Genomic DNA, 82,661 nt, shown 5'->3' with positions numbered 1-82,661 from the left:
TTTTGGCAGGGGTGGAAGGATTCGAACCTGCGAATGCCGGAATCAAAATCCGGTGCCTTAACCAACTTGGCGACACCCCTACACAGGTAGATTGTCAGATCTGAAAACTGTCAAAGACAGGCGTCAGGGGACCGGCAACCAACCCTTTAATCGTTGTTTCTGGAAACACATTCCATGGCCTTGATCTTACCAATCGGCCAGAGGATGTGCATCCAGGTTGCTGCATTTGCGGACCTGCCAGTCGCCCGGGGCGACTGCGAGTTCCATCTCGTGCGGCATGTGCGCAAACACAGCACTTCCCGAGCCAGTCATGCGGCCTTGCAAATGCTGCATGGAGAGCCAGTCGAGTGACTGACCAACCTGCGGACACAAGGCCTGCGCGACTGGCTGCAAGTCGTTATGGCCGAATTCGTAAACTGAGCCAGTTGCGTTTGCAGCAAAGCCTCGGATTGTAGCAGTTTCTGTATCGCGTTTGAGCCCTGGCGAGCGGAAAATGGCGTCGGTCGGCAGCCCGGCGGGCGGTTTGACCACGACAAAACGGGCGGCAGGCAAGGTCAGTGGCGTGATTTTTTCACCAACACCCTCCACCCAGGCGTGCCCGCCGCTGAGGAAAAACGGCACGTCGGCACCGAGACCGAGGGCGATGGCCTGCAGTTGCTCCGCTGGCAGCCTGACGCCCCACAGGCGCTGCAGCGCCAGCAGGCAGCTGGCCGCGTCTGAGGAGCCACCGCCCATGCCGGCCTGCGACGGAATACGTTTTTCAAGGCCGATGTGCACGCCCAGCGTGGTGCCGGACGCGTGTTGCAGTGCCCGCGCGGCACGCACCACCAGATCCTCGGCCGGCAGCGCCTCGCTGGGGTCGCTGCCAAGGTCGGTGCGCGTGATCTGGCCATCTTGGCGCAGCTCGAAATGCAGGGTGTCACACCAGTCGATCAGCATGAATGCTGACTGCAGCAGGTGGTAACCGTCGGGACGCCGTCCGGTGATGTGCAGAAACAGGTTGAGTTTGGCCGGCGCCGCGACATCGTAGATCGCCCTCAGCGGGGGGGCCGAGGCAGGGCCCGCCAGTGCGGCCTGCATCAGGGCGCCGCCAGCACGATGCGCAGGTCGGAGCGCGGTTGCGGCATGGTCCGGCTGGCCGAAATCCGGCCTTCGGCTTGTTGTGACAGATCGGCATTCCAGCCGTCCGCGGCGGTATTTTTGCCATCCAGCCAGTCAAACAGGGCCGGCAACGGCACGGCTGCGCCGGTGGCCTTTTCCAACAGTTCATCGACGCTGGCAAAGCGCTGGATCTGATTGCCGGAATCGAGCACGGCTTCCTGAGGCGACCAGCGCAGCACAGCCAGGCTGTTGCCCAGCGGGCTGTTCAGCGTCAGTTCGCCCTGCCTGGGGTTGCCCTTGAGTTCGAAGCCGGCAAAAAAAGCCTGGGGCGGCTCGCTTTGCACCTGCAGGCTGATGCGGCCTGTCCAGAATGATATTTTTTCATCATTTTGGCCTGCAACCCTTGGTGGACTTGCGCAACCAGCTATGAAAAATGTAGCAATCAACAGGCTCGCCAGCAGGGCGGTCGAGCGGCGCAGCGGGGCGTCAAGGAGGGGCATGGCGGTTTACAGCCTGACACGGAGGCGCTTGAGGGTCTCCAGCAGCGTCTCGTTGTCGGCGTTGAGCAGCATGCCTTCCTTCCAGATGGCCAGGGCCCTGTCGCGCTGACCCAGGCTCCACAGCACCTCGCCGAAATGCGCGGCGATCTCGGCGTCGGGCTTGGCCTTGTAGGCGGCTTCAAAAATGGCCAGGGCTTCGGCCTTGTTGCCCAGGCGGAACTCCACCCAGCCCAGACTGTCCTTGATGAAGGGGTCCTCCGGCGCGTATTCCAGTGCCTTGAGGATCAGCTGTTTGGCCTCGGGCAGGCGCACGTTGCGATCGGCCAGCGAGTAACCCAGCGCGTTGTAGGCGTGGTGGTAGTCGGGCTTGCGCTCCACCACCTGGCGCAGCAGGCGTTCCATTTCCGGCAGCGCATCAAGCTTCTCGGCCATCATGGCCTGGTCGTAGAGAAGCTCGGGTTCGTCGGGGAATTGCGTGACGGCCTGGGCGAGCAGCTCGTAAGCGCTGCGGTATTCCTTTTGCTCGCGCAGCAGGTTGACCTCGGCCATCAGCTTGATGCGTTTGTCATCGGGGTTGCGTTCGGGCAATTTCCGGATCAGCTGGCGGGCCTCGTTGAGTTTGCCTTGCCGGGCCAGCAGCGAAGCGCGGCGCACCTGCGCCTGGACCAGTTCCTGCGCGTCGGGAATCTTGTTGATCCAGTTTTCCGCTGCGGCGAAATCCTTGCGCTTCTCAGCAATCTGCGCGAGGGACAGGTAGGCCTGGGACAGGCCGCGGCTGGTCTGCGGCTGGGCTTCCCCCTGGCCGGCAAGCTGGAGATAACGCAGCAGGGAATTCTGCGCCGCCGCCAGCTGGTTGTCCTGCAGCTGCAGGGAGCCCAGCACCAGCCAGCCTTCGGGGTAGTCGGGCTTGTCGCGCGTGACCAGTTGCAGCTGCGCGCTGGCTTCGGCATAACGCTGGGCATCGACCAGGACGCGGGCATACGCCATCCGGATTTCAGGCACGGCCCGGGGGTTGCCCGCAAAGTATTTCTGGACCAGGGCTTCGGCGCGCGGCAGTTTGGGGTCCATCAGTTCCAGTGCCAGCAAGGTCGGTCCCTCAGCCGCGGGGTCGAAGGCCTGCCCGCGTTCGGCAGCCTCCAGCGCGCCGGGCGCCTCGCCGGCGGCCAGCCGCATGCGCCCGACGGCGGTCCAGGCAGCCGCGCCTGTGGCGGGCGCCTTGAGCTCGTCGGCCAGTGCCTGCTCGAGCACGCTGGCGGCGAGTTTCTTGTCGCCGACGCGGGCATAAAAGCGTGGCAGGCTGGTGATGGCCTGCGCGCGTTCGACCTCGGGGGCGAGCTTCACTTCATTTTTCAGCGGCTCCGTGGTCTCGGTGATGCGGTTCAGTGCCAGCAGGATCTGCAGCACGTAGCGGTTGGCTTCCCGGGAGGCCGGCTGCGCCTGGCGCCAGGCCTGGGCGGCCTGCAACGCTGCGTCGCCCGAGCGCGATTGCAGGGCGATGTCGGCGGCGCGCTGGTACAGCTGGGCGTCGTTGGTTTTCCGGGCAGCGTCCAGCATCAGTGAAAAACCGGTCGGGGCATCACCTTCGCGCGCCGTGAGTTCACCGAGCAGCACCTGGTAGAACAGCTCCCCGTCCAGGCTGGACGGCGCCGGGGTGAGCGCCTGAGCCGCGGCAGGCGCCTCAGGCTGGGCAGCGGGCGGCAAGGCCGGGGCAGGCGGGGTGGTCTGGGCCCACAGCGCCGGAACTGCCAGGCAAAGTGCACTGAAAACGCTGATAAGTTGTTTCATCGGGCCATGATAATTGAAGCCTGAGCCCATGTAGGCGCGATCCCTGATTGACCCGAGTTGCCCATGCCCGAACTGCCTGAAGTCGAAGTTACCCGCCTGGGTTTTGCCAGCCGCATTGCCGGCGCCGAAATACTGGCGCTGCAGATGGGCAAGCCGCTGCGCTGGCCCCTGGGCTGCGACGCCGCCCTTCTGACCGGGCATACCGTGATCGAGGTCCGCCGCCGCGGCAAATACCTGCTGCTCGACACCACCGGCGGCCTGCTGATGATCCATCTGGGCATGTCCGGCAGCCTGGGCTTTGGTGCAGACCTGCCGCCGCCCGGGAAGCATGACCATTTCGACCTGCGCACCACGGCCGGCACCTTGCGCCTGCATGATCCACGCCGCTTTGGCGCGGTGGTGTACGCGCCGGCCGAACACGACGCCGCTGCCCAGAAGCTTCTGGGCCGGCTTGGCGTGGAGCCGCTGACGGACGATTTTGACGCGCTGGCCTTTTACCGCGCGCTGCAGGGCCGCAAGACGGCCATCAAGCAGGTGCTGCTGGCCGGCGAGATCGTCGTCGGGGTCGGCAACATCTACGCCTCGGAAGCGCTGTTCATGGCAGGCATCCGTCCGACCGTGCGGGCGGGGCGGCTGAGCAAGCCCCGCGCCGCCAGGCTGCATGCGGCGATCCGAAGCGTGTTGACCCAGGCGCTTGCAAAGGGCGGCAGCACCCTGAGGGATTTTTCCAACGCCATGGGCGAGAGCGGCCACTTCCAGCTCGAAGCCATGGTTTACGACCGTGCCGGCCTTCCCTGCAAGCAGTGTGCGGCTCCGGTTCGCATGCTCCGGCAGGGGCAGCGCTCCACCTTTTACTGTGTCAACTGCCAGAAATCCTGACCACCCGTCCCGCCGGGGGATGACCATTTCCGCTGGGCGATGCTATATTGATCGTTCTATGTCCACGCCGAACCATGTCCTTTAACGAACAATTTGACCAGCATGGCGCCTGGCGGCGTGAGTTTGCCTTGCGCCTGAAGCTTTTGTCCGAATGGATGAAGGGCCACGATCTGCTCAATGCCGCCGTGGAAGAACGCCTGCTCCGCCTGGAGTCGCAAGTGCGTTCGGACAAGGTCATGGTGGCTTTTGTCGCTGAATTTTCGCGCGGCAAGTCCGAGCTGATCAATGCGATCTTTTTCGCCGGCTACGGCCGGCGCATCATGCCGGCCAGTGCCGGACGCACCACCATGTGTCCGACCGAACTGGGCTACGACCCGGACATGCCGCCCTGCCTGCGCTTGCTGCCCATCGAGACCCGGCTCAAGCCACAGGCCTTGATGGAATGGCGTATGGTTCCCGAGAAGTGGACACGTGTCGACCTTGATGTGAACGACCCGGTCAAGCTCTCGAAGGCGCTGGAAAAGGTGGCCGAAGTCCGCCACGTTTCTCAGGACGAGGCACGTGCGCTGGGTTTCTGGCATGACGACGCACCGCAGGACAATCCGCGGGTCAATGCCGACGGTCTGGTGGAGGTGCCGAAGTGGCGCCATGCACTGATCAACATCGCCCACCCGCTGCTCAAGCAGGGGCTGGTGATCCTCGATACGCCAGGGCTCAACGCGATTGGCGCCGAACCCGAACTGACGGTGAGCCTGATTCCGCAGGCCCACGCGGTGGTCTTCATTCTGGCGGCCGATACCGGCGTGACCAAATCCGACCTGGCCATCTGGCGCGAGCACCTGATCACCGAGGGTGACGACAACGATGCCCGCCTGGTGGTGCTCAACAAGATCGATACCCTGTGGGATGCCCTGAGTTCGCCCGCGCAGATCCAGGCGCAGATCGAGCGCCAGCGCGCCAGCTCGGCGGAAATTCTCGGGCTACCGGTGGCCCAGGTCCTTCCCGTTTCCGCGCAGAAAGGCCTGGTCGCCAAAGTCACGGGTGACGACAAGCTGCTGCAGGCCAGCTGCCTGCCCGGCCTGGAGCTGGCCCTGGCGCAGGGTGTGATGGGGCAGCGGCAGAAAATCCTGCGTTCTGCGGTGGCCGCCGGCATTGTCGAGCTGCGCGCCGAAGCGGGCCGCGTCATCCATATCCGCCGGCGCGACCTGGCCGAGCAGATGATCGAGCTGCGCGGTCTGCGCGGCAAGAACGACTCGGTGATCAAACACATGCGCTCGCGCATCGAGCAGGAACAGCTTGAGTTCAACGCCAGCGGTGCCAAGATACAGGCCGTTCGCTCGATCCACCTGAAGCTGCTCAGGGAAGTCTTCCACCTGCTGGGCACACCCACGCTCAAGACGGAGCTGGCCGAACTGACCGACGCACTCAAGCAGCCCGGCATCAAGCTGGGCGTGAAGAAGGCTTATGGCAAGACCTTTGCGCGGCTGCGCGAAGGGCTGCAGAAGGCCCAGACCACCAGCGCCGACATCCAGAGCATGCTGGGCGGATCGTTCAAGCAGCTCAATGCCGAATTCGGATTTTCCCTGCAGGCGCCCAAGGAACCCGAGATGGGCCGCTTCATGGTGGACCTGGAGCAGATCGAGCGCAGCCACCTGCAATACCTGGGCGTGGCCAACATTCTCAAGCTGGCGCAGCCGGATTTTTCCGAACGGCTGGTGCGGGCCCTGGCCACGCGGCTGCGCGTGGTCTACGAGACCGCGCTTGGGGAAGTCGAGCTGTGGAACAAGTCGGCCGCCTCGCAGCTCGATGCCCAGCTCAAGGAGCGACGGCGCAACTTCAGTCGCCGCATCGAGGCAATCGAACGCATCCAGCAGGCTGCCACCGGCCTGGACGAACGCATCGCTGAAATTGCCGCCCATGAACGGGCGCTGGATGAACTGGACGGCAAGCTCGACGAGCTGACGGACCGGCTCGTGCATGCGCCGGCAAGTCCGCATGACCCGGCCTTGGCGGCTCCGGCCGCCGCCATGATCCAGGCCGCCTGAGCGCGGGGATGGCCCTGAGCTCCACACCCGGCGTCGGTGTGCCCCCGCTGCTTTCCGGGTCGACGGGGACTGACTGGCAGGCACAAGAGTTGGGCAGCCGTTTTTCCGCACAGGTCGTGCACTGGCAGAAAAGCCACGGACGCCACAGCCTGCCCTGGCAGAACACGCGTGACCCTTATCGCGTCTGGCTATCCGAGATCATGCTGCAGCAAACGCAGGTGGCCACGGTCCTCGACTACTACGCACGTTTCCTGGCGCGGTTTCCGGCGGTGGCCGATCTGGCCGCAGCCTCGCTCGACGATGTGCTGGGTTTGTGGAGCGGTCTGGGGTATTACAGCCGGGCCAGAAACCTGCACCGCTGCGCGCAGGATGTCGTGCGTTTGCATGGCGGGCAGTTTCCGCAGACGGCGGAACTGTTGCAGACCCTGCCCGGCATCGGGCCCTCGACCGCTGCGGCCATCGCCTCTTTCTGTTTTTCGGAGCGGGTGGCCATCCTGGACGGCAACGTCAAGCGGGTGCTGACGCGGGTCACCGCGTTTTCCGGCGATCTCGCTTCCAGCGCGCAGGAGCGTGAACTGTGGGCCATTGCCACCGGGCTGCTTCCGCGCCGCCAGCTGACGGAAACCATGCCCCGTTACACCCAGGGCCTGATGGATCTGGGGGCCACGATCTGCACCACACGCCAGCCCTCCTGCCTGCTGTGCCCGGTACAGGACATGTGCCGGGGCCTCGCCAGCGGCACGCCGGAAAGTTTTCCGGTCAAGACCCGCAAGCTCAAGCGCAGCGCGCAGTCGCTCACCTTGCTGTGGGCAGAAAAAACCGACGGCAGCGTGTGGCTGGAGCGACGCGCTGCGCCCGGCATCTGGGGCGGCCTCTATTGTTTTCCGGTGTTTGGCAGCGAAGACGATTTGCTGGCGGCGCTGCCCGCGCCTCTGCAGACGCGGCTGACGGCGATCCAGCCCTTTGTGCATGTGCTGACCCACAAGGACCTGCGCCTGTCGCCCATGGTGCTGGCACTGTCGGCCCGTGAGGGCAGTAGCACCCGCCTGCCGGGCGCCGGTGCCTGGTTTGCGCGTGACGGCTGGGAGGCGCTGGGACTGCCTGCGCCGATCAGGAAGTTGCTCGCGCAGCGCGCGGCCTGATTTCCCCGGATTATTGGTGAAAAAGGCCTGCAGCCCTTGATGGGCGTGCGCGGACAGCTATCAAAAAAAGAGTAATCTGGTTGCGCTGGCGAGCTTACGGCGCGGCGTCGAGTTCCCGGTGGCGCTTGAGGGTGACCCAGTGCGGGCCGAAAGCCTGCGCCAGCTGCTCGACGAGGTAAACCGAGCGATGCTGGCCACCGGTGCAACCGATGGCCACCGTCACATAACTGCGGTGGTCGCGGGCCAGCGCCTGCAGCCAGTGACCGATGAACTGCTCGATGTGGCGGAACATGTCGTCCACCTCGGGATGGCCTTGCAGATAACTCACCACCGCCGCGTCCTTGCCGGTCAGGCGACGCAATTCCGGCTCGTAGTGCGGATTGGGCAACATGCGCACATCAAACACATAGTCGGCGTCCACGGGCACGCCGCGCTTGAAGGCAAACGATTCAAACACCAGGGTCAGCTGGGTGGCCGGTGAGGAAATCAGCGCCTTCACGTAACCCTGTAATTGGGACGGCCGGATCATGCTGGTGTCGATGACATGGGCATGCTCGCGCAGCTCGCCGAGCAGCTCGCGCTCCTCGTCAATCGCGTCAACCAGGGCGCGCTGCTGGTCCAGGTCGTCCCGCCGCGACAGCGGGTGCATGCGCCGGGTTTCCGAAAAGCGCCGCACCAGCGTGTCGGTGCTGGCATCGAGAAACACCGATTGCACGGCCACGCCCTCTTCCCTCATCTGCGCCAGTTGCAGCGGCACCAGCGGCAGCGAGGTGGCGCTGCGCACGTCCATCGCGATCGCCACCTTGCGGGCACCGTGCTGCTTTTCCAGCGCGACAAACGGCAACAGCAGCTCGGGCGGCAGGTTGTCCACGCAGTAGTAGCCCGCGTCTTCCAGGGCATGCAGCGCGATGGATTTGCCGGAACCGGACATGCCGGTGATCAGGACCATGTCCATGTCCGGGGTCAGTTCCGCGGCCATGGCCGGGGTGGGATCGGTGGCGGCGTTCATTGGCCCAGCATTTCCTTGGCATGGGCCAGGGTGGTGCCAGAGAGTTTTTCGCCGCCCAGCATGCGGGCCACCTCGGCCACCCGCTGCTCGCTGTGGACCAGTTCGACGGTGCTCACGGTCTGGCCCTTGTCCGGACGTTTGGCCACCATCAGGTGATGGTCGGCACAGGCTGCGACCTGGGGCAGGTGGGTGACGGCCATGACCTGCCGGTCCTTGCCGAGTTGCTTCATCAGCCGGCCCACGGTTTCGGCCACCGCGCCGCCGACACCCGAATCCACTTCGTCAAAAATCAGGGTCTGCGCCTGACCGAGCTGGCTGGTGGTCACCGCAATGGCCAGTGCAATGCGCGACAACTCGCCGCCCGAGGCGACCTTGCCGACCGGCCGCGGTGTGCTGCCGCTGTGGCCGGCCACCAGAAATTCTGCCTGCTCCAGGCCATGCTGCGCGGGCTGCTCTAGCTTGCCCAGCGCCACTTCGAATCGGCCGCCCTGCATGCCCAGGCCCTGCATCGCCTGCGTGATGGCTTTGGCCAGCAGGGGCGCGGCCTTGCTGCGGGCTTTGGACAGCTGGCGCGCTGCTTCCATGTAAGCGGTGCGGGTCATCTGCTCGGTTTTTTCCAGGCCCACGAGGTCGGCTGCCGCATCGAGTTTCTGCAGCTCGCTGCGCCAGCCGGCCAGCAGTTCCGGCAGCTCGGCCGGCGTGCGCTTGTAACGCCTCGCCAGGCTGACCCACAGCGAAAGGCGTTCGTCGAGTTCGGCGAGCCGTTGCGGTTCCAGCTCGGCATGCCGGGCGTAGCCGTGCAGCGAATGCACGGCATCTTCCACCTGTGCCAGGGCACTGCTTAAAACCTCGGTCAGCCCTTTGAATTCGGGTTCAATATGCTCCTGATTCTGTAGCGCCGTGAGAGCACGGCCCAGCAGGGCACTGGCATTGTCATCGGACTCCTGCAGCGCATCGACCGCGGTCTGCACTGCATCGCGCAGGGACTGCACATTGGACAGCCGGCTGTGCTGGGTGTTGAGTTCTTCCCATTCCTGATCGCCCGGTGCCAGCTTGTCGAGCTCGCTGATCTGCCAGGCCAGGCGTTCGCGCTCGCGCTGCAGGCTGTCCTGCGCCGCGCGCGCGTCATACAGGGCCTTGTGCGCACTGCGCCAGGCCTGCCAGGGCTGCGCCAGCGCCTGCGCCGGGACACCGGCGTAGGCGTCGAGCAGGCCGCGCACCGCATCGGGACGGGTCAGGCTTTGCCAGGCATGCTGGCCGTGGATGTCGACCAGCAGGTCGGCGATCTCGCGCAGCTGGGTGGCCGTGGCCGGGCTGCCGTTGATCCAGGCCCGGCTTTTGCCCTGGGCATCAATCGTGCGGCGCAGCAGCAAGTCGTCTTCGGTTGCAAAGCCGGCCTGGTCCAGCCAGCCGGCCAGTGCGGCCGGCGCGTCGAAGGTGGCACTGATCTCGCAGCGCTGCGCGCCCTCGCGCACCACACCCGCGTCGGCACGAGCGCCCAGGGCCAGTTGCAGGGCGTCGATGAGGATGGATTTGCCGGCGCCGGTTTCGCCGGTGAGGACGGTGAAGCCGCTGTCCAGGTCCAGCGCGAGTTCACGCACGATGACAAAGTCGCGCAGGGCGATGTTCTTAAGGCTCATACCGCACCTTCATTCCAGTGAAGTTTTTTGCGCAAGGTGTCGAAGTAGCTCCAGCCTCTGGGATGCAGAAAGCGCATCTGGTACTTCGAGCGCCGCACCGTGATGCGGTCGCCGTGCAGCAGGCTGGCCAGCGACTGCATGTCGAAATTGGCGCTGGCATCCCGGCCCGCGACAATTTCCACGGTGACCTCGCCCGTGTCGGGCAGCACGATGGGCCGGTTCGACAGCGTGTGCGGCGCGATCGGCACCATGACCCAGCCGGAAATCGAGGGATGCAGCAGCGGGCCGCCGGCCGACAGCGCATAGGCGGTGGAACCTGTCGGCGTGGAAATGATCAGGCCGTCGGCGCGCTGGTTGGCCACAAAACGGCCATCGACTTCGACCCTGAGCTCGACCATGCCGGCCGTGGCACCGCGGTTGACGACCACGTCGTTCATGGCGGTGGCGCTGAAGACGCAGCGGCCGTCGCGCATGACCTCGGCCTGCATCATCCAGCGCCGGTCTTCCTCGTATTCGCCGCGCAGCATGGGCTCGAGTGCTGTCTGGAAATCCTCGAACGCGATGTCGGTGATGAAACCCAGCCGGCCCTGGTTGATGCCGACCAGCGGCACACCGAACTGGGCCAGCTGCCGTCCTATGCCCAGCATGGTGCCGTCGCCACCGACCACCAGTGCGAGGTCGCAATGCGCGCCGACGCCGGCTACATCGAGCACCGGGTAGTGCATCAGGCCGGTGTTGCTGGCCGTGTCTTTTTCCAGCGTGACCTCGCAGCCCTGCGTGTGCAGGAAGCCGGCAATTTCCTCCAGCGCCGAGCGTGAACCCTGCGCGTGGTACTTCCCGATCAGGGCGACGTGACGAAATTGCGACTTCATCGGCAAATTACATCACAACATTCTTGCCAAGCTTCGTAGAATGGCTTCATGCTTGATGAACGTGCCCGACTGTTGTTAAAAGCGCTCGTGGAGCGTTACATCGCCGACGGTCAACCGGTCGGCTCGCGCACCCTGTCCAAAGCCTCCGGACTGGACCTCTCGCCGGCGACCATACGCAATGTCATGAGCGACCTGGAGGATCTGGGCCTGATCGTCAGCCCGCACACCTCGGCCGGTCGCATTCCGACCGCCCGCGGCTACCGCCTGTTTGTGGACACCATGCTGACGATGCAGCGCGACCAGTATTCGGCCCTCGGCGCGTTGGGCACCCCCCGTCTGGCACCGGACCAGCCGCAGAAGGTTTTCAGCAACGCTGCCAACATCCTGTCGGACCTGTCGCAGTTTGTCGGTGTCGTGATGGCACCGCGCCGCACGTCGGTGTTCCGCCACATCGAATTTTTGCGCCTGTCCGAAAAACGCATCCTGGTCATCATTGTTTCGCCCGACGGCGACGTGCAGAACCGTGTCATCTTCACCGAAACCGACTACACCCAGAGCGAGCTCATCGAAGCGGCCAACTTCCTCAATTCGCACTACGCCGGCATGGCGATTGAAGAGGTGCGCGAGCGCCTGGGCAATGAGGTGGAGGCCCTGCGCGGCGAGATCGCCAGCCTGATGCAGGCGGCCGTGCAGGTCAGCACCGAGGCGATCGAGTCGCGCGACGAGGTGGTGATCTCGGGTGAACGCAACCTGCTGGCGGTCAGCGATTTTTCCAGCGACATGGGCAACCTGCGCAAGCTGTTCGACCTGTTCGAGCAGAAAGCCCAGCTCATGCGTCTGCTTGACGTGTCCAGCCGCGCCGAGGGTGTGCGCATCTACATCGGCGGCGAAAGCCAGGTTGTGCCCTACCAGGAGCTGTCCATCGTGACCGCACCCTACGAGGTGGACGGGAAAGTCGTGGGCACCCTGGGCGTGATCGGCCCCATGCGCATGCCTTATGAAAAAATGATCCAGATCGTCGACATCACGGCCAAGATGGTCAGCAGCGCACTGAACCACAGCAAGTAGCGGCTTACAATCCCTGCTGGCGACGTGGGGCGTTAGCTCAGTTGGTTAGAGCAGAGGACTCATAATCCTTTGGTCCACAGTTCAAGTCTGTGACGCCCTACCACCCAATTAATAGGCTATAATTCGAGGCTTAGCGGCTGTAGCTCAGTTGGATAGAGTACTTGGCTACGAACCAAGGGGTCGTGGGTTCAATTCCTGCCAGCCGCACCAAACGTCAAGCCCTGGAACCGAGAGGTTCCAGGGCTTTTTCGTTACGATGTCCCGATGTGGACACGTTTTGACTGCTTCAGTCGCCCATGAGCAAAGCCTTCACCAAAGAAACCGACGCGGACGACGATGACGAGCTGTCGTTGCCGTCGTTGCCTGCGGGCGGCAAAAACTACATCACTCCCGACGGTTACGCCCGGCTCAAGGACGAGTTGCTGGACCTGATCGACAACGAGCGTCCCAAGGTGGTGGAAGTGGTTCACTGGGCTGCCAGCAACGGCGACCGCTCCGAAAACGGCGACTACCACTACGGCAAGAAGCGGTTGCGCGAGATCGACCGGCGCATCCGGTTTTTGACCAAGCGGCTGGAAATTGCCGAAATTTCCGACCCGGCGGTTCACCATGGCAGCGACCAGGTGTTTTTTGGCGCCACGGTGAGCTACATCGACAGCAGCGGTTCCGGGCAAACCGTGACCATTCTGGGCATTGACGAGGCGGACAGTGCGCGCAATCAGGTCAGCTGGATATCACCCATTGCCCGTGCCTTGCTGAAGGCGCGGGTTGGCGATGAGGTGAAGCTGGCCACCCCGGGCGGGCTCAAGGACATCGAGGTGATGCAGGTCAGTTACCCGGCACCGGATGCCCGCGGCGGGCAGCACCGCTCATGAGGTAACCCGCCAGCGGGGCGGTTCAGACGCCTGGTTTGGCGCGCTGGACGCGCAGGACCGAGGGGGTGCGCTTGACGCTGCGCATGACCGACGCCAGGTGAATGCGGTCACGCACGGCCACATCAAAGCGCAGGTCAGTGGCGTCCTGCGCCGGCTCCTGTCCCATGTCGACCCGGGTGATGTCGGCCTCGGCGGCGGCCAACGCAGAGGCCACGCGTGCAAGCACGCCTTTGCCATTGGTGACCGTGACCAGCAGGCCGGTTTCAAACGCACGGGTGGGTTCGTCCGACCAGTCGACTGCAATGAAGCGCTCGCTGTCGCGGTGCTGCAGCTTTTTGGCGACGGCACAGTCGTCCGTGTGGACCACCAGGCCTTCACCGCGGCCCAGATAACCCACGATGGCATCGCCTGGGATGGGACGACAACACGGGGCAAACTTCACCGAGGCGCCTTCGCTGCCGTCCAGCACCAGCGCACCCTGGGAAATCGACTCGTGTGCGGTGTAACGCTCGCGGCTCATCAGCAAGGGGTCCGGCTTTTCGCCGGTTTCCGCCAGCAGGGTGACGATTCGTTTGGCGATCATGCTGGCGATGCGTTTGCCCAGGCCGATGTCGGTCAGCAACTCGGCGCGCGTGCGGTTGCCGCTGAAGCGCAGGATTTTTTCCCAGGTGGCGTGATGGGCGTCGTCATCCTCGGACAGCCGCTCGCGATCAATGCCCTCGGCCCGCAAGGCTTGCGCCAGCATTTTCTCGCCCAGGTCCTGCGACTCGCTCAGGGCCATAGTTTTGAGGTGATGGCGGATTTTTGACCGGGCCTTGCCGGTGCGCACAAAACCCAGCCAGGCGGGGTTGGGGCTGGAGACAGACGCGGTGATGATCTCGATCACGTCGCCGTTGTGCAGCTCCGAGCGCAGCGGAACCTGCTCGCCGTTGACCTTGGCGGCCACGGCGCGGTGCCCCACGTCGCTGTGGATGGCGTAGGCGAAATCGACAATCGTTGCGCCGCGTGGCATGGCCATGATCTGGCTTTTCGGCGTGAACACATACACGGCGTCGGGGAACAGGTCGATCTTGACGTGGTCCCAGAACTCGGCGGCATCCCGCGTCTCATGCTGGATATCGAGCAGGGACTGCAGCCACTGGGTGCCCAGCCGCTGCGATGCGTCGCTGTCCGGATCGGTGGCTTTGTAGAGCCAGTGCGCAGCAACGCCGGATTCGGCCACGATGTGCATGGCCTCGGTACGCATCTGGAATTCGATGTTGGTGCCGAAGGGGCCGACCAGCGTGGTGTGCAGCGACTGGTAGCCGTTGACCTTGGGAATCGCGATGTAGTCCTTGAACTTGCCTGGCAGCGGCTTGTAGAGCTGGTGCAGCACGCCCATGGCGGTGTAGCAGGCCGTGACGCTGGCAACAATGACGCGAAAGCCGTAGATGTCCGTTACCTGCGCAAACGACAGGTGTTTTTCATCCATCTTGCGATAGATCGAATAGAGGGCTTTTTCGCGCCCGTAGATATGCACCTGGATGCCGGCGCCGGCAAACGCTGCTTCCACTTCGGACTGGACACGCTTGATCACGTCGCGCCGGCGGCCGCGGGCACGGGCCAGGGCCTTGGTCAGCGTGGCATACCGCCAGGGGTACAGGTGCTGGAAGGCCAGGTCCTGCAACTCGCGGTAGGTGGCGTTCAGGCCAAGGCGGTGCGCAATCGGCGCATAGATGTCGAGGGTCTCGCGGGAGATGCGTTGCCACTTGCTGCGCGGCACGTCGCCGAGTGTGCGCATGTTGTGGCTGCGGTCGGCCAGCTTGATCAGGATGACGCGGACATCACGCGCCATCGCCAGCAGCATCTTGCGAAACGATTCGGCCTGGTTTTCCTCGCGGGTGTTGAACTCCAGCTTTTCCAGCTTGGTCAGCCCGTCCACCAGTTCCGCGACCGGCGCGCCGAAACGCTCGATCAGCTCCGGTTTGGTGACGCCGCAGTCCTCGATCGCATCGTGCAGCAGGGCGGCCATCAGGGCCTGGGCGTCCAGCTTCCATTCGGCGCACTGCTGCGCTACCGCGATCGGATGGGTGATATAGGGCAGGCCGCCGTTGCGGATTTGGCCCAGATGCGCTTCATCGGCAAAGCGGTAAGCGGTCCGGACGTTGTTGACGTCCTCGGCGCTCATGTAGTCCAGCCTGGCCGTCAGCGCAGCAAAACTCGCCGCGGCTGCATTTGCGGCAGCCGGCGTGGACTGGGTGCTTGCGATGGGGAAATCCAGGGCGCTCATGGCTTAAATGTATCGCGGTGCCGATAAAACGTACAAAAAGCGGGCATTCCACGACGTTGAGCAAACAAAAAAGCACCGCGGACGGTGCTCTTTGGAGGATAGGGGAAAGAACCTCAGCCTGGAACCTTTTTCAGCATTTCGAGGCCAATTTTGCCTTCGGCAATTTCGCGCAAGGCGGTCACGCCCGGCTTGTTCTTGCTTTCGATCTTGGGTGCATGGCCCTGGCTGAGCATGCGGGCGCGGTAGGTCGCGGCCAGAACGAGCTGGAAGCGGTTGGGAATTTTTTCCAGGCAGTCTTCAACAGTGATGCGGGCCATGATGATCTCCGGGTTAAACGCAATGGGGGGGATGAAGCAGCAGGTCAGTCAATATGCAGGGCCTTGAAGGTCTCGGCGCGGGCACGTCTTTGGGCTGCAAACTTGAGCCGCTGGGCATGAACAATGGTTTTCAGGTCAAAAACCGCTCGTTCAAATAACTCGTTGATTATAACGAAATCGAATTCGCGGGCCTGAGCCATCTCGATGGCCGCATTTTTCAGGCGCAGTTCGATCACTTCCGGCGTATCCTCGCCGCGGCGCTCCAGCCGCGAGCGCAACTCTTCCCAGCTGGGCGGCAGGATGAAGATCAGGACCGCGTTGCTGAAAATGCGCTTGATGTTGATCGCTCCCTGAAAATCGATTTCCAGGATGACATCGGCACCGGTCGCCACGCGTTCCTCGATCGTCTGCCGCGACGTGCCGTAACGCTGGCCATGGACATGGGCCCATTCCAGGAAGGAGTCCCGCAGCACCATGCCGTCAAACTCCTCCGACGAAATAAAGAAATATTCGCGGCCATGTTTTTCCTGCCCGCGGGGCGGCCGGGTGGTATGTGACACCGCCGGTTGCACCCGCGCATCGAGCTCCATCAGGGCCTTGACCAGACTGGATTTGCCGGCGCCACTGGGCGCGGCGACAACGAACAGGTTTCCGGGGTAATCCATCAGTGATCCTTTGTTCTGAGCACGCGGCCGCCGCGAAGGGCCGCCCCGAGCAAGGCCGGCCCCCTCGGGGGGCAGCGACCCACACGAAGTGGGGGAGCGTGGGGGCCCTGTTTCATTCGATGTTCTGGACCTGCTCGCGGATCTGCTCGATCAGCACCTTCATGTCCACCGAGACATGGGTAAGTTCCAGTGACCCGGATTTGGAGCCCAGCGTGTTGGCTTCGCGGTGCAGCTCCTGGATCAGGAAGTCGAGTCGTTTGCCCACTTCGCCGCCGGCCGCCAGCAGCCGGTCGATTTCGTCCAGATGGGAGGACAGACGCGTGATTTCCTCCGCCACATCGATGCGTATCGCAAAGGAGGTGGCTTCCGTCAGGGCCCGGTCCTGCGCCGCTTCGGGCAGGGTACTGCCGCCGCCCAGCGCCATGGCTTCCTGCCAGCGCTCCATGAAACGGATTTTTTGCTGCTCGACCAGTTTGGGCACCATGGGCACGGCCGAGGCCGCCAGCGCCCGCAACTGGGCCGTGCGGTCCAGCAGCATCTGCGTCAGCCGGGCGCCTTCGCGCTCCCGGGCCGAGAGCAGGTCCTTCAGGGCCTTTTTGGACAGCTTGAGCAACTCATCACTGTAGTCATGAATGGTTTTGTCTTCGCCGCCTGCCAGGCGCAGCACGTCGGCCACACTCAGGGCCGCGGCATGGGGCAGCCAGGATTTCACCGTGTCTTCCAGGGAGCCCAGGCGCTGCAGCGTGCTGGCCGCCGGGGCACGCAGGTTGCTGCCGGAGTTGCTCTCCAGCGAGACACGCATTTCTATCTTGCCGCGCTTGAGCTTGCCGGTCAGCAGTTCACGCAGGGCCGGCTCGGCCTGGCGCAATTCATCGGGCAGACGGAAGGCCAAGTCCAGAAAGCGGCTGTTGACCGAGCGTATCTCCACACCCAGGCGTGCACTGACGTCCGTCCCGGCGTCCGTTTCAGGGGTATTTCGCGCGGGGGTGGATTGGACGGCTGCATAGCCTGTCATGCTGTAAACTGACATTTAGTAATACGCTTTTCGTAGAGTAAACAGGACCTGGTGATCCCGTCACCTTGCATCAATCCCGAATTATGTCAAAGGTCAAGCCCGCGCCACTCCCACCCGATACCGTCATTGGCGGCTATCGCGTCGTGCGCAAGCTGTCGGCCGGCGGGTTTGGGGTAGTTTACTTGGCCGTCGACAACGAGGGCCAGCAGGTCGCCATCAAGGAGTACCTGCCGTCTTCGCTGGCGAGCCGCCCGCCGGGTGAATTGCTGCCGCAGGTGCAGCCGGAAAAGCTCTCACTGTACCGCCTGGGGCTGAAGAGTTTTTTCGAGGAAGGTCGCTCGCTGGCGCAGATCTCGCACGCTTCCGTGGTGAGCGTGCTCAATTTCTTCCGCGAAAACGAAACCGTCTACATGGTGATGAACTACCTGGAGGGTGGCACCCTGCAGGATTTCATCATCACCGCGCGCGAACTCAAGAAGCAGAAGGTGTTTCGCGAGTCGACGATCCGCTCGCTGTTTGACGAGATCCTGCGCGGCTTGCGCATCGTGCACCAGCACAAGATGCTGCACCTGGACATCAAGCCGGCCAACATCTTCGTGACTGACGACAACAAGGCCGTGATGATCGACTTCGGCGCCGCCCGCGAGGTCTTGAGCAAGGAAGGCAACTTCATCCGGCCCATGTACACCCCCGGTTTTGCCGCGCCCGAGATGTACCGCCGTGATTCGTCGATGGGGCCCTGGACCGACATTTACGCGATAGGCGCCTGCATTTACGCGACCATGCAGGGTTATCCGCCCAATGATGCGCCGCAGCGCCTTGAAAAAGACCGTCTGTCGCTTGCACTGTCCCGTTTGCGCGGCGTGTATTCAGACAACCTCATTGAAGTGGTTGAATGGTGCATGTCACTCGATCCCCTGTCCCGACCGCAATCGGTTTTTGCCCTGCAAAAAGAGCTCAGCCGCGAGGGGGAGCGTCGCTACACCAAGCTGACGGTGGGTGAAAAAATGCGGCTTCAGTTTGACAACATGGTGTCAGACACCAAGAAAACCGCGCGCAAGGCCACCGGCTTTGCGACGAAATTCAAATGAAATTCTCGGTCTTTCAGGTCAGTCGCAAGGGCGGTCGCGAGAAAAACGAAGACCGCATGGGGTATTGCTACACGCGCGAGTCAGGCCTGTTTGTGCTGGCCGACGGCATGGGCGGCCACCCTGAAGGCGAGGTCGCGGCCCAGCTGGCGCTGCAGACCATCTCCGCGCTGTATCAGAAGGAAGCCCGGCCGCTGGTCAGGGACACCACCGAATTTCTGTCGTCGGCCCTGATGGCGGCGCACCACCAGATCATCCGTTATGCCAGCGAAAAAGGCATGCTCGACACGCCTCGTACCACGGTGGTGGCAGCCATTTTGCAAGGATCGGGCGCGACCTGGGTCCATTGCGGCGACTCGCGGCTCTACGTGGTGCGAGACGGCGAGTTGCTGACCCGCACACGCGACCACTCCTACCTGGAGCAGCAAAACGCCGGCATCATCAAACTCGAGCGGCTGAACCGCAACATCCTGTTCACCTGCCTGGGGTCGCCCTCCAAACCGGTGTTCGACATCGCCGGCCCGGTTGTCCTGCAGCAGGGCGACAAGCTGATGCTGTGCTCCGACGGGCTGTGGGGCACATTGACCGACGCGGAAATTGTCCGCCATATGGCTGGCAACAGCGTGTCCGAGGCCGTGCCCGACATGGTCGAACACGCACTGCGTAATGGCGGCGAGCACAGCGACAACGTCACCGTGCTGGCCATGGAATGGGAAACCCCGGACGCTTTTGAATCGACGCGCGGCATTTCGACCGACAGCATCATGGACGGTGTGTTTGCATCGACCATTCAGGCCGGCGTGCTCGACTCCAGCGTCGAAGACCTTGACGATGCGGCGATCGAACGCTCCATCGCTGAAATCAACGAGGCGATCCGCCGCTCGGCGGCAAAAAAGGCCTGAGTTCCCCGTCAGGCAGCTTGGCCGCCTTCGCGCAGGTTCTGCCTTTGGCCTGACTTCTCTTTTCTTTTTTCCTGTTTCCCCGGGCGTAGCGACGCCAGAAAGCCCTGACCATGAGTTCATTTTCGAGAAGCAACGCCCGTGCCGCTGACCAGTTGCGCCCGGTGCGCATCACCCGGGCCTACACCGCCTATGCGGAAGGCTCGGTCCTGATCGAGTTTGGCGCGACGCGGGTGCTCTGCACCGCCTCGGTCGAGGAAAAAGTGCCGGGCCACAAAAAGGGCAGTGGCGAGGGCTGGGTCACCGCCGAATACGGCATGCTGCCGCGCGCCACCCACACCCGCAGCGACCGCGAGGCCGCGCGCGGCAAGCAGAGCGGGCGCACGCAGGAAATCCAGCGCCTGATCGGCCGCTCTATGCGCGCCGTGTTCGACCTGAAAAAACTCGGTGAACGGACCATACATCTCGACTGCGACGTGATCCAGGCCGACGGCGGCACACGCACGGCCAGCATCACCGGCGCCTTTGTCGCTGCGCAGGACGCGGTGAACAAGTTGCTGGCTGAAGGCAAGCTCAAGGAAACACCGATCATCGGTCATGTGGCAGCCATTTCTGTCGGCATCGTGCAGGGAACGCCCTTGCTCGACCTCGAATACATTGAAGACGTCAGTTGCGATACCGACATGAACGTGGTGATGACCGGCGCCGGCCATTACGTCGAAGTGCAGGGCACAGCGGAAGGTGCGGCTTTCTCGCGCAAGGAGATGGACGCGCTGCTCCTGCTGGCTGAAAAGGGCATCAGCGAGCTGGTCGTGCAGCAGCAGCAGTCGCTCCTGAATTAATAGCTGCTTGCGCCCGCCCTGATTGGGCTGAAGCCATATTTTGTTTATGAAAATCGTACTCGCATCGAACAACCCCGGAAAACTCGCTGAACTGCAGGCCATGCTGGCACCGCTGGGCGTGACGCTGGTGAAACAGTCTGACCTGGGCATCCCTGAGGCCGAGGAACCCTTTCGGACTTTTGTCGAAAACGCCCTGGCCAAGGCGCGCCATGCATCACGGCTCAGCGGCCTGCCGGCGCTGGCCGACGACGCTGGCTTGTGTGTCGATGCCTTTGGCGGGCTGCCGGGCGTGGACACGGCTTTTTACGCCACGCAGTTTGGCTACGACAAAGGCGATGACAACAATGTGCGCGCCCTGCTCGAACAGATGGCTGGCATGGAGCAGCGCCGCGCCGCGCTGGTCAGCACCCTCGTGGCGCTGCGGTCTGCCGATGACCCCGAGCCCCTGATCGCCGTAGGCCGTGTCAGCGGCGAGATCGCGCGCGAGCCGGTGGGCAGCAACGGTTTCGGCTTCGACCCGGTGATGTTCATTCCGTCCTTCGGCAAGACCTTTGCCGAACTGCCGGTCGAGGTGAAAAACGCCCACAGCCACCGCGGCATAGCGGCGCGCCAGATGATGGACCTGATGCGCGAGCGCTGGCTGTGAACGTTCTGGTCTTCGTATCTGTATTCGTATTCCCATGACTTTTCCCATTCCTGTTGTCAGCGCGTCGCCCAGGGAGGAAGCCGGGGCGGGGCTCAAGGACATCCAGCACTACATGCGGGACGGCACGCTGCGGCTGTCTGCATTGCCACCGCTGTCGCTTTATGTGCACCTGCCCTGGTGCCTCAAGAAGTGCCCTTACTGCGATTTCAACTCGCACGAAGTGTCTGGCGAGTTGCCCGAGCGGCGTTACCTTGACGCGCTGATGGCCGACCTGGAAGCCTCGCTGCCACTGATCTGGGGCCGCACGGTGCACAGCATCTTCATTGGCGGCGGTACGCCCAGCCTGTTCTCGCCGCAGGCCATCGACCGCCTGTTGGCTGACATCCGCGCGCGGCTGCGGCTGGAGCCCGACTGCGAAATCACGCTCGAAGCCAACCCGGGTACCTTTGAGAAACACCGCTTCAAGGCCTTTCGCAGCGCTGGTGTCACACGGCTGTCGATCGGCGTACAGAGTTTTGACGACCAGCATTTGCAGGCGCTGGGCCGGGTGCACGACCGCGCGCAGGCCATCGCTGCGGTCGAGGAAGCCGCGCAGGCTTTTGACACCTTCAACCTCGACATCATGTACGCCTTGCCCGGGCAAACGCTGGCCGGGCTCGAGCACGACATGCAGCAGGCGCTGGTGTTTGCGCCCCCGCATATCTCGATCTACCAGCTGACGGTCGAACCCAACACCTTCTTCGCCAGACACCCGCCGGTGCTGCCGGAGGACGACGACGCTTACGCCATGCTGGACCGTATCACCGAACTGACCGGAGTGGCGGGTATGGACCGGTACGAGATATCGGCTTACGCCAAGCCCGGCCACTGCTGCCTGCACAACCTGAACTACTGGAAGTTCGGCGACTACCTGGGCATAGGCGCCGGCGCCCACAGCAAGCTCAGTTTTGCGCACCGAGTGGTGCGCCAGGTGCGCTTTCGGGAGCCCAGGCTCTACATGGACAAGGCGCTCGCCGGCACGCCGGTGGCGCAGGACAACGAGGTCAGCCGTGCCGATTTGCCGTTCGAGTTCATGCTCAACGCCCTGCGCCTGCGCGAGGGCTTCAAACTGCAGGATTTTTCTGAAAAAACCGGCTTGCCGTTGACGGCGATCCAGACCGGGTTGGACGAGGCCGAACGCAAGGGCCTGATCGAGCGCGACTTGGCGCGGGTCAAGCCGACCGAGCGCGGCTTTGACTTCCTGAACGATTTGCAGACGCTTTTTCTGGCGGATTGAGCACCAAGTCGTGGGACCTGGGCGCGTCTTTGCCTCAGGGCTTGCGTTTTGCCTCGTAAGCAGCAATCGCCTTCTTCAGGTCGGTGTACTCTTCGCACGGCATGAAGCACAGCTTGTCGAGCGCGGCCAGATGCTGCTTGGCCTTGGCCAGGTCCCCCACCATCAGGTAGGCCTCGCCCACATATTCATGCGCGCCGCGGTGTTTCGGGTTGAGACGCAGGGCTTCCCCGTAGTGCTTGAACACCAGCGCCATGTCCGGGTTCGCGCCCTTGCGGATCGAATAGGCGTAGAGGTTGTGGTAGTCGGAATTTTTGCGGCGAGCCCGCCAGCGCTTTCTGCAAGCCGCTCTGGGCGGCGGCCCAGTTCTTCTTCGCAAACGCGGCCTGGGTGGCCGCCAGCACAGGGTCGGCAGAAGCGCCGGCGTCCGCCGAACTGCTCACGTCGCCCGCGGCAAAGGCCGCTGAGCAGACAGACAGCAACGCGAAAACCAGATGTTTGACGAGACGGTTCATGGCTGACTCCCTGGAAGCGGATTGACATGCGCGGGGTGGCATGCAGCACAAATGGTACTGCGCCGGCCGGCTGCGGTAAACCGTCTGCTGCCGGGGATATCGCAGGGGTTGGGTGCGCCAGGAAAACGGCGCCGGATGTTCTTCCGATCCGCGGCCTTCACCACAGTCTCGCCGATCCCCTCTACGCGGCGCGTCAAGGCAGGCGGCCTGGAGTCGGTTCGCCTGTTAGCGGTTAAACTACCCCTCTGGAAGCGTGGCAGAGTGGTCGATTGCACCGGTCTTGAAAACCGGCAAAGGGAAACCTTTCGTGAGTTCGAATCTCACCGCTTCCGCCAGACGGCCCGACACCGGCCGGCAGCCCAATCTACCCCCATGATTTCCCCCTTTCGTTGTTGGTCCGCTCTCGTCAGCTTGTTGCTGGCTGTTTGCGCCGGCCCCGCAGCCGCACAGCCGCTGATTCCGCCCGGGGTGCATCTGGGCGTGACCGTTTCCGAGTTGCGCGAAGCTGTACCGGGACTTCATCCGGTTCCCCGGCCGCAGTCCGTCGCTGGTGCTGTCGGGCGCTGGAGGGTTGATGGTGTCCAGCAGGCCGGTCTGGTTTTCGACGAGACCTTCTTTTTTGCGGGGCCGGCGCTGCAGCGGGTGGAACTGCTGATGCAACCCGGCACCTTCCCACCATCCGGCGAGGCTTTCGCGCATCTGGTGGCCTCGCTGCAGGGGCTTTATGGGCCGGAACTGCCGCTGCACGGGGCTTTGTCCAGCGTGGAGGCCGGAAGCGCCTCCTGGGTGCACGATGGCGTGGACATTCTGGCCCTGCAATCCGGTTCTGCGGGCCAGACCAGCGTGCGTCTGATTTACAAGGCGCGCGTTCTCAAGGACGCGGGCGAACTCTAGAGGCGGGTACCCCGGCCCAGGCTCAAGCCGCGCCCAGCATGCCTTTGCTTTCAATAAACGCCACCACCTCCGTCAGGCCCGTGTTGGTCTTCAGGTTGGTCATGACAAAGGGTTTCAGGCCTTTGGCGGTGGTGCGCATGCGGATGGTGTCGGCTTCCATCACGGCCAGGTCAGCGCCTACGTAGGGCGCCAGGTCGGTCTTGTTGATGACGAACAGGTCGCTTTTGGTGATGCCGGGGCCGCCCTTGCGCGGTATTTTTTCGCCAGCGGCGACGTCGATCACGTAAATCGTCAGGTCGCTGAGTTCAGGGCTGAAGGTCGCGGCCAGGTTGTCGCCGCCGGACTCCACAAACACCACGTCGGCGTCGGGAAAGTCTTCCAGCATGCGGTCGATGGCCTCGAGGTTGATGGAGGCGTCTTCACGGATCGCGGTGTGCGGGCAGCCGCCGGTCTCCACACCCATGATGCGTTCGGCATCGAGCGCGCCGCTGACGGTCAGGATGCGCTGGTCTTCCTTGGTGTAGATGTCGTTGGTGATGGCCACCAGGTCGTACTTGTCCTTCATGGCCTTGCACAACATCTCGAGCAGGGTGGTTTTTCCGGAGCCGACGGGACCGCCTATGCCGACGCGCAGCGGGGGCAGTTTCTTGGTGCGGTTGGGGATGTGGTGCATGCTCATCGGAAGTTCCTCGGAATGATGACTTCGCGCTCAGGAGCGGAAAAGCCGGGAGTACTGGGTTTCGTGTTGCGATGAAAGAATCGCCAGCATGGGCGAAAAGGCCTGGCGTTCACGGTCTTCCAGCGCCATCGCCGTCGTGATGGCTGCGGGAATTTCTTCAGCCAGCCGCGCGAGGATGCGCTGGCCGGCGCTCTGGCCCAGCGGCACCGACTTGAGCGCGGCCTGCATCATGTTTTCGGCCCAGCCAAATGCGTAGGCGGTCAGGCAATCGGGCACACCGGCAGCCAGCGGTGAGGCGGCCAGTGCAAAGGTGACGGGGTAGGTCGGTGGCAACTTCGCGCAGGCATCGATAGCTGCATCGCTGACGCTGTGGTGATTGCGCAGCCATTCCAGCAGCGAGCGTCCCATCTGTTCGGCCTGCGCCCGCAGCTCGCTGGTCTCGCGGGTCTGCAGCACCCAGTCGTTGAGCGCTTTCACCCTGTCGAGCTGCTTGTTGCGCCAGGCCGGGATCGCCTGCGCGATCACCGCCAGGTCGCCGCGCGCCAGGCTTAGGTGCAACTGGTCGCTGAGCCAGTCGGCCGCTATGCTTTCCGTAGCTACTCCCGCCCGGTCCACGCCGGCTTCCAGTCCTTCGGAGTAGGAAAAACCGCCAACGGGCAGGGCCGGGGAGGCCAGCCAGATCAGTTGCAGCAGGCTGGCGGCCGGCAGGGGCGGGGCCGTGGCGCTCAATGGCTATGCGGCTTGTGTGGGTGGCCCTGGATCGCGACCGGCTGCGCCTCGTGCGCGTGGTCATGTCCGTGATCGTGGCCGTGACTGCAGTCGGGCCCGTGCACGTGGAGCGCAGGCGCCGCAGCCGGTGCATGGGCGTGGTCATGGCCACCCTCATGCGCATGGCCGTGGCCGCCCGAGCGATACGCGCCGCCTTCAGGCTCGAAAGATTCGCTGACCTCGTTGACGATCAGGTGCATGGACCGCAGCATCTCCGCCAGCACATGGTCGGGCTCTATCTTCAGGTGATCCGGCTTGAGTTCGATAGGCACATGGCGGTTGCCGAGATGATAGGCCGCGCGGGTCAGGTCGAACGGGCTGCCGTGGCTGGTGCAGGCGGTGATGCGCAGCACGGTTTGCGGCGCGGCGATGACTTTGACCAGCGAACCGTCTTCGGCCACCAGCACATCACCACCGCGCACCAGGGTGCCGCGCGGCAGAAAAATGCCGAGCTGCCGGCCCAGCGAGTCGGTGGCCTCGAAGCGGCTTTTCTGGCGGATGTCCCAGTCGAGTTCGACGGTGGCAGCGCGTTTGAGCAGCACCGGGGCGAGGCCGGCGCCCTGCGGCATGATTTTGGAAACCTGGAGCATGGAGGAAATTCAGTTCAGAAAAGAAAGTAGCGTTGTGTCATCGGCAGGCTGGTCGCCGGCTCGCAGGTGAGCAACTGGCCGTCGGCGCGCACCGAGTAGGTCTGTGCATCAACTTCCATTTTCGGCGCGTAATCATTGTGGATCATGTGGCGCTTCTGCACGCCGCGTATGTTCTTCACGGCGGCCAGGTTCTTGGCCAGACCAAAACGCTCCTTGATGCCGCCGGCCAGACCGGCCTGCGACACAAAGGTCAGCGAGCCCTTGGCAATCGCGCCGCCGAAGCCGCCGAACATGGGCCGATAGTGCACCGGCTGCGGTGTCGGGATGGAGGCGTTGGGATCACCCATCGCAGCCATCGCGATGAAGCCGCCCTTGAGAATCAGCGCCGGCTTGATGCCGAAGAAGGCCGGTTTCCAGACCACCAGATCGGCCCACTTGCCAACTTCGACGGAGCCGACCTCGTGCGAGATACCGTGGGCGATCGCCGGGTTGATGGTGTATTTGCTGATGTAACGCTTGACGCGGAAGTTGTCGTTGCGATCGGTGTCCCCGGCGCCGCCGCCGGCTTGTGGTCCTTGCAGCTTGCCGCGCTGCAGCTTCATCTTGTGCGCGGTTTGCCAGGTGCGGATGATGACCTCGCCGACCCTGCCCATGGCCTGGCTGTCGCTGCTCATCATGCTGATCGCGCCCAGGTCGTGCAGCACATCTTCAGCGGCAATAGTTTCCTTGCGGATGCGGCTTTCTGCAAAAGCCAGGTCCTCGGCAATCGCCGGGTCCAGGTGGTGGCAGACCATCAGCATGTCCACATGTTCGTCCAGCGTGTTGACGGTGTAGGGCATGGTGGGGTTGGTCGAGGACGGCAAAAAGTTCTGCTCGCCAACCACCTTGAGGATGTCGGGTGCATGGCCGCCGCCCGCGCCTTCGGTGTGGAAGGCGCACAGGGTGCGGCCCTTGGTGGCGGCAATCGTATTTTCGACAAAACCGCTTTCATTGAGCGTGTCGCTGTGGATGGCGACCTGCACATCGGTTTCTTCGGCGACGTCCAGGCAGTTGCTGATCGCGGCCGGTGTCGTGCCCCAGTCCTCATGCAGCTTCAGGCCGATCACGCCGGCATCGATTTGTTCATGCAGCGCGGCCGGCAGGCTGGCGTTGCCTTTGCCCAGAAAACCCAGGTTCATCGGGAAGGCATCGGCCGCCTGCAGCATGCGCTCGATGTTCCAGGGGCCGGGCGTGCAGGTGGTGGCAAAGGTGCCGGTGGCCGGGCCGGTGCCGCCGCCCAGCATGGTGGTCACGCCCGAGGTCAGCGCTTCCTCAATCTGCTGCGGGCAGATGAAATGGATGTGCGAGTCGATGCCGCCGGCGGTGACGATCATGCCTTCGCAGCTGATGATCTCGGTGCCGGGGCCGATGATCATCTCGACGCCGGGCTGGGTGTCGGGGTTGCCGGCCTTGCCGATGGCCGCGATGCGCCCGCCCTTGAGGCCGATGTCGGCTTTGACAATGCCCCAGTGGTCGATGATGAGCGCGTTGGTCATCACGCAGTCCATCGCGCCTTCGGCACGGGTTTTCTGCGACTGCGCCATGCCGTCACGGATGGTCTTGCCGCCGCCGAACTTCACCTCTTCGCCGTAACTGCCGGCGCGCAAGGTGTAGTCGGCCTCGACTTCGATCATCAACTCGGTGTCGGACAGGCGCAGGCGGTCGCCCACGGTGGGGCCGAACATTTCTGCGTAAGCTCGTCGTCCGATCGTGGCCATCAAAGTGCTCCCTGAACCAGGCCGCGAAAGCCGTAAATTTCCCGTTCACCGGCGAAGTCCACCAGTTCCACCGTGCGCTGCTGCCCGGGCTCGAAGCGCACTGCCGTTCCGGACGCGATGTTCAGGCGCATGCCCTGCGCCGCAGCGCGGTCGAAAGCCAGCGCGCCGTTGGTTTCGGCGAAGTGGTAATGCGAGCCGACCTGGATCGGCCGGTCGGCGCTGTTTTGCACCACCACGGTCAGGGTGCGGCGCCCGGTATTGAGTTCATGGTCGGGGCCGTCGGTCAGCAGTTCGCCGGGAATCATGGGCGCCTCACTTGTCGCCGCGCGACAGCCAGATGGCCAGCGCGAGCACACCCGCCATGGCCACAAAACCCCAGACATCGGTGGCGTGCCAGTGGGTGCCCGCCATGGCGTGACCATCATGAGCAAATGTGGATGTAGCCCATGTCGGTATTGCGCAAGCAGCTATTGTTTTGAGAGCGTTTTTTAAGTTCATGGGAGTCTCTGGCAGGGCCTGTAGGTGAGTCAGACAATCGGCTGGTGCACGGTGACCAGCTTGGTGCCGTCAGGAAAGGTGGCTTCGACCTGGATGTCGGGAATCAGCTCGGGGATGCCGTCCATCACGTCGGCGCGTGTCAGGATGGTCCGGCCTTCGCTCATGAGCTGGGCCACGGTTTTGCCGTCGCGCGCACCTTCCATCACGGCGGCGCTGATCAGCGCGACGGCTTCGGGGTAGTTGAGTTTCAGGCCCCTGGCCTGACGCCGTTCGGCCAGCAGGGCAGCCGTGAAGATCAGCAGCTTGTCTTTTTCTCGGGGGGTCAATTCCATGGGTTCTCCGGGGGCTGCTACGGCATTGTTGGTGTGCCGGGGTGCAAGAATGGTGCCACAGGAATCGGCCGCACGGCGCCGACACAGCGCTGGTTTTCCCTCTGTGGCATGGAATCTGCACTTCAGCAGCTCCGCCTGATGACGTATTGACACCCCCACCCCCATGGACACCCCAGCCGAACCGCTGACCCTGCAGACGCAGGCCGTGCCCCCGTGGGCGCCTGCGCCGCTGGCGCCGGCCGAGCCGGAAGCGCCGGTGCAGCGCATCATCAAGGTCAGGCGCGACTACAACAGCTGGGTCGCCAGCGAAACCATGGAAGACTACGCGCTGCGTTTCACGCCGCAGCGTTTTCGCAAATGGTCGGAATGGCGGGTCGCCAACACCGCCTTCGGCGCGGCCTCGTTTCTGATCCTGGAGGCGGTCGGCGCCACCTTGCTGGTTCAGTATGGTTTTACCAACGCCTTCTGGGCCATCGTCGCCACGGGGCTGATCATCTTCATGGCCGGCCTGCCGATCAGCATCTACGCGGCACGTTACGGCGTGGACATGGACCTGCTGACGCGCGGCGCCGGCTTCGGCTACATCGGCTCGACCCTGACCTCGCTGATCTACGCTTCCTTCACCTTCATCTTTTTTGCGCTGGAAGCGGCGGTCATGGCCTACGCGCTGGAACTGGCACTGGGCATTCCGCCAAGCTGGGGTTACCTGATCTGCGCGCTGGTGGTGATTCCGCTGGTGACCTACGGCGTGTCGGTCATCAGCCGTCTGCAGATCTGGACCCAGCCACTGTGGCTGATCATGCTGGTGGTGCCGTTTGTCTATGTTTTGGTGCGTGATCCGGGTGCTTTTACGGGAATAACGCACTACAAAGGTGAGAAGGGGATCAATTCGGCTTTTGATCTGCACTTGTTTGGTGCCGCCTTGACAGTGGGCATCGCGCTGATCACTCAAATGGGTGAGCAGGCCGACTATCTGCGTTTCATGCCGGCCCGCACCGCGGCCAACAGCCGGCGCTGGTGGGCCGGGGTGCTGGCCGGCGGCCCGGGCTGGGTGCTGCTGGGCGTGGTCAAGATGCTGGGCGGCGCGTTTCTGGCCTACCTCGCGATCCAGCACATGGTGCCGGTCGAGCGCGCGGTGGACCCGAACCAGATGTACCTGGCGGCGTATGAATACGTGTTCCCGCATTACGGCTGGGCGGTGGCCGCGACCGCGCTGTTTGTGGTGATCTCGCAGCTCAAGATCAACGTCACCAACGCCTATGCCGGCTCACTGGCCTGGTCCAACTTCTTCTCGCGCCTGACGCACAGCCACCCGGGGAGGGTGGTGTGGGTGGTGTTCAACACCCTGATCGCCTTCATGCTGATGGAGATGAATGTGTTTCAGGCGCTGGGCGACGTGCTGGGCCTGTACTCCAACATCGCCATTGCCTGGATGATGGCGGTGGTGGCCGATCTGGTCATCAACAAGCCGCTGGGCCTGTCGCCCAAGGGCATCGAGTTCAAGCGCGCCCATCTCTACGACATCAACCCGGTTGGTGTCGGGGCGATGGCGCTCGCCTCGCTGCTGTCGGTGAGTGCTCACCTTGGCCTGTTCGGCCCGCTGGCCCAGGCTTTTTCGGCGGTCATCGCACTGGGTACGGCCTTTGTCACCTCGCCGCTGATCGCCTGGGCCACGAAAGGGCGCTACTACATTGCGCGCCGGGGCGAGGCGCCCGAGACCGATGCCCAGGGCAATTACCAACCGTATGCGCTCAAGCGCTGCGTGATCTGCGAACGTGACTACGAAGGCCCGGACATGGCGCATTGCCCCGCCTACCAGGGCCCCATCTGCTCGCTGTGCTGCACGCTGGACGCGCGCTGCGGCGATCTGTGCAAGCCGCAGGCCAGCCTGTCCGCGCAGTGGTCGGCCACCTTGCGCTGGCTGCTGCCACGCCGCATCTGGCCTTACCTGGACACCGGCCTGGGCCACTTTCTGCTGCTGATGCTGGTCATCGTGCCTTTGCTCGCCAGCGTCTTCGGCCTGCTGTACCACCAGGAAATGCGAGCCCTGCTGGACCTGCAGGCTGCGTCGGAGTCGGCGCTGCGCTCGGGCTTTCTGAAGGCCTACATGGCACTGCTGGTGATTGCCGGATTGGTGGCTTGGTGGCTGGTGCTGGCGCACAAGAGCCGGCAGGTTGCGCAGGAAGAGTCGAACCGCCAGACGCATTTGCTGATGAAGGAAATCGAGTCGCACCGCCAGACCGACGAGGCGCTGCAGCAGGCCAAACGCGTGGCCGACCTCGCCAACCAGGCCAAGAGCCGCTACATCAGCGCCATCAGCCACGAGCTGCGCACGCCGCTCAACAGCATCCTCGGTTATGCGCAGCTCATGGGCGAGGACACATCGATTCCGCCGCACCGCCAGCAGGCCGTCGGCGTGATCAAGCGCGGCGGCGAACACCTGCTGTCGCTGATCGAAGGCACGCTGGACATTGCGCGGATTGAGAGCGGCAAGCTCACGCTCAATGTCAAACCCATGCACTTCACCGACTTCGTGCAGGAACTCACTGGCATGTTCGAACTCGAGGCGCAGGCCAAGGGCCTGGGCTTTCACTTCGAGTCCGAGGGCACGCTGCCGGTGGTGGTGCGGGCCGACGAAAAACGCGTGCGGCAAATTTTGATCAACCTGCTGGGCAACGCCATCAAGTTCACCGCCAAAGGGCGCATCAGCCTGCGCCTGAAATACGCGCGCGAGATGGCCAGTATCGAGATCGAGGACACCGGCCCGGGCCTCTCGGCACAGGAGATCGAGCGCATTTTCGAGCCCTTCACGCGCGCCTCGACGCCCGGCCCGGCCGCGCCCGGCGCCGGCCTGGGCCTGACGATTGCCAAGATGCTGACCGACCTGATGGGCGGCGAACTGACGGTGGCCAGCACGCCCGATGTCGGCTCGGTATTTCGCGTCAAGCTGTTTTTGCCCGAGGTCCGGCTGGCGCCGGGGGCGGTCTTGCCAGTGCGGTCTTCGCGCGCCCACAAGGCGCGTTACGGCTATGCCGGTCCGCGTCGGCGGGTGCTGGTGGTGGACAACGAGGAGGCCGACCGCGAGTTGCTGGTCAATGTGCTGGAGCCGCTGGGCTTTGAGATACGCACGGCTGCCAGCGGCCATGACTGCCTGGACCTGCTGGCCGCCGGTTACCGGCCCGAGGTGATCCTGATGGACCTGGCCATGCCCGGCATCGATGGCTGGGAAACCTTGCGCCGCGTGCGTGCGGCCGGCCATGCCGAGATTCACCTGGCCATCGTGTCGGCGAACGCCTTCGACAAGGGCCTGGACAATGACGCCGGCATCCGGCTGGAGGACTTCATCCTGAAGCCGGTGCGCCACAGTGAGCTGCTGGACTGGCTGGAACGGCGTTTGCAACTGGTCTGGCTGGAAGCCCCGGCGCAAACACCCGTCGCTCCCGCCAGCCCGGTGCTACCACACGTCTATCCGCCGCCCGCGCAGCTTGAGGCCCTGCGCGAAGTGGTCAACCTGGGCTATTTTCGCGGCATCATGAACACGCTCGACGAGATTGAAAAATCGCAGCCGCAAAGTGCCGGTTTTGCCGCCGAGATGCGCGGCCTGGCGCGCCAGTTTCAGTTTGAAACCATGAGCCAGCAGCTCAGCGAGGTACCCACATGAATGACCGCGTGCTCGCGCAGACGCTGGACCGCGCCAACAGCGATGTGGTGCTGATCGTCGACGACGTGCCCGACAACCTGTCGGTGCTGCACGATGCGCTCGACGAATCGGGCTTCACCGTGCTGGTCGCCACGCACGGCGAGGCCGCGCTGCAGCGCGCCGCGCAAGCGTTGCCCGACATCGTGCTGCTCGACGCGATGATGCCCGGCATGGACGGCTTCGAGGTCGCCAAACGGCTGAAGGCCGATGCCCGGACCGCGCACATCCCCATCATCTTCATGACCGGGCTGACCGAGACCGAGTATCTGGTGGCCGCGCTCGATTCGGGCGGCGTGGACTATGTGACCAAGCCGATCAAACCCAAGGAGGTGCTGGCACGCATCGGTGTGCATCTGCAGGGCGCGCGCGAGAAGCGCCAGGCGCGTAATGCGCTCGACGCCTTCGGCTATGCCACCATCACGGTGCGTGTCAGCGACGGCAAGCTGATGTGGCAGACACCGCTGGCGCGCGAGCTGCTGCTGCAGTACTATGGAACCAGCGCACCGCAGACGCCGGAAGCAGTGCTGACCTGGCTGCGGCGCCACCTGCTTGACGCCGAACGCCAGATCGAGCCGCCGCGCCTGGTGTGCGGGAGTGCCGTCTCGGGGGCACGTCGCCTGACTTTTCGCCTGCACCAGCAGACCGGCGACGATGACTGGTTGATCATCATGCGCGAGGAATCGGACGACACGGTGATCCAGGCCATGAGCCTGAGTTTCAAGCTCACGGCGCGCGAGGCCGAGGTGCTGTACTGGGTCGTCAAGGGCAAGATCAATCGCGACATCGGCGATATTCTGGGTACCAGCCCGATGACGGTGAAAAAACACCTGGAGCGGGTGTTTGCCAAACTCGGGGTTGAAACCCGCACCGCAGCGGCCGGCACGGCCATGAGCCGTATCCGGCTGCTGCATCCGCAGTTTGAACAATAGAGCCCTCACGAAGCCCCCACGGTCGCGCACTGCGTGTCGCTTCCTGCCCCCCGAGGGGGCCGCTGCGCCTGCTGGCCGGCGAAGCCGGACCCGCGCGCCCGCTTGAAAAGACCTCCTCCGCGGGTGCTCTGCGCATTGCCTCCTGCGTCCCGGGACTGGCTTTGTGCAGGCAGGCGTGGTAAGGGTTACAATAGGTACTTCGGTAAAGCATCAGCTTTTTTCATCGAAGCCCCCTTACCACGCGGCTTCCTTCTCAAATGCGGCGCTTCCAAGAGCCCGAATTCACAGTGTGTTTAGCGCCCCTACAGTGCTGAACCCTCTCAAACACTGTTCCATTTCCGGCGAGCACCTCTCCCAACGGTGCCCACGCAAGGCTCAACCAGCCAGCCCTTTATGTTGTAAAGCCTGGCTGTCAGGACCCGAACACGCGCGGGCTTGCTTGCAAGCCACTTATTTCCTTATTTATCAAGCCGGGAAAAATACCCGGCACGGACTTTATGAACATCGATCACACCAACATCGCGGTGGGCAAGTACCTTGTCTCCCCGCTCGCCAAACCGCAGGGCGAAGGCCTTTACGCTGCGTCTGTCTCCATCCGCTCCGGGCGCGGCAGTGCCACGCACGACCGCGTGCTGCGTTTCAGCGGACTTTTTGACAGCGCCGCGGCTGCGGTGCATTACGCGACGGAGCATGCGCTGGGCTGGATTCACGAACGCACGTCGCCGGTTTGCGCCTGAGCGGCACTGATAACCGCCTGCACGACAGATTTTTTTTCAGATATCCAAGGAGTTTTCATCATGGCCAAAGAAGAACTGATTGAAATGCACGGACTGGTCAACGAAGTGCTGCCAGACTCGCGCTTTCGCGTGACCCTGGACAACGGCCACAAGCTGGTGGCTTACACCTCTGGCAAGATGCGCAAGAACCACATCCGCATTCTGGCGGGGGACCAGGTGTCGCTGGAGCTGTCGCCTTACGACCTGAGCAAGGGCCGCATCACTTTCCGGCACATCGCCGGCCGCGGCCCGGGCCCTTCACGCACCCACTAGGCGCGAAACACGGTTTTTCATGATCATTTTGGCGGCCGGCCCTTGATGGGCGGGCGCCAAAAGCTATATTATTGATAGCAATTCGGTGCCGTCTCAAAGGCGGGGCGTGTTGTCCGCAGAAGTCGGCGGCCGCGCCATCCATGCGAACATCGACGAGCGCATCGCTTCCTCAACCGTCATCGCGATCGGTTGTACCCATTCGACAGGCACAAAGACGGTGTAGCCGCCAATCATGTAGCCCATCGGCAAATACACCGCCACACGCTCCCCCGGCAAGAAGCCTGCGGGCAGATCCGCAAAACTGCGGCGCGTGATCAAGCCCACAATTTCGAGCCCGTGGTCCGGCATGCGCAGGATCACCACGCTTTGTTCACCCTGTTTGCCTGTTGGCGAAAAGTAGTCGGCAAAACTCTTGAGCGACGAGTAAATGCTTTTGACGACCGGCAGGTTGGTGAACGGCAACTCGACAAAGAGCAGCGCCTTGCGCACCTTCGGGTTGGACACCAGGTAGCCAATCAGCACAATGCCCAGCATGCCGACCACCAGCCCCATGCCCGGAATGTAGAAGTCGCCGAACAGCGGCCGCAGGATCCATAGCGTCAGGGTCTCCATCCATGCCAGCATGACGAAAAGAAGGTACAGGGTCAGGGCCAGCGGCAGGATCGTGATCAGGCCGCGGAAGAAATATTTGTAGAGCTTTTTCATGGTGGTTTCAGAGAAGGGGCGGTCTGGAACAGGAGGGGGAGCGAGGCCCCAATATACCCAAGCTCTGTGGCGCAGGTTGCGCACCCGGGTGTGCTGATCAACGCGGCAATGTAGGTCTGGCCCTACTTTTGTTGGGGTTCGCTTCCGGCACTCGTCCTGGCAGGCGCTGTTTATCTTTGGGTTTCGTTACTTAACAAGGAGAAATCACATGCCCATCATTGCCTGGTTACTCGGTGTGCCGGTTACCGTCATCATCCTCTTGATGTTGTTCGGCGTTTTTTGAATCGGGAGGTATTTCATGCTTCGTAAACTGCTTGTTTTTGCCTTCACCTCCGGAGTGGCGGCCAAGCTCTATCGCAGCTATGCCGCTAGGCGCAGCCAGCCCGTGCCGACGGTCAGGCCAGCTGCGACGCGGCGTCGGCGCGCTGGCGTCCAGAACGATCAGGCCTGAAACCGTGCCCCGTCCTGACTGGTCGGGTCGGGGCGGGTTTCACGTCGCATGCCTTGCAGACCAAGGGCTATTGCATTTTCAACACCGGCCCAAAGCAGGCCTGGAGTGACGCCTTTTCGCACACCAGCATCTTGTCGCCTTGCGGATTGAACTGGATGAAGCGGGTGCTTTGTTCACCCGGCCCTTCCAGCACCGCCCCGGAGCAGTCCTTCTTGTCGTTCTGCCGGACCACGGTCTCCACCAGTTTGTAGAAACCGCTGGCGTCCGGCAACTTCGCGACCTCGTATGTTTTTTCGGCCACTTCCTGCCCACTCGTGCTGAGCACCGTGCGGTTGCTGCGGTAATGCCAGGTCTCGGTGCAGCTGCTGCCGAACAACGACCAGGACCAGGTCCCTGTCAGGGGGTGGCTGCTCGCCGGTGCGGTCTCGCCGGCGGCCTGCAGCGCGGAAGCGGTCATGAGCAGGCAGGCAGTGAAAAGCAGTTTTTGCAATCGTGACTTTCTCAGGGACAAGGATTGGGTTGAGGGTGCCATGACCGATGCTACTCCCTCGCAGCGTGTTCCCGGGGGCAGCATCACGCGCGGCAAGGCGGCTGCCAGGCATTTCAGGACCCCGGCCCTTTCTGCACGGCCGTGAAGTGCTGCCTATTTCATAGCAAAGCGGCGGAACGGCGGGACCCTTGCAACACTGTCAGCGTTCACCCCTGCACATCCTGTAACCGGCTTCACCGTTCACAGGGACCAGGCACACGCTACCGACACCCGACGGGAATTCAATGGCGTGGCAACCTCAACTTCACCTGGAGATAGACATGCTGAAAAAACTTGCCCTTGTGCTCGCCGCCGCTTCGCTGGCTGGCTGCGTGGCCGTGCCCTACGGCGCCGGTCAGCCCTACCGATCGCACGGCGTACCCTACGACGGCGACCGCGACCGCGACGGCATTCACAACCGGGCCGATCGGGACCGCGATGGAGACGGCGTGCCCAATCGCCGGGATCGCCGGCCGGACAACCCGCGCCGCTATTAGGAAGCGGCGTGGCTATAGTGGGGGGATGTTCACGCTGAAGGAAACGCCATGAAAAAGTCCCCTTTGTTGCCTTTGTTGCCCTTGTTGTCCATGCTGCTGCTCGGCGTGTTGTCACCCGTTCACGCCCAGAGCATTGGCGAGGTAGACACCGTGTTCAAGTTCATCGGGCCGGATCACAAGATCGTGGTCGACGCCCACGATGACCCCAAGGTCAGGGGCGTGACCTGTTATGTTTCCCGGGCCAAAACCGGCGGCATCAAGGGGGCTGTGGGTTTGGCCGAGGACAAGTCGGAGGCGTCCATTGATTGCCGTCAGGTGGGGCCGGTCTCGTTTGTCAAACCGCTGCCGCAACAGGAAGAGGTTTTCAGCGAGCGGATATCGCTGGTTTTCAAGAAGATACGCATTGTGCGCATGGTGGATGCCACCCGCAACACCCTGGTTTACCTGACGTACTCAGACCGGGTGATCGAAGGCTCGCCGCAAAACAGCGTTGCAGCGGTTCCCGTTGATCGCGCGATGAAGATCCCGCTTCAACCCTGATGCACAGGAGGCGGCGGGGCGTTTGTGCGAAGTCTGCGCACGAGCACGTGCGGCGGTGACCGACACCAACCACGGACTAATCCCTATTTCAACTGCACCGCAGAGGCGCACACTTTCGCCACGGGGCTCGCGGCCCTCGGCACGCTCAAACCCCTGTAACGAAAGGTGAAGACAAGGCATGAGGAACAGCTCTTCTGGTGAACTGGTGCTTATCCGGCCGCACACGCGGCTGGCCATCTTGAGGTTCGCCCGTGAAGGGTAACGAAGAAATCGCCGAAGAGAACTGTCGTCTGAAGGCGCGGCTGCATGAACTCGAGAGTGCCAACGACCTGCTCGACCGGGCGCTTGCCGAACAAAAGCGTGAAGCCGATCTGCTCAGGAGCAGCGCCCAGGGATTGCGCGATCTCGCCACGATATCGGCCGACTGGTACTGGGAACAGGATGCGGAGCATCGTTTCATCAGGTTTTCCGGCGAGCAGGCGGCCGTCGCGCTGGATGTCGAACGGGACAGCAACATCGGCAAGCGCCGTTGGGAGCTTGCCGGTGCTGTCCCTCTCAGCGGGTCCTGGGAAGCGCACCGTGCCGTGATGGATGCCCACCAGCCGTTTCGGAACTTCGAATACAAACGCAAACTTGGCGACGACTTGCCGCACTTCCTGTCGGTCAGTGGCATTCCGGTGTTTGACGACCAGAACCGCTTCCTCGGGTACCGGGGGACAGTGCATGACATCAGCGAGATAAAACGTTCGGAGGAAGCCGAACGGCAAGCCGCCGGCTTTCTCGATGAAGTGGTTGACAACCTTCCCATCGCCCTCCAGTTGAAGTCTGTTCAGGACGGGTTCCGGATCGTGGGCTGGAACAAGGCCGCCGAGGCTCTTTACGGGGTGACCCGCGAAGAGGCGATGGGACGCACGGCGCACGATCTCTGGCCAAAAGAGGACGCAGACCGCATGCACGCCGCCGACCTGGAATTGGTGGCAGCGGGCGTCATGCAGGATCTGCCCGACCAGCTGACGGCGACCAAACACCGCGGCGCCATCCGCGTTCACATGCGCAAGGTCCCGCTCAAAGACGCCAGCGGCGCCGTCACCCATGTCCTGGTCACCAGCGGGGACGTCACCGGGCGTCTGGCTGCCGAGGCGCGCCTGCGCGAAAGTCAGGAACGTTTTCGCAATCTGACCCAGCTTTCCTCTGACTGGTACTGGGAGCTGGACGACCAGTTCCGCTTCACCCGGATGTCCAGTGGTGCGGCCCGTTTTGGCAGGCTTCCTGCCGATTCCGGAGGCCAGGCCCAGATCAGCGAATACATCGGCCGCACACGCTGGGAAATCGACGACACCCCGCGTAACAAGGCGGCCTGGGCTGTGCATCGCGCGCAGCTGGAAAACCACGAAACCTTCCGCGATTTCGAATACGAGCGCGTGGACATGGATGGCAGGCGCATCCACTTCTGCATCAGCGGCGAGCCCGTTTTTGACGTGGACGGGAAGTTCACCGGCTACCGCGGCGTGGGCACCGAGATCACGGCGCGCAAACAGACTGAAGCAGCGCTGGTGGCCAGCGAGGCCCGTTTTCGCGGCGTGGTCGGAGCACTCGCCGAAGGCGTCGTCATGCGTGATGTCGAAGGCCGAATCATTGACTGCAATGCCAGTGCCGAGCGTATTCTTGGCCTGAGCCTGGCCCAGATGATGGGAGAGACGCTGCTCGGGCCGACATGGCAGACGCTGCGCGAAGACGGTTCGTTGATGACCCATGAGGAACGGCCCAGTGTGGTTGCCGGGCGCACGGGCTTGCCGCAGTCCAACGTGGTGGTTTGTTACCGCAAACCCGACGGCAGTGATTTGTGGGCACTGATCAACGTCATGCCGTTCTCTGAGCGGGCAGGGGACGCCCCGGCCGGATATGTCAGCACCATCACCGACATCACCGAGCGCAAGCGCGCCGAGATGGAAATTGTCCGGCTCAACGTTGACCTGGAAAACAGGGTCTCGCGCAGAACAGCCCAGCTGGAGGCGGTCAACAAGGAACTGGAGGCATTTTCCTATTCGGTGGCGCACGACCTGCGTTCCCCCCTCAGTGCCATCGACGGCTACTGCGCCTTGCTTCAAAAAACGGTGTCGCCGGAGACCGGCGAACGAGCCAGCCATTACCTCACCCGGATACGCGGCGGCGTGCGACGCATGGGCGAACTCACCGACGGGCTGCTGCTGCTTGCTCGGCTGTCACGCACCAGCCTGAACTGGGAAACCGTGGACCTCGGGGCCGAGGCGACGCGGGTGCTCGCGCAATTGTCAGAAGCGGAACCCGGACGCGACGTCCGCGTGATGGTCGAGCCTGGCATGTTGGCCAGGGCGGACCTCTCGCTGCTGCGGCAAGTTCTTGAGAACCTGATCAGCAACGCCTGGAAGTTCAGTGCGAAAAAGCCCCACACGGAGATCATGATCGGCAGGGAAACCGTGGCCGACCAGCCGCCGGTGTATTTTGTGCGCGACAACGGTGCAGGTTTCGACATGGCTTATGCCGACAAGCTGTTCGGCACCTTCCAGCGCCTGCATTCACCGGAAGAGTTTGCCGGCAGTGGCATCGGCCTGGCCACGGTCAAACGAATCATCACCCGTCACGGCGGGCGAATCTGGGCAAGTTCCGTGCTGGGCGAGGGCAGTACGTTTTATTTCACGCTGGGAAGCGACCAGGGCAATGCCATGCCGGGCGAGGATGTTTCCGGAGACGATGCGGGCATTGCGCTGGCGCTTCCCCGCTCGCGCCACCTTTTCGGGGGCACCGGCCAGGCGGCACGGGCTACGGCGGGTTCGTTGATCAGCAGCGACAACGATATTTTCGCCGATGGCGACCAGCAATTCAGCAGCGCTTTTGAGCATGCGGCGATCGGCATGGCCCTGATCGCCGTCAACTCGCGCCGGCTCCGGGTCAACAGTGCCTTCTGCCAGATGCTCGGTTACTCCGAGGCGGAGATGCTGGCCCGCACCGTGCACGAGATCAGCCATCCGGACGACGTCGAATGGGACCTGCTCCAGCGGAAAAGGGCGTTGGCCGGCGAGATCGAAACCTACCAGTGGGAAAAACGCTACATTCACAAGTCCGGACACATTGTCTGGGGGTATCTGACATGTTCGCTGGTGCGCGACCCCGACCGCAAACCACTGCATTTCATTTCCCAGGTGCAGGACATCACCGAACGGAAAGAGGCCGAACGCACCCTGCGAGAAAGTGAAGAGCGCTTTCGCACACTGACCGAGCTGTCGTCCGACTGGTTCTGGGAGCAGGATGCGGACTTCCGCTTCGTGCGGGTTTCCTCTGAGGGGCAACGGACCCATACGGCGGCGTTCAAGGGCGACAACTCCATTGGGAAAACGCGCTGGGAACTGCCTTATGTACACATGGACGACAGCGTCTGGGCGGCCCACAGGGCGCAGCTTGAAAGACACGAGGTTTTCCGTGATTTCGAGGTCACGCGGCTCGACCTCCAGGGACAGATTCGCCATGTGTCCATCAGCGGTGTCCCCGTTCTTGACGCGTCGGGCTGCTTCACCGGTTACCGCGGGACGGGCCGCGACACGACCGAGATGCGCCGTGTGAGCAACGCCCTGCGCGCCAGCGAGCTGCAATTGCGTGAGATCACGGACACGGTGCCGGCCCTGATCGCCTACGTCGACAAGGCGCAGTGCTTTCGCTTTCACAACCGGGCTTATGAGGAAGGCTTCGGCCTGTCGCACAAGCAGATCGACGGCAAAACCCTGCTGGAGGTCATGGGTGAGGAGTTCTACCAGGTTGTGCGCGCGCGTGTTGACGAGGTCCTGTCGGGCTACCCGGTGGTTTACGAGCGTACCCAGAAAACCGCCCGCGGCGATCACCGCGACTACGTGGTCAATTATTTCCCGCGTTACGGCGATGGCAAGGAAGAAGGCGAGGTCATCGGGTTTTATTCGCTGGCGACCGACGTGACCGAGCTCAAGCGTATTGACCGCATGAAAAGCGAGTTTGTCTCCACGGTCAGTCATGAGCTGCGCACGCCGCTCACTTCGATTCGCGGTTCGCTGGGTCTGATCGCCGGCGGTGTGGCCGGCGAGTTGCCGGCGGCGGTCAAGACCCTGGTGGAGATCGCCAGAAACAATTGCGAGCGCCTGATCCGTCTGATCAACGATATTCTGGACATCGAGAAGATCGAGTCGGGCAAGATGCGCCTGGACCTGCAGGTGGTGGAGCTCCAGCCCTTGCTGGCGCAGGTGCTGGCGGCCAACGAAGGTTTTGGAGCGGCGCAGAACGTCAGCCTGACCCTGGATGTTCCGGAGGGCGACCTGCGGGTTCAGGTGGACAGCGACCGTCTGGCCCAGGTCGTGACCAACCTGCTGTCAAACGCGGTGAAATTTTCTCCCCCGGGCGGAGTGGTGGAGGTGCATGTCAACCGCGCCGGCCTCGGCGTGCGGGTGGAAGTGCGTGACCACGGGCCAGGCGTTCCGGAAGAATTTCGCAAGCGCATCTTCCAGAAATTTTCCCAGGCGGATTCGTCCGACACGCGCCAGAAGGGCGGCACCGGCCTGGGCCTGAATATTTCGAGGGCCATTGTCGAACGTCTGGGCGGCAACGTGGGTTTTGACAGCAAAGCCGGCAAGGGCTCCACCTTTTTCTTTGAACTGCCCGAATGGAAAGAGGCCGCGCCGCAACTGCCCGCCCCGTCACGTGCGTTCACCCGGCCGTGCGTGCTGATCTGCGAAGACGACAGGGACATCGCCCGCCTGATCGCGATGATGCTGGACAAGGGTGGCTTTGACAGCGACCCGGTGTACACCGCCGCCGACGCGCTGGCCCATCTGGCGGCCAACCGGTACGCCGCGATGACGCTGGATCTCAAGCTGCCCGATCAGGATGGCGTCACACTCATCCGTATCCTGCGCACCCGGGACGGCACGCGTGATCTTCCGATTGTGGTGGTGTCGGCCATGGCCGGGGAGGGCCAGATCCAGTTCAACAACCAGACGCTGACGGTTTCTGGCTGGCTCGAAAAACCGATTGACGAAAACCTGCTGATCCGCAGTCTGCGCCATGCAATAGACGGCATGGCCAAGGGCAAGCCCCGCATCCTGCATGTCGAGGACGATCTGGATATTCAGCGCATCACGGCAGCGATCGCGCAGGACTTTGCCACCTTCGAGTTTGCCGCCACGCTCGAGGAAGCCCGCGCGTGCCTGCTGGCGCAGACCTACGACCTGGTGCTGCTCGATCTGACCCTGCCCGGTGAATCAGGCTGGGATCTGCTGGCCGACATTGAAGCGCTGGAGCGACCACCGCCGGTCGTGGTTTTCTCGGCCAGCGAGGTAAACCGCGCCCAGGGAACCCGGGCGGCTGCCGTGTTGATCAAGGCGCAAACATCGAACGATGAGCTGCTGCAGACCCTGCAGCGCGTACTGGCCCAGGGCCGTGCATCGGGTTTCCCGCCGCTGGCCTGAGCTGCACCGCCCGAGTTGGGGCGCCAAGGCCCGGACTTTGCAGTCAAATCATCAACCAGCCCTTTGCGGACGAGCGCTGACAGCTATATTCTGAATAGCAGATCATTTGGCTGGCGTTTGCATCAACGCGGTGTAGCGGCGCTGCATTTCTGCCGGCGTCACATCTTCAATGCTGTGGCCCACGCTCCATCGGTGGCCGGATGGGTCGCGAAAGCTGCCGGATCGCTCGCCATAGAACTGGTCCTGTGCCGCCGTTTCCAGCGTGGCACCGGCCTTTAGCGCCCGTGCGATGACTTCGTCGCAGTTGTCCACATGCAGATGCAGCGTCACGGCGGTCGGCGCGCCCGCCTGCGGCCCCTGGATGCCGTACTCCGGAAACTCCTCTGAAAGCATCAGCGTGCTGCCCGCAAAGTCCAGCTCTGCATGGCCCAGGCGTCCACCGGGTTCGACCAGCCGGAATTTTTCGGATGCACCAAAAACCGTGATGTAGAAGGCGATGGCTTCACGTGCATCGCTGACGTGAATGTAGGCAAACAGTTCATGGGCGGCCATGATGGCTCCTGATTTGAAGTGGGAACAAAACCCAGTCTATCGGCGGCTGCGTTTCAGGTCTTGAACAAAATTGACGGGCCCGCAGACAACAGCGGCACGTGGTTGGGTGACAGCACCGGGGCCTGACGGTATTGCTCTGGCGTGAAGCCGGAGAATTCACGAAATTCGCGGTTGAAGTGCGGCTGGTCGCTGTAGCCGGCATCCTGCGCCACATCGGCCAGACTGACTCGGCGCGCCGCGACGCCGTGATGCAGCAGGCCCAAAGCCCGCTGAAAGCGTTGCACCCGGCTGTATTGCTTGGGAGCCAGTCCAACGTGATGGGAGAACAGCTGGATGAATTGCCGGTGGCTGTAACCGCTTTGTGCCACGGTCTGCCTCACAGTGGCGCCCGCCTTGAGCTGTGCTGCAGCCCGCAACATGGCGGGAAGGGCCGCAGGAAGCGGAGCCGACTTCAGCCGCGCCAGCAGAAAGCGCTGCAGGCCCTGGATCTTCTGCGCGGGCATGGGGGCCTCTGCCAGCTGTTCCTGCATCGACCGCACGCTATTGCCCCACAGGTCTTCCAGGCGGGTGTGTTGTCCGGCCAGTTCGCTGGCAGGCAGTCCCAGCAGGGTCAACGCAGCACCGGGCATCAGCTGCACGCCCACCGCATCTGACGAATCGGCGACTTCCTTGACATAGAAACCTGAGCGGGCGCCACCGACCGCGGCATGCCCCAGGCTCAGGCCATCGGCCATGTGCCGGCTTTCAAAAATCCGTATCTTCGGTCCGCTCAGGCGAAAAACCAGGTGCATCTCGCCGGTGGGGAGAATGTGTTCCCGGCTCGAAGGACTTGCCGTGTCGCCGGGCACGCTCACCCAGACGGACTTGATAAAACCTGCAAGCGATGGGTGGGGTCGATGCTGCATCGGGTGATGGGACGGGTCAGTTCAAACCTGTGGACCAAGGGAGTGAAGTCGATGCCTGGCAGTTTACGGGAGTTCAGCCGCCAGCGACTGTGCGCGCGGACGGTCACCGGCGCCTGAAGCCCGATCGTTCACGGGGGCAGGGCGCATCGTGGACACAGGCTGCGGGCAGACGCCCAGAGGCGACCGCTGCGATGTTGGCCTACAGCCTGGCCCAGTCGGAGTAGCTGACCAGTTCCGGGCGGGGCGCATGGCCCAGCACCCGGTGCAGCGCAACGCACAGGCTGCTGAGATCGTCGCCCTTGCTGATCACAAACGCTGCTCCCTCCTCGTACGCCCGGGCTTCGAGCGCGCTGTCCAGATAACCGGAAATGACGATGACTGGCAGGTTGGCTCGTAGCAGCTTGACCTGCTTGAGCAGGTCTATCCCCGTATGGGTCTGCAGCCGGTAGTCGGTCACCAGCACCTCACAGTCGAAAGCGTCAGCCCGCAGGGCGGCCAGTGCCTGCTGGGCACTTTCATGACAGGTCACCCGAAAGCCCGCCTGGGGCAGCGTGTCGCTGACCAGCACCCGCATGGCTTCATAGTCATCTACATAGACAACGTGGGGCGCTTGTGCGTCGGCCTCCTTGCCCGCGGTGTTTTCCAGTGGCACGGCGGCCGGCAGGTAGATGTCGAAGGCCGTGCCGCGCCCAGGCTCTGGCGACACGTTGATCATGCCCTGGTGCTGCTCCATGATGTCGCGCACTTCCCGCAGTGACAGGCGGCGTGCGCTGGCGGGCCTGTCGTCTGTCTGCGCGGGCGCTGGCACCAGCGTGTGGAAGGGACCGGTTGCCGCCCGGCTGCTGTTGCTGATGACCAGCCGGGCGTAACGCCGTGGCGGCAACCCGCCGCGCAGCTTCTCCGCGTCGGGATCCAGCACCACGTCGTCCAGCAGCACCTCGGTCATCTCCACGACGATCTGCGTTGCCAGGCCGACCATCGACTGCCACGCCACGATACAGGCGCTCAGCAGGGCGTTCTCCAGCCGATCAGCGTGTGCGCGCAGCCAGGGGTCTTCATGGGAGAGTTCCAGCGCCAGTTCGACTTCGCGCGGAAGCAGGGCGCGAAAGCGATGCAGAGCCCGCAAAACGATGGGCTCCAGCCTCTGATTGATCAGTTCTCCGGCGGGCACAGCGTCAGACGGCATGGACTTCTTTCCGCGGCATGGGTCGGCAAGCGTGCTCGCGTGGCGTGATACGCGACGGAGAAAGAGTAGGCCTTTTGGCCGGGGAGGTCAATGAGGTTTGTCTTGGGGCGAATGCAGCAGGCCAAGGCGCGCGATACCCAAACCGGCTGCAACCCAGGACGGGCAAACGGGAGGCGCTATCAATCAGGGAGCGGTCCGGGTGTGATTTCCTGTCAACGGCTCTTGACCTGGTTCATCGCACTTTCGAACTCCTGCTGCGACAAGGCGCTGTCCTTGTTCGTGTCGGCTTCATCAAAGTGCCTGGCCACACCGCGAAAGCCGGAGGCCTCTTCGCGGCTGATCTTGCCGTCCTTGTTGGTGTCCATGAAGCTGAATGCCCGCTCGATGTCCGCGGCGCTGTACCTGGGTTGGAGGGCGGCCGAGGCCGTCGAGATCATGGAGCTGGCCGGCGCAGTTGCAGCCGGCTGGGCGTGTGCCAGCGGCGTCAGCAGTGCCGCTGCGCTGGCGAGAGCGAACAGAGCGTGCACGGGGGGGCGCCATGTTCCTTGTGAGGCGGAGGTCAAAGTCATCGGGTTCCTGACGATAGTAGCTGGCATGAGCATCATTGAACGACATTGGACGCGGCGGCGCCAGCAAGGTTGCACGGTGTTGCGTGACTTTACATCCCTCGGGAAACCGGACACACTTCTTTGCGCTGCCCCGGGCGTTCGGGCTGAGCGCTGACAGTGCCTGTCCGGGCTGTCCCACACGGTGCAACCCCCTGCGCTGGCGGGTCGACCGTTCAGCAGGGGTCACCATCAGCAGGTGCCCACGCGCGCGCAGAAATCCGCCCTCCCGGCGGACATCTGTGCGGCGGGCCATCCCCCATTCAGCAGGACCCGCCAAGCCATGAACCTCCCCGACGCAGCGAAATCAACCGCGCTTGAAGACAAGACCTTCCTGCTTCTGCTGCTGGTCATCTCGGTGGCCTTCCTCTGGATACTGTGGCCGTTTTACGGCGCAGTTTTCTGGGGCGCGGTGCTGGCCATCATGTTCAAGCCGCTGTATCTGCGCGTGCTCAGGGCCATGCCAGCCAGGCGCGTTGGCGCCGCGCTGCTCACACTGCTGGTCATCCTGGTGGCGGTCATCCTGCCGGTGGGGATCGTGACCGGGCTGTTGATTCAGGAGGGCGGCAGCGTCTACCAGCGCATGCAGTCGGGTGAGCTCAGTGTGGCGCGTTACTTCCAGCAGGTCTACGAGGCCCTGCCGGCCTGGATCACCGGTTTGCTCGACCGCTTCGGCATGAACAACTTCGGGCTGGTGCAGCAGCGGATCACGGAAGGGCTGACCAAGGGCAGCCAGTTTTTCGCCACGCAGGCGCTGAGCATCGGCCAAGGCACGTTCGACTTCTTCGTCAGTTTTTTTGTCATGCTCTACCTGCTGTTTTTCCTGTTGCTCGACGGCTCGGCCCTGGCCACGCGCATCAAGGATGCAGTGCCGCTCAACGCAGAGGTCAAGGGCAAGCTGGCAGCCAAGTTCACCACGGTCATTCGTGCCACGGTCAAGGGCAACATCGTGGTGGCCTTGATCCAGGGGGCGCTGGGCGGCCTGATCCTGTGGGTGCTGGGGGTGCATGCGCCGGTGTTGTGGGGCACGCTGATGGCCTTTTTGTCGCTGCTTCCGGCTGTCGGCGCCGCCATGGTCTGGCTGCCGGTCGCGATTTATTTTCTGGCGACCGGGGCGATCGTCAAAGGCGTGGTGCTGATCGCCTTCGGCGTTCTGGTGATCGGCCTGGTCGACAACATCCTGCGCCCGGTGCTGGTCGGCAAGGACACACGCATGCCTGACTACGTGGTGTTGGTGTCCACACTGGGCGGCATGGCGCTGTTTGGCCTGAACGGCTTTGTGATCGGTCCCGCGATCGCGGCGATGTTCATGGCGGCCTGGGATCTGTTCGCCAAGGCGAGACAGGCGGAAGTGACTGAAGTGGGGGAGCCGCCCACGCTACCGTGACAACATCGCAACAGCATTCCTGATGAAAAAATTTCCGGAGTCGGGAACAGGGACTGGCCGGAAACATGCTCAGCGGGGAAGCACCTTGTAGGATCGGCCATCCGTGGCGGAGCCCGAGCTTTCTCCCTGCACAACCAGCGGCGCAAACACGCGAATCTCGGTGGTGGTCGGCACGGTGAACTGGGTTTCCAGCGTGGCTTTTCCGCTTCCCTTGGCGATCACCTTGACATCCTGGCCGAGATCAGAGCTGTCGGCCGCCAGAACAATCAGTTTGATCGTTCCCGCTTCCGAAGTCAGGACATAACTGACATCGACCTTGAGCTTGACTTGCTGACCCGGGTGAAGGACCTGGTTGGTGTCGGGCGAGATGGCAGTGATTTGCGCCAACGAACCAAAGGGCGGCATGTTGGCCGGTTTTCCAGTGACCTGGCAACCCGACAAAATGCCCGAAACGGCCATCGACACGAAGAGCGCGGGGAGGAATTTGGTAGTCATTGCCAGATACTAACCGGATGGGAATGAACGGACCGACGAAATGACAAGGTCACGGGGTCAACGGTGCATGAAAAGGAACCCGCTGCCATGTCCATGTGACTTCTCCGGGTGCCAGGGAGGTGTTCGTGACAGGCCTGCTTGATCGGTGGGCAGGAGGCGCTGTCGCCGCGAATTTCTGCCCCGAATCACTGTCGGGGGGGGACAGGCGATCTTTGTGATCCCGTCCTGCATACGCCACCCGGCGTATTTCCCAATCCCCGGTCGGTGGCCAGAATCGCCTCATCGCTTCGCAAAAGCCCCCTTGGCGGCTGGTGTGAAGCGAAACGCGAACCATCTACCTACCGGAGAAGCACATGCAACGTCGTTTTACCCTCAAGGCGCTCAGCGCCGCCGTCGCCCTGGCGGGCCTCTCGGTTCTGCCAGCCCATGCCCAGTCGGGCGGCACCATCAAGGTGGGCATTCTGCACAGCCTGTCGGGCACCATGGCCATTTCGGAAACCGTGTTGAAAGACACGGTGCTCATGGCGATTGACGAGATCAATGCCAAGGGTGGCGTGCTCGGCAAGAAGCTCGAGCCCGTGGTGGTGGACCCGGCCTCCAACTGGCCGCTGTTCGCTGAGAAGACCAAGCAGTTGCTCGGTCAGGACAAGGTCTCGGTGATTTTCGGCTGCTGGACGTCCGTGTCGCGCAAGTCGGTGCTGCCGGTGGTGGAAGAAATGAACGGCCTGCTGTTCTACCCTGTGCAGTACGAGGGTGAAGAGCTGTCCAAGAACGTGTTCTACACCGGTGCGGCGCCAAATCAGCAAGCCATTCCTGCCGTTGACTACCTGATGAGCAAGGCCGGCGGCGGTGCCAAGCGCTGGGTGTTGCTGGGCACCGACTACGTGTACCCACGCACGACCAACAAGATCCTGCGCGCCTACCTGAAAAGCAAAGGCGTGAAAGACAGCGACATCGACGAGAAATACACACCGTTCGGGCACTCCGACTACCAGACCATCGTGGCTGACGTGAAGAAGTTCTCTGCCGGCGGCAAGACCGCCGTGGTCTCCACCATCAACGGCGACTCCAATGTTCCCTTCTACAAGGAACTGGGCAATGCCGGCTTGAAAGCCAAGGACGTGCCGGTGGTCGCCTTCTCCGTGGGCGAGGAAGAACTGCGCGGTGTGGATACGAAACCGTTGGTGGGCCATCTGGCCGCCTGGAACTACTTCATGTCGATCAAGAACCCGACCAACACCGCCTTCATCAAGCAGTGGAGCGAGTACGCCAAGGCCAAGAAGATTCCGGGCCACATGGACAAGCCGCTGACCAATGACCCGATGGAAGCCACCTACATCGGCATCCACATGTGGAAGCAGGCTGTCGAGAAGGCCAAGTCCACCGATACCGACAAGGTCATCGCCGCCATGGCCGGTCAGACTTTCCCGGCACCGTCGGGCATCGTCTCCAAGATGGACGAGAAGAATCACCATCTGCACAAGTCGGTGTTCATCGGCGAGATCAAGGCCGACGGCCAGTTCAACGTGGTGTGGAAGACGCCCGGCCCGGTGAAAGCCAAGCCATGGAGCCCGTACATCGAAGGCAACGACAAGAAGCCTGACGAGCCGGCAAAAATGGCCTCCAAATAAGGCCGCTACCGCAAGCCCCGGCGGGGCCTGCGGTGCAAGCCGCACCTGGTCAGCAGAAAACAGGTGCGGTTTTTTTTCGGTCTGGCCCGCTTCTTGCGCTACTCCGGTGCATTGCCGGTTCATTGTTTTCAAGGAAGTTGCAGCCTGGGCATCGTGGCAAGCCGTTAAAGCCTGCTCCTGTGCCTACCCTACAGGTTCTTCATCATGATGATTCGCACACTTCTTCTATCTGCTACTTTTTTTGTAGCTGCTGGCGCCCATGCTTTAAGCGCGGATGAGGTAAAAGGCATGGCTCTCGGCGATACCGAGACCCGGGTCGAGGCGCTGAACAAAGCCGCGGCCAACCCCGATGACAAAACTGCGGCCTTCATCCAGGCCCTGGCCGACGACGCGGTCAAGACGGCGGGCGGCAAGGTCTTTGTCATCAAGGATGACAAGGGTTACGACCCCATCACCGGCGCCGCGCTGCCGGTACCCGCGGACGCCGAGGACGTGATCAACAACAACTTGATGCGCGGCGAACTCGACAACGCGCTGGCCGCGCTCAAGCTGTTCTCGAAAGAAGAAAAAATCCGCGCCGAAGCCATCAAGACGCTTTCTGGCGGGGCTGACGAGTCGCGCCTGCCGCTGATCGAAAAAGCTTATGCGGCGGAAGCAGTGCCGGCCCTGAAAAACCAGCTGGAGATGGTGCGCGCCACCATTCTTCTGAGCAGCAGCGACAAGGCCAAGCGCATGGAAGCCGCCGCCCGCCTGTCAGGCAGCAACAATCCGATCAGCAAGACCGTGCTCATCGCCCGCCTGTCGGAAGAGGACGACCCAGAAGTCAAGAGTGCGCTGCTGGCTTCGCTGCGCAAGGTCGAGTCGGCGCTGGCCTGGGGCGACAAGCTGGGCGCGGTGTTCAGCGGCATCAGCCTGGGCAGCATCCTGCTGCTGGTGGCGCTGGGCCTGGCCATCACCTACGGTTTGATGGGTGTCATCAACATGGCGCACGGTGAGCTGATGATGATTGGCGCCTACGCCACCTACGTGGTCCAGGGCCTGTTCCAGAAGTATTTACCCGGCCTGTTCGACTGGTATCTGCTGGCGGCGGTGCCGGTGGCCTTCATGGCCTCGGCACTGATGGGCGCGGCGCTGGAACGCGGCGTGATACGTTTTCTTTATGGCAGGCCGCTGGAAACCCTGCTGGCCACCTGGGGCATCAGCCTGATGCTGCAGCAAGGGGTGCGTTCGATTTTCGGCGCGCAAAACGTCGGTGTTGAAAACCCGGTGTGGATGAGCGGCGGCGTGCAGGTGCTGGGCAACCTGTCGCTGCCCTACAACCGTCTCGTCATCATCGGTTTTGCAATTGCCGTGCTGCTCGGCATGGCCTGGCTGATCAGCAAAACGCGGCTTGGATTGTTTGTGCGCGGTGTCACGCAGAACCGGCCGATTGCCTCCTGCATGGGTGTGAACACGGCGCGTGTGGACACCTATGCGTTTGCACTCGGCTCCGGCATTGCGGGCCTGGCCGGTTGTGCGCTGAGCCAGGTTGGCAACGTCGGCCCGGACCTGGGCCAGGGTTATATCGTCGATGCTTTCATGGTCGTGGTGCTGGGCGGCGTGGGCCAGCTGGCCGGCACCGTGTACGCCGCCCTGGGCCTGGGCATCCTGAACAAATTCCTCGAAGGCTGGACCGGTGCGGTGCTGGCCAAGATTGCGGTGCTGGTGCTCATCATCATCTTCATTCAAAAACGTCCACAGGGCATCTTTGCCATGAAGGGCCGCTCAGCGGAAGCATGACATGACCCAACCCTCCCATTCGATCGCTCTGCCCGCCAAAGGTCCGCTACTCACACGCGTCGGTTTGAGCACCTTTATCGTGGCACTGCTGCTCGTGTGCGCGCTGGCCCCCGTGCTTAATTTGCTGGTGCCCGAGACCAGCATGTTCCACATGAGCACCTACGCGGTGGCGCTGCTTGGCAAGATCATGTGTTACGCCATCGTGGCGCTGGCCATGGACCTGATCTGGGGCTACACCGGCATCTTGTCGCTGGGCCACGGCCTGTTTTTTGCGCTCGGGGGTTACGCCATGGGCATGTACCTGATGCGCCAGATCGGGCGCGACGGCAACTACAAAAGTGACCTGCCGGACTTCATGGTATTTCTCGACTGGAAGGAACTGCCCTGGCACTGGGCCTTCAGCGACAGCTTTGTCGCCACGCTGTTCCTGGTCGTGCTGGTGCCTGGCGTGGTGGCCTTTGTGTTCGGCTACTTCGCTTTCCGCTCGCGCATCAAGGGCGTCTACTTCTCGATCATCACGCAGGCCATGACCTTTGCGGCCATGCTGCTGTTCTTCCGCAACGAGACCGGCTTTGGCGGCAACAACGGCTTCACCGATTTCAAGCGTATCCTGGACACGCCGATTGCCACGCCCACCATGCGCATGGGGCTGTTCGTGATCACCGGCTTGACCCTGCTGGGCTTTTTCCTGTTTGCCAAGTGGCTGGTACGCAGCAAGTTTGGCCGTGTGCTGCAGGCGATTCGCGATGCCGAGACGCGCGTGATGTTCTCTGGCTACAACCCCATCGGTTACAAATTGACCATCTGGACCCTGTCGGCCGTGATGTGCGGCATTGCCGGCGCCCTGTACGTTCCACAGGTCGGCATCATCAACCCCAGCGAGATGAGCCCGGCCAACTCGATCGAGATGGCGATCTGGGCCGCCGTCGGCGGACGCGCCACCCTCATCGGCCCCATCGTCGGTGCCTTCATCGTCAACGGCGCCAAGAGCTGGCTGACGGTGGCTTACCCCGAATACTGGCTGTATTTCCTGGGCATGTTGTTCATTGCGGTCACGCTGTTCCTGCCTCATGGGGTGGTCGGCCTCGTCAAAAAGCTGCGCAAGGGAGAGTCCCAATGACCCCCGATCTGCTGGAACAGGGCGCGCGCCGCATCGAGGAGCGCCGGGCGGCGCTGGAGGCCGGCCGCAGCAACACCGAGTCCGGTGGCCGCAGCGCGAGCGGCAGCCGCATCGCCACGCCGGGCGAGGTCGATGTCACGCATGGCCGCATCCTTTATCTGGAAGACGTGAGCGTCAGCTTCGACGGCTTCAAGGCCATCAACAAACTCTCGCTCGATATCGCGCCGGGCGAGCTGCGCTGCATCATCGGCCCGAACGGCGCCGGCAAGACCACGATGATGGACATCATCACCGGCAAGACCCGGCCTGACGAAGGCACGGTTTACTTTGGCAGCACGATCGACCTGCTGCGCCACACCGAGCCGCAGATCGCCCAGCTCGGCATTGGGCGCAAGTTCCAGAAACCCACAGTGTTTGAACAGCTCACCGTGTTCGAAAATCTGGAACTTGCGCTCAAGACCAACAAGGGCGTGAGGTCGTCCATGTTCTTCAGGCTCGACTCGCTACAGAGCGACCGCCTCGCGGAAATCCTGGTGACGATTCATCTGGCCGACAGCGTGGGCCGCATGGCCGGCAACCTCAGTCATGGGCAAAAGCAGTGGCTGGAGATCGGCATGCTGCTGATGCAGGACCCCAAGCTGCTGCTGCTCGACGAGCCGGTGGCCGGCATGACCGACGAGGAAACCGCGCGTACGGCCGAGCTGTTCCTCACGCTCAAGGGCAAACATTCGCTGATGGTGGTCGAGCACGACATGAGTTTCATCCGTACGATTTCCGAAATCGTCACGGTATTGTGCGACGGATCGGTGCTGGCGCAGGGCACCTTGGATCAGGTGCAGGCGGATGAACGGGTGATCGAGGTGTACCTTGGGCGTTGAACCTTTCACCGTTCGGGCTGAGCCTGTAGAAGCCTGTGCAAGCTTGAGCGGCCGTCGGTCATCCCGCAAGCCGGGTCTCGCCCCGGCGGGCGAGTTACTTTTCTTTGTCTCGCCAAAGAAACCTAACGAAAAGAAAGGCGACCCGATGGTCTGGGTCCCCTGCGCTGCGCTTCGGGGCAACCTGCGGTGCTCGCCGAAAACGGGGTCGAGCTCGAACTCGCCTTCGGCTCAGACAATCGCTCGCCCTGATCCGTTTTCGGCTGCGCTCCTCGGCCCAGCCCGACGGGTGGGGGAAGAAAAATCCAATACGGGTACGGGAATGCGAGGACGCGCGAAGCGCGTCCTCGCCGGAGCCCGATTACGTACCCGACTCCGAACCCGCTCCCGACCCCACCTCCCTTCTGGCTGCGCCGAGGAGCGGAGGTCCAGCCGGGTCAGTACGGGCGATTGTCTGAGCGTAGCGAGTTCGAGCTCGGCCCCGGCTGGACCGAGCACCGCAGGTTGCCCCCGGGCAACCCCCGGCCTGCTGGCGAACCACCACGGATCCGAAGCTTCAACAAGCGCCAGGGAGGTCATCAAATGCTGACAGTCAAAAACATCAACCAGTACTACGGCGGCTCCCACATCCTGCGCGATGTGAGCATGGACGCCCATCTCGGCAAGGTGACCGTGCTGCTGGGCCGCAACGGGGTTGGCAAGACCACCCTGCTCAAGTCGCTGATGGGCCTGGTGCCGATCAAGACCGGCAGCATAGCGTTCGACGGCAAGGCCATCCAGAACGCCACGCCCTACGAGCGCGCCCGCGCCGGCATCGGTTTTGTGCCGCAGGGACGAGAGATTTTTGCGCGGCTGACGGTCGAGGAAAACCTGCGCATGGGCCTGGCTTATAAAAGCGCCGGTACACCGATCCCTGCAGAACTGTTTGAGCTGTTCCCGGTGCTCAAGCAGATGCTGGGCCGGCGTGGCGGCGATTTGTCGGGCGGGCAGCAGCAGCAGCTCGCGATTGCGCGCGCGCTGGCGGCCAAACCCAAGCTGCTGATCCTGGACGAACCGACCGAAGGCATCCAGCCCAGCATCATCAAGGACATCGGCCGCGTGATCCGCATGCTGGCGAACCGCGGCGACATGGCCATCCTGCTGGTCGAGCAGTATTACGACTTTGCTGAAGAGCTGGCCGACGACTACCTGGTGATGGAACGTGGCGAGTTCATTGCGCGCGGCCAGGGCAAGGACATGCAGGCCAACGGCGTGCGGCAACTGGTGGCGATCTAGGTAGTTGTCTTCCCGAACGCGACACGGGATCCATGCTGCATGAATCGCGACCGCAGGTGTGCCTGCATGGATGGCGGATCCCGTCCGCAATGACAGATCAGCTACCTACTTCGTGCGAAGAATCATTTCCTTCATGCGCGCAAGCCTTGGTGCGACCACCGGCACCGTCAGCATGGTGCTGGCAATCGCCATCAACAGAAGCGCGGTGAAGGTTTCGTTGGTGATGATGCTTTTGTCCAGCAGGATGTTGACAAAGATGATCATGATCAGTGCCTTGGTCTGCAGCAACCAGCCGATGATGGAGCTCTCGCCCGGCGCCCACTTCAGAATCTTGCCGGCGATGTGCACGCCGATCAGCTTGCCGCCCACCGAGGCTACCAGCAGCACGGCGGCGGCGATGAAAACAGCTTCGCCGCCCACCGCCCAGTTGGTACGCAGTCCGGTGCTCAGGAAAAACACCGGCATCATCACCAGCAGCACATGGTGGCGCAGCAGGTCCATGTGCTCCTGGTTGAACCAGTCGCTGTCCATGACTGCACCGGCCAGGAAGGCTCCCACCATGTAATGCAGGCCGGCCCAGTCGGCGCCGAAGGCACAGACGATGAGCCAGACGAGTCCTGCGTACCAGCGGTCGCGCTCTGGCATCCACACCATCAGCTTGCGAAAGAGGTAGCTGAGCACCGCGAAAGCGGCCAGGAAGCCGGCCTGGCGGCCGACGCGCTCCCAGTCCATCAGGATCAGCGCCAGCACGCCCCAGATGGCGATGTCGTCCAGGCTGGCATAACGCAGGATGCGCTGGCCGATGGGCTGGCGCAGGATGGCGAGCTTTTCCATCAGCAAAATCAGGATGGGCAGGGCGGTCACGGCGCAGGCCATGCCGACGCCCAGGATAAACTGCCAGCGCATGCCTTGGGGGCCGATCCAGCCCTCGTACATCAGCATGCCGGCAGCGGCTGCGCAACCGAACAGCAGCGGGGTGCCCAGCGCCAGGCCGGCAGTGATGGTGCTCTCGCGCCGGTGTGCCCAAGCCTTTTTCAGGTCCAGCTCGATGCCGGCAATCCAGACGAACACCATGACCGCCCACCAGGCAATGCCATTGAGCGACTGCACCACGGGCGCACTGAACACAAAGGCGTAGTAGTCGGGGTAGAGCCTGCCCAGGACGCCGGGTCCCAGCAGGATGCCGGCAATGATCTGCACCACGACCAGCGGCGCGTAGTAGTCGGTCTTGAAGATGCGCCAGATCAGGTAGGGAACCGTGAAGATGATTGCCATGGCAATCAGGTAGATCTCGGTGGTGGTCATGGCTGCATGCATGGCTTTTCCCGTGTTCATGATGCCGCCGGCGTGTACCGGGGGCGTCGGGTCGGGGATGAGCGCGGTCCGGCAGCGGCTTGCGCGCCAGGCCGCGAAGGTGAAGCCTAGCGGCGCGTGGCCTGGTACAGCGGCATCACCGTTGGCAGCAAGGCCTGAATCTGCTGCACGCGGCTGCTGTCGCTGGGATGGCTGCTCAGGAAGTCGGTGCCGCCGCCGGAGCTGCCTGCACTGGCCATTTTTTGCCACAGGCTGACGCCGGCCTGGGGGTTGTAGCCCGCACGTGCCGTCAGCTCCAGGCCGATACGGTCGGCTTCGCTTTCATGCGAGCGGCTGAAACGCGTGGCTACGAGCGCCTCGTAGGCTGCTTCAGTGATCTGTGATGTGCCCCCACCCAGCCCCAGCAGCTGGGTGCCGATACCGATGGCCGTTTGTGCGGCCGCTGCCTGCGACACCTGTTCGCGTGAGTGTTCACGCAGGGCATGGGCGATTTCGTGGCCCATCACGATGGCTATTTCGTCATCGCTGAGATTGAGTCTGGAAACCAGGCCGGTGTAGAACATGATTTTTCCGCCAGGCATGCAAAAGGCATTGAGCTGGTCACTGGTGATCAGGTTGACTTCCCACTGCCAGCGCGGCGCATCGGCGCGGAACACTGCCGTCTGCGGCTGGATGCGAGCGGCCACTGCGCGCACGCGGGCCAGCATGGCCGCGTTGGTATTGAGCGCGCCCTTGGCACTGGCCTCGGCCTTGAGCTTGGCGTAACTTTGGGCTGCCATCTGGTCCAGCTCCGCAGACGACACCAGCAGCAGTTGCGAACGGGACGCGCCGACGGAGCCGCCTTCGGTGGTGCTGGCGCACCCGGTGAACAACAAGGTAACGGCCACCAGGGCAGGAGTCAGAAAGGTTTTCATGAGCGTCTCGCAGATCAGTGTTGCAGGAGGGCAATGGCAGGGGGCCATGCCGCCCCTGATTTTGCGCCCCGGTTGGCTGCACCCGGTAGGACGGTCCGCAAAAACGGTGTAGGTCGCAGGCGCCAGATGTGTCCTGACCATCAGACCGACCAGATGCGCGGGCTGGGTGCGGCCTTGTCCCAGAAATGCCGGCGCCAGGCCTTCCAGACGTCTTTCAGCAAGCCCATGGCAGGCTCCACCAGCGGTGCCAGCACGCGAACCACGACGACCTGCGCGTCAGGGCTGGTGGCGCCTGCGGCGTTGTTCAGCGGGTGCGCTTCAATCACCTCGCGTGCAAGGTCCAGGGCGAGCTGACGGCGTTGGCGTTCGAGCTTGCTGCCAGCCGCGAAAAACAGGGTGCCGATACAGCGCTGGCCGGCCAGGCCCAGCGGGCTGTTCATCAGCAGCAGGTCGTCGGCGCGGATGCGTGCGCGTTCCAGCCAGATGCCGGGTAACTCGATGTGCTGGCAAAAGCTGCCTTGCTCGAAGGGCTGGTTGGCGCCAGGCAGGCCCAGCGCGGTGACATCCCAGCCCATCAGTTCTGCGCCAGGCGCCAGATCGAGCGTGAGATGGTTTTCGCCCAGGCAGCCGCTGTAACACAGCGCCTCCATCGGCAGCCACTCGGCGCGGGCGCCGGCCTCCAGGCGCAAGTGCGTACGCTGCAGGGCGGTTTCGCCCAACGATCTGTAAAAGCGTGTCGCGCCGGGTGTGGTGATCAGGCCATGGCTACCGGCCGCAGCCGTGACCGCGATGTCCAGTGTGTCGCCGCCCACCAGACCGCCAGGTGGATGCACCAGCACGTTGTGGCAGACCGCGTCGCCTTCGGGGTACAGGCTTTGCAGGATGCGCAGCGGGCCGTCGTGGCGAAAGTGGGCGACTGTCTTGCCGGCCTGCAGGGAGTAGTCGAGACTGAGCGTTGCGTTCCAGGCCATCGGTGGAGTTTAACCGTTGGCGTGCGGTGATCATGCCTCACGCTTGCTATTGATTTGGTAGCTGGTTGCGCCCGCTTGTAGAGGGCTGCAGCCACTATTTCCATGAATTTCCGGGGCTTGCAGTCCCCCGCTCCGGATGTGTCAGGCTGGCCGAGGGGGCCGAAACCCTGTTCAGGCCGACGCGACTTGTTGGAGGTCGCTGGCTTCTTTCACCCGTTCAGCCAGGTGTGCCAGTGCTTCCTGCACCTGGTCGACCAGGATCAGGCAAAGGTCGCCCGGCTCCAGGCGGGCCAGCGCCGTGTCGATGGCCAGAAACTCGCCGCGAATTTCCTCGATGTGGGTGGTGCGGCTGGCGCCCGTCAGGCCGTCGCGCAGCAGTCCGATGACCTCGCCGTCGGCGCGGCCGCGCTGGGCGGCATCCTGGTAGAGCAGCACATCGTCAAAAGCGTGGCCAAGAATGATGGTCTGGTCGCGGATGTCGTTGTCGCGGCGATCACCCGCGCCGCTGATGACCACGCTGCGGCGTCGAGCCGGCATCGCTTCCACCGCGCTTACCAGCGCGCGCATGGCGTCGGGGTTGTGGCCATAGTCGGCAATCACGGTGGCGCCGCGGTAATCCATCACGTTGAAGCGACCGGGCGCGTTGTGCGCGTCGTTGACAAAACTGGCCAGTCCGCTTTTGAGGGTTTCCCAAGGCACGCCGACGGCCCAGCCGGCGGCCAGTGATGCCATGACGTTTTCAACCTGGAAACCGATGCTGCCGTTGCGCGTCAGGGGGATGCTGTGCAGCGGCACACGTTCGCGCCACGCGCCTTCGGCCGCGACCAGCGCGTTGCCGTCGACATAGACCGTGCGTTTGCCCTGGGCGCGGTGGGTAGCCATCAGGGGGTGGTGACGGTCAGCGGCAAAAAAGATCACATTGCCGGGGCAGGTGGGCGCCATGGCGGCGACGATGGGATCGGCTGCGTTGAGCACGGCGTAGCCGGTTGGCGCGACGTTCTGCACAATCACGCGCTTGAGAACCGCCAGGTCTTCGACCGTGGTGATGTAATTCAGGCCCAGGTGGTCGCCGCTGCCGACATTGGTGACAACAGCCACCTGGCAGCGGTCAAAACCCAGGCCCTCGCGCAGGATGCCGCCGCGCGCCACTTCAAACACGGCGGCATCCACGTCGGGATGCATCAGCACATTGCGGGCGCTTTTCGGGCCGCTGCAGTCGCCGCTGTCGGTCTGCCGGCCGTTGACCCAGACACCGTCAGTGTTGGTCATCCCGCAGCGCAGACCGCTGGCCGTGAGCAGGTGCGTGATCAGGCGCGTGACCGTGGTCTTGCCGTTGGTGCCGGTCACGGCAACCACCGGCACCCGACCATCGTCACCGGGTGCGAACAGTTCGTTGATCATGGCACCGCCAACGGCCTGACCCTTGCCATAAGACGGCGACAGGTGCATGCGCAGGCCGGGCGCCGCGTTGACTTCCACCACGCCGCCACTTTGTGCTTCAAGCGGGCGCAGCACACTTTCGCAGACCACATCCACGCCGCAGATGTGCAGGCCCACCATGTGCGCTGCAGCTACCGCGCGGGCGGCAACCTCCGGATGGACGTCACTGGTCACGTCGGTGGCGGTGCCACCGGTGCTGAGGTTGGCGTTGTTGCGAAGCACCACGCGCCGACCCCGCGCGGGAATCGATTCCGGCGTCATGTCCTGCACCGCCAGCCGTGCGACGGCAATATCGTCAAAACGGATTTTGGTCAGGGAGGTGGCGTGACCCTCGCCCCGGCGCGGGTCCTGGTTGACGATATCGACGAGCTCGCGCACGGTGTGCAGGCCGTCGCCCAATACCTGCGGTGGCTCGCGCCGAGATGCCGCCACCAGCTTGTTGCCGACCACCAGCAGCCGGAAGTCGTTGCCGGGCAGAAATTTTTCGACCATGACGGTGCCGTGTTCCTCGGCTGCACGGAAGGCGATGTCGAGGTGGTCGCGGTCCACGATGTTGACCGTGACTCCCTTGCCCTGGTTGCCGTCCTGCGGTTTGATAACCACCGGCAGCCCGATCTGCAGGGCGGCGGTCCAGGCTTCGTCAGGGTCGGCGACGGGCCGGCCCATGGGCACCGGCACCCCGGCGGCGAACAGCAGTTTTTTGGTCAAATCCTTGTCCTGGGCAATCGATTCGGACACCGCGCTGGTCGCATCGAGCTCGGCGGCCTGAATGCGGCGCTGGCGCGAGCCCCAGCCAAACTGCACCAGGCTGCCCTGGGTCAGGCGTTTGTACGGAATGCCGCGGGCGACGGCTGCGTCCACGATGGCGCCGGTGCTCGGTCCGATACGCTCGTCCTCGTCGAGTTCGCGCAACTGGGCAATCGCGGCTTCCATGTCGAAGCCGGTTTCATAGAGTGCGGCATGGATCAGCGCCTGGGCCAACTCCAGCGCCAGCCGGCCGACCGTTTCTTCGCTGTACTCGACCACGGTCTGGTAAACGCCGTCTTCGAGCGTGGAGGCCGTGTGGCTGAAGGTTACCGGGCAACCCGCCTGGGCCTGCAGCGCCAGTGCCGCCGATTCGAGCACATGGGCCAGAGACACAGGGCCGACATAACCACCCGGACGCAGCGCGCCTATGGCGGGAAACAGCGAACGCACGCGCGGCTCAAAGCCGGGCAGGGCGTCGATGGCGCATTCGGCCTGCGTGCAGGTGACGATGGCTTCAAGCGCCGTATGGCGGCTCCAGAGGTTGGGGCCGCGCAGCGCACGGGTGCGGGTAACTTTCATCAGCGTGTCTTTCCGTGCCGGGTTTCGCGGGAGCTGCGTTTTAAGAGGGAACCGGTACTCATGTGGCCTTTCCTTCCAGGGTGGAACGGTCTGTGGCCGTTTCCAGGTTGAAGGCTTCAATACCGGCACCTATCAGGTTGAGCGGGATGTCGAGCGCCCATGCCGCTGAAATGGCAGCGAGCAGGCTGTCTTCGGCAGTGGGGGCATGCCGGCCTTGCCAGACGGCCAGCTTGTCCAGACCGGGCAGGAAGGCTTCGCTGGCACCGGTGGCCAGCACAACCTGGCCCTGGCGCATGAAAACTGCCCGGCCACCGCCGCCCAGGTGGGTGGCAATCGCAGGCAAACCCGGATCGGTAGCGTAGAAGATCACCTCGCCGTCACACAGGCGGGCCATTTCCACGATGACCGGATCGGCGGCATTGAGCACGGCCACGCCGTCGGACAGCACCACATCCACCTGGGAGCGCATGACCTTGAACATCTGTCCACCCTCGGCCACATCGAATTCGCCCAATGCACCGGCGCCCCCGAGGTCTGTGACCACCCCGACCTGGCAGCGGTCATAGGCCAGGCCACTGCGCAAGATGGTGGCGGCTCCGTTTTCAAACACGGCGGCCTGCACGGCACGGTTGATCAGCAGGCGCTGGCCGGCCTCCCAGTGCGTGCAGTCGCTGGCATCGAGGCAACGCCCGTCGAGGAACAGGCCGTCGCGACAGGCCAGACCGGTGTGCCGCCCCGAAAGCTGGAGCAGCCAGGCCACCAGCCGAGCCACCTTCTGCGTGCCCGCCGAGCCGGCCACGCCCACCACGGGAATGCGGCCGCTGTGCGTGCCTTCGGGCGCTTCGGGAAACAGGTGGTCACAGATGGCGCGGCCGACCGGCCGCGGCGCACCTTCGGCGGGCTTGAGGTGCATCAGCAACCCGGGTCCGGCATTGACTTCCACAATCGCGCCGCCCTGCGCATGCAGGGGTTTGGAGATGTCCTGCGCCACGACATCCACACCGGCGATGTCCAGACCGACGACGCGGGCGGCCAGCGAGACGATATGGTCGACGTCGGGATGGATCTCGTCGGTACAGTCAATCGCCACATTGCCGTTGCGCTGGATCAGCACCTGGCGCCCGGCGTCCGGCACCGAGGCGGGGCCCAGCCCCTGGCGCTGCAGGTCCAGCAGGATGGCCTCGTCCTTGTCCAGCTCGATCAGGCCGAGCGGGAAGTCTTCGGTGGCGCCGCGCCGCGGATCGGTGTTGAGCTGCGCGTCGACCAGTTCGGTCACACTGGCACGGCCATCGCCGCGCACCGTGGCAGTCTCCCCGCGCGCAGCGGCGACCACCCGCCCGCCAACCACCAGCAGGCGGTGCTCGTGGCCGCGCACAAAACGCTCCACCATCACTTCGCTGCCGTGCGGCGCCGCTACCTGGAACGCTGCTTCAACCTGTTCGCGGGTGGTGAGGTCCAGCGACACGCCGCGGCCATGATTGCCGTCGCTCGGTTTGACTACCACCGGCAGACCGATGTCCTGCGCGGCTTCCCAGGCGGCTTCGGCGCTGTCGACAATTTCACCTTCCGGCACCGGCACGCCACAGGAAGCCAGCAGGCTTTTGGTCAGGTCCTTGTCGCTGGCGATGCCTTCGGCAATCGCGCTGGTGAGCTCGGTCTCGGCCGTCCAGATGCGGCGCTGGCTGGCGCCGTAGCCCAGCTGGACCAGGTTGCCATCATTGAGGCGGATGTGCGGAATGCGGCGCTCGGTGGCGGCAGCAACGATGGAGGCCGTGCTGGGGCCGAGGTAACACTCGTCGACCTTGTCACGCACACGGCCAACGGCGGCCTGAAGGTCGGCGTCACTGAAAGCCTCGTTGTTGATGGCGGCCATCAGCAGGCGGTGGCCCTCGGCCAGCGCGCTGCGCGCCACCTGCTCGTCGCGGGCGCGGACCACCATGCGGTAAATGCCGCGCTGTGAGGTGCTGCGGGTCTGGCCGAAACCGGTAGGCATGCCTGCCAGGTTCAGCAGTTCGATGACGACGTGCTCCAGCACATGGCCGGCCCAGGTGCCTTCGTAGAGGCGCTGGATGAAGCCGCCGCGCTCGCCGACGCCGCAGTGGTGTTCCAGCAGGGCCGGCAGCAGTGCAACCAGGCGGTCGCTGAAACCCGGCAACAGGTTGGAGGGCAGGTCCTCCAGGGTGCCGAGGTCCATCCAGACTTCCAGCACAGGGCGGTAAGTCCAGATGTTGGGGCCACGCAGGTAATTGATGCGCAGAAGCCGGATGTCGTCCTGTTTGGTCATGTTTTTCTGGATTCGGTCAACCGGCCGGGCCGGGGCAACGTTCTTTTCTGAGTAGGCGCCCACAACGGGCGTTTCTGTTTGATCGGGCAGGTTTTCCTGTCCGGCGGCCGAATCTTGCATCAGCCGACGCGGATTGGGCGAAAATCCCCGATTTGACCCCACTGTTTCCGGGGCACCGGTTTTTACGGCTTCCACATCACAATGCAACATTCCCATCCGGTCGATGCCTCCAGCGAGGCTGGCCCCGCGCAGACCGACCTGCGCGCGCAACTCGCAAACCATGAGAACGTGCTATGTACGGTGCTGGTTGACCTGAATCAACAACTTCGTTTTTCCCGGGGTTTGCTGGCCCTGACCGACCGCCGCCTGATGGCCCACGACCCGCAAACCGGCCTGTGGGCCAGCTGGCCGTTGCGACCGGAAGAGGCCTCCGGCCAGTTGTCTCCCCTGTCCTTGCGCCATTTCGACCACGCCGGTGTCGGAACACTGGAGCTTCATCAAGGGGGGCAGCGATTGCGCAGCTGGCGGTTCACGCTGGCGGTCAATGTGCAGGCGCTGCGACTGCTGCGCCTGTTCGAGCAGCAATTGACGCCCGGTCCGGCTGCCACCGGCGACGACATGGCCCTGTGCCCCTTCTGCGACACGGCGCTGCCGACGGACAGCGACGAATGCCCGACCTGCGCCCGCGAACTGCACACGCCGCCGTCGACCTGGGTGTTGCTGCGCCTGTGGCGCTTCGCCCGGCCTTATCAATGGCAGTTGCTTTCAGGGTTTCTCTTGACCCTGGCATCGACCGCCGCAACCCTGGTGCCCCCCTACCTGACGATTCCGCTGATGGACGACATCCTGATCCCGTTCCAGAACGGCCAGCAGATCGAAACCTGGAAGGTGCTGGCCATTCTGGGCGGCCTGCTGGCGGCGGCGCTGCTCGGCTGGGCGCTGAACTGGGCGCGCACCTATCTGCTGGCGCTGGTGTCCGAACGCATAGGTGCCGACCTGCGTACGGCCACCTTTGACCACCTGCTGGATCTGTCGCTGGATTACTTCGGCGGCAAACGCACCGGCGACCTGATGAGCCGCATTGGCTCGGAAACTGACCGTATCAATGTGTTCCTGTCGCTGCACGCGCTCGATTTTGCGACCGATGTGCTGATGATCGTGATGACCGCCGCCATCCTGTTTTCGATCAACCCCTGGCTGGCGCTGGTCACCCTGCTGCCGCTGCCCTTCATCGCCTGGATGATCCACACGGTGCGCGACCGCCTGCGCACCGGTTTTGAAAAAATCGACCGGGTCTGGTCGGAAGTGACCAATGTGCTGGCCGACACCATTCCCGGCATCCGCGTGGTCAAGGCCTTTGCCCAGGAAAAACGCGAAGCCCAGCGTTTTCGCGACGCCAATCGGCACAACCTGCTGGTCAACGACAAGCTCAACAAGGTCTGGTCGCTGTTCACCCCGACGGTGTCGCTTCTGACCGAAATTGGCCTGCTGGTGGTCTGGGCTTTCGGTATCTGGCTGGTGTCCAAACAGCAGATCACGGTCGGTGTGCTGACCGCTTTCATTGCCTACATTGGCCGTTTTTACACCCGGCTGGACTCCATGAGCCGCATTGTTTCGGTCACGCAAAAAGCGGCAGCCGGGGCCAAGCGCATTTTCGACATCCTCGACCATGCTTCCAATGTGCCGGAGCCGGCCAACCCGGTGTCCATGGCGCCCATGCAGGGCCGCATCGAAATGAGCGGGCTGGGCTTTCGCTACGGCAACCGCGCGGTGATACGCGGGCTGGACCTGAGCATCCAGCCCGGCGAGATGATCGGACTGGTCGGGCACAGCGGCTCCGGCAAAAGCACGCTGGTCAACCTGATCTGCCGCTTTTATGACGTCACCGACGGCAGCATCAGCGTGGACGGCACCGACATCCGGCGTTTCACCGTGGCCGACTATCGTCGCAACATCGGTCTGGTGCTGCAGGAGCCGTTTCTGTTTTTCGGCACCATCGCGGAAAACATCGCCTATGGCAAGCCTGGCGCCAGTCGCGCCGAGATTGTGGCCGCTGCCCGAGCAGCGCATGCGCACGAGTTCATCCTGCGCCTGCCCCAGGGTTACGACTCGCTGGTCGGCGAGCGCGGCCAGGGCCTGTCGGGCGGCGAACGCCAGCGCATCTCTATCGCGCGTGCGCTGCTGATTGACCCGCGCATCCTGATTCTTGACGAGGCCACCTCGTCGGTGGACACCGAGACCGAGCAGGAAATCCAGAAAGCCCTCGACAACCTGGTGCAGGGCCGGACCACGATTGCCATCGCACACCGCCTGTCCACCCTGCGCAAGGCCGACCGGCTGGTGGTGATGGACCGCGGCCAGGTGGTGGAGGTCGGACCGCACGACGAACTCATGGCGAAGCAGGGCGCGTACTGGCGGCTCTACGAAGCGCAGGCGCGTCAGGTTGACAGCGAGGGCAATGCCGATGCAGAGGAAGGCCGGATTGCGCTGGCCACCTCGCAGGTGGCCCATACGGCTCAGCATAACGGCAATGTCTGAAGGATTGAGCATGACCATCCCTCCTGTTTCAGCCAGCCCTGCTTTCCAGCTGGAGCGGCATGCCTCAGGCCGGTTGCTGCTGGTGGCGGCCGGCGGCGAGCAGCACCTGGGCGTGGTGCCGGTGCGCGCCTTCCCGATTGCCGCGCCGGATGAGGGCATCTCCCTGATCAGCAGCGAAGGCCATGAGCTGGCCTGGCTGGAGCGACTGGGCGACTTGCCGCTGCCGCAGCGCAGCCTGCTGGAGGAAGAACTGGCGCTACGCGATTTTGTGCCCGAGATCACGCGCCTCATCAGCGTGTCGAGTTTCGGCACACCCAGCACCTGGGCGGTGGAGACCGACCGCGGCGAGACCAGCTTTGTGCTCAAGGGCGAGGAAGACATCCGTCGCCTGAGTCGCGAATCCTTGCTGATTACTGCCGGCCATGGCGTGCACTTCAGCGTCAAGGACATGGGGGCGCTGGACCGGGCGTCACGGCGGCTGCTCGAGCGCTTTCTCTGACCTCTGTTGTCGGGCCGGGTACGCTGGCAGGGTTCGCCGGCTCAGGGTAGGGGGCTTGCGCTGCTGCCGGGTACGCGCCGTACTGCCGGGAGCAGCATCGTGCGTGGCCTGGGTGCCGTGCTGCAGTGCTTCAGAGGCTGGTTGCCGTCAGGGTTGCGAGCCGGCGACTCAGCGGGAGGGATCTTCAGGCCGCGTTTCGCCGGCGCGAGTGACTTCCTTGCCGGCTGGCCCCGGGATGGCGCTGGCGGGATTTTCCGCTGTCACCAATGGGCCCGCAGCGGCTCCGCCCAGCGCGCCAGCCACCAGGCCCACGGTTCCGCCGACCAGCACGCCGACCGGGCCAGCCAGGACGGCACCAACGGCTGCGCCGGTAGCTGCACCGGCTATCCCGCCACCGCCCATCAGTACGGAATTCGATTCGCGGTTGGACTCTGCAGCCGTAAGGGGAGTCTGTGCCGCAGGCTCAGGGTCCTGCGAAGGGATGCCGTGGCCGGGCCGGGCTTGCTCAGCAAGGTCTTTGTCTGCCGGGTCGACGTTGAGCGGCCGGGTGGTCGAGGGATCGGGCGTGGTGGGGGCAGGGGATGGGGACATGTGTCTCTCCTTGGAAGTGGACCGACGAGGGCATGGGCGCAACATGTGCCACCCTTCCGGTGTACCCCCGGCAGCTGCACCTGCCGGGCCGTCCGGCAGGCCGCACCCCTGTCAGACAATGGCCCTGATCCGACGCAAGGCGCACACGCCGATCACCGAGCGCCAGAGGGCGGGACGGAGTGTGCGATGGCAAATACGCCGGTCACACCGATCCTGCCTACTATGATTTAGATAGCTGTTTGCGCCCGTCCCAATTGGGCTGAAGCCCGATTTCATGGATGAAACCTGAGGCGGGTGGCCTCAGTCGCCCTGTGTTCCCCGGTGCGCCCATCCTGTCGTGTGTTTCTCGATGTAGCTGAACAGCTCGTACATGATCATCGCCATCGCACCGATCACCACCAGCCCGGCAAAGGCCAGCGCCATGCGCTGCTGGGAGCCAGCGCTGAGCATCAAATAACCGATGCCGGAGTCGCCGGCCGTCATTTCAGCCAGAACGGTACCGACAAAAGCCAGGGTGATCGCGATCTTGAGCGAGCCGTAAAAGTAGGGCATCGAGCGTGGCAGGCCGACCTTGACCAGCACATCCCAGCGCTTGGCGCCCAGCACGCGCAGCACGTCTTCCAACTCGGGCTCCAGCGTCGCCAGGCCGGTGGCCATGTTGACGGTGATCGGGAAGAAGGAGATCAAAAAGGCGGTCAGGATGCCGGGGCCGACCCCGATGCCGAACCAGACAATCAGGATGGGCACGATGGCAGCCTTGGGCACGGCATTGAAGGCGACCAGCAGCGGGTAAACCGCGGCGTAGGCCAGGCGCGAGGAGCCGACCAGAAAGCCGAGCATCACGCCGACCACGATGGACAGGCCGAAGCCGACCATGGTGACCCAGAAGGTTTTCCAGGCAGCCTGGGCGATCGGGCCGGCGAACTCGGCCATGGACTGGGCGATCGCGAGCGGCGCGGGAAAAATGTATTCGGCAATGCCGAACACCATGACCACCCCTTGCCAGAGCGCCAGGATGACCAGCAGCAGCACAAACGGCGACCAGCGTTCAATCTGTTTTTTCGTCATGGCTTGTTGGCCTCTATGCCTGCGGTGGCGGGCGCGGGGTTGATGACGGGGCTGCGGATGGCGCCGATGTGGCTGCGCAGCTCGTGGACGATGTCGCCGAAGGCCTGGGTGTAGGTCACTTCGAGGTCGCGCGGGCGCGGCAGGGTGATCTCCTTCTTGACCACAAAACGGCCCGGGCTCTTGCTCATCACATACACGGTGTCGGCAAGGAACACCGACTCGCGCAGGTCGTGCGTGACCAGGATGACATTGAAACGCTGCTCGGTCCAGAGGTCGCGCAGGATGCACCACAGTTCCTCGCGCGTGAAGGCGTCGAGCGCGCCGAAGGGTTCGTCGAGCAGCAGCATCTTGGGCTCGTGGATCAGCGCGCGGCAGATGCTCACGCGCTGCTGCATGCCGCCCGACAGCTGCCACGGGAACTTGTCCTCGTAACCGCCCAGGCCGACTTTCTGCAGCAGCTTGCGTGCGCGCTCCTCGAATTCCTTGCGCCTGGACTTGAACTGGCTTCGAAAGGGCTCAACGATCTCCAGCGGCAGCAGCACGTTGTCAACCGTGGTTCGCCAGGGCAGCAGCGAGGGCGCCTGGAAAGCCATGCCGGAAATCTTCAGCGGGCCGGTGACGGGCTTGCCGTCGATCATGATGCGGCCTTTCGACGGCATTTTCAGGCCGGTCGTCAGCTTCATGAAGGTGGATTTGCCGCAGCCCGAGGGTCCGACGATGGCGATGAACTCGCCCTCGCGCACCTTCAGGTCGATGGCTTCGACGGCGAAGTGGTTCTGCGCCAGCAACTCGTCGTTGTAGGCGAGCCAGACGTCGCTGAAGTCAACAAAATGGCCGTCGGGTTGTGCTTGCATGGTTTTTTGAGTTTTGTGATTCGCCCGGGGTCTTCAGGACAGCGGCCGGCGTTTCAGGGAAAGGCCGGCCGTGTCGTTCAAGGTGTCTGCTGGCGCGGGTCGCCGACAGGCGCCGTATGTCGCAGTTACTTCTTTGCGGCGGGCAGAACGTTGAGCTCGGCCACCGTGGGCAGGAAGGAGCCGTTCCACACGCTGTCGGCATTGACACGTGTTTTGGTGTTGAAGGCGTCGGAGACCTGCGAGGCCATCAGTGTCAGGCGCGGGCCCTTGGCCTGCCCGAAACCTTCGGCACGTGCGTCGGGGCTGTTGATCACGGTGTCAATGGCCAGCTGCAGGCGGCGTGTTTCGAGTGCGGTATTGATGATGCCGTCGCGTGCCTTGACGTCTTCAATGGCTGCCGCTGGTTTGGCGATGACTTCTTTCACGCCCTTGGTGAAGGCCAGCAGGAAGGCCTTCACGGCGGCGGGGTTCTCCTTGATCATTTTCGGCGAGGCGATGATCACATTGCCGTACAGCTTGACGCCGTTGTCGGCGTAAGGCAGCACCACCACGTCCTCGGCCTTCACGCCGCGCGCTTCGAGGTTGAGCAGCGAGGTGAAGGTGAAGCCGGTGATGGCGTCCACATCGCCGCGCGCCAGCATGGTTTCGCGCAGCGGCGGGTCCATGGCAGTCCACTGCACGCCGCTGATGTTGTTGGCCTTGGCGAAAATCGGGAAGGCGCGGCGGCCGGCGTCAAACACCGGAGCACCGAGTTTTTTGCCGTTCAGGTCAGCCACAGTCTTGATGCCGGATTTTTTCAGGGCCATCACCGAAGCGGGCGTGTTGTTGTAGACCATCATCACCGCGACCGGCTTGTTCGCGGCGTCCGGGTTGTTGGCGTGGAACTCCATCAACGCGGCCAGGTCGGCAAAACCCATGTCGTAGCTGCCCGAAGCGACGCGGGTCACGGTGCCGCCCGAGCCGTTGCCGGCGTCAATCGTCACGTCGAGTTTGGCGTCCTTGAAGTAACCCTTGGCCGCGGGCGTGACAAACAGCGCCGCCGGGCCTTCGAAACGCCAGTCCAGCTGGAACTTGATGGGCGTGTTCTGGGCGTAGGCATTGCCGCAGACGGCGGTGGTTGCCGTCACGGCCAGGGCTGCGATGGTCTTGATGAAAGCGCGTTTTGTCATGGGTACTCCAGGAAATATTGGGGATGTATCACGTCAAGCAAGAAGAATGCCGGGTTGGTGTCTGGAGGCACCCTGTGCATCCCTGATTGTGGATGGGGCGCGCGGCGCAGCCATCGGGATATCCCCTGCACCGGTCCGCACCGGCGGCCAGGGCGATGGTTGTCGGCGCAAGGGTGCTCATGGCTGGGGCGCAAGCAGTTCACGCAGGGTGCGTGCAATCACCTTGGTGGCGCCGCGCAGGTCGTCGAGGACCAGGTGTTCGTCGGCGCGTTTGGCGTTGGACTCGAGCACCGTGCGGGGTCCGGCGCCATAAATCACGCCGGGGATGCCGGCCTCGGCGTACAGACGCACATCGGTGTACAGCGGCGTACCCATCGCTGGTATGGGCTCACCAAAAATGGCCTGGCCATGCTTCTGGATCGCGTCGACCAGCGGCTGGTTGCCCGGCAGGGGCTTGAGCGCGTTGGCCAGCAGCAGGCGCTTGATCTCGACACGGACACCTTCGCATTCCCTGGCGGCATCATTGATCACCTTGCGGATATCCCGTTCCACTTCAAACGGCTTTTCCTCGGGAATCATGCGTCGGTCCAGCTTGAACATCACCTTGCCCGGGACGACATTGGTGTTGGTGCCACCCTCGATGCGACCCACGTTGAGGTAGGGGTGGGTGATGCCCTCGACTTTCGAGCTGACCTTCTTGTACAGCGTGTTCTGCGCGTACAGTGCATTGAGGATGTGCACGGCGGCCTGCAGTGCATCCACACCGGTGTCGGGAATGGCCGCATGGGCCATCTTGCCGTGCACTGTTACTTCCATTTGCAGGCAGCCGTTGTGGGCAGTGACCACTTCATGGCTGAATCCCGCGGCGATCAGCAGGTCCGGCCGGGTGAGTTTGTTCTTGAGCAGCCAGCCCGGTCCCATCTCGCCGCCGAACTCCTCGTCGTAGGTGAAATGCAGTTCCACGCTGCCGTGCAGCGGGATGCCCAGTGCCTCCAGCGCCCGCACGGCAAACGTGTAGGTGGCGAAATCGGACTTGCTGACGGCCGAGGCCCGGCCATAAATTCTGCCGTCCACGACCTTGCCGCCATACGGGTCCTGGGTCCAGCCTTCACCGGGGGGCACCACGTCGCCGTGGGCGTTCAGGGCGATGGTCCTGCCTTCCCCGTAGCGCCGGCGCACGATCAGGTTGGTCAGGGACTCCAGGCCATAAGCCTTGACCTCCACCGGGGCGATTTTGTGTTTTTCCACTTCGAAACCGAAAGCGTGGAGAAGCTCGGCGGTGCGTTCGGCATGCGGGGCATTGTTGCCGGGGGGCGTGGGGGTGGGGACGCGGATCAGTTCCTGCAGAAAACGCACTTCCTCATTGAAGTGGGCGTCCACCCAGGCGTCAAGTTGTTCGTCATCAGTCATGCTTGGTTCCGCCAACTTGGTCCAGCAGGTGCTGGAAGGCCTGGACGGCCAGGTCGATGTCGTCGCTGGTGGTACTTTCCAGCGGGTTGTGGCTGATGCCCGAGTTCTGGCCGCGCACAAACAGCATGGCCTGCGGCATCACCTCGTGGAGCTTCATCGCGTCGTGACCCGCGCCGCTGGGCATGCGGTAAAGCGGGACCCCCAGGCTGTCCACCGCCCGCTCCCAGTGCTGTTGCCAGGCCCGGGCACTCGGCGCGGCAGCAGCGCGCATGGTTTCCTCGGTGGTGTGGTGGACGCCGCGGCGTTCACAGATGGTTTTGAGTTCGGCCAGCACATCGGCCACCATCGCGTCACGCTGCGCATCGTTGGGTGCGCGCAGATCCAGCGTGAATTGGCAGCGGCCGGGTACCACGTTGGTCGAGCCGCCGGGCACCGTCCAGATGCCGATGGTGCCGACCGAGTCGCCATCGCGGGCCGCGCGCTGCTCCACATACAGCGCTATTTCAGCCACGGCCAGCGCCGCATCGCGGCGGCGGTTCATGGGGGTGGTACCGGCGTGGCTGGCCATGCCGGTGACCTCGCAGGTGTAACGCACACCGCCGTTGATGGAGGTCACGATGCCCAGCGGGATGTCGAGTTCATTGAGCACCGGCCCCTGCTCAATGTGCACTTCGACAAAACCCAGGTAGTCGGCAGGCTTGCGCTGCAGGGCAGCTATGGCCTCCAGCGTGGCCGGCAGGCCGGCGTGCTGCATGGCTTCCCGCATGCTGATGCCGTCGGCGTCTGTCTGGCCCAGCCAGGCCGGGTTGAACTGGCCGATCAGCGCGCCTGAGCCTAGAAACGTGGCCTTGTAACGCTGGCCTTCTTCTTCGGCAAAAGCAATCACTTCAAAGTCGAAAGGCAGTCGCTTGCCCGCGCGCGACAGCTCGCCCACACAGGCCACGGGTACAAAGATGCCGAGCCGGCCGTCGTACTTGCCGCCGTTGCGTACGGTGTCGTAGTGCGAGCCGGTCATCAGGGTCTTGGCGCCGGTCACGGCCGCCTTGTAGCGGCCGACCACGTTGCCGACCGCGTCCACGCTGACCTCGTCGAAGCCGCTGTCCCGCATGGTCTGCTCAATCAGCCGGGCAGCTGCACGATGCGCGTCGGTGAGGTAGGTCACCGTGAGCTGGCCTTTTTCCAGATAACCCGGGTCGCTGAACGCACTGAGGCTTTCCTGCCAGTCCCAGACCTGGTTGCCCAGGCGGGGCTCCGCACCGAACTTGTCCTGGAGCCGCAACTCGGCGATGCGGTGAATGTTGCGCAGGGCTTCTCCGAGCTCGAAGTCCGGGTGATTGGCCAGGCGTTGCTCAAAGGTGGCGATGATCTCCTGCCGGCTCAGGCCGGTGCCGCGGGGACCGCGCACGGCCAGGATGAAGGGAAAGCCGAACCGCGTGTTGTAGGCGCTGTTGAGTGCCTGGATGCGCGCAAATTCTTCAGGCGTGCAGTGGGTCAGGCCCGCCTTGTTCTGCTCGTTGGTGGATTCGGCCGTCAGCGTGTTGCTGACCATGGCCTTGCCGGCCAGTTCGGGGTGGGCGCGGATCAAGGTGAGCTGGGCCTCGCGGCCGGCCTTGCGGACGATGCCGGCCATCAAGTGTTTGAAGTGTGCCAGCGACCGGAAGGGACGCAGGGCCAGCGCGCCTTCGGCGATCCACGGGGAGTGTTCGTAGAGGCCGGCCAGCCAGGCCACGGCTTCAGTCGCTGGTGCGGCGTTCAGTTGTTCAAGGGTCAGGGGCATGGTCATTCTCTATATAGGGGTGGACTTGCTGCCAGTGGCGTGCAATGTCGATGCGACGGCAGATCCAGACAGCCTCGTGCTGCTGGACATGGTCAAGGAATTTCTGCAGTGCCACAATGCGGCCGGGCCTGCCCAGCAGGCGGCAGTGCATGCCGATGCTGAGCATCTTGGGTGCGTTCAGGCCGTTCGGGTCGCCTTCGGCATACAGCGCATCGAAGCTGTCACGCAGGTAGGTAAAGAAGTCATCGGCTTGCGCGAAGCCTTGGGGCAGCGCAAAACGCATGTCGTTGGTGTCCAGCGTGTAGGGCACCACGAGCCGCGGCACCACGGTGCCGTCGGTGCGCGCCACTTTCATCCACAGCGGCAGGTCGTCGCCGTAGTAGTCGCTGTCGTAGGCCAACTGGCCGTCGTCGGCGACCAGGCGCCGGGTGCGCGGGCTGTCGCGGCCGGTGTACCAGCCCAGCGGACGCTGGCCCGTCATTTGCGTGATGATGTCCAGGCCCAGGCGCATGTGCTCGCGCTCGACCACTTCGTCCGCGCCCTGGTAGTTGATCCAGCGCAGGCCGTGGCAGGCGATCTCGTGGCCGAGCTCGACGAAGGCGGCGGTCAGCTCGGGGTGGCGTTGCAGGGCCATGCTGACGCCGAACACCGTCAGCGGCAGCCGGCGCTTTTCAAACTCGCGCAGCAGGCGCCACACACCGGCCCGCGAGCCGTACTCGTAGATGCCTTCCATGCTCAGGTGGCGTTCGGGGTAGCTGGGCGGATTGGCCATCTCGGAGAGAAACTGTTCGGAGCCGGCGTCGCCATGCAGCACGGCGTTCTCTCCGCCTTCCTCGTAGTTCAGCACGAACTGCACGGCGATGCGGGCGCGGCCCGGCCACTGAGCGTGCGGCGGCGAGCGGCCATAACCCACCAGGTCTCTGGGGTAGGGCAGGGTGGTGTTGTAGATGGTCATGCAGGTTCAGGACAAGGCCATGGAAATATCGCTGGTCGGCATCTGGCGTTCAAAGCTGAGGTTTTCCTCGACATGCTGCAGGTGGTCGTTCATCAGGCGCACGGCGCGCTCCTCGTCCCTGGCGGACAGCGCCCTGACGATTTCGGCGTGTTCGTCATGGGAGTGTTCGGCAGCGCTGGCGCTCTGGTACATCAGCGTGATCAGCGAGCAGCGGGAGATCAGGTCGCCCAGCATTTGCGCCAGCACCTCGTTTCCCATCAGTTCGGCCATGCGCACATGAAAGTCGCCCAGCAGCTCGGTGCGCCCCGGGGCGTCCTGCCGTTCCACAGCCATTTTTTCCTGCGCTACATGTTCTTTCAGGGCCTTGATCCTGGCCGGCGTGACACTGCGCACAAACGCCCGGGTCATCTCGGCTTCCAGCATGCGGCGCACTGCAAACACCTGGCGCGCCTCGTTGACCGAAGGCGCAGCAACAAAGGCGCCGCGCGCGGGTTCGAGCCGGATCAGCTGGTTTTGCGAGAGCTGGAACAAGGCCTGGCGCACCAGCGTGCGCGAAACGCCGAAGTGGTCCGCCAGTTTCTGCTCGGCCAGTTTGGTGCCCGGAAGCAGGCGGTGCTCCACAATCGCCCTGGTCAGGGCTTCCACAATGGCGCTGGTGGTGGACGATTCCATGGCGCAAATGATAGTCGGAAAGCCCAAAAGTGTATACACTTTCGGTGGACCATCGGGCAGACCGACTCACCGCAACAAGGAATTGACATGGGCCTGAGCACACATGTGCTGGACACCATGCACGGCACGCCAGCGGCCGGCATGAGCGTCGAGCTGTACACCACCGACGGCGACCGCACCACGCTGGTGAAAGCCTTCCATCTGAACAGCGACGGCCGCAACCCCGACGGGCTGCTTTATGACAACAGCAGCCTGCAGCGCGGCACTTACCGGCTGGTCTTCGATGTGGCGGGCTATTTCTCCGCTCGAGGCGTGACGCTGCCGGAGCCGAATTTCCTGAACCGGGTGAGCCTGGACTTTGGCGTGGCTGACACCAGCCAGCATTACCATGTGCCGCTGCTGGTCAGCCCCTGGAGTTATTCCACGTATCGGGGATCCTGAATTCGCCAGCAAGCGTGAACTGAGTGGGGGGCTTCTTCAAGCAGGGGCCGCAGGCGCAGCGGCCCCCGAGGGGCTGGAGCCTGCGGCTCCAAAGCTGCTTGAGCAGCTTTGGACAGGCGACAGAGGCGAAGCGTCTCGCGAGCCGCGGCCTGCAAGGCCTCGGGCGCTACACGAAGTGAGCAACCGTGGGGGCTTAATTCTGCCCTTCGGTCAGCGTATCAAGCTGGAATTTGCCGCTTTTGTGCCAGAGCCAGGTGTCGGTGTAGACGACTTTGCCAATTCGGACTGGCGCCGGAAAAGGCGATGCGGCCTTGATCATGCGTTCGATCTCGGCGATGACCTCTGGCGCGTGGCGCGGTGCCCGCATCCAGTCGAGGCGGGTCACAATGCCGACCTGGTTGATTTCCACGTTCAGCACACCGACGGCGTAAAGCAGGGGTGGCATTCTCCCCTTGTAGATGCGGTCGGCGTGCAGTCCGTAAATGTGGCTGGCACCACTTTGGCGGTAGGCGCGGGCCGTAGGTGCGGCCGACTGGCGCGCCGAGCCGGCGGGGCCGGAAATCGGGCCGACCACGGGAGACGACGGAGCAGCCGGTTCGGGCTCGGCCGCCGGTGGGGGGGCGGATTTGCACGCTGAAACGAGGGCCCCGACCGCTGTCGACAGCAGGGCCGCAAGCCAGAAGCGGCGGTGTGAGGTTTCAGGCATACGTGTCCTTGTGTAGTTGCCAGGCGGCGTGGCTGCTATGGTGCAGTCTGTCAGGGGCCGTTGCCGTCTGGGAAAGCTGCCGCCTGGAAGTTGAATTATGCGTTCTCCGGGTCCCGGAAAGCGGGCCGTGAATCAGAGGGTTTCTACCGTGAGTCAGCACAAGGATTTGTTTTTGGCACGGCTGGCGCAGGAGCCGGCTGTGCTGGTCGAGGTGAGTGCCACCGAAGGTTCGGTGCCGCGCGAGGCCGGCACCTGGATGGCGGTTTTTGCCGATGGGGCGGTCGGCACCATAGGTGGCGGCCACCTGGAGTACGAGGCGACGGCGAGAGCACGTGCGCGTTTGCGGGGCCTGCCGGGTGAGGCAGCTGGCCGCTTTGTGCTCGGTCCTTCGCTGGGGCAATGCTGCGGCGGCGTGGTGCATCTGCGTTTTGAAGCGCTAGGTCCGGATGATGTGCCGGCCCTGCGCCGCCGGCTGGACAACCATTTACAGCCTGTTGCGCTTTTTGGGGGTGGCCATGTGGGTTTTGCGCTGATGGAGGTGCTCTCGCTCCTGCCGTTTGCCCTGACCTGGATCGACAGCCGTGACGGCATTTTCCCGGACGAGTTTGCAGATTTTTCCGCCGGGCCGCCCCAAGGAAAAATGCGCCCCCCTGGGGGGCAGGGAGCTACACGAAGTGAGCGAGCGTGGGGGCAGATTTCCGCCGGGCCGCCCCAAGGAAAAATGCGCCCCCCTGGGGGGCAGGGAGCTACACGAAGTGAGCGAGCGTGGGGGCAGATTTCCGCCGGGCCGCCCCAAGGAAAAATGCGCCCCCCTGGGGGGCAGGGAGCTACACGAAGTGAGCGAGCGTGGGGGCCCAACGTAAGCTGCGAGCATTCCGACCCGGTGCAACGCGCGGTGACGGACCTGGCGCCGCAGTCTCGGGTATTGATCATGAGTTTCAGCCACGCCGAGGACCTGGACATCGTGGCCGAATGCCTCAAGCGCCAGCGCGAGCGGGGCGACCTGCCTTACATCGGTTTGATCGGCAGCAAAACCAAATGGGCGACCTTCCGGCACCGGCTGGAGGCGCGCGGCTTCAGCGCTGAAGAACTCGGACACGTGACCTGCCCGATCGGCCTGCCCGGCATCAGCGGCAAGGAGCCGGAAGTGATTGCAGTGGCGGTCGCGGCACAGTTGTTGCATGCCGGCAGGCCATAGATCGCATACACTTTTAGCTTCCCCCTGGTCGCAGCGGAGCACATTTTTTTGTTGTTCGTGGCCTTTGTCTGCTTACAGCGCCCGCAGTGGTGAGCAGCTTGCACAAGGCAGCGCCGCGTCGCTGCATAGGTTGAGATCATGGAAAGTTACCTTCTCGACTGGGCCAACCTGCTGCTGCGCTGGGTCCATGTCATCACCGCCATCGCCTGGGTTGGCTCCTCGTTTTATTTTGTCTTCCTCGACTCCAGCCTGACGCCGCCGGTCGATGACGACCTGAAAAAGCAGGGCGTCAGCGGCGAACTCTGGGCTGTGCATGGCGGCGGTTTCTACCACCCGGTCAAGTTTGCGGTCAAGCCTCCCACCTTGCCCGGTCACCTGCACTGGTTTTACTGGGAGAGCTACAGCACCTGGCTGACCGGTTTTGCGCTGTTCACCGTGTCTTACCTCTGGAACGCCGGCACCTACCTGGTCGACAAATCGCTGATGAACTGGTCGCCCGGCGCCGCCATCGGGGTGGCACTTTCTTTCTTTGTGGTGTTCTGGATGCTCTACGACGGCATCTGCCAGCTGTTCGGCAAACGCAAAAACGGGGATGCGATGGTGGGCGCGCTGGTGCTGGTGCTTGTCTGTGTGGCGTCCTGGCTGGCCTGCCACTGGTTTGCCGGGCGCGCCGCTTTCCTGCTGGTGGGCGCCATGATTGCCACCGCAATGAGCGCCAATGTGTTTTTCTGGATCATTCCCGGTCAGCGCAAGGTGGTCGCCAGCATCCAGGCCGGCGAGCCCGTGGACCCGGTGCACGGCCAGCGCGGCAAGCAGCGCAGCGTGCACAACACCTATTTCACCCTGCCGGTGCTGTTTGCCATGCTCAGCAACCACTACAGCTTCACCTGGGGCCATCCGCAGAACTGGCTCGTGCTGATTGGCATGATGCTGGCCGGTGCGCTGATACGCCAGTTTTTTGTCATGCGCCATGGCTTCAAACTGGGCCGCAATGGCAACCCGCTGCCCTATGCGCTGGTCGGGGTGGTGCTGATTCTTGGCGCCATCGTCTGGATGAAACCGCCAGCGCAGGCTGCAGGCGCCGGGCTTGCTACTGATTCAATAGCTGCTGGCGCAGGAGGGGCGGGGGCTGCAGGCCAAAATGACTATAACAACCTGCAGAAAGTGCTGGAGCAACGCTGCTACCAGTGCCACGGTGCGCAAGTCCAGATGAAGAACGTGCGCCTCGACTCGCCGGCGCTGCTCAGGCAGCATGCGCAGGCGGTCTACCAGCAGGTGGTGGTCAGCAAAACCATGCCGATGAACAATGCCACCGGCATCACCGAGGCGGAACGGGGCCTGGTCCGGCAGTGGTTCGAAGCCGGCGCCAGAACACCCTGACGGCGCCCTGACCAGGCGGCTCACCAGCGGGTGACCAGGCCCGCAGCCAGCGTGGACGATTTCTCGAAGTGGCCGGCCAGGTAGTCCACAAAGGCGCGCACACGTGCCGACACCTGATGCCGCTGCGGCCAGACCGCATGAATGTCGGCCGGCGGGGTCTGGTGGTTCTCCAGCACCTGGCGCAGCCGGCCGCTGCGCAGGTAGCGCGCGATGTCCCACTCGGCGCGCATCACGATGCCATGGCCGGCCAGCGCCCAGTTGACGGCAATTTCGCCGTCGCTGGTGCTCAGGTTGCCGCGCACCTTCACGGTTTCCGTGCGTTTGCCCGACGCCAGGCGCCAGATGCCGTAGGCCTCGTCGCCTTGGCGGATGCCGATGCAGTTGTGTTGCGTCAGCTCGTGCGGCACCCGGGGCGTGCCGTGTCTGGCCAGGTAGGCGGGGGCCGCACACAGCAGGCGCCGGTTCGGTGCCAGCTTGCGCGTGATCACCCGCGCCTCGGGCGGTTCGCCGAAACGCACACACACATCAAAGGCGTCTTCGCTGGCGGGCGGCGGGTTGACGGTGAGTTGCAACTGGACCTGCATGTCCGGGTGCTGCTTCACGAAGCCGGAGATCAGCGGTGCAATGTGGCTGCGCCCAAACCCGGGGGTGGCGTTGACGCGTAGCAGGCCCTTGGGCGCCGCCACCGCGCTGGACACCAGCTGCTCCATGTCGGCGATCTCTGCCAGGATGCGCCGGGCATGGCTGAGGTAGATTTCGCCTTCGGGCGTGGGGCTGATGCGGCGTGTGGTCCGGTTCAGCAGCAACACGCCCAGCCGCGCTTCCATGAGCGCCAGGCGTTTGCTGACGGCCGGCGTGGTCACGTCGAGCTCGCGCGCCGTGGCCGAGAAGCTGCCGCAACGCGCCAGCAGGCTGAAAAACGCCATCTCGGAAGGGGCGGAGGCCGGTGTGCTCATTATTAACTCAAAGTAAACAATGCAATAACTCTAAGGCGTTCTGTTGAATCAGGCAAGCGCTAGAGTCCGTCCTTGCTATTCGAACATTTCAAGGACATGTCATGAAGGTTTACAAGATTGCCTGCATCCCCGGCGATGGCATTGGCAAGGAAGTGGTCCCGGCCGGCCAGCAGGTGCTGCAGGCCCTGGCCGCCACGCAGAATTTCGGCTTTGCCTTCACCTCTTTGGGCTGGGGTGGCGACTGGTTCCGCGCGCACGGTGTGATGATGCCCGACGACGGCCTGGACGCCCTGCGCGACCAGGACGCCATTCTGTTCGGCTCGGCGGGCGATCCGCATATTCCCGACCACATCACGCTCTGGGGCTTGCGCCTGAAGATCTGCCAGGGGTTCGATCAGTACGCCAATGTGCGGCCCACGCGCATCCTGCCTGGCATCGACGCACCGCTCAAACGCTGCACGGCGAAAGATCTGGACTGGGTCATCGTGCGCGAGAATTCCGAGGGTGAATATTCCGGTGTCGGCGGCCGAGCCCACCAGGGCCATCCGATCGAGGTGGCCACCGATGTGTCGATGATGACGCGCGCCGGCGTCGAGCGCATCATGCGTTACGCCTTCAGACTCGCGCAGTCGCGTCCGCGCAAGCTGCTGACCGTGGTCACCAAGTCCAACGCCCAGCGCCACGCCATGGTCATGTGGGACGAGATCGCGCTGCAGATCAGCAAGGAGTTCCCGGACGTGAGCTGGGACAAGGAACTGGTGGACGCCTGCACCGCACGCATGGTCAATCGCCCGGCTTCGCTGGACACGATCGTTGCGACCAATCTGCATGCCGACATCCTGAGCGACCTGGCGGCGGCACTGGCCGGCAGCCTGGGCATTGCGCCCACCGGCAACATCGACCCCGAGCGCCGCTACCCGTCGATGTTCGAGCCCATCCACGGTTCGGCCTTCGCCATCATGGGCAAGGGCCTGGCCAACCCGGTCGGCACGTTCTGGAGCTGCGTCATGTTGCTCGAGCATCTCGGTGAGAACACGGCGGCGCAGCAGCTGATGCAGGCCATCGAGGCCGTCACCGCCAACCCGGCCCTGCACACGCGCGACCTGGGCGGCAAGGCCACCACCGCGCAGGTCACCGCCGCTGTGTGTGCGCTGCTTGCCCGGCAGGGCAGCGCGCAACAGGCGCACGCGGCGTGACCCTTTTCCCTTTTCCGTTGACCCTTTTCCCGTGGCATTTGCATCAATATCAAAAAAGGAGACAGCAGCATGAAAGTTGACATCCGACACTGGATAGGCATCGCCTGCCTGATCGTGGCGCCCATGGCGCTGGCGCAGTCTTGTCCAGACAGGAACCTGATGTACTGGCAGGCCTTTCCACCCGGCGGCGAGTCGGACCTCTCGGCGCGTCACCAGCAGATGGTGCTGAAGAAAAAATGCGCAGCCATCGACGCCATCATCCAGTACAAGGCGGGGGCGGGCGGCGGCCTGATGTGGGGCCAGATGAACCAGTTGCCCGGTGACGGTCTCAACGTGGTCGGCATCAACCTCCCGCACATCGTGTTCCAGCCCATGGAAGGGCAGGTGCAATACAAGACGCAGGACATCACGCCCGTGTTCTGGTTTCACTTCACGCCGGATATCCTGGCCGTGCCTGAACAAAGTCCGATCAGAAGCTTTGCCGATTTCATCAGTGCGGCCAAGGCGGCGCCCGGCAAGCTCAACCTTGGCGGCTCCGGGCTGAATTCGGCCAATCATGCGGCGCACGAGCGCATGAATGCCGCCTTCGGGGTCAAGACCAACTACATCCCCTACAAGGGGACCGGCGACATGTCGCTGGCCGTGGTGGGCAACCAGATTGACGGGGCGATGACCTACTCTGCCTTTGCCATCAACAACAAGTCCAAGGTCCGTGCCCTGGCCATCGCCATGGAAAAGCGGCATCCGCTCCTGCCCGACGTGCCCACCTTCAAGGAGTTGGGCGTGGACTGGGTGGACGGTGCCTACCGTGGCATCGGGGTACCCCGCTCGACGCCACCCGAAGCCCGCAAACGGCTGTCGGACATGTGGGCCGCGCTGAACGCCGACCCGGAGATGAAGGAGCTGGCCGCCAAAAGCGGGTTCGAACTGGTCAATGTGGGGGTGGACCAGATGGACCCCTTCATGAAGGAGAAGACCCGGCTGTACACCGAAGGCGCGCAACGCCTCGGTCTGGGCAAGAAGTAAACCTCAGCAGCCGCGCCTCCACGGCGCGAGCTTCTGCTGGAGTTACCAGCGGGTTACGGCGGCACAATAAGGGCTGGAGACAACGCATGACCGCACCGAACCCCGCCACCGAACCCCGCGCCTTTCTCGAGCATCTGTATCAGGCCGCCGTGCAGCGCGCGCTGCCGCTGCACAACACGGCGGCTTGCCTGCCGCCACCACCCAGGGGCAGAACCATCGTCATCGGCGCCGGCAAGGCCGGCGGCTCGATGGCGCAGGCCGTTGAAGCGCTGTGGCCGGCAGACGCCCCGCTCGAAGGCCTGGTCGTCACGCGTTACCACCATGTTCCTCCACGGCCTCAGGGCTTGCCGCAGCGCATCGAGCTTGTCGAGGCCGCCCACCCGGTGCCTGACGCGGCCGGCCTGGCCGCGTCGCAGCGCATTCTGCAGATGGTGCAGGGCCTGACCCGGGATGACCTCGTGCTCTGCCTGATCTCGGGCGGTGGCTCGGCCTTGCTGACGCTGCCGGCCGACGGCCTGAGCCTGGAAGACAAGCAGCGCATCAACAAGGCGCTGCTCAACAGCGGCGCCAACATCGGCGAGATGAACTGCGTGCGCAAACACCTCTCGCGCATCAAGGGCGGGCGCCTGGCCGCGGCCTGTGCGCCGGCGCGCGTGGTCACGCTGACCATCAGCGACGTGCCCGGTGACGACCCGTCCATCATTGCCAGCGGCCCGACCGTGCCCGACGCCAGCAGCTGCGCCGACGCGCTGGCCATCCTGAAGCGCTATGCCATCGACGTGCCGGCAGACGTGTTGTCGCAGATGGAAAGTGGGGCGCTGGAAACCCCCAAACCCGGCGCCCCGGCGTTTGAAGGCCACGAGGTCCACATGATGGCCACGCCCCAGCAATCGCTGGACGCGGCAGCCGCAGCGGCGCGTGCGGCGGGGATGGCCGCGTACATCCTCAGCGACGAGATGGAGGGGGAGTCGCGCGAGGTCGGCAAGGTGCATGCGGCCATCGCGCGCACCGTTGCGCGATCTTCGGATTCCTCGCGCGCCGTGGCACCCAACGCCCAGCCCTTCAGCAGGCCCTGCGTGATTTTGAGCGGTGGTGAAACCACGGTGACGGTCCGGCCCCGGCAGCCCGGTGACGCGAAAGGCCGCGGCGATAGCAATGAAGCCCGCCCCGGCCGCGGCGGGCGGGCGGGCGAGTTCTGCCTGGGCCTGGCACTCGCGCTACAGGGCCAGGCCGGCGTGTACGCGCTGGCCGCAGACACCGACGGCATCGACGGCGTGGAAGACAACGCCGGTGCCTTTGTGGCGCCTGACACCCTGACGCGCGCTGTCGCACAGGGCATGAAGATCAACGGCTTTCTGGACCGCAACGACGCCTACGGCTACTTCGAGCCACTGGGCGATCTGGTGATCACGGGACCCACCCACACCAATGTCAACGACTTCCGTGCGCTACTGATTTTGTAGCTGCTTGCGACCACCCAGCAAGGGCTGAAGGCCGATTTAGCTTCAGACTATTCGCAAAGGCTGCGAATCTCTGGCGGAATCGGCAGCGCGCGTATCGCTTCCGGGTTGTTGGCCCGGCGTCCGGCGAAGATGCGCACCTCGTCGCATTCCATGATGGCCTCATCCCCGCGCATGATGCGGTAACGCTGCACAAAACTCTTCTCGCGCCATTCAGGGATGGAGGTGTGGATGTCCAGCGTGTCGCCATAGGTGGCAGTGCGCAGAAAACGCGAATGGGTGTCCACCAGCGGCGTGCCGATCACGCCGATTGTTTTTTCGGTCTCCTGCCAGGAGGGCACACCGCACTGGACAAAAAAGTTTCGCGAGGCGGCGTCTATCCAGCGGAAGAAATTCGGAAACCACACAATGCGCGCCGGGTCGCAGTCGCCGAACTCAACGCGGATGGTGTGGGTGATCTGTTTGCTCATGGCTGAATTATGTCGTCAAGGTACCGATGCCACGTAAGGCACGGGACGGCCTCTCTTGTTCAAGCAGGGGCCGCGGGTCCGGCTCCGCAGGCGCAGCGGCCCCCTCGGGGGGCAAGGAGCTAAACGCAGTGAGCGACTGTGGGGGCTAGTCACCCTGGATGTTCCGCGCCCGGATCAGCGCGCCGAAACGGGTGCCGTCAATGGCGGCGCGCATGTTGAAGTCAGACGGCGACATCGGGGCCGGAATGCCGCCTATCGCCATGATGCGGTCTTTCACCGGCTGCGTGGCGAGGATCTTGTTGATCTCCTGGTTCAGCCGGTTCACGATGGCCGGCGGGGTGCCGGCCGGCGCGTAAAAGCCGAACCAGGTGTCGGCGTCGAAGTTTTTCAGGCCGGCTTCGTCCAGGG

General features: G+C 63.6%; 73 protein-coding genes, 4 tRNA genes and 1 pseudogene. 36 read left to right on the top strand and 42 right to left on the bottom strand.

Annotated elements, in window-relative coordinates:
• Window positions 1–3 precede the first annotated feature (3 nt).
• From PSV33_RS01900 to PSV33_RS01885, 4 genes are all read right to left on the bottom strand, one after another.
• Window positions 4–80 (bottom strand) — tRNA-Gln (locus PSV33_RS01900).
• Between the two features lie 106 nt (window positions 81–186).
• On the bottom strand, window positions 187–1,041 hold the full coding sequence (gene ispE, locus PSV33_RS01895; protein WP_300557949.1) for a 4-(cytidine 5'-diphospho)-2-C-methyl-D-erythritol kinase: 855 nt from the start codon (window positions 1,039–1,041) through the stop codon (window positions 187–189).
• A 38-nt stretch (window positions 1,042–1,079) separates the two neighbouring features.
• Window positions 1,080–1,601, bottom strand: a complete 522-nt coding sequence (locus PSV33_RS01890; RefSeq protein WP_300557939.1) for a lipoprotein insertase outer membrane protein LolB — start codon at window positions 1,599–1,601, stop codon at window positions 1,080–1,082.
• Between the two features lie 6 nt (window positions 1,602–1,607).
• Window positions 1,608–3,386 carry a tetratricopeptide repeat protein gene (locus tag PSV33_RS01885; RefSeq protein ID WP_300557937.1) on the bottom strand — a complete coding sequence of 593 codons (1,779 nt, stop codon included), beginning with the start codon at window positions 3,384–3,386 and terminating at the stop codon, window positions 1,608–1,610.
• A 63-nt stretch (window positions 3,387–3,449) separates the two neighbouring features.
• Between PSV33_RS01885 and mutM the strand changes: the two genes are divergently transcribed.
• The 3 genes from mutM to mutY all read left to right on the top strand — a co-directional run bounded on the left by mutM (window position 3,450) and on the right by mutY (window position 7,452).
• Entirely contained in the window at window positions 3,450–4,265 is an 816-nt protein-coding gene (mutM, locus tag PSV33_RS01880; RefSeq protein ID WP_300557935.1) for a bifunctional DNA-formamidopyrimidine glycosylase/DNA-(apurinic or apyrimidinic site) lyase, read from the top strand.
• A 74-nt stretch (window positions 4,266–4,339) separates the two neighbouring features.
• The gene (locus PSV33_RS01875; protein ID WP_300557933.1) at window positions 4,340–6,310 is read left to right on the top strand and encodes a dynamin family protein; all 1,971 of its coding nucleotides are present in this window, start codon (window positions 4,340–4,342) and stop codon (window positions 6,308–6,310) included.
• 89 nt (window positions 6,311–6,399) lie between these two features.
• The gene (mutY, locus tag PSV33_RS01870) at window positions 6,400–7,452 is read left to right on the top strand and encodes an A/G-specific adenine glycosylase (protein ID WP_300557947.1); all 1,053 of its coding nucleotides are present in this window, start codon (window positions 6,400–6,402) and stop codon (window positions 7,450–7,452) included.
• A gap of 94 nt (window positions 7,453–7,546) precedes the next feature.
• Here the strand turns inward: mutY and rapZ are convergent, their stop codons facing one another.
• Genes rapZ through PSV33_RS01855 form a run of 3 tightly spaced genes read right to left on the bottom strand, consistent with a single transcriptional unit; the run spans window position 7,547 to window position 10,973 of the window.
• Window positions 7,547–8,431 (bottom strand): RNase adapter RapZ, encoded by an 885-nt coding sequence (gene rapZ, locus PSV33_RS01865; protein ID WP_300557945.1) that lies wholly within the window; start codon window positions 8,429–8,431, stop codon window positions 7,547–7,549.
• Between the two features lie 26 nt (window positions 8,432–8,457).
• A complete protein-coding gene (gene recN, locus PSV33_RS01860; RefSeq protein WP_300557931.1) occupies window positions 8,458–10,101 on the bottom strand; it encodes a DNA repair protein RecN in 1,644 nt (547 codons plus the stop codon).
• A complete protein-coding gene (locus PSV33_RS01855; protein WP_300557930.1) occupies window positions 10,098–10,973 on the bottom strand; it encodes an NAD kinase in 876 nt (291 codons plus the stop codon). The genes recN and PSV33_RS01855 overlap by 4 nt, the downstream gene beginning before the upstream one ends.
• 48 nt (window positions 10,974–11,021) lie before the next feature.
• Here PSV33_RS01855 and hrcA point away from each other — a divergent pair, with 48 nt between their 5' ends.
• The 4 genes from hrcA to greB all read left to right on the top strand — a co-directional run bounded on the left by hrcA (window position 11,022) and on the right by greB (window position 12,916).
• Window positions 11,022–12,041, top strand: coding sequence for a heat-inducible transcriptional repressor HrcA (hrcA, locus tag PSV33_RS01850; protein WP_300557929.1), 1,020 nt, complete (start codon window positions 11,022–11,024; stop codon window positions 12,039–12,041).
• 26 nt (window positions 12,042–12,067) lie between these two features.
• Window positions 12,068–12,144, top strand: a tRNA-Ile gene (locus PSV33_RS01845).
• A 30-nt stretch (window positions 12,145–12,174) separates the two neighbouring features.
• Window positions 12,175–12,251 (top strand) — tRNA-Arg (locus PSV33_RS01840).
• A gap of 86 nt (window positions 12,252–12,337) precedes the next feature.
• Window positions 12,338–12,916 carry a transcription elongation factor GreB gene (greB, locus tag PSV33_RS01835; protein WP_300557927.1) on the top strand — a complete coding sequence of 193 codons (579 nt, stop codon included), beginning with the start codon at window positions 12,338–12,340 and terminating at the stop codon, window positions 12,914–12,916.
• 22 nt (window positions 12,917–12,938) lie between these two features.
• On the opposite strand, the gene PSV33_RS01830 is transcribed toward greB, so the two are convergent.
• From PSV33_RS01830 to PSV33_RS01815, 4 genes are all read right to left on the bottom strand, one after another.
• Window positions 12,939–15,185, bottom strand: a complete 2,247-nt coding sequence (locus PSV33_RS01830; protein WP_300557926.1) for a bifunctional (p)ppGpp synthetase/guanosine-3',5'-bis(diphosphate) 3'-pyrophosphohydrolase — start codon at window positions 15,183–15,185, stop codon at window positions 12,939–12,941.
• A gap of 113 nt (window positions 15,186–15,298) precedes the next feature.
• Window positions 15,299–15,502: a DNA-directed RNA polymerase subunit omega gene (gene rpoZ, locus PSV33_RS01825; RefSeq protein WP_077592946.1), complete on the bottom strand. Its 204-nt coding sequence runs from the start codon at window positions 15,500–15,502 to the stop codon at window positions 15,299–15,301.
• 44 nt (window positions 15,503–15,546) lie between these two features.
• A complete protein-coding gene (gene gmk, locus PSV33_RS01820) occupies window positions 15,547–16,167 on the bottom strand; it encodes a guanylate kinase (protein WP_300557925.1) in 621 nt (206 codons plus the stop codon).
• Window positions 16,168–16,279: 112 nt separating this feature from the next.
• Window positions 16,280–17,197 (bottom strand): YicC/YloC family endoribonuclease, encoded by a 918-nt coding sequence (locus PSV33_RS01815; protein ID WP_300557923.1) that lies wholly within the window; start codon window positions 17,195–17,197, stop codon window positions 16,280–16,282.
• Window positions 17,198–17,265: 68 nt separating this feature from the next.
• Between PSV33_RS01815 and PSV33_RS01810 the strand changes: the two genes are divergently transcribed.
• The 5 genes from PSV33_RS01810 (at window position 17,266) to hemW (ending at window position 21,933) form a co-directional block, all read left to right on the top strand.
• Window positions 17,266–18,273: a serine/threonine-protein kinase gene (locus PSV33_RS01810; protein ID WP_077592949.1), complete on the top strand. Its 1,008-nt coding sequence runs from the start codon at window positions 17,266–17,268 to the stop codon at window positions 18,271–18,273.
• Window positions 18,270–19,172, top strand: coding sequence for a PP2C family serine/threonine-protein phosphatase (locus PSV33_RS01805; protein ID WP_300513524.1), 903 nt, complete (start codon window positions 18,270–18,272; stop codon window positions 19,170–19,172). Before PSV33_RS01810 ends, PSV33_RS01805 begins: the two co-directional genes overlap by 4 nt.
• Window positions 19,173–19,282: 110 nt before the next feature.
• Window positions 19,283–20,011, top strand: coding sequence for a ribonuclease PH (gene rph / locus PSV33_RS01800; RefSeq protein WP_300557921.1), 729 nt, complete (start codon window positions 19,283–19,285; stop codon window positions 20,009–20,011).
• A 46-nt stretch (window positions 20,012–20,057) separates the two neighbouring features.
• Entirely contained in the window at window positions 20,058–20,657 is a 600-nt protein-coding gene (gene rdgB, locus PSV33_RS01795; RefSeq protein WP_300557919.1) for an RdgB/HAM1 family non-canonical purine NTP pyrophosphatase, read from the top strand.
• 34 nt (window positions 20,658–20,691) lie between these two features.
• Entirely contained in the window at window positions 20,692–21,933 is a 1,242-nt protein-coding gene (hemW, locus tag PSV33_RS01790; protein ID WP_300557917.1) for a radical SAM family heme chaperone HemW, read from the top strand.
• A gap of 34 nt (window positions 21,934–21,967) precedes the next feature.
• Here hemW and PSV33_RS01785 read toward each other — a convergent pair whose 3' ends face one another.
• Window positions 21,968–22,186, bottom strand: a complete 219-nt coding sequence (locus PSV33_RS01785) for a hypothetical protein (protein WP_300557915.1) — start codon at window positions 22,184–22,186, stop codon at window positions 21,968–21,970.
• 506 nt (window positions 22,187–22,692) lie between these two features.
• Here PSV33_RS01785 and PSV33_RS01780 point away from each other — a divergent pair.
• A tRNA-Ser gene (locus PSV33_RS01780) sits at window positions 22,693–22,780 on the top strand.
• 37 nt (window positions 22,781–22,817) lie between these two features.
• A complete protein-coding gene (locus tag PSV33_RS01775) occupies window positions 22,818–23,339 on the top strand; it encodes a hypothetical protein (RefSeq protein ID WP_300557913.1) in 522 nt (173 codons plus the stop codon).
• Window positions 23,340–23,361: 22 nt separating this feature from the next.
• On the opposite strand, the gene ureG is transcribed toward PSV33_RS01775, so the two are convergent.
• The 6 genes from ureG to PSV33_RS01745 all read right to left on the bottom strand — a co-directional run bounded on the left by ureG (window position 23,362) and on the right by PSV33_RS01745 (window position 27,963).
• A complete protein-coding gene (gene ureG, locus PSV33_RS01770; RefSeq protein WP_300557911.1) occupies window positions 23,362–24,018 on the bottom strand; it encodes an urease accessory protein UreG in 657 nt (218 codons plus the stop codon).
• 30 nt (window positions 24,019–24,048) lie between these two features.
• Window positions 24,049–24,747: an urease accessory UreF family protein gene (locus PSV33_RS01765; RefSeq protein ID WP_300557909.1), complete on the bottom strand. Its 699-nt coding sequence runs from the start codon at window positions 24,745–24,747 to the stop codon at window positions 24,049–24,051.
• A complete protein-coding gene (gene ureE / locus PSV33_RS01760) occupies window positions 24,744–25,376 on the bottom strand; it encodes an urease accessory protein UreE (protein WP_300557907.1) in 633 nt (210 codons plus the stop codon). Before ureE ends, PSV33_RS01765 begins: the two co-directional genes overlap by 4 nt.
• Window positions 25,377–25,390: 14 nt before the next feature.
• On the bottom strand, window positions 25,391–27,133 hold the full coding sequence (gene ureC, locus PSV33_RS01755) for an urease subunit alpha (protein WP_300557905.1): 1,743 nt from the start codon (window positions 27,131–27,133) through the stop codon (window positions 25,391–25,393).
• Window positions 27,133–27,438 (bottom strand): urease subunit beta, encoded by a 306-nt coding sequence (locus tag PSV33_RS01750; protein ID WP_300557903.1) that lies wholly within the window; start codon window positions 27,436–27,438, stop codon window positions 27,133–27,135. The genes ureC and PSV33_RS01750 overlap by 1 nt, the downstream gene beginning before the upstream one ends.
• A gap of 222 nt (window positions 27,439–27,660) precedes the next feature.
• Window positions 27,661–27,963: an urease subunit gamma gene (locus PSV33_RS01745; protein ID WP_077592967.1), complete on the bottom strand. Its 303-nt coding sequence runs from the start codon at window positions 27,961–27,963 to the stop codon at window positions 27,661–27,663.
• A 163-nt stretch (window positions 27,964–28,126) separates the two neighbouring features.
• Between PSV33_RS01745 and PSV33_RS01740 the strand changes: the two genes are divergently transcribed.
• The 4 genes from PSV33_RS01740 to infA all read left to right on the top strand — a co-directional run bounded on the left by PSV33_RS01740 (window position 28,127) and on the right by infA (window position 33,641).
• Window positions 28,127–31,624, top strand: coding sequence for an ATP-binding protein (locus PSV33_RS01740; RefSeq protein WP_300557900.1), 3,498 nt, complete (start codon window positions 28,127–28,129; stop codon window positions 31,622–31,624).
• On the top strand, window positions 31,621–32,592 hold the full coding sequence (locus PSV33_RS01735; protein ID WP_300557898.1) for a response regulator transcription factor: 972 nt from the start codon (window positions 31,621–31,623) through the stop codon (window positions 32,590–32,592). The genes PSV33_RS01740 and PSV33_RS01735 overlap by 4 nt, the downstream gene beginning before the upstream one ends.
• Before the next feature lie 497 nt (window positions 32,593–33,089).
• A complete protein-coding gene (locus tag PSV33_RS01730; RefSeq protein ID WP_096695462.1) occupies window positions 33,090–33,329 on the top strand; it encodes a hypothetical protein in 240 nt (79 codons plus the stop codon).
• A gap of 60 nt (window positions 33,330–33,389) precedes the next feature.
• Window positions 33,390–33,641 carry a translation initiation factor IF-1 gene (gene infA / locus PSV33_RS01725; protein ID WP_077592971.1) on the top strand — a complete coding sequence of 84 codons (252 nt, stop codon included), beginning with the start codon at window positions 33,390–33,392 and terminating at the stop codon, window positions 33,639–33,641.
• Between the two features lie 93 nt (window positions 33,642–33,734).
• Here the strand turns inward: infA and PSV33_RS01720 are convergent, their stop codons facing one another.
• Together PSV33_RS01720 and PSV33_RS01715 are read right to left on the bottom strand one after the other, a co-directional pair.
• A complete protein-coding gene (locus PSV33_RS01720; RefSeq protein WP_300513493.1) occupies window positions 33,735–34,346 on the bottom strand; it encodes a DUF502 domain-containing protein in 612 nt (203 codons plus the stop codon).
• Between the two features lie 518 nt (window positions 34,347–34,864).
• Window positions 34,865–35,287 carry a hypothetical protein gene (locus tag PSV33_RS01715; protein WP_300557896.1) on the bottom strand — a complete coding sequence of 141 codons (423 nt, stop codon included), beginning with the start codon at window positions 35,285–35,287 and terminating at the stop codon, window positions 34,865–34,867.
• A 320-nt stretch (window positions 35,288–35,607) separates the two neighbouring features.
• On the opposite strand from PSV33_RS01715, the gene PSV33_RS01710 reads away from it, so the two are divergent.
• The 3 genes from PSV33_RS01710 to PSV33_RS01700 all read left to right on the top strand — a co-directional run bounded on the left by PSV33_RS01710 (window position 35,608) and on the right by PSV33_RS01700 (window position 41,828).
• Complete coding sequence (locus tag PSV33_RS01710) at window positions 35,608–35,823, top strand: hypothetical protein (RefSeq protein WP_300557894.1); 216 nt, start codon at window positions 35,608–35,610, stop codon at window positions 35,821–35,823.
• A gap of 90 nt (window positions 35,824–35,913) precedes the next feature.
• Entirely contained in the window at window positions 35,914–36,363 is a 450-nt protein-coding gene (locus PSV33_RS01705; protein ID WP_300557943.1) for a CreA family protein, read from the top strand.
• A 251-nt stretch (window positions 36,364–36,614) separates the two neighbouring features.
• Window positions 36,615–41,828 carry a PAS domain S-box protein gene (locus tag PSV33_RS01700; RefSeq protein WP_300557892.1) on the top strand — a complete coding sequence of 1,738 codons (5,214 nt, stop codon included), beginning with the start codon at window positions 36,615–36,617 and terminating at the stop codon, window positions 41,826–41,828.
• A 102-nt stretch (window positions 41,829–41,930) separates the two neighbouring features.
• Here PSV33_RS01700 and PSV33_RS01695 read toward each other — a convergent pair whose 3' ends face one another.
• From PSV33_RS01695 to PSV33_RS01680, 4 genes are all read right to left on the bottom strand, one after another.
• Entirely contained in the window at window positions 41,931–42,380 is a 450-nt protein-coding gene (locus PSV33_RS01695) for a VOC family protein (RefSeq protein WP_300557890.1), read from the bottom strand.
• A 53-nt stretch (window positions 42,381–42,433) separates the two neighbouring features.
• Entirely contained in the window at window positions 42,434–43,285 is an 852-nt protein-coding gene (locus PSV33_RS01690) for an AraC family transcriptional regulator (RefSeq protein ID WP_300557888.1), read from the bottom strand.
• Window positions 43,286–43,484: 199 nt separating this feature from the next.
• Window positions 43,485–44,471 (bottom strand): response regulator, encoded by a 987-nt coding sequence (locus PSV33_RS01685; protein ID WP_300557886.1) that lies wholly within the window; start codon window positions 44,469–44,471, stop codon window positions 43,485–43,487.
• 212 nt (window positions 44,472–44,683) lie between these two features.
• The gene (locus PSV33_RS01680) at window positions 44,684–44,998 is read right to left on the bottom strand and encodes an EF-hand domain-containing protein (RefSeq protein WP_300557885.1); all 315 of its coding nucleotides are present in this window, start codon (window positions 44,996–44,998) and stop codon (window positions 44,684–44,686) included.
• A 361-nt stretch (window positions 44,999–45,359) separates the two neighbouring features.
• On the opposite strand from PSV33_RS01680, the gene PSV33_RS01675 reads away from it, so the two are divergent.
• Window positions 45,360–46,463, top strand: a complete 1,104-nt coding sequence (locus PSV33_RS01675) for an AI-2E family transporter (RefSeq protein WP_300557884.1) — start codon at window positions 45,360–45,362, stop codon at window positions 46,461–46,463.
• A 69-nt stretch (window positions 46,464–46,532) separates the two neighbouring features.
• Here PSV33_RS01675 and PSV33_RS01670 read toward each other — a convergent pair whose 3' ends face one another.
• Window positions 46,533–46,958, bottom strand: coding sequence for a hypothetical protein (locus PSV33_RS01670; RefSeq protein WP_300557882.1), 426 nt, complete (start codon window positions 46,956–46,958; stop codon window positions 46,533–46,535).
• A 353-nt stretch (window positions 46,959–47,311) separates the two neighbouring features.
• On the opposite strand from PSV33_RS01670, the gene urtA reads away from it, so the two are divergent.
• From urtA to urtE, 5 genes are all read left to right on the top strand, one after another.
• Entirely contained in the window at window positions 47,312–48,589 is a 1,278-nt protein-coding gene (gene urtA / locus PSV33_RS01665; RefSeq protein ID WP_300513472.1) for an urea ABC transporter substrate-binding protein, read from the top strand.
• A gap of 204 nt (window positions 48,590–48,793) precedes the next feature.
• Window positions 48,794–50,368, top strand: a complete 1,575-nt coding sequence (gene urtB / locus PSV33_RS01660) for an urea ABC transporter permease subunit UrtB (protein ID WP_300557880.1) — start codon at window positions 48,794–48,796, stop codon at window positions 50,366–50,368.
• Window position 50,369: 1 nt separating this feature from the next.
• On the top strand, window positions 50,370–51,488 hold the full coding sequence (urtC, locus tag PSV33_RS01655; protein ID WP_300557878.1) for an urea ABC transporter permease subunit UrtC: 1,119 nt from the start codon (window positions 50,370–50,372) through the stop codon (window positions 51,486–51,488).
• Window positions 51,485–52,366, top strand: a complete 882-nt coding sequence (gene urtD / locus PSV33_RS01650) for an urea ABC transporter ATP-binding protein UrtD (protein WP_300557876.1) — start codon at window positions 51,485–51,487, stop codon at window positions 52,364–52,366. Before urtC ends, urtD begins: the two co-directional genes overlap by 4 nt.
• A 579-nt stretch (window positions 52,367–52,945) precedes the next feature.
• Window positions 52,946–53,638: an urea ABC transporter ATP-binding subunit UrtE gene (urtE, locus tag PSV33_RS01645; RefSeq protein ID WP_300557874.1), complete on the top strand. Its 693-nt coding sequence runs from the start codon at window positions 52,946–52,948 to the stop codon at window positions 53,636–53,638.
• Window positions 53,639–53,743: 105 nt separating this feature from the next.
• On the opposite strand, the gene PSV33_RS01640 is transcribed toward urtE, so the two are convergent.
• From PSV33_RS01640 to cphA (PSV33_RS01620), 5 genes are all read right to left on the bottom strand, one after another.
• Window positions 53,744–54,955: a cation:proton antiporter gene (locus tag PSV33_RS01640; protein WP_300557942.1), complete on the bottom strand. Its 1,212-nt coding sequence runs from the start codon at window positions 54,953–54,955 to the stop codon at window positions 53,744–53,746.
• 104 nt (window positions 54,956–55,059) lie between these two features.
• The gene (locus PSV33_RS01635) at window positions 55,060–55,866 is read right to left on the bottom strand and encodes a M48 family metallopeptidase (RefSeq protein WP_300557872.1); all 807 of its coding nucleotides are present in this window, start codon (window positions 55,864–55,866) and stop codon (window positions 55,060–55,062) included.
• A gap of 140 nt (window positions 55,867–56,006) precedes the next feature.
• A complete protein-coding gene (locus PSV33_RS01630) occupies window positions 56,007–56,837 on the bottom strand; it encodes an urease accessory protein UreD (RefSeq protein ID WP_300557870.1) in 831 nt (276 codons plus the stop codon).
• A 171-nt stretch (window positions 56,838–57,008) separates the two neighbouring features.
• On the bottom strand, window positions 57,009–59,603 hold the full coding sequence (gene cphA / locus PSV33_RS01625; protein ID WP_300557868.1) for a cyanophycin synthetase: 2,595 nt from the start codon (window positions 59,601–59,603) through the stop codon (window positions 57,009–57,011).
• 58 nt (window positions 59,604–59,661) lie between these two features.
• Window positions 59,662–61,887 carry a cyanophycin synthetase gene (gene cphA / locus PSV33_RS01620; RefSeq protein WP_300557866.1) on the bottom strand — a complete coding sequence of 742 codons (2,226 nt, stop codon included), beginning with the start codon at window positions 61,885–61,887 and terminating at the stop codon, window positions 59,662–59,664.
• Between the two features lie 201 nt (window positions 61,888–62,088).
• Between cphA (PSV33_RS01620) and PSV33_RS01615 the strand changes: the two genes are divergently transcribed.
• On the top strand, window positions 62,089–64,425 hold the full coding sequence (locus PSV33_RS01615; RefSeq protein ID WP_300557864.1) for an ABC transporter ATP-binding protein: 2,337 nt from the start codon (window positions 62,089–62,091) through the stop codon (window positions 64,423–64,425).
• A gap of 10 nt (window positions 64,426–64,435) precedes the next feature.
• The gene (locus PSV33_RS01610) at window positions 64,436–64,924 is read left to right on the top strand and encodes a DUF1854 domain-containing protein (RefSeq protein WP_300557862.1); all 489 of its coding nucleotides are present in this window, start codon (window positions 64,436–64,438) and stop codon (window positions 64,922–64,924) included.
• 168 nt (window positions 64,925–65,092) lie between these two features.
• Here the strand turns inward: PSV33_RS01610 and PSV33_RS01605 are convergent, their stop codons facing one another.
• From PSV33_RS01605 to PSV33_RS01570, 8 genes are all read right to left on the bottom strand, one after another.
• Complete coding sequence (locus tag PSV33_RS01605) at window positions 65,093–65,515, bottom strand: bacteriocin (RefSeq protein ID WP_300557860.1); 423 nt, start codon at window positions 65,513–65,515, stop codon at window positions 65,093–65,095.
• 300 nt (window positions 65,516–65,815) lie between these two features.
• Entirely contained in the window at window positions 65,816–66,583 is a 768-nt protein-coding gene (locus PSV33_RS01600) for an ABC transporter permease (protein WP_300557858.1), read from the bottom strand.
• Window positions 66,580–67,437 carry an ABC transporter ATP-binding protein gene (locus tag PSV33_RS01595; RefSeq protein ID WP_300557856.1) on the bottom strand — a complete coding sequence of 286 codons (858 nt, stop codon included), beginning with the start codon at window positions 67,435–67,437 and terminating at the stop codon, window positions 66,580–66,582. Before PSV33_RS01595 ends, PSV33_RS01600 begins: the two co-directional genes overlap by 4 nt.
• Before the next feature lie 125 nt (window positions 67,438–67,562).
• Entirely contained in the window at window positions 67,563–68,606 is a 1,044-nt protein-coding gene (locus PSV33_RS01590) for an ABC transporter substrate-binding protein (protein WP_300557854.1), read from the bottom strand.
• 177 nt (window positions 68,607–68,783) lie between these two features.
• Window positions 68,784–70,016: an ArgE/DapE family deacylase gene (locus PSV33_RS01585; protein ID WP_300557852.1), complete on the bottom strand. Its 1,233-nt coding sequence runs from the start codon at window positions 70,014–70,016 to the stop codon at window positions 68,784–68,786.
• Window positions 70,009–71,793, bottom strand: coding sequence for a 2-oxo-4-hydroxy-4-carboxy-5-ureidoimidazoline decarboxylase (gene uraD, locus PSV33_RS01580; RefSeq protein WP_300557850.1), 1,785 nt, complete (start codon window positions 71,791–71,793; stop codon window positions 70,009–70,011). The genes PSV33_RS01585 and uraD overlap by 8 nt, the downstream gene beginning before the upstream one ends.
• Complete coding sequence (gene puuE / locus PSV33_RS01575; RefSeq protein WP_300557848.1) at window positions 71,777–72,748, bottom strand: allantoinase PuuE; 972 nt, start codon at window positions 72,746–72,748, stop codon at window positions 71,777–71,779. The genes uraD and puuE overlap by 17 nt, the downstream gene beginning before the upstream one ends.
• Window positions 72,749–72,754: 6 nt before the next feature.
• Complete coding sequence (locus PSV33_RS01570) at window positions 72,755–73,420, bottom strand: GntR family transcriptional regulator (RefSeq protein WP_300557846.1); 666 nt, start codon at window positions 73,418–73,420, stop codon at window positions 72,755–72,757.
• Window positions 73,421–73,507: 87 nt separating this feature from the next.
• Between PSV33_RS01570 and uraH the strand changes: the two genes are divergently transcribed.
• Window positions 73,508–73,861 (top strand): hydroxyisourate hydrolase, encoded by a 354-nt coding sequence (gene uraH / locus PSV33_RS01565; protein WP_300557844.1) that lies wholly within the window; start codon window positions 73,508–73,510, stop codon window positions 73,859–73,861.
• Window positions 73,862–74,054: 193 nt separating this feature from the next.
• Here uraH and PSV33_RS01560 read toward each other — a convergent pair whose 3' ends face one another.
• Window positions 74,055–74,567 carry a hypothetical protein gene (locus tag PSV33_RS01560; protein ID WP_300513432.1) on the bottom strand — a complete coding sequence of 171 codons (513 nt, stop codon included), beginning with the start codon at window positions 74,565–74,567 and terminating at the stop codon, window positions 74,055–74,057.
• Window positions 74,568–74,664: 97 nt separating this feature from the next.
• On the opposite strand from PSV33_RS01560, the pseudogene PSV33_RS01555 reads away from it, so the two are divergent.
• The 3 genes and pseudogenes from PSV33_RS01555 to PSV33_RS01545 all read left to right on the top strand — a co-directional run.
• Window positions 74,665–74,901, top strand: a pseudogene (locus PSV33_RS01555) (XdhC family protein); the annotation flags it as partial.
• A gap of 42 nt (window positions 74,902–74,943) precedes the next feature.
• Complete coding sequence (locus PSV33_RS01550) at window positions 74,944–75,765, top strand: XdhC family protein (RefSeq protein WP_300557940.1); 822 nt, start codon at window positions 74,944–74,946, stop codon at window positions 75,763–75,765.
• A gap of 138 nt (window positions 75,766–75,903) precedes the next feature.
• Window positions 75,904–77,145, top strand: a complete 1,242-nt coding sequence (locus tag PSV33_RS01545; RefSeq protein WP_300557842.1) for a urate hydroxylase PuuD — start codon at window positions 75,904–75,906, stop codon at window positions 77,143–77,145.
• Between the two features lie 20 nt (window positions 77,146–77,165).
• On the opposite strand, the gene PSV33_RS01540 is transcribed toward PSV33_RS01545, so the two are convergent.
• Window positions 77,166–78,101 carry a LysR family transcriptional regulator gene (locus tag PSV33_RS01540; RefSeq protein ID WP_300557840.1) on the bottom strand — a complete coding sequence of 312 codons (936 nt, stop codon included), beginning with the start codon at window positions 78,099–78,101 and terminating at the stop codon, window positions 77,166–77,168.
• Window positions 78,102–78,202: 101 nt separating this feature from the next.
• Here PSV33_RS01540 and PSV33_RS01535 point away from each other — a divergent pair, with 101 nt between their 5' ends.
• The 3 genes from PSV33_RS01535 to PSV33_RS01525 all read left to right on the top strand — a co-directional run bounded on the left by PSV33_RS01535 (window position 78,203) and on the right by PSV33_RS01525 (window position 81,786).
• Window positions 78,203–79,297 carry a tartrate dehydrogenase gene (locus PSV33_RS01535; protein ID WP_300557838.1) on the top strand — a complete coding sequence of 365 codons (1,095 nt, stop codon included), beginning with the start codon at window positions 78,203–78,205 and terminating at the stop codon, window positions 79,295–79,297.
• 69 nt (window positions 79,298–79,366) lie between these two features.
• Window positions 79,367–80,323 (top strand): tripartite tricarboxylate transporter substrate binding protein, encoded by a 957-nt coding sequence (locus tag PSV33_RS01530; RefSeq protein ID WP_300557837.1) that lies wholly within the window; start codon window positions 79,367–79,369, stop codon window positions 80,321–80,323.
• Window positions 80,324–80,409: 86 nt separating this feature from the next.
• Entirely contained in the window at window positions 80,410–81,786 is a 1,377-nt protein-coding gene (locus PSV33_RS01525) for a glycerate kinase (RefSeq protein ID WP_300557835.1), read from the top strand.
• Window positions 81,787–81,833: 47 nt separating this feature from the next.
• Here the strand turns inward: PSV33_RS01525 and PSV33_RS01520 are convergent, their stop codons facing one another.
• The gene (locus tag PSV33_RS01520) at window positions 81,834–82,253 is read right to left on the bottom strand and encodes a thioesterase family protein (protein WP_300557833.1); all 420 of its coding nucleotides are present in this window, start codon (window positions 82,251–82,253) and stop codon (window positions 81,834–81,836) included.
• Window positions 82,254–82,398: 145 nt separating this feature from the next.
• The coding region (locus PSV33_RS01515; RefSeq protein ID WP_300557831.1) for a tripartite tricarboxylate transporter substrate-binding protein at window positions 82,399–82,661 on the bottom strand (263 nt) is incomplete at its 5' end.

Source organism: Polaromonas sp. (assembly GCF_029945895.1).
In the GTDB taxonomy this organism is placed as follows: domain Bacteria; phylum Pseudomonadota; class Gammaproteobacteria; order Burkholderiales; family Burkholderiaceae_C; genus Polaromonas.
The sequence above is the reverse complement of the archived record's forward strand: the minus strand, read 5'-3'. Positions and strand labels throughout refer to the sequence as shown.

Bases quoted from the DNA above. Each gene is read 5' to 3' on its own strand.
- PSV33_RS01890 (WP_300557939.1), bottom strand. From the start codon at position 1,601: ATGCCCCTCCTTGACGCCCCGCTGCGCCGCTCGACCGCCCTGCTGGCG.
- PSV33_RS01885 (WP_300557937.1), bottom strand. From the start codon at position 3,386: ATGAAACAACTTATCAGCGTTTTCAGTGCACTTTGCCTGGCAGTTCCG.
- mutM (WP_300557935.1), top strand. From the start codon at position 3,450: ATGCCCGAACTGCCTGAAGTCGAAGTTACCCGCCTGGGTTTTGCCAGC.
- PSV33_RS01875 (WP_300557933.1), top strand. From the start codon at position 4,340: ATGTCCTTTAACGAACAATTTGACCAGCATGGCGCCTGGCGGCGTGAG.
- rapZ (WP_300557945.1), bottom strand. From the start codon at position 8,431: ATGGCCGCGGAACTGACCCCGGACATGGACATGGTCCTGATCACCGGC.
- recN (WP_300557931.1), bottom strand. From the start codon at position 10,101: ATGAGCCTTAAGAACATCGCCCTGCGCGACTTTGTCATCGTGCGTGAA.
- PSV33_RS01855 (WP_300557930.1), bottom strand. From the start codon at position 10,973: ATGAAGTCGCAATTTCGTCACGTCGCCCTGATCGGGAAGTACCACGCG.
- hrcA (WP_300557929.1), top strand. From the start codon at position 11,022: ATGCTTGATGAACGTGCCCGACTGTTGTTAAAAGCGCTCGTGGAGCGT.
- greB (WP_300557927.1), top strand. From the start codon at position 12,338: ATGAGCAAAGCCTTCACCAAAGAAACCGACGCGGACGACGATGACGAG.
- PSV33_RS01830 (WP_300557926.1), bottom strand. From the start codon at position 15,185: ATGAGCGCCCTGGATTTCCCCATCGCAAGCACCCAGTCCACGCCGGCT.
- rpoZ (WP_077592946.1), bottom strand. From the start codon at position 15,502: ATGGCCCGCATCACTGTTGAAGACTGCCTGGAAAAAATTCCCAACCGC.
- gmk (WP_300557925.1), bottom strand. From the start codon at position 16,167: ATGGATTACCCCGGAAACCTGTTCGTTGTCGCCGCGCCCAGTGGCGCC.
- PSV33_RS01815 (WP_300557923.1), bottom strand. From the start codon at position 17,197: ATGTCAGTTTACAGCATGACAGGCTATGCAGCCGTCCAATCCACCCCC.
- PSV33_RS01810 (WP_077592949.1), top strand. From the start codon at position 17,266: ATGTCAAAGGTCAAGCCCGCGCCACTCCCACCCGATACCGTCATTGGC.
- PSV33_RS01805 (WP_300513524.1), top strand. From the start codon at position 18,270: ATGAAATTCTCGGTCTTTCAGGTCAGTCGCAAGGGCGGTCGCGAGAAA.
- rph (WP_300557921.1), top strand. From the start codon at position 19,283: ATGAGTTCATTTTCGAGAAGCAACGCCCGTGCCGCTGACCAGTTGCGC.
- rdgB (WP_300557919.1), top strand. From the start codon at position 20,058: ATGAAAATCGTACTCGCATCGAACAACCCCGGAAAACTCGCTGAACTG.
- hemW (WP_300557917.1), top strand. From the start codon at position 20,692: ATGACTTTTCCCATTCCTGTTGTCAGCGCGTCGCCCAGGGAGGAAGCC.
- PSV33_RS01785 (WP_300557915.1), bottom strand. From the start codon at position 22,186: ATGGCGCTGGTGTTCAAGCACTACGGGGAAGCCCTGCGTCTCAACCCG.
- PSV33_RS01775 (WP_300557913.1), top strand. From the start codon at position 22,818: ATGATTTCCCCCTTTCGTTGTTGGTCCGCTCTCGTCAGCTTGTTGCTG.
- ureG (WP_300557911.1), bottom strand. From the start codon at position 24,018: ATGAGCATGCACCACATCCCCAACCGCACCAAGAAACTGCCCCCGCTG.
- ureE (WP_300557907.1), bottom strand. From the start codon at position 25,376: ATGCTCCAGGTTTCCAAAATCATGCCGCAGGGCGCCGGCCTCGCCCCG.
- ureC (WP_300557905.1), bottom strand. From the start codon at position 27,133: ATGGCCACGATCGGACGACGAGCTTACGCAGAAATGTTCGGCCCCACC.
- PSV33_RS01750 (WP_300557903.1), bottom strand. From the start codon at position 27,438: ATGATTCCCGGCGAACTGCTGACCGACGGCCCCGACCATGAACTCAAT.
- PSV33_RS01745 (WP_077592967.1), bottom strand. From the start codon at position 27,963: ATGGAATTGACCCCCCGAGAAAAAGACAAGCTGCTGATCTTCACGGCT.
- PSV33_RS01740 (WP_300557900.1), top strand. From the start codon at position 28,127: ATGGACACCCCAGCCGAACCGCTGACCCTGCAGACGCAGGCCGTGCCC.
- PSV33_RS01735 (WP_300557898.1), top strand. From the start codon at position 31,621: ATGAATGACCGCGTGCTCGCGCAGACGCTGGACCGCGCCAACAGCGAT.
- PSV33_RS01730 (WP_096695462.1), top strand. From the start codon at position 33,090: ATGAACATCGATCACACCAACATCGCGGTGGGCAAGTACCTTGTCTCC.
- infA (WP_077592971.1), top strand. From the start codon at position 33,390: ATGGCCAAAGAAGAACTGATTGAAATGCACGGACTGGTCAACGAAGTG.
- PSV33_RS01720 (WP_300513493.1), bottom strand. From the start codon at position 34,346: ATGAAAAAGCTCTACAAATATTTCTTCCGCGGCCTGATCACGATCCTG.
- PSV33_RS01710 (WP_300557894.1), top strand. From the start codon at position 35,608: ATGCTGAAAAAACTTGCCCTTGTGCTCGCCGCCGCTTCGCTGGCTGGC.
- PSV33_RS01705 (WP_300557943.1), top strand. From the start codon at position 35,914: ATGCTGCTGCTCGGCGTGTTGTCACCCGTTCACGCCCAGAGCATTGGC.
- PSV33_RS01695 (WP_300557890.1), bottom strand. From the start codon at position 42,380: ATGGCCGCCCATGAACTGTTTGCCTACATTCACGTCAGCGATGCACGT.
- PSV33_RS01690 (WP_300557888.1), bottom strand. From the start codon at position 43,285: ATGCAGCATCGACCCCACCCATCGCTTGCAGGTTTTATCAAGTCCGTC.
- PSV33_RS01685 (WP_300557886.1), bottom strand. From the start codon at position 44,471: ATGCCGTCTGACGCTGTGCCCGCCGGAGAACTGATCAATCAGAGGCTG.
- PSV33_RS01675 (WP_300557884.1), top strand. From the start codon at position 45,360: ATGAACCTCCCCGACGCAGCGAAATCAACCGCGCTTGAAGACAAGACC.
- PSV33_RS01670 (WP_300557882.1), bottom strand. From the start codon at position 46,958: ATGACTACCAAATTCCTCCCCGCGCTCTTCGTGTCGATGGCCGTTTCG.
- urtA (WP_300513472.1), top strand. From the start codon at position 47,312: ATGCAACGTCGTTTTACCCTCAAGGCGCTCAGCGCCGCCGTCGCCCTG.
- urtB (WP_300557880.1), top strand. From the start codon at position 48,794: ATGATGATTCGCACACTTCTTCTATCTGCTACTTTTTTTGTAGCTGCT.
- urtC (WP_300557878.1), top strand. From the start codon at position 50,370: ATGACCCAACCCTCCCATTCGATCGCTCTGCCCGCCAAAGGTCCGCTA.
- urtD (WP_300557876.1), top strand. From the start codon at position 51,485: ATGACCCCCGATCTGCTGGAACAGGGCGCGCGCCGCATCGAGGAGCGC.
- urtE (WP_300557874.1), top strand. From the start codon at position 52,946: ATGCTGACAGTCAAAAACATCAACCAGTACTACGGCGGCTCCCACATC.
- PSV33_RS01640 (WP_300557942.1), bottom strand. From the start codon at position 54,955: ATGCATGCAGCCATGACCACCACCGAGATCTACCTGATTGCCATGGCA.
- PSV33_RS01635 (WP_300557872.1), bottom strand. From the start codon at position 55,866: ATGAAAACCTTTCTGACTCCTGCCCTGGTGGCCGTTACCTTGTTGTTC.
- PSV33_RS01630 (WP_300557870.1), bottom strand. From the start codon at position 56,837: ATGGCCTGGAACGCAACGCTCAGTCTCGACTACTCCCTGCAGGCCGGC.
- cphA (WP_300557868.1), bottom strand. From the start codon at position 59,603: ATGAAAGTTACCCGCACCCGTGCGCTGCGCGGCCCCAACCTCTGGAGC.
- cphA (WP_300557866.1), bottom strand. From the start codon at position 61,887: ATGACCAAACAGGACGACATCCGGCTTCTGCGCATCAATTACCTGCGT.
- PSV33_RS01615 (WP_300557864.1), top strand. From the start codon at position 62,089: ATGCAACATTCCCATCCGGTCGATGCCTCCAGCGAGGCTGGCCCCGCG.
- PSV33_RS01610 (WP_300557862.1), top strand. From the start codon at position 64,436: ATGACCATCCCTCCTGTTTCAGCCAGCCCTGCTTTCCAGCTGGAGCGG.
- PSV33_RS01605 (WP_300557860.1), bottom strand. From the start codon at position 65,515: ATGTCCCCATCCCCTGCCCCCACCACGCCCGATCCCTCGACCACCCGG.
- PSV33_RS01600 (WP_300557858.1), bottom strand. From the start codon at position 66,583: ATGACGAAAAAACAGATTGAACGCTGGTCGCCGTTTGTGCTGCTGCTG.
- PSV33_RS01595 (WP_300557856.1), bottom strand. From the start codon at position 67,437: ATGCAAGCACAACCCGACGGCCATTTTGTTGACTTCAGCGACGTCTGG.
- PSV33_RS01590 (WP_300557854.1), bottom strand. From the start codon at position 68,606: ATGACAAAACGCGCTTTCATCAAGACCATCGCAGCCCTGGCCGTGACG.
- PSV33_RS01585 (WP_300557852.1), bottom strand. From the start codon at position 70,016: ATGACTGATGACGAACAACTTGACGCCTGGGTGGACGCCCACTTCAAT.
- uraD (WP_300557850.1), bottom strand. From the start codon at position 71,793: ATGCCCCTGACCCTTGAACAACTGAACGCCGCACCAGCGACTGAAGCC.
- puuE (WP_300557848.1), bottom strand. From the start codon at position 72,748: ATGACCATCTACAACACCACCCTGCCCTACCCCAGAGACCTGGTGGGT.
- PSV33_RS01570 (WP_300557846.1), bottom strand. From the start codon at position 73,420: ATGGAATCGTCCACCACCAGCGCCATTGTGGAAGCCCTGACCAGGGCG.
- uraH (WP_300557844.1), top strand. From the start codon at position 73,508: ATGGGCCTGAGCACACATGTGCTGGACACCATGCACGGCACGCCAGCG.
- PSV33_RS01560 (WP_300513432.1), bottom strand. From the start codon at position 74,567: ATGCCTGAAACCTCACACCGCCGCTTCTGGCTTGCGGCCCTGCTGTCG.
- PSV33_RS01545 (WP_300557842.1), top strand. From the start codon at position 75,904: ATGGAAAGTTACCTTCTCGACTGGGCCAACCTGCTGCTGCGCTGGGTC.
- PSV33_RS01540 (WP_300557840.1), bottom strand. From the start codon at position 78,101: ATGAGCACACCGGCCTCCGCCCCTTCCGAGATGGCGTTTTTCAGCCTG.
- PSV33_RS01535 (WP_300557838.1), top strand. From the start codon at position 78,203: ATGAAGGTTTACAAGATTGCCTGCATCCCCGGCGATGGCATTGGCAAG.
- PSV33_RS01530 (WP_300557837.1), top strand. From the start codon at position 79,367: ATGAAAGTTGACATCCGACACTGGATAGGCATCGCCTGCCTGATCGTG.
- PSV33_RS01525 (WP_300557835.1), top strand. From the start codon at position 80,410: ATGACCGCACCGAACCCCGCCACCGAACCCCGCGCCTTTCTCGAGCAT.
- PSV33_RS01520 (WP_300557833.1), bottom strand. From the start codon at position 82,253: ATGAGCAAACAGATCACCCACACCATCCGCGTTGAGTTCGGCGACTGC.